The sequence below is a fragment of the Bradyrhizobium sp. SPXBL-04 genome, assembly GCF_051853035.1.
GTDB lineage: Bacteria > Pseudomonadota > Alphaproteobacteria > Rhizobiales > Xanthobacteraceae > Bradyrhizobium > Bradyrhizobium zhanjiangense.
In genome coordinates this window covers 337,420-450,114 of sequence record NZ_CP182472.1, presented here as the reverse complement: position 1 = coordinate 450,114, position 112,695 = coordinate 337,420, and the positions used below count along the sequence as shown (strand labels likewise).

Annotated in this window: 105 protein-coding genes, 1 tRNA gene and 1 pseudogene (1 of these 107 only partly in view); 62 read left to right on the top strand and 45 right to left on the bottom strand. The window is 64.6% G+C overall.

The window, feature by feature from the left end:
- Positions 1-400: 400 nt before the first annotated feature.
- A complete protein-coding gene (locus ACNJX8_RS02125) occupies positions 401-883 on the bottom strand; it encodes a response regulator (RefSeq protein ID WP_439359396.1) in 483 nt (160 codons plus the stop codon).
- A gap of 658 nt (positions 884-1,541) precedes the next feature.
- On the opposite strand from ACNJX8_RS02125, the gene ACNJX8_RS02120 reads away from it, so the two are divergent.
- The 3 genes from ACNJX8_RS02120 to ACNJX8_RS02110 all read left to right on the top strand — a co-directional run bounded on the left by ACNJX8_RS02120 (position 1,542) and on the right by ACNJX8_RS02110 (position 3,258).
- Positions 1,542-2,249, top strand: a complete 708-nt coding sequence (locus ACNJX8_RS02120) for a Crp/Fnr family transcriptional regulator (RefSeq protein ID WP_128930696.1) — start codon at positions 1,542-1,544, stop codon at positions 2,247-2,249.
- 152 nt (positions 2,250-2,401) lie between these two features.
- The gene (locus ACNJX8_RS02115) at positions 2,402-2,779 is read left to right on the top strand and encodes an Hpt domain-containing protein (protein WP_439359395.1); all 378 of its coding nucleotides are present in this window, start codon (positions 2,402-2,404) and stop codon (positions 2,777-2,779) included.
- 230 nt (positions 2,780-3,009) lie between these two features.
- The gene (locus tag ACNJX8_RS02110; RefSeq protein WP_439359394.1) at positions 3,010-3,258 is read left to right on the top strand and encodes a hypothetical protein; all 249 of its coding nucleotides are present in this window, start codon (positions 3,010-3,012) and stop codon (positions 3,256-3,258) included.
- A gap of 43 nt (positions 3,259-3,301) precedes the next feature.
- On the opposite strand, the gene ACNJX8_RS02105 is transcribed toward ACNJX8_RS02110, so the two are convergent.
- Positions 3,302-3,925: a LuxR C-terminal-related transcriptional regulator gene (locus ACNJX8_RS02105; protein ID WP_439359393.1), complete on the bottom strand. Its 624-nt coding sequence runs from the start codon at positions 3,923-3,925 to the stop codon at positions 3,302-3,304.
- Between the two features lie 311 nt (positions 3,926-4,236).
- Here ACNJX8_RS02105 and ACNJX8_RS02100 point away from each other — a divergent pair, with 311 nt between their 5' ends.
- The 3 genes from ACNJX8_RS02100 to ACNJX8_RS02090 all read left to right on the top strand — a co-directional run bounded on the left by ACNJX8_RS02100 (position 4,237) and on the right by ACNJX8_RS02090 (position 7,804).
- Positions 4,237-5,400, top strand: a complete 1,164-nt coding sequence (locus ACNJX8_RS02100) for a hypothetical protein (RefSeq protein WP_439359392.1) — start codon at positions 4,237-4,239, stop codon at positions 5,398-5,400.
- 478 nt (positions 5,401-5,878) lie between these two features.
- Positions 5,879-6,304, top strand: a complete 426-nt coding sequence (locus tag ACNJX8_RS02095; RefSeq protein WP_439359391.1) for a hypothetical protein — start codon at positions 5,879-5,881, stop codon at positions 6,302-6,304.
- A gap of 291 nt (positions 6,305-6,595) precedes the next feature.
- Positions 6,596-7,804: an EAL domain-containing response regulator gene (locus tag ACNJX8_RS02090; protein WP_128942469.1), complete on the top strand. Its 1,209-nt coding sequence runs from the start codon at positions 6,596-6,598 to the stop codon at positions 7,802-7,804.
- A 131-nt stretch (positions 7,805-7,935) separates the two neighbouring features.
- Here the strand turns inward: ACNJX8_RS02090 and ACNJX8_RS02085 are convergent, their stop codons facing one another.
- On the bottom strand, positions 7,936-8,796 hold the full coding sequence (locus ACNJX8_RS02085; protein WP_439359390.1) for a DMT family transporter: 861 nt from the start codon (positions 8,794-8,796) through the stop codon (positions 7,936-7,938).
- Positions 8,797-8,957: 161 nt separating this feature from the next.
- On the opposite strand from ACNJX8_RS02085, the gene ACNJX8_RS02080 reads away from it, so the two are divergent.
- Positions 8,958-10,325 carry a PLP-dependent aminotransferase family protein gene (locus ACNJX8_RS02080; protein WP_439362054.1) on the top strand — a complete coding sequence of 456 codons (1,368 nt, stop codon included), beginning with the start codon at positions 8,958-8,960 and terminating at the stop codon, positions 10,323-10,325.
- 4 nt (positions 10,326-10,329) lie between these two features.
- Here the strand turns inward: ACNJX8_RS02080 and ACNJX8_RS02075 are convergent, their stop codons facing one another.
- Entirely contained in the window at positions 10,330-10,944 is a 615-nt protein-coding gene (locus tag ACNJX8_RS02075) for a GDYXXLXY domain-containing protein (protein WP_439359389.1), read from the bottom strand.
- Entirely contained in the window at positions 10,941-12,212 is a 1,272-nt protein-coding gene (locus tag ACNJX8_RS02070; RefSeq protein WP_439359388.1) for a DUF2157 domain-containing protein, read from the bottom strand. The genes ACNJX8_RS02075 and ACNJX8_RS02070 overlap by 4 nt, the downstream gene beginning before the upstream one ends.
- A gap of 541 nt (positions 12,213-12,753) precedes the next feature.
- On the opposite strand from ACNJX8_RS02070, the gene ACNJX8_RS02065 reads away from it, so the two are divergent.
- A complete protein-coding gene (locus ACNJX8_RS02065; protein WP_439359387.1) occupies positions 12,754-13,740 on the top strand; it encodes a Bug family tripartite tricarboxylate transporter substrate binding protein in 987 nt (328 codons plus the stop codon).
- Positions 13,741-13,858: 118 nt separating this feature from the next.
- Here ACNJX8_RS02065 and ACNJX8_RS02060 read toward each other — a convergent pair whose 3' ends face one another.
- Positions 13,859-14,839 (bottom strand): Bug family tripartite tricarboxylate transporter substrate binding protein, encoded by a 981-nt coding sequence (locus tag ACNJX8_RS02060; RefSeq protein ID WP_439359386.1) that lies wholly within the window; start codon positions 14,837-14,839, stop codon positions 13,859-13,861.
- A 71-nt stretch (positions 14,840-14,910) separates the two neighbouring features.
- A complete protein-coding gene (locus ACNJX8_RS02055) occupies positions 14,911-16,551 on the bottom strand; it encodes an FAD-dependent oxidoreductase (RefSeq protein ID WP_439359385.1) in 1,641 nt (546 codons plus the stop codon).
- Positions 16,552-16,667: 116 nt separating this feature from the next.
- Here ACNJX8_RS02055 and ACNJX8_RS02050 point away from each other — a divergent pair, with 116 nt between their 5' ends.
- Complete coding sequence (locus ACNJX8_RS02050) at positions 16,668-17,567, top strand: LysR family transcriptional regulator (protein WP_439359384.1); 900 nt, start codon at positions 16,668-16,670, stop codon at positions 17,565-17,567.
- A gap of 3 nt (positions 17,568-17,570) precedes the next feature.
- On the opposite strand, the gene ACNJX8_RS02045 is transcribed toward ACNJX8_RS02050, so the two are convergent.
- Positions 17,571-17,660, bottom strand: a tRNA-Ser gene (locus ACNJX8_RS02045).
- A 137-nt stretch (positions 17,661-17,797) separates the two neighbouring features.
- Here ACNJX8_RS02045 and ACNJX8_RS02040 point away from each other — a divergent pair.
- Positions 17,798-18,661, top strand: a complete 864-nt coding sequence (locus tag ACNJX8_RS02040) for an alpha/beta fold hydrolase (protein WP_439359383.1) — start codon at positions 17,798-17,800, stop codon at positions 18,659-18,661.
- 382 nt (positions 18,662-19,043) lie between these two features.
- Here the strand turns inward: ACNJX8_RS02040 and ACNJX8_RS02035 are convergent, their stop codons facing one another.
- Positions 19,044-20,174, bottom strand: a complete 1,131-nt coding sequence (locus ACNJX8_RS02035) for an ROK family protein (RefSeq protein ID WP_439359382.1) — start codon at positions 20,172-20,174, stop codon at positions 19,044-19,046.
- Positions 20,175-20,507: 333 nt separating this feature from the next.
- Here ACNJX8_RS02035 and rplU point away from each other — a divergent pair, with 333 nt between their 5' ends.
- The 3 genes from rplU (at position 20,508) to ACNJX8_RS02020 (ending at position 22,012) form a co-directional block, all read left to right on the top strand.
- Positions 20,508-20,894, top strand: coding sequence for a 50S ribosomal protein L21 (rplU, locus tag ACNJX8_RS02030; protein WP_439359381.1), 387 nt, complete (start codon positions 20,508-20,510; stop codon positions 20,892-20,894).
- 102 nt (positions 20,895-20,996) lie between these two features.
- Positions 20,997-21,266 (top strand): 50S ribosomal protein L27, encoded by a 270-nt coding sequence (gene rpmA / locus ACNJX8_RS02025; protein ID WP_128942462.1) that lies wholly within the window; start codon positions 20,997-20,999, stop codon positions 21,264-21,266.
- A 152-nt stretch (positions 21,267-21,418) separates the two neighbouring features.
- Positions 21,419-22,012 carry a GNAT family N-acetyltransferase gene (locus ACNJX8_RS02020; protein WP_164935160.1) on the top strand — a complete coding sequence of 198 codons (594 nt, stop codon included), beginning with the start codon at positions 21,419-21,421 and terminating at the stop codon, positions 22,010-22,012.
- Positions 22,013-22,219: 207 nt separating this feature from the next.
- Here ACNJX8_RS02020 and ACNJX8_RS02015 read toward each other — a convergent pair whose 3' ends face one another.
- On the bottom strand, positions 22,220-23,134 hold the full coding sequence (locus tag ACNJX8_RS02015) for a DMT family transporter (RefSeq protein ID WP_128930678.1): 915 nt from the start codon (positions 23,132-23,134) through the stop codon (positions 22,220-22,222).
- Positions 23,135-23,397: 263 nt separating this feature from the next.
- On the opposite strand from ACNJX8_RS02015, the gene ACNJX8_RS02010 reads away from it, so the two are divergent.
- From ACNJX8_RS02010 to ACNJX8_RS02000, 3 genes are all read left to right on the top strand, one after another.
- The gene (locus tag ACNJX8_RS02010) at positions 23,398-23,880 is read left to right on the top strand and encodes a MaoC family dehydratase (RefSeq protein ID WP_439359380.1); all 483 of its coding nucleotides are present in this window, start codon (positions 23,398-23,400) and stop codon (positions 23,878-23,880) included.
- 84 nt (positions 23,881-23,964) lie between these two features.
- A complete protein-coding gene (obgE, locus tag ACNJX8_RS02005; RefSeq protein ID WP_128942479.1) occupies positions 23,965-25,005 on the top strand; it encodes a GTPase ObgE in 1,041 nt (346 codons plus the stop codon).
- 197 nt (positions 25,006-25,202) lie between these two features.
- A complete protein-coding gene (locus tag ACNJX8_RS02000) occupies positions 25,203-26,837 on the top strand; it encodes an alkaline phosphatase family protein (RefSeq protein WP_439359379.1) in 1,635 nt (544 codons plus the stop codon).
- 435 nt (positions 26,838-27,272) lie between these two features.
- Here ACNJX8_RS02000 and ACNJX8_RS01995 read toward each other — a convergent pair whose 3' ends face one another.
- Positions 27,273-28,238 (bottom strand): Bug family tripartite tricarboxylate transporter substrate binding protein, encoded by a 966-nt coding sequence (locus ACNJX8_RS01995; RefSeq protein WP_439359378.1) that lies wholly within the window; start codon positions 28,236-28,238, stop codon positions 27,273-27,275.
- 197 nt (positions 28,239-28,435) lie between these two features.
- Here ACNJX8_RS01995 and proB point away from each other — a divergent pair, with 197 nt between their 5' ends.
- The 10 genes from proB (at position 28,436) to ACNJX8_RS01945 (ending at position 38,237) form a co-directional block, all read left to right on the top strand.
- Positions 28,436-29,557, top strand: coding sequence for a glutamate 5-kinase (gene proB, locus ACNJX8_RS01990; RefSeq protein WP_091893138.1), 1,122 nt, complete (start codon positions 28,436-28,438; stop codon positions 29,555-29,557).
- A 143-nt stretch (positions 29,558-29,700) separates the two neighbouring features.
- The gene (locus ACNJX8_RS01985; RefSeq protein ID WP_439359377.1) at positions 29,701-30,996 is read left to right on the top strand and encodes a glutamate-5-semialdehyde dehydrogenase; all 1,296 of its coding nucleotides are present in this window, start codon (positions 29,701-29,703) and stop codon (positions 30,994-30,996) included.
- A 20-nt stretch (positions 30,997-31,016) separates the two neighbouring features.
- The gene (locus tag ACNJX8_RS01980) at positions 31,017-31,661 is read left to right on the top strand and encodes a nicotinate-nucleotide adenylyltransferase (RefSeq protein ID WP_439359376.1); all 645 of its coding nucleotides are present in this window, start codon (positions 31,017-31,019) and stop codon (positions 31,659-31,661) included.
- A 214-nt stretch (positions 31,662-31,875) separates the two neighbouring features.
- Complete coding sequence (rsfS, locus tag ACNJX8_RS01975; protein WP_091893134.1) at positions 31,876-32,232, top strand: ribosome silencing factor; 357 nt, start codon at positions 31,876-31,878, stop codon at positions 32,230-32,232.
- A 94-nt stretch (positions 32,233-32,326) separates the two neighbouring features.
- The gene (gene rlmH, locus ACNJX8_RS01970) at positions 32,327-32,809 is read left to right on the top strand and encodes a 23S rRNA (pseudouridine(1915)-N(3))-methyltransferase RlmH (protein WP_128930673.1); all 483 of its coding nucleotides are present in this window, start codon (positions 32,327-32,329) and stop codon (positions 32,807-32,809) included.
- Between the two features lie 32 nt (positions 32,810-32,841).
- A complete protein-coding gene (locus tag ACNJX8_RS01965; RefSeq protein ID WP_439362053.1) occupies positions 32,842-34,176 on the top strand; it encodes a murein hydrolase activator EnvC family protein in 1,335 nt (444 codons plus the stop codon).
- Complete coding sequence (locus ACNJX8_RS01960) at positions 34,173-35,528, top strand: S41 family peptidase (protein WP_128930672.1); 1,356 nt, start codon at positions 34,173-34,175, stop codon at positions 35,526-35,528. The genes ACNJX8_RS01965 and ACNJX8_RS01960 overlap by 4 nt, the downstream gene beginning before the upstream one ends.
- A 331-nt stretch (positions 35,529-35,859) precedes the next feature.
- On the top strand, positions 35,860-37,083 hold the full coding sequence (locus tag ACNJX8_RS01955) for a divergent polysaccharide deacetylase family protein (protein ID WP_439359375.1): 1,224 nt from the start codon (positions 35,860-35,862) through the stop codon (positions 37,081-37,083).
- Between the two features lie 82 nt (positions 37,084-37,165).
- Positions 37,166-37,672: an RNA pyrophosphohydrolase gene (locus ACNJX8_RS01950; RefSeq protein WP_128930670.1), complete on the top strand. Its 507-nt coding sequence runs from the start codon at positions 37,166-37,168 to the stop codon at positions 37,670-37,672.
- A 64-nt stretch (positions 37,673-37,736) separates the two neighbouring features.
- Positions 37,737-38,237: an RNA pyrophosphohydrolase gene (locus ACNJX8_RS01945; RefSeq protein WP_128930669.1), complete on the top strand. Its 501-nt coding sequence runs from the start codon at positions 37,737-37,739 to the stop codon at positions 38,235-38,237.
- Between the two features lie 268 nt (positions 38,238-38,505).
- Here the strand turns inward: ACNJX8_RS01945 and ACNJX8_RS01940 are convergent, their stop codons facing one another.
- The 6 genes from ACNJX8_RS01940 to ACNJX8_RS01915 all read right to left on the bottom strand — a co-directional run bounded on the left by ACNJX8_RS01940 (position 38,506) and on the right by ACNJX8_RS01915 (position 45,425).
- The gene (locus ACNJX8_RS01940; protein ID WP_439359374.1) at positions 38,506-40,164 is read right to left on the bottom strand and encodes an adenylate/guanylate cyclase domain-containing protein; all 1,659 of its coding nucleotides are present in this window, start codon (positions 40,162-40,164) and stop codon (positions 38,506-38,508) included.
- Positions 40,165-40,311: 147 nt separating this feature from the next.
- Entirely contained in the window at positions 40,312-40,719 is a 408-nt protein-coding gene (locus ACNJX8_RS01935) for a F0F1 ATP synthase subunit epsilon (protein WP_128930667.1), read from the bottom strand.
- An 88-nt stretch (positions 40,720-40,807) separates the two neighbouring features.
- On the bottom strand, positions 40,808-42,250 hold the full coding sequence (gene atpD, locus ACNJX8_RS01930) for a F0F1 ATP synthase subunit beta (RefSeq protein WP_128930666.1): 1,443 nt from the start codon (positions 42,248-42,250) through the stop codon (positions 40,808-40,810).
- 34 nt (positions 42,251-42,284) lie between these two features.
- On the bottom strand, positions 42,285-43,157 hold the full coding sequence (locus ACNJX8_RS01925) for a F0F1 ATP synthase subunit gamma (RefSeq protein WP_439359373.1): 873 nt from the start codon (positions 43,155-43,157) through the stop codon (positions 42,285-42,287).
- 178 nt (positions 43,158-43,335) lie between these two features.
- Positions 43,336-44,865, bottom strand: a complete 1,530-nt coding sequence (atpA, locus tag ACNJX8_RS01920; protein ID WP_128942452.1) for a F0F1 ATP synthase subunit alpha — start codon at positions 44,863-44,865, stop codon at positions 43,336-43,338.
- On the bottom strand, positions 44,865-45,425 hold the full coding sequence (locus ACNJX8_RS01915) for a F0F1 ATP synthase subunit delta (protein ID WP_128930663.1): 561 nt from the start codon (positions 45,423-45,425) through the stop codon (positions 44,865-44,867). The genes atpA and ACNJX8_RS01915 overlap by 1 nt, the downstream gene beginning before the upstream one ends.
- 635 nt (positions 45,426-46,060) lie before the next feature.
- Between ACNJX8_RS01915 and ACNJX8_RS01910 the strand changes: the two genes are divergently transcribed.
- Entirely contained in the window at positions 46,061-46,561 is a 501-nt protein-coding gene (locus tag ACNJX8_RS01910; protein ID WP_249759057.1) for a septal ring lytic transglycosylase RlpA family protein, read from the top strand.
- 434 nt (positions 46,562-46,995) lie between these two features.
- Here the strand turns inward: ACNJX8_RS01910 and ACNJX8_RS01905 are convergent, their stop codons facing one another.
- Entirely contained in the window at positions 46,996-49,203 is a 2,208-nt protein-coding gene (locus ACNJX8_RS01905; RefSeq protein WP_128942450.1) for a primosomal protein N', read from the bottom strand.
- A 111-nt stretch (positions 49,204-49,314) separates the two neighbouring features.
- On the opposite strand from ACNJX8_RS01905, the gene ACNJX8_RS01900 reads away from it, so the two are divergent.
- The 3 genes and pseudogenes from ACNJX8_RS01900 to ACNJX8_RS01890 all read left to right on the top strand — a co-directional run bounded on the left by ACNJX8_RS01900 (position 49,315) and on the right by ACNJX8_RS01890 (position 52,473).
- Positions 49,315-50,280, top strand: a complete 966-nt coding sequence (locus ACNJX8_RS01900) for a tyrosine recombinase XerC (RefSeq protein WP_439359372.1) — start codon at positions 49,315-49,317, stop codon at positions 50,278-50,280.
- Positions 50,281-50,361: 81 nt separating this feature from the next.
- Positions 50,362-50,952 (top strand): DUF4337 domain-containing protein, encoded by a 591-nt coding sequence (locus tag ACNJX8_RS01895; protein ID WP_128942448.1) that lies wholly within the window; start codon positions 50,362-50,364, stop codon positions 50,950-50,952.
- A gap of 158 nt (positions 50,953-51,110) precedes the next feature.
- Positions 51,111-52,473: pseudogene (locus tag ACNJX8_RS01890) on the top strand (IS30 family transposase).
- 57 nt (positions 52,474-52,530) lie between these two features.
- On the opposite strand, the gene ACNJX8_RS01885 reads toward ACNJX8_RS01890, so the two are convergent.
- The 12 genes from ACNJX8_RS01885 to ACNJX8_RS01830 form a co-directional block, all read right to left on the bottom strand.
- Entirely contained in the window at positions 52,531-53,061 is a 531-nt protein-coding gene (locus tag ACNJX8_RS01885; RefSeq protein ID WP_091893104.1) for a hypothetical protein, read from the bottom strand.
- Positions 53,062-53,094: 33 nt separating this feature from the next.
- A complete protein-coding gene (gene lpdA / locus ACNJX8_RS01880; protein ID WP_439359371.1) occupies positions 53,095-54,495 on the bottom strand; it encodes a dihydrolipoyl dehydrogenase in 1,401 nt (466 codons plus the stop codon).
- A gap of 54 nt (positions 54,496-54,549) precedes the next feature.
- Complete coding sequence (locus ACNJX8_RS01875; RefSeq protein ID WP_164939881.1) at positions 54,550-55,299, bottom strand: SDR family oxidoreductase; 750 nt, start codon at positions 55,297-55,299, stop codon at positions 54,550-54,552.
- Between the two features lie 67 nt (positions 55,300-55,366).
- On the bottom strand, positions 55,367-56,608 hold the full coding sequence (gene odhB, locus ACNJX8_RS01870) for a 2-oxoglutarate dehydrogenase complex dihydrolipoyllysine-residue succinyltransferase (RefSeq protein ID WP_439359370.1): 1,242 nt from the start codon (positions 56,606-56,608) through the stop codon (positions 55,367-55,369).
- A gap of 200 nt (positions 56,609-56,808) precedes the next feature.
- Entirely contained in the window at positions 56,809-59,766 is a 2,958-nt protein-coding gene (locus tag ACNJX8_RS01865) for a 2-oxoglutarate dehydrogenase E1 component (protein WP_128942444.1), read from the bottom strand.
- Between the two features lie 136 nt (positions 59,767-59,902).
- Positions 59,903-60,787 (bottom strand): succinate--CoA ligase subunit alpha, encoded by an 885-nt coding sequence (gene sucD / locus ACNJX8_RS01860; RefSeq protein WP_091893094.1) that lies wholly within the window; start codon positions 60,785-60,787, stop codon positions 59,903-59,905.
- Between the two features lie 33 nt (positions 60,788-60,820).
- Positions 60,821-61,300, bottom strand: a complete 480-nt coding sequence (locus ACNJX8_RS01855) for a DUF1579 family protein (protein WP_439359369.1) — start codon at positions 61,298-61,300, stop codon at positions 60,821-60,823.
- Positions 61,301-61,304: 4 nt separating this feature from the next.
- A complete protein-coding gene (gene sucC, locus ACNJX8_RS01850) occupies positions 61,305-62,501 on the bottom strand; it encodes an ADP-forming succinate--CoA ligase subunit beta (RefSeq protein WP_439359368.1) in 1,197 nt (398 codons plus the stop codon).
- Positions 62,502-62,720: 219 nt separating this feature from the next.
- On the bottom strand, positions 62,721-63,689 hold the full coding sequence (gene mdh, locus ACNJX8_RS01845; RefSeq protein ID WP_128930653.1) for a malate dehydrogenase: 969 nt from the start codon (positions 63,687-63,689) through the stop codon (positions 62,721-62,723).
- A 250-nt stretch (positions 63,690-63,939) separates the two neighbouring features.
- Positions 63,940-65,124 carry a cell division protein ZapE gene (gene zapE / locus ACNJX8_RS01840; protein ID WP_249759051.1) on the bottom strand — a complete coding sequence of 395 codons (1,185 nt, stop codon included), beginning with the start codon at positions 65,122-65,124 and terminating at the stop codon, positions 63,940-63,942.
- 172 nt (positions 65,125-65,296) lie between these two features.
- Complete coding sequence (thpR, locus tag ACNJX8_RS01835) at positions 65,297-65,833, bottom strand: RNA 2',3'-cyclic phosphodiesterase (RefSeq protein ID WP_091893084.1); 537 nt, start codon at positions 65,831-65,833, stop codon at positions 65,297-65,299.
- A gap of 175 nt (positions 65,834-66,008) precedes the next feature.
- Positions 66,009-66,644 (bottom strand): arylesterase, encoded by a 636-nt coding sequence (locus tag ACNJX8_RS01830; RefSeq protein WP_439359367.1) that lies wholly within the window; start codon positions 66,642-66,644, stop codon positions 66,009-66,011.
- Between the two features lie 55 nt (positions 66,645-66,699).
- Here ACNJX8_RS01830 and ACNJX8_RS01825 point away from each other — a divergent pair, with 55 nt between their 5' ends.
- From ACNJX8_RS01825 to ACNJX8_RS01810, 4 genes are all read left to right on the top strand, one after another.
- On the top strand, positions 66,700-67,422 hold the full coding sequence (locus tag ACNJX8_RS01825; RefSeq protein ID WP_128930650.1) for an ABC transporter ATP-binding protein: 723 nt from the start codon (positions 66,700-66,702) through the stop codon (positions 67,420-67,422).
- Positions 67,419-69,989: an ABC transporter permease gene (locus ACNJX8_RS01820; RefSeq protein WP_439359366.1), complete on the top strand. Its 2,571-nt coding sequence runs from the start codon at positions 67,419-67,421 to the stop codon at positions 69,987-69,989. The genes ACNJX8_RS01825 and ACNJX8_RS01820 overlap by 4 nt, the downstream gene beginning before the upstream one ends.
- Positions 69,990-70,258: 269 nt before the next feature.
- The gene (locus ACNJX8_RS01815) at positions 70,259-71,050 is read left to right on the top strand and encodes a Bax inhibitor-1/YccA family protein (protein ID WP_128930648.1); all 792 of its coding nucleotides are present in this window, start codon (positions 70,259-70,261) and stop codon (positions 71,048-71,050) included.
- A 221-nt stretch (positions 71,051-71,271) separates the two neighbouring features.
- Positions 71,272-71,802, top strand: coding sequence for a GNAT family N-acetyltransferase (locus ACNJX8_RS01810; protein WP_128930647.1), 531 nt, complete (start codon positions 71,272-71,274; stop codon positions 71,800-71,802).
- Between the two features lie 123 nt (positions 71,803-71,925).
- Here the strand turns inward: ACNJX8_RS01810 and ACNJX8_RS01805 are convergent, their stop codons facing one another.
- The 3 genes from ACNJX8_RS01805 to acnA form a co-directional block, all read right to left on the bottom strand.
- Positions 71,926-72,297: a DUF2794 domain-containing protein gene (locus tag ACNJX8_RS01805; RefSeq protein WP_128930646.1), complete on the bottom strand. Its 372-nt coding sequence runs from the start codon at positions 72,295-72,297 to the stop codon at positions 71,926-71,928.
- 573 nt (positions 72,298-72,870) lie between these two features.
- Positions 72,871-73,647 carry a DUF1223 domain-containing protein gene (locus tag ACNJX8_RS01800; protein WP_128930645.1) on the bottom strand — a complete coding sequence of 259 codons (777 nt, stop codon included), beginning with the start codon at positions 73,645-73,647 and terminating at the stop codon, positions 72,871-72,873.
- A gap of 221 nt (positions 73,648-73,868) precedes the next feature.
- Positions 73,869-76,589 (bottom strand): aconitate hydratase AcnA, encoded by a 2,721-nt coding sequence (gene acnA / locus ACNJX8_RS01795; protein WP_128942438.1) that lies wholly within the window; start codon positions 76,587-76,589, stop codon positions 73,869-73,871.
- A gap of 240 nt (positions 76,590-76,829) precedes the next feature.
- On the opposite strand from acnA, the gene ccmA reads away from it, so the two are divergent.
- The 7 genes from ccmA (at position 76,830) to ACNJX8_RS01760 (ending at position 82,832) form a co-directional block, all read left to right on the top strand.
- On the top strand, positions 76,830-77,432 hold the full coding sequence (ccmA, locus tag ACNJX8_RS01790; protein WP_439362052.1) for a heme ABC exporter ATP-binding protein CcmA: 603 nt from the start codon (positions 76,830-76,832) through the stop codon (positions 77,430-77,432).
- A 232-nt stretch (positions 77,433-77,664) separates the two neighbouring features.
- Positions 77,665-78,333, top strand: a complete 669-nt coding sequence (gene ccmB, locus ACNJX8_RS01785) for a heme exporter protein CcmB (RefSeq protein WP_439359365.1) — start codon at positions 77,665-77,667, stop codon at positions 78,331-78,333.
- 121 nt (positions 78,334-78,454) lie between these two features.
- Positions 78,455-79,246: a heme ABC transporter permease gene (locus ACNJX8_RS01780; RefSeq protein ID WP_128942436.1), complete on the top strand. Its 792-nt coding sequence runs from the start codon at positions 78,455-78,457 to the stop codon at positions 79,244-79,246.
- Entirely contained in the window at positions 79,243-79,428 is a 186-nt protein-coding gene (gene ccmD, locus ACNJX8_RS01775) for a heme exporter protein CcmD (RefSeq protein WP_128947762.1), read from the top strand. Before ACNJX8_RS01780 ends, ccmD begins: the two co-directional genes overlap by 4 nt.
- Positions 79,425-80,018, top strand: a complete 594-nt coding sequence (locus ACNJX8_RS01770; protein WP_439359364.1) for a DsbE family thiol:disulfide interchange protein — start codon at positions 79,425-79,427, stop codon at positions 80,016-80,018. Before ccmD ends, ACNJX8_RS01770 begins: the two co-directional genes overlap by 4 nt.
- Positions 80,019-80,140: 122 nt before the next feature.
- Complete coding sequence (locus tag ACNJX8_RS01765; RefSeq protein WP_439359333.1) at positions 80,141-81,502, top strand: IS30 family transposase; 1,362 nt, start codon at positions 80,141-80,143, stop codon at positions 81,500-81,502.
- A 160-nt stretch (positions 81,503-81,662) separates the two neighbouring features.
- Positions 81,663-82,832, top strand: coding sequence for an IS481 family transposase (locus ACNJX8_RS01760; protein WP_128936665.1), 1,170 nt, complete (start codon positions 81,663-81,665; stop codon positions 82,830-82,832).
- A gap of 40 nt (positions 82,833-82,872) precedes the next feature.
- Here ACNJX8_RS01760 and ACNJX8_RS01755 read toward each other — a convergent pair whose 3' ends face one another.
- Positions 82,873-83,475 (bottom strand): septation protein A, encoded by a 603-nt coding sequence (locus tag ACNJX8_RS01755; RefSeq protein ID WP_128930638.1) that lies wholly within the window; start codon positions 83,473-83,475, stop codon positions 82,873-82,875.
- A 2-nt stretch (positions 83,476-83,477) separates the two neighbouring features.
- The gene (ftsY, locus tag ACNJX8_RS01750; protein ID WP_091893059.1) at positions 83,478-84,422 is read right to left on the bottom strand and encodes a signal recognition particle-docking protein FtsY; all 945 of its coding nucleotides are present in this window, start codon (positions 84,420-84,422) and stop codon (positions 83,478-83,480) included.
- A gap of 47 nt (positions 84,423-84,469) precedes the next feature.
- On the opposite strand from ftsY, the gene ACNJX8_RS01745 reads away from it, so the two are divergent.
- Both ACNJX8_RS01745 and ACNJX8_RS01740 read left to right on the top strand, forming a co-directional pair.
- Positions 84,470-85,171, top strand: a complete 702-nt coding sequence (locus tag ACNJX8_RS01745) for an RluA family pseudouridine synthase (RefSeq protein WP_439362051.1) — start codon at positions 84,470-84,472, stop codon at positions 85,169-85,171.
- A 255-nt stretch (positions 85,172-85,426) separates the two neighbouring features.
- Positions 85,427-86,536 carry a DUF2336 domain-containing protein gene (locus ACNJX8_RS01740; RefSeq protein ID WP_439359363.1) on the top strand — a complete coding sequence of 370 codons (1,110 nt, stop codon included), beginning with the start codon at positions 85,427-85,429 and terminating at the stop codon, positions 86,534-86,536.
- Between the two features lie 164 nt (positions 86,537-86,700).
- Here ACNJX8_RS01740 and mtaB read toward each other — a convergent pair whose 3' ends face one another.
- Both mtaB and dapF read right to left on the bottom strand, forming a co-directional pair.
- Positions 86,701-87,954: a tRNA (N(6)-L-threonylcarbamoyladenosine(37)-C(2))-methylthiotransferase MtaB gene (gene mtaB / locus ACNJX8_RS01735; RefSeq protein WP_439359362.1), complete on the bottom strand. Its 1,254-nt coding sequence runs from the start codon at positions 87,952-87,954 to the stop codon at positions 86,701-86,703.
- Entirely contained in the window at positions 87,954-88,829 is an 876-nt protein-coding gene (gene dapF / locus ACNJX8_RS01730) for a diaminopimelate epimerase (protein ID WP_128930634.1), read from the bottom strand. Before dapF ends, mtaB begins: the two co-directional genes overlap by 1 nt.
- A gap of 215 nt (positions 88,830-89,044) precedes the next feature.
- Here dapF and ACNJX8_RS01725 point away from each other — a divergent pair, with 215 nt between their 5' ends.
- Positions 89,045-89,800, top strand: coding sequence for a GyrI-like domain-containing protein (locus ACNJX8_RS01725; protein WP_439359361.1), 756 nt, complete (start codon positions 89,045-89,047; stop codon positions 89,798-89,800).
- Positions 89,801-89,805: 5 nt separating this feature from the next.
- Complete coding sequence (locus ACNJX8_RS01720; RefSeq protein ID WP_128937071.1) at positions 89,806-90,516, top strand: SIMPL domain-containing protein; 711 nt, start codon at positions 89,806-89,808, stop codon at positions 90,514-90,516.
- Positions 90,517-90,714: 198 nt separating this feature from the next.
- On the opposite strand, the gene ACNJX8_RS01715 is transcribed toward ACNJX8_RS01720, so the two are convergent.
- Positions 90,715-91,779 (bottom strand): MBL fold metallo-hydrolase, encoded by a 1,065-nt coding sequence (locus ACNJX8_RS01715; protein ID WP_439359360.1) that lies wholly within the window; start codon positions 91,777-91,779, stop codon positions 90,715-90,717.
- A 435-nt stretch (positions 91,780-92,214) separates the two neighbouring features.
- Here ACNJX8_RS01715 and ffh point away from each other — a divergent pair, with 435 nt between their 5' ends.
- The 8 genes from ffh (at position 92,215) to ACNJX8_RS01675 (ending at position 98,305) form a co-directional block, all read left to right on the top strand.
- Positions 92,215-93,762, top strand: a complete 1,548-nt coding sequence (ffh, locus tag ACNJX8_RS01710) for a signal recognition particle protein (RefSeq protein ID WP_128942198.1) — start codon at positions 92,215-92,217, stop codon at positions 93,760-93,762.
- A gap of 85 nt (positions 93,763-93,847) precedes the next feature.
- Positions 93,848-94,180 (top strand): 30S ribosomal protein S16, encoded by a 333-nt coding sequence (gene rpsP, locus ACNJX8_RS01705; RefSeq protein ID WP_035702960.1) that lies wholly within the window; start codon positions 93,848-93,850, stop codon positions 94,178-94,180.
- Between the two features lie 9 nt (positions 94,181-94,189).
- On the top strand, positions 94,190-94,765 hold the full coding sequence (gene rimM / locus ACNJX8_RS01700; protein WP_439359359.1) for a ribosome maturation factor RimM: 576 nt from the start codon (positions 94,190-94,192) through the stop codon (positions 94,763-94,765).
- Between the two features lie 127 nt (positions 94,766-94,892).
- On the top strand, positions 94,893-95,648 hold the full coding sequence (gene trmD, locus ACNJX8_RS01695; RefSeq protein WP_439359358.1) for a tRNA (guanosine(37)-N1)-methyltransferase TrmD: 756 nt from the start codon (positions 94,893-94,895) through the stop codon (positions 95,646-95,648).
- A gap of 109 nt (positions 95,649-95,757) precedes the next feature.
- A complete protein-coding gene (rplS, locus tag ACNJX8_RS01690) occupies positions 95,758-96,138 on the top strand; it encodes a 50S ribosomal protein L19 (RefSeq protein ID WP_091893038.1) in 381 nt (126 codons plus the stop codon).
- Between the two features lie 253 nt (positions 96,139-96,391).
- Positions 96,392-96,532, top strand: a complete 141-nt coding sequence (locus ACNJX8_RS01685; protein ID WP_249759040.1) for a hypothetical protein — start codon at positions 96,392-96,394, stop codon at positions 96,530-96,532.
- Between the two features lie 64 nt (positions 96,533-96,596).
- Positions 96,597-98,003 carry a 3-isopropylmalate dehydratase large subunit gene (gene leuC, locus ACNJX8_RS01680; RefSeq protein ID WP_439359357.1) on the top strand — a complete coding sequence of 469 codons (1,407 nt, stop codon included), beginning with the start codon at positions 96,597-96,599 and terminating at the stop codon, positions 98,001-98,003.
- A 92-nt stretch (positions 98,004-98,095) separates the two neighbouring features.
- Entirely contained in the window at positions 98,096-98,305 is a 210-nt protein-coding gene (locus tag ACNJX8_RS01675) for a hypothetical protein (protein WP_128930627.1), read from the top strand.
- A 38-nt stretch (positions 98,306-98,343) separates the two neighbouring features.
- On the opposite strand, the gene ACNJX8_RS01670 is transcribed toward ACNJX8_RS01675, so the two are convergent.
- Positions 98,344-98,862, bottom strand: a complete 519-nt coding sequence (locus ACNJX8_RS01670; protein ID WP_439359356.1) for a hypothetical protein — start codon at positions 98,860-98,862, stop codon at positions 98,344-98,346.
- 179 nt (positions 98,863-99,041) lie between these two features.
- On the opposite strand from ACNJX8_RS01670, the gene ACNJX8_RS01665 reads away from it, so the two are divergent.
- Positions 99,042-99,341: a DUF1330 domain-containing protein gene (locus tag ACNJX8_RS01665; RefSeq protein ID WP_128942194.1), complete on the top strand. Its 300-nt coding sequence runs from the start codon at positions 99,042-99,044 to the stop codon at positions 99,339-99,341.
- Positions 99,342-99,351: 10 nt separating this feature from the next.
- On the opposite strand, the gene ACNJX8_RS01660 is transcribed toward ACNJX8_RS01665, so the two are convergent.
- On the bottom strand, positions 99,352-99,612 hold the full coding sequence (locus tag ACNJX8_RS01660) for a hypothetical protein (protein WP_128944399.1): 261 nt from the start codon (positions 99,610-99,612) through the stop codon (positions 99,352-99,354).
- Between the two features lie 41 nt (positions 99,613-99,653).
- Complete coding sequence (locus ACNJX8_RS01655) at positions 99,654-99,947, bottom strand: hypothetical protein (RefSeq protein ID WP_249761976.1); 294 nt, start codon at positions 99,945-99,947, stop codon at positions 99,654-99,656.
- A 197-nt stretch (positions 99,948-100,144) separates the two neighbouring features.
- Here ACNJX8_RS01655 and ACNJX8_RS01650 point away from each other — a divergent pair, with 197 nt between their 5' ends.
- From ACNJX8_RS01650 to ACNJX8_RS01635, 4 genes are all read left to right on the top strand, one after another.
- Entirely contained in the window at positions 100,145-100,543 is a 399-nt protein-coding gene (locus tag ACNJX8_RS01650) for a metallopeptidase family protein (RefSeq protein WP_439359355.1), read from the top strand.
- 301 nt (positions 100,544-100,844) lie between these two features.
- Positions 100,845-101,450, top strand: a complete 606-nt coding sequence (gene leuD, locus ACNJX8_RS01645; protein WP_008539074.1) for a 3-isopropylmalate dehydratase small subunit — start codon at positions 100,845-100,847, stop codon at positions 101,448-101,450.
- Positions 101,451-101,529: 79 nt separating this feature from the next.
- Entirely contained in the window at positions 101,530-102,315 is a 786-nt protein-coding gene (locus ACNJX8_RS01640) for a hypothetical protein (protein WP_439359354.1), read from the top strand.
- Positions 102,316-102,563: 248 nt separating this feature from the next.
- Positions 102,564-102,983 carry a DUF6455 family protein gene (locus tag ACNJX8_RS01635; protein ID WP_439359353.1) on the top strand — a complete coding sequence of 140 codons (420 nt, stop codon included), beginning with the start codon at positions 102,564-102,566 and terminating at the stop codon, positions 102,981-102,983.
- Between the two features lie 190 nt (positions 102,984-103,173).
- Here the strand turns inward: ACNJX8_RS01635 and ACNJX8_RS01630 are convergent, their stop codons facing one another.
- Together ACNJX8_RS01630 and ACNJX8_RS01625 are read right to left on the bottom strand one after the other, a co-directional pair.
- Positions 103,174-105,966: a UPF0182 family membrane protein gene (locus ACNJX8_RS01630; RefSeq protein ID WP_439359352.1), complete on the bottom strand. Its 2,793-nt coding sequence runs from the start codon at positions 105,964-105,966 to the stop codon at positions 103,174-103,176.
- Between the two features lie 396 nt (positions 105,967-106,362).
- The gene (locus ACNJX8_RS01625; protein WP_439359351.1) at positions 106,363-107,244 is read right to left on the bottom strand and encodes an HpcH/HpaI aldolase/citrate lyase family protein; all 882 of its coding nucleotides are present in this window, start codon (positions 107,242-107,244) and stop codon (positions 106,363-106,365) included.
- A 103-nt stretch (positions 107,245-107,347) separates the two neighbouring features.
- Here ACNJX8_RS01625 and ACNJX8_RS01620 point away from each other — a divergent pair, with 103 nt between their 5' ends.
- A complete protein-coding gene (locus ACNJX8_RS01620; protein WP_128942206.1) occupies positions 107,348-107,992 on the top strand; it encodes a carbonic anhydrase in 645 nt (214 codons plus the stop codon).
- 115 nt (positions 107,993-108,107) lie between these two features.
- Here the strand turns inward: ACNJX8_RS01620 and ACNJX8_RS01615 are convergent, their stop codons facing one another.
- Positions 108,108-109,142 carry an aspartate-semialdehyde dehydrogenase gene (locus ACNJX8_RS01615; protein WP_439359350.1) on the bottom strand — a complete coding sequence of 345 codons (1,035 nt, stop codon included), beginning with the start codon at positions 109,140-109,142 and terminating at the stop codon, positions 108,108-108,110.
- 116 nt (positions 109,143-109,258) lie between these two features.
- Here ACNJX8_RS01615 and ACNJX8_RS01610 point away from each other — a divergent pair, with 116 nt between their 5' ends.
- The gene (locus tag ACNJX8_RS01610; RefSeq protein WP_439359349.1) at positions 109,259-110,044 is read left to right on the top strand and encodes a hypothetical protein; all 786 of its coding nucleotides are present in this window, start codon (positions 109,259-109,261) and stop codon (positions 110,042-110,044) included.
- Positions 110,045-110,200: 156 nt separating this feature from the next.
- Complete coding sequence (locus tag ACNJX8_RS01605; RefSeq protein ID WP_128944390.1) at positions 110,201-110,584, top strand: hypothetical protein; 384 nt, start codon at positions 110,201-110,203, stop codon at positions 110,582-110,584.
- 147 nt (positions 110,585-110,731) lie between these two features.
- Here the strand turns inward: ACNJX8_RS01605 and leuB are convergent, their stop codons facing one another.
- Positions 110,732-111,844: a 3-isopropylmalate dehydrogenase gene (gene leuB, locus ACNJX8_RS01600; RefSeq protein WP_091882962.1), complete on the bottom strand. Its 1,113-nt coding sequence runs from the start codon at positions 111,842-111,844 to the stop codon at positions 110,732-110,734.
- Between the two features lie 131 nt (positions 111,845-111,975).
- Here leuB and ACNJX8_RS01595 point away from each other — a divergent pair, with 131 nt between their 5' ends.
- Positions 111,976-112,695 carry the 5' portion of a YbfB/YjiJ family MFS transporter gene (locus ACNJX8_RS01595; protein ID WP_439359348.1) on the top strand. Its footprint extends 480 nt past the window's final position, so the window shows 720 of its 1,200 coding nt (coding positions 1-720); the start codon lies at positions 111,976-111,978; the stop codon falls past the right edge of the window.

Here is a 112,695-nt window from a genome sequence, read left to right as displayed (position 1 = left end):
GGCTTCGACGCGTTGCGCCGCGCTTGGAATCGACGGAAGCCCTCTTTTCGATCGTTAGACATCCCTTTTCACGGTCCCGTTAATTTCGGCCTCCGTGCTAATACGGATATTAAAGACAAGTTTGCCGTTCGGCTGCATGCGAGGACACGCTTCGGCAAAACCGGCACCGCGCCGCGACGGAGCGAGGAGTGAGGTAGACGCGTCGATAACGGCGCATGGCACGCGCGAGAAAATCCCGTTCGTGAAGGACGATAAGCGCGGCCTTGAGTGGAATTGAACGGACTCGGCCCGCGGTCGCGGACACTCTCGCGATAGTCGTTTCCTGCTGTGCCGCGATCCGCAAAATTCGCGTTTTCGGTAAACGAACCGTTACCTTGTCGCCAGTCCGGCTCGTGCCGCGCTAACCCAGCCGCGCTGCCGAGGCAATCTCGGCGTCGGGCCGATGCTCCGCCAGGCAATCGTTGATGGCGGCGAGCAGTGCGTGCGGCGTGAACGGCTTGCGCAGACACCGTGCGGCACCGAGCTCCAGCGCCATCCGGAGGAAATCGGGTGCGGGCGAATTCAGATTTGCGAAAGCGTCGCCCGACATCGCGATCAACGGAATGGCGGGCGCCCGCTCGTGGAAGGTCCGGATCGATTCGAACCCACGCATATGCGGCATGAAGATATCGATGATCATCAGATCGAACTGTTCGTGTGCGAGGGCCCGCAGTCCAGCTTCACCTCCCTCGGCGATCGTCACCCGAAAATTGTTGCGCTGGAGATAGATCTCGATGGCCATGCACACCATCGGGTCGTCATCGACAACGAGAATATGGCGCAGATCTTCCCTCCCCGTTTGAGCTTCTCGTTTCGGCAATTCAACCATCGAGCCGTGGGACACGCCTTTCTCCTCTGGTTTCGATCGAGAAATGGATCGTCGCTAAGATGATTGGCGGCGCCGGGAGAACGGAGACGATGGCCGCGAAATCTGCGGCCGCACGGCACCATGGTTCGGAGCAATGCTGGATGGCTGAAAGCACTCGCGGGCGAGACTGCGCGGGTCGACCGGCGTCCGATGGCAGCACGGATGCAATGCTTCCGGCTCATGAAGGCCCCTTGCCGCTTTTTCCTGCGCAACCCTCGCAGACGGGCGCACAACTCAGGAGCGAATCAGCGCGCCGCTCTTTATTTCCGCCGCAAATGCCACAGGCTGTCTGCCCTGTAACGGGTATATGGACAGCGCCACAACCTATACAATATATTTTGTCGCCGCGCAACTGCGTGACGAACGGGGCGCGGCGCCGATCGGAACATCGAACGCGCCGGATTGACCCGCATGACCGCGAGAGGCCGCCCGCCCAACCAGTTGCTGCAAATGCTCGAGGCGGCAGATTTCAATCTGCCGTGCCCTCGTATTTGAAATGGTCAGGGAGACTGTCTTGGGCCGGACATCTTGTCCCAATTGCCAATATATCCCGACGTGAACATGTGGAACTTACTCGCGCAAGAAGCGATTTCGCCGGCGGCGACTTTGCTGATGCAGAAGGCGGGAGGCAGCTTTGGAAACGACGGGCCGCCCATCCAACGGTTTCCTGTCCGCGCTGTCGGCAGACGATTATGAGCTGATCCGCCCGTACCTGCGCGCGATCGATCTGCCCCATGAGGCGGTGCTGGTCGAGGCCGGCGAAACGCTCAAGCGCGCCTATTTTCCCCACCGCGGCGTGATCTCGCTGGTGGTGAAGCTCGCCAAGGGCGAGCATGTGCAGGTCGCGATGATCGGCCGCGACAGCCTGCTCGGGACACTCTCGACCATGGGCGATGCAAGCGCGTTGAACACGGCTGTCGTGCTGGTTCCCGGGGTCGCGTCAGTGATGGATCTCGACCGGCTGCGCGTCGCGGCCGACCAGAGCAGCAGCTTGCGGACCTTGCTCACGCGCCACGGTCTTGCGGTTTACGCGCAGGTCCAGCAGACCGCGGGCTGCAACGCCGCCCATCCAGTGGAGTCGCGGCTGTCGCGCTGCCTGCTGCACACCCATGACCTGTCGGGCGACTACCGGCTGCTGCTGACCCAGGAGGCGATGGCACAGATGATCGGGGCGCGGCGCAACAGCGTGTCGCTGGTCGCCAACACCTTGCAGCAGGCCAATTTCATCCACTACAGCCGCGGACACATCCAGATCCTGAATCTGGACGGCCTGCGCCAGACCGCGTGCGAATGCTACGCCACCGTGAAGGCGCAATACGACCGGCTGCTCGGCCAGCGCTGACCCCGCACGCGTGGTAAACCGACGGCTAATGCCGGCCCGCAAACACGAGCCGTCCTGCTTCCCGAACTGAAATCCAGATACCGTAGACACGGCTGGCCTCGCACCGATACCGGCCCGCGCGGCATCGAAGTGTGATCGAGGCAGGCACAGCCATGTTTGAAGTGACCGCCGCGCCGGCGCAGAAAGTGCTCGATTGCGCGCCCGCGCGCGACCCGAATGCTTATGCGGCGCTGGTGCGTGAGATCGGCGAGGACGGGGCCAGCGAGGTGCGCGCCGTGTTCTGGAGCGAAACCTGCGCACGCCTGCAACTGTTCCGCACGCTCTCGCGCGAGCAGCATCAGGCCAGGATCGCGCGCGAAGCACATTCGTTGAAGAGTGCGGCCGGGACGTTCGGCTATGCGAGGCTCGCGGCGCTGGCACTGCGGCTGGAGAAGTCCGTAGAGACGCTTCACGACTCCGAGCTCGGCGATCTCCTGGACCTGATGGACGCCGCCTACGCCGCGGCGCGCGCGCAGGAGCCGAAATGCTAGAGCATGATCCGGAAAAGTGCGCAGCGGTTTTCCGAAAAGATCATGCTCAAACAACAGCCTAAAGCGCGATGACGATTCATCCAAATCTCATCGCGCTTTAGAGCCATTTCGGTTGTCGAAAACGCTCTAACCCATCCGCGCGTGTATTCCCGCCGTACTTCTACGGCTTGGGATTTTCACAGATGGCTAATCATAGCTGGCGATAGTCGCGGGAAACCAGGAGGGTTTCCATGTTCACCTATGAGACTGCGGACCAGAAGGAAGTCCGTCGCTTCCGCATCGCTCAGTTCAACGGCCGGATGGCGACGGTAAAGTCTGGCGAGTCGACGGTGACTGGCTTCGTGCGCTCGGTGCTCGAGCAGGAATCGAGCATGCCTCCCCGCTGGACCATCACGATCATCCCGAACGCACCGAAGGACGAGCCCAAGCCGCTGCGGCCCGCATCACGCACGCGTCCCTTTGCCAAAGACTATTTCTGAGCGGGATCCGCGCCGCCAGCCGGGCGGAATGCAACAATCAATCTCAATCGATCGAGTGCAGCAGCGCCGCACGGACGAGGTCCGCAGTGTTGCGCGCACCGAGCTTGCGCATCGCCTCGGCGCGGTGGCTTTCGAACGTGCGCGGACTGATCTGCATCCGAAGCGCGCCCTGCTTGTTCGAATAGCCTTCGCTGATCAGCCTCAGCACCTCGCGCTCGCGCTTGGTCAGCCGCTTCTGGCCGGACAGGCCAATCAATTCGGCGCTGGGCACGCGCTGCGGCAGCGGCACGCGGGGGGTCCGCGCTTCGGCGTTCCCGGTTCCGGATGGGATCGGCAGGCCGCCCTTGTGAGGACCGGCAAGCTGCTTGACGAGGCCGCAAACGCGCTCGGTCTGCGCCAGCGCATTCTCCACCACGCGCTGCAAATAGGCGCGGTCGCCGGTGACGGGCGCGAGCTGATCGCTGTGATGCTTGATCTCGCCCATGTAGAGCAGGAGCGCAGTCAGGGGGCCGTTGAGCTCGCGGGCAATGGCGGCGGCCATTTCGTCGGCGGCCTTGGCACGGGCGGCGTTCAGGCGGACGAAATCGGGCTCTTCAGCTGGAGCAGCGCTGCTTTCGTACCATTCCGACGGCCGCGAATCAGCGGCCGTATCATTCTGTGACGCCATGTCACTCATTTAGCGGAACGGGGGCCGGTCTGTGGTTAACTTTTTGCTCCGTAAGACTACGGTGATTTCGGCAGTTTTGCGCTAAATCCGCGGCATCGGCACAATTTATGCTTGCGCGGGTCGGCTCCCGGGCGCGTAGAGGTTGAGATTCCGGCTCAGATCCTCAAAGCCTGCCTCCGCTCGTGCCCGCCCCCCGGATTTTACGGATTAATTAACGGCGACTTGCTTCTCTAGGGAGATTGAGAGCGCGCAAATGCCTCCACGCATTGGGCCCGCAAACCTGCGGGAAACGCTGCGAAAGATTGCGTGCCATGAACGAGATCGATCGGCTGTCGGAATTCTTGCAGAGGCTGACGCCGCTGTCGCGCAGCTGTCTGCTCAGCGAACTCGAGCGGCTCGAGCAGTGCGGCATCGACATGCCGGGCTCGGCCGACATCCAGTCGCGCTTGCGCGCCGAGTTTCGCAAGGACGGATCGACCCAGGCGCGCGCCACCAGCCCCTCGCGCTATTTCTTCGCGCCGCTCGAGCTGCTTCTGATCGACGGCGCGCCTGAGCACGCCAATGCGGGGCGGATCTCGCGCAACACCCTCACCCCGATCTGGGAATGGATCTGCCGCGACCTGCTGCCGACCATGGCACGCGACTACATCAAGGCGATCAACGACCAGGTCGCCGCCAACAATCCGAAGGAAGTGCAGAAGACCGCGTCGACCTTCCAGACCAAGGTCCTCAAGGTCCTCGAGAGCACTCTGGCGTCGGCGGACAGCACCGAGCTCGCACGCGCCAAGCTCGCGCAGTACACGGCATCGCGCACCGCCTTCGACGACGTCATGAAGATCCTCGACGTGCTGCGCACCGGTGCCGCGCTGCCGAAGTTCAACGAAAAACTGCCCGAGCAGATCACGAAGTTCGATGACAACCAGGTGGCCCAGATCACCTCGCAACTCGACGGCTTCAGGAAGTCCCATCCCCGCGCGCTGCCCTTCGCATTGGCACTGGTGGCAAGACGCCTGAAGACGCCCTGGCAATTGGTGCGCCTTGCCACCAAGGCCGCCGCAACCAAGAGCGCCGCCGACGTCGCCGCCGCGCCCTATGCCTGTGTCGTTCCCATGGTGCTCGACCGGCTCGACGACAAGCGCCTCGCTCTTCGGGTCGCACTCCGGCACAACCGCGTGCTGGTCGCGCGCGACCTGCTCGCCGAGATCTACGACATCGAATATGCGCTCAAGGTCCGCATCGATGATATCGAACATTGCGAGTGGGGCATCCGCCTCCAGCAATTGATGGACGCGATCGCGGCGCTGGTGTCCGCCGAGGTGAGCCGCTTCCCCGCCAATGTCGGCCACATTCTCGGATCGCGCCGCCTGCGCAGCCACGATACGCTCGGCGGCAAGTTGACCTATCTCGCCTGGAAGGGACGCGACGCGATGCAGGACGGCGCGGCGGCGTTTCGCAAATTGATCGGGCAGACCTGATATCGCGCAGTCATCAAAGCGCGAGGGGCTTTCGCGTTATCGGTGAGTGATCATGCCCTAAAGCGCGATGAGATCGAATTGAATCGTCATCGCGCTTTAGGTCTTTGTTTGAGCATGATCTTTTCGGGAAACCGCTTCACACTTTTCCGGATCATGCTCTAATGCGCGCGCGGCAGACACAGGAAGCGATCGAGAAATCGCCCCGACAGCACGAATCTGAACCACCAATACATCATTCGCCGCATCGTCATTGCTGTATCCTCGACAGCCCACCACCGGCTTTGCGGAGCAATAGCGCAGGCGCAGCAGTGCGCATGTGATATGTTTCACATTTGCGCCGACAGGCGCGGACGCATCGTCGCATAACTGTCACGAGCGCAGATGGAACATGCCCGCATCGCGCGAAAATGAGTTCCGCGGCCGTAGCTGTCGCTCCTATCCTCCGATGCTGCGAAGGAACAAGCCGCAGGAGGTCGCGATGAGATCGAACCGACGGACCCTGACGATGGTGACGTTGCTCGTGAGTGCGCTCGCGCTCACATCGACGACGATGGCGCAGACGACGCCGCCGCAAGGCAATGCTGCGCCGACCGCCGACAACGCGGTGCTGCTGACCGTCTTCTTCAAGCACGATCAATCCCGGCCGCTGCACGAGCTGAATGCGCAACTCGAGACGCAGGGCTTCTACAAGGCGTTTCCGCCGCCCGGTGTCGAGGTCGTGAGCTGGTATGTGATGATGGGCGTTGGCCAGGTGATCACGCTGCGCCTGCCGGCGTCGCGGCTGCGCGAGGTCAACCGCGTCATCGAGGACACGGCCTGGGGATCTTACCGCACCGAATTCTATCCGACCTATGACTACAAGGCAGTCGGCGTCGCACAACACGAAAAAGCCGCCGGAAATTAATTCTCCAATCGTCCTGTCATTGCAGCGAAGGGCCACGCAACCGCATCGCTCGATGCCTGGCGTCGGCAAGCCGCACGTTCATCGATCGCGCGGGAGAAATTCCGCATGCGCTGGCAGCCGTTGCGCGTGCGGTGCCGGAGTATGCGAATTCTTTTCGAAGAATCTGTCGACAAATTAGCTCTAATTGCAGGGCTTAACGTTACTCAAATAATTCAACAGCGACGTGACGCTCTCCTTATTTGAACCCACGCTCCGCGTTTAAGAAACCGTCACGGAACGGGAGTGGTGTTGATGAACGATGGGATTGTTGAACTCGTCGGACGAAGGCCTGTAACCTTCGGACGGCGAAAGGTGACGCCGCGCGCCTGCGTGGCCGACAGCAAGCGTCACTTGCGCGCCTTCCTCAGCGAAGTGCTCGAGGATCTTGGCTTCGTTACCTGCGAATGCGCCAGCGCGGACGAGCTGCAAACCGTGCTCGCCACCGAATTGCCGGATCTGATCCTGCTCGGTGTCGCCACCGACGGCATCGAGCCGGGGAGATTCCTCGAGGTCTTGGTGCGTGAGGGCTTCGCTGGGAAGGTTCTGGCGGTCGGCGCCCGCGAATCGATCGTCGTCAGGGCCGTGCGGCAGGTCGGCGAGGAATATGGCCTTGCGATGCTGCCGCCGCTGACCACGCCCTTTGCCGCGGAGACGCTGCGCGAGCGTGTCGCGATGCTGCTGCCGGAGGAGCCGGCGCCGAGCCCGGCCGTGCATGTCGGCGAGGCCTTGCATGCCGGCTGGCTGGAGCTCTGGTACCAGCCCAAGATCGACGCGCGCACGCTGATCCGCAGCGGCGCCGAGGCGCTGGTGCGAATGCGCCATCCGACCTGGGGCGTCGTGCCGCCGGCCTATTTCATTCCCGAGGAGCACGATCCGCATCTGCGTGATCTCTCGGAATTCGTGATCGAGCGCGCCATGCAGGACTGGCACTATCTGCTGGAGCAGCAGAGCCCGGTCGATCTCTCGATCAACCTGCCGGCGTCCTATCTGAAGGCGCCGCAGGCGGTGCGCGATCTCTGTCGCCGCGTGCCGACACATCCGGCCTTCGGCGGGCTGACCATCGAGATCGACAGCGAAGAAGCGACCCGCGATCTCGATCTCCTGACCGAGGTCGCACGCGAGGTGGGGCTGCACAATATTGGCCTCGCGATCGACAATCTCGGCGCCAACTGGCCGGCGCTGATGGGCCTGGACAAGATTCCCTTCGTCATGATGAAGGCCGACCGGCACTTCGTCACCGGCAGCGGCAGTGACCGGCTGAAGCGCACGGTGTGCCGTCACATCGTCGAACTGGCGCAGGGCTACGGCGCGCGCGTGGTCGCCGAGGGCGTCGAGAGCCGCGCCGACCTCGTCGGCGCGAACGAGCTCGGCTTCGATCTCGTGCAGGGCTTTCTGTTCGGCAAGCCGATGCCGCTGAAGAAGTTCGCCCGCTCGACGCTGACGAAAACCGTGATGGAGTGAGCTCGTTCGCAGCTCGTACGTCGCTGGGCGCGCGCGAGAATCATTGATCTCGCGCGCGTTCGCCGGGCCTGCTTGGGCAGTCCGTGCACTCGCGCTCTTGCCGTGCCGAAGGCAGGACTAGCCGGCCATCATCACGCAAACCGCCGCGCGAAAAAGACGCAGACGACCACGAGCGCGGTCGCGGCGATCATGCTCCAGGCAACCGACTCTTGCAGCAACAGGCCGGCGAGCGCGAGGCCAAAGAATGGCTGGAGCTGTTGCAACTGGCCGACACGCGCAATGCCGCCGAGCGCAAGCCCGCGATACCAGAAGATGAAGCCGACGAACATGCTGAAGATCGAGACGTAGGCGAGCCCGATCCAGGCGGGGGCGCTGACGCCGCTCCATGTCGGCGGCCACGTCCAAATCGCGACGGCCACCATCAGCGGCAGCGCGAGCAGCAGCGCCCAGGAGATCACCTGCCAGCCGCCGAGGCGGCGCGACAACGCGGCGCCTTCGGCATAGCCGAGACCGCATAAGACGATCGCGGCCACCATCAGGAGATCGCCAGTGAGCGAGGCTGAGCCGTCATTCGACAGAGCAAAGCCTGCGACGGTGGCACTGCCGAGGACGGCGAACAGCCAGAACAACGGCTGCGGCCGCTCACCGCCGCGCAAGACGCCGAAGATCGCGGTCGATAGCGGCAAGAGGCCGATGAAGACGATCGAATGCGCCGAAGTGATGTGCTGGAGCGCGAGCGCGGTCAGCAAGGGAAAGCCGACCACGACGCCGATGGCGACGATGGCGAGTGAGGCGAGATCGTGCCGCGCCGGCCGCGCCTGACGGAGCAAGCCGAGCACGGCCAGGCCTATCAACGCCGCAATGACCGCGCGCGTGGACGTCAGGTACAGCGCGGAGAAGCCGCCGACCGCCACGCGCGTCGCCGGCAGCGAGCCGCTGAAGATGATGACGCCGAGAAGCCCATTGCCCCAGCCGCTGCCCGCAGATTGCATTCCTGTCTCGCTTTTTGCGAGCGCGATGCTCGGCCATCGCCAGTGACAAGACCAGCGACAGTTCAGTACAATCTGGCAAAACTGTATGGATATGGAAGGCGATACACTTGGACAGCGAGGCATCAGCGAGAGGGCGCAACGGAACGCGGACCGCAGACGTGATGAGTGCCATCCGCACCAAGGTCGCGGGCCGCGCGCTCGGTGCCGGCGACCGCTTGCCATCGATCCGCAGCCTTGCGGCGACGATGGGGGTTTCGCCTTCCACCATCGTCGAGGCCTATGACCGCCTGGCCGCGGAAGGGCTGATCCGTGCCCGTCGCGGCTCGGGCTTCTACGTCTCGCCGACGGTCATGCCGCCGCTTGCGCTTGCCGAGGTCGAGCCGCGCCGCGACCGGGAGGTCGATCCATTCTGGGTCTCGCGGCAGTCGCTCGATGCAGACACGACCGCGCTGAAGCCCGGCTGCGGCTGGCTGCCGCCGGAGTGGATGCCGGAGGCGGCGCTGCGACGCGCTATCCGCGCGCTCGCGCGGACCCATGCGACTCTATTGGCGGACTACGGCGGCACGCGCGGTTCGCCGGCACTGCGCCGGCTGCTGCTAACGCGTCTTGCGGAAGATGCGATCGAGGTGTCGGTCGACCAGCTCATGCTCACGGGCTCGGGCACGCAAAGTGCCGATCTCGTCTGCCGCTTCCTGCTCCGTCCCGGCGACACCGTGCTGGTCGATGATCCCTGCTACTTTAATTTTCGCGCCTTGCTGCGGGCGCACCAGGCGAAGATCGTCGGCGTGCCCTACACGCCATCGGGTCCGGACGTCGCAAGCTTCGAGCAGGTCCTCGCCAGCGAACGGCCGCGGCTCTACATCACCAATTCAGCGCTGCACAATCCGACCGGCGCGACGCTGTCGCTTCCGACTGCGCATCGGCTGCTGAGCGCGGCCGCCGCGCACGACCTCACGATCGTCGAGGACGATATTTTCGGCGACTTCGAGCCGGAGCGCTCGCCGCGCCTTGCCGCGCTCGACGGTCTCGCCCGCGTGATCCGCATCGGCAGCTTCTCCAAGACGCTATCGGCCTCGGTGCGCTGCGGCTATATCGCCGCGCGCGCCGACTGGATCGAGCATCTCGTCGATCTCCAGGTCGCAACCAGCTTCGGCGGCTCAAGCCCGGTCGCGACCGAGATCATCGCAAAGGTGCTGGCCGGCGGCAGCTATCGCAAGCACGTGGACGAGCTCAGGCAACGGCTCATGCGCGCCCGGCGCGACGTCGCGCGCAAGCTTCAGGCGCTCGGCATCGAGCCGTGGCTGACGCCGCGCGGCGGCTTCTTCCTCTGGTGCCGTCTTCCGGGCGGCCAGGATGCCACGGCCGTCGCGCGCGCGGCTCTCGAAGAGGATGTGGTGCTGGCACCGGGCAATGTGTTCAGCGTGTCCCAGACGGCATCGAACTTCATGCGGTTCAACGTGGCGCAGATGGGCGATCCCAGGATGTGGGAAGTGCTGCGGCGGGCGTTGAAGGCGAGCACCGAACGATAGACGCCTAGTACCAAGGCTCCTCATACACCGGCTCGCCGTCGAGCAGCAGCCGCTTGATGGCGGCGCGGCCCGAGGGCAGCACCGCGGCAACGACCCGCAGCTTCTGCTGGTTGCGGGCCTGCTCGAGCTTCTTGCCCTCGCCTTCGGGCACGAAATAGCTTTCGAGACCGTATTTGATCGTCAGCTTGTCACAGAAGGTGCGGCCGTTTGTGCCGCAGGCGCCTCCCGAATAGCCGACGCGGCCGCGGATCAGCACTTCAGGCGCCGTGACCGGGACAGGCTCGGCATGCACCGAGACGGCCTCGTAAAGGCCGCTGGCATTGGGCGCGAGCTTGACGAACACGACGGCATTGCGTTCGGCGGCCGGCTTGCCGGCGAGCGCGCCGGCCGGCACTTGCGAGATTTCATAGCGGAGCACGACATAGTCGCCGCGCAGGAGATCGCGGGGATCGACCGGCTGCGTCTGCAAGGTCACCTCACGGCCCTCGCGCAGGATCTGGATGCGATCGGCGACCATCAGGACCAGCAGCACGCATTGAAGCAGGACGGCGCCCCCGAACAGCACGGCTTTCGGAATGCGCTGCCAGATTTTTGTGACTGATGCGGCCAGTTTGATCATCGCGCAGCCCTCGGCAGCATGCGATTGAGCGCGGTCGCAAATCCGACGGCGATGATTCCGGCCGCCGCAAGGAAGGCCGAGCGGCCCAGCAGCGAGCCCTTCACGGCCCAGGTGATACCCGCGATTACGCCGGCGATGCCGAGCCAGCCGGCAACGATTCGCGGACGCACCTCATCGAGCATGCCGGAGACGACGAGGCACAGCATGGCGCAGAGCAGCGCGGCATAGGCGAACCAGGGCTCGCCGGCCGCAGATGCCGGCCAGATCGGCGCGGCGAGCAGCACGAGCCCGATGGCGCATGCCGCCAGGACTTCACCGGCGCGCCTGGTGATCCCGGCGGATGCGAGAGCCAGGATCACACCCGCAATCCCACTCAGGATCGCCCAAAGCGGCTGAGTTGGCACCGTGCCGGTGCGGAAGCGGACGATGTCGTCGACTGTCGTCACCTCGAGGAAGGCAACGCCGGCCAGCGCAAACGCCCCGTAGATCGACAGAACGCTCCCGAGGCGGAGCGCCCTCGGCGACGGCGATGCGGCGATCGCGAGCCCCGCGCCGAACAACAGCGCCGCGCCGTTCGCAAGCAGGAATGATGGCTGCGCGCCATCGAATTCGAAGCGGAGCGACGTCGCGATCCACCACGGCAGCATCGCGATCGCGACGAGATGCGCCGCCACGCGAGAATTCCATGCGAAGGCCGTCGCGGCGGCGATGAGCCAGACTGCCACAAAGGGAAGATGCAGGGCGTCCGGCGTGTCGTAAGTCCGCAAGCAGGTCCAGATCGAGGCGGCCACGAGACCGACCGCGAGCGCACCGCGCGAACCGGTCAAGAGTGCCCCGGCAAATGCGCCGATCGACCACAGCAGCATGCCGCCGGCAAAGTCCTCGCCGAGATGATACATCTGGCCGACAAGCGCGATGCCCGCGCCAAAGATGATGGCGCCGATGCTGGCACAGAGATCGGCGAGAACCGTGCGTCCCGTCGTTGCGAACCACGCCCCGAGGCCGCCGGCGCCGACCATGCCGGCGAGCAGGATCGCGAACCGCAGCAGCCGCGCGATCTCGGTCCAGTGCGCGGCGACGAAGGCGAGGAAAGCCGCCGCGATCAACAGGCCGCCGACGATGGCGACGACCACGGCGATGTTGATGCCGGCCGGGAGCGGCGGCAGTGCATTGCGGATGGAGGCGGCAACCGCCGGCGCGATCACGCCATCGGCCTCCCATTGCGCAAGATCGGTTTCGAGGCGCTGCCGATAGGCTTTGTCGAACATCGTCTGGGATCACCTAACTGCCGGCGGGCGGCTGCCGCCAGTCAGCCGGCGGGATGTTGCTTGGTCGGATTCCGCCGATGGCGGGTTCAAGACCGCACTGTCTGCAGAGGGCATAGACGGTTGCTGCACGACACGTCAGCCGGCGAGCTTGCGGTCGTGGATCGGCTGAGCGCCCGCAAGTATGCCGCGCTGAAGCGCGCAGCCGGCGAGAGATCGCGACCGATGCGTCCGATCAGATGCTGCAGTTGAACAGCTGCACGCCGAACTGCGCTTCGAGCTCGCCGATGTAGCGACACCAAGGTCGGCGAGAGCCCGGCGCGGCGGGCCGCCGCCGAGAAGCTGCCCTCGCGGACCGTGCTGATGAACAGTTCCACGACCTGAAGGCAATTCATCCATCTTTTCATATTCTGCAAAAGAGATGCTCAGATTGCGCCAATGGTTGGAAGAGACTCACAGCTGTAACTTTCAGTCAACATGGCCATAAACGGCCACACGGCAGCGAGGGAGAACTGCAACCATGGAAGGCATCGCCGCCAAGGTGATGAGAGCGCTCTTGTGCCTCGTCGCCGCGACGACGCTGGCGCTCCAGGCGGGCGCCGCGGGGGCTGAGACGGCCGCAGAATCCTGGCCGAACCGCGCGATCACCTGGGTAGTGCCATTCGGGGCCGGCGGCGTCACCGACCTCGTCTCGCGCAAGATCGCGGAGCTGCTGCGGACGCGGCTTGGGCAGCCCGTGGTGGTGGAGAACCGCCCCGGCGCTGGCGGGACCATTGGGACGGAGTTCGTTGCCCGGGCCCAGCCCGACGGCTACACCGTGCTCTACGCCTCCGGCGGGCCTATGACGATCCAGCCGAACCTGGGGCTGGCGAAGCTCAACTACGACCCGCTCAAGAGCTACGTCCACGTCCGCGGCGTGAGCTCGTCGAACCAGATCCTCGTCGCGACCGCGGCAGCGCCCTACAACACGCTGGCTGAGTTCGTCGCGTACGCGAAGGCCAACCCGGGCAAGGTCAATTTCGGCTCCCCCGGCCCCGGCACCGCCCAGCACCTCGCCGGCGAGATGTTCCAGGCCGCCGCCGGCATCAAGCTCACCCACGTGCCTTACAAGTCGGGCTCGAGCCAGATGACCGACATGATGTCGGGCATCCTGGACGTCTCCTTCGACTACCTTACCGTGCTCAGGCCGCTGATCGACACCGGCAAGGTCAAGGTGCTCGGCACCACCGGCACGGCGCGGCTGGCCGCGCTGCCCGGCGCGCCCACGGTGCTCGAGGTCGGCTACCCGGACGCCGTCAGTGTCGGCTCGACCTGGGTCTCGGTCCCAGCCGGAACCGACCCGAGAATCGTGGGCAGGCTCTCTGAGGCGCTGGCCGCCGTGCTCGCCGACCCCGCCATCGTCGCGGATCTCGCCACCAACGGCCAGGTGTCGATCGCCGACAAGGGGCCGGCCGAGATGGAGCCGTTCATCGTCGAGGAGACCGCACGCTACAAGCGGGTGATCGAGAGCGCGGGCATCGCCGCGCGTTAAAGCATGATCCGGACCCGAAGGGCCGCGTGAGCGCGAAGTGCGCAGCGGTTTTCCGAAAAGATCATGCTCAAACAACAACCTAAAGCGGGATGACGATTCATCCTCATCGCATCGCGCTTTAGTTCGCCTTGATCCCGGCCTCGCCAATCAGCTTGCCCCATTTCGCGCTTTCGCCCTGAATGAAGCGGCCGAACTGCTCAGGCGATGTCGGCGCGGGCTCTGCGCCGAGGGTGCGGATCTTCTCGACCACCGACGGGTCTTTCAGGGCCTTCGTGAAGGCTTCGTTCAGTCGGCCGACGACATCCGCAGGCGTCCCGGCCGGAGCAACGAGACCGAACCAGCCGACCGATTCGAAACCCGCGATCCCGCTCTCGGCAAGAGTCGGCACGTCAGGGAGGGATGCAAGACGGCGCGCCGAGGAGACGCCGATCGCGTTGAGCTTGCCTTCGAGGATCAGCTGCCGCGATGCGGGGATATCCAGCACAGCGAACGGGACGTGCCCTGCGAGCACATCGACCGTCGCCGGCGCGGTCCCGCGATAGGGTACGAGCTCCATATTAATCCCCGTCTTCTGCGCGAACAGCGCTGCCGTCAGATGCATGGCGGTCGAGTTGCCGCCATGTCCGATCGACAACGCGCCTGGCTTTGCCTTGGCGAGCGCGATCGTCTCCGCCGCATTGTGCGCGGGCACGTTTGCAGACGCCACCAGCACAAAGGGAATCTCCGCAAGCAGGGTGATCGGCGCGAGATCCCTGGGATCGAACGGCATTGACGAATTGAGGTGCGGATTCACCGTCAGGCTGCCTGCCGGCGCGACACCGAGCGTATAGCCGTCCGGCTTGGCTTGCGCGACCGCGGCCATGCCGATGTTGCCCCCTGCCCCGGCGCGGTTCTCGATCACCAGGCTTTGCTTGAGCTGGGCGGTGACCAGCGGCTCGAGCGCGCGGATCACGGTATCGGCGCTGCCGCCGGGCGGGAACGTCACGATGATCTTGATCAATTGCTCCGGATAGGCCGCTTCAACGCCCCCCAGCGGCAGCACGGCGAAAGTCGCGGCCGTCAGCACGGCCAGAATGCGGCGCCTCGCAGCGTGAAACACATTTCCCTCCTCAGTCCGTTCTTGTTTGTGAGTCCCAACCAGACGGGTCGGCCGGGCAGCTTGATGTCGCCTTACGCCGCCGCGCCGGTGACGCGTGCCAGCAAGCCTTGCGGATTGTCGGGCGCGACTTGCCCGCGCCAGGCGATGTGCTGGTCTGGCCGCACCAGCACCAGCTTCTCGGCATAGGCACCGTTCGCCTCGTCCGGCGCGATGTCGACCAGCGTGAGCGGCATACCGCGTTCCTCCGCGGCAGACTTGAATCGTGCCACATCGATCGCCGGATCGAGCCGCAGCAATGTATAGCCGGGCCCGAATGCATCGTAGAGCGATCGGCCGTCGCGCAGGAAGAGATGCGGCGCGCGGGCGCCGGGTACGGTGGAAGGCGCAAAACTTCCCATCGCGTAAGCCGGCGGGGTCTCACCGTCATAAGCGATAATCGGCGAGGTGTCGTAGTAGTAGCCGAAGTTGAGGCCGGCGCAGCAATATTGCTGCACGTTCAGATCGTACGCCGCCCTGGCCAGCGCTGCGCGCGCCGCGTGACCGCGCGGCGTGGCGTCCTCGATCTCCGCTGAGACGCCGCTGCGCTGGGCCATCATCTTCATCGCGTGGTCCATCGCAAAGCGCGACACCTGTTCGGTGATGGGCTGGCGCTCCGCTTCATAGGCGTCGAGAATTGAAGCCGGCGCCCACCCGTTCAGATGCGCCGCCAATTGCCAGCAGAGGTCGACGGCGTCGGCAATGCCCGCATTCATGCCGTAGCCGGCATAGGGCATCCACAAATGCGCGGCGTCGCCGCAGATGAAGACCCTGCGATCGCGGAAGCGATCGGCCACCAGCCGGCGCCCGACCCAGTCCTCCTTGCTAAGGACCCGGTATTCGAAGCGCGCATCGACGCCGAGAATGGCGCGGATCGCCCAGTCGCGATCGACCGAATCGAACTCGGGCTCGTCGGGCTTCAGGTGATTGTGGATCAGCCAGCGGTCGTGACCATCGATCGCAACCGTGGTGCCGGAGCGCCGCGGGTTGAGCGAAAGCACCATCCAGGCAGGCTTGTGCGCTCCCATCAGTTCCTTGAGTTGCGGAGCTTCGATATAGGTCGATTGCACGCGCTGGATCACCGGCGTCCCGGACAGGCTCGCGCCAATCGATTTCCGCACGAGCGAACGGCTGCCATCGCACCCGATCACGAAGTTGGCTTCGATACGGAGCGGGTTTCCGCTGTCGAGGTTGCGACCTATCGCGATCACAGGGCCGTCGTTCTGTTCGATGTCCGTAATTTCCGTGCGCGCCAAAATGGTGATGCGCGGCTGCGCGGCGGCATGGCCAAACAAGATCGGCTCGAGATAGACCTGGTTGATCCGGTGCGGCGGCTCGGGCGTCGGCCACCAGGTGTCGGGACCGCCGGTTGCGGTGTAACGGCGCGCGCGGGAGGGGATGTCGATGCGGCAAAGTTCGATGCCGGTCGCGGTGGTCCGGTAGGAGCAATCGTTCGGGAAGTCGGCCGGCAGGCCTGCGTCGCGCAGCTTTGCGGCGACGCCGAGCCGGCGGAAGATCTCCATCGAGCGCGCCGAAACGTGATTGCATTTGACGCTGGGCGGATCGCCGGCATGGCGGATCTCCGCGACGACGACGTCGATCCCGCGCGAGGCCAGATCCATCGCCGCGGTCAATCCGACGGGCCCGGCGCCCACCACCAGCACCTGTGTCCTCATGCTCGTTTCCATCCCATGCTTCACCCGCGGATTCGCCGTCCACGCAGCATGCATTTTATTGCAGGGTCGCTTATGAGATAAGCCAGAAAGAACTCATCAATTCATGAGCATTGCCTATGAATGTCACCTTGAGGCAGCTGCAGGCCTTCACCGGCGTGTACCGAACGCGCAGCATCACGCGGGCCGCGCGCGAGCTCGGGATCACGCAATCGGCGGCGAGCCTCTTGGTCCAGCAGCTCGAGGTCCAACTTGGCGTCAGGCTGTTCGATCGCTCCACGCGGTCCGTGCAGCCAACGCTGGCCGCCGACGAAGCTTTTCATGCCGCCGAACGGATGCTCAGCGATGCGCAAGGACTGTCACGGCGCATGCATGACCTCGCGCAGGCGTGCGCAGGTCGCGTCGTGTTCCTCGCGTCAGCCGGCGCCGCATCGGCGCTGCTGCCTTTGGTGTTGGCGAAATTCCGCGCAGGCTATCCGGACATTGAGATCGACATGCGCGACGTTGCCGCGGACGATCTCGTTCCGCGCATGATCGCAACCGATGCAGAGTTCGCGATCGGCAGCGTGGAGGGCGAGATCGCGGAGATGTCGGTCGAGACCCTGACCCGCGGTCGCCTGAGCGCAATCGGCCGCCGCACCGCCGACTTCGCTGCGCGGCGCGCGCTGACATGGGATGAGCTGTCACAGCTCCCGACGATTGCAATGCGGCGCGAGACGCGGATCCGCATGCAGATCGATCAGGCATTGGGCGCGCAGGGCAAGCGCCTCTCGCCGACCTATGAAGTGACGCTGATCAACACCGCGCTCGCCATGACCGCGCAGGGCCTCGGCCTCGCCATCCTTCCCGCAACGATGCTACCGGCCGATCAATTCCCGACACTGATCGCGAAGCCGCTGGTGCGCCCGGCCATCACCCGCCCGGTATCGCTGCTCCAGCGCCAGGGACGAACTCTCTCGCCGGCGGCGCAGGCGTTTGTGGCGACGGCGAGGACGGTGCTAGCGGAGCGATCTACTTGATAATGGCGGAGAGGGAGGGATTCGAACCCCCGATAGGCTTGCACCTATGCCGCATTTCGAGTGCGGTGCATTCAACCACTCTGCCACCTCTCCTGAAGGTGCCGATTAAGAGGTAGGAACCCCTGTGGTCGGGGCGTGTAATAGGCGAGGATGGCCGGCCAGACAAGGCGCGAAAGGCGAAAATCCGCCGCCTGCTTCATCCCTTCCCTCTCATTCCGAAAGGAACCGCCGTGGAGCATCTGACGATCGCGGCCAATGGCGCCGATTTCCACCTGGTTCGCGCAGGACGGGGCAAACCGGTGCTTTTGCTGCATGGTTGGCCGGAATTCTGGCGGACCTGGGAGCCGGTGATATCTAGGCTTTCGGATCGCTTCATGCTGATCGCGCCCGATTTGCGCGGCTTTGGTGACAGCGACAAGCCCGATGGCCCTTACGGGCCGGATGGCCATGCGGCGGACATGCTGGCGCTGATGGACGGGCTCGGCATCGACCGATTCGGCGTCGTGGGTCATGACGTCGGCGGCGCCGTGATGCAGCCCCTGGCCCGGCAGGCACCGGGACGGCTCACCGGGCTGTTCTTCTTCGATTTCGTCTATCCCGGCATCGGGCCGCGCATGGCGGCCCCCGATAGGCTCAACCACATCTGGTACCAGTCCTTCCACCAGATGGAGATGGCCCCGGCGCTCGTCGGCGCCAGCCGCGAGAGCTGCCGGCTCTATATCAGCCATTTCCTGAAAGGCTGGGCGCATCGGAAAAATGCCTTCGACGACGTGCTCGACGCCTTCGCCGGCAACTTCCTCAAGGACGGCAATCTCGCCGGCGGCTTTGCGCATTATCGCGCCTCGCATGCCGGGCGCATCGCGATGATGAAGGGCGAGGCACCGCGCCTGCCGCCGATCAACGTGCCGACCTGCGTGCGCTGGGCCGAGCACGACCCGCTGTTTCCCTATGCCTGGACCGATCGGCTCGGCGAAACCTTCAGCGAGCTCGATCTGGCGATGTTTCCGGACGTCGGGCACTTCCCGCATCGGGAAGATCCGGATCGCGCGGCCGTGGAGATCGCGGCGTTCTTTCAGCGCATCGGCTGGAGCTGAATCAAGGGGAGCTCGTGCGATGATGGAGGTGCACTCCCTCTCCCGCTTGCGGGAGAGGGTCGGGGAGAGGGTGTTTCCACAATGGGATTGTTGGATTGCTGAGGACGTCCCGACGCGGCGAGAGCCCTCACCCGCCGCGCGCGGGACGATGCTGCGCATCGCCCGGGGCGCGTCCGCCTCTCCCGCAAGCGGGAGAGGCGGAGCAAGCGTCAGAAAAACGGGGTGGGACCGCCAGACGCGGTAAACACTGGCGGTCCCTTGCCGCTCATTGAAATACTGACCGGGAAGGGCGGCTTCGCCGGCCGAGTGAAGCGACGATTCGACCCTAGCGTGCAGCCTGCACCGCGCAACGCAATCCGCCCCTTAACCTAACCGGTCAAGGTTACTCCTTGTCATTCTTGCCCTTTTTCTTGCCGTTCTCCGTGGAATCCCGGTCTTTTCCGTTGCCGCCCTCCTTGCGGCGGTTGGTGAAGCGCGCATTGCCAAGGCCGGTGCCGATGGTGAGCACGCCCCAGCGGTCGACGTGCTGCATGAACGGCACTTCCGCAAGGCCCTGAACCACGCCGTCATTGTGCATCACGACCGCGGTGTCGTGCTCTCCGATCTCAGGGATGGCTTCGACGAGGCTCGCCGGCAGGTTGAACTTGCTGCTCTCCCAATTGCCGGGCAGATTCTGCGCACCTTTCTCGATGGAGCCGTCCGCGTCGATCACGCCGGGACAGGCGATGCCGATGAACGGCGCGAGCTTGAAGCCTTCGGCTTCGGCATCCTCGATGAGGCCTTCGAGCATCTTGACCAATCGCTTCACCGCGGCCTCGCGGCTCGGCTCATCATCGGCATGGCGCCACAGATCGGATTTGAAGACCGCAGCCTTGGACAGATCGGGCGCCTTCTTCCAGCGTGTCTCCACGATCCCGCAGCGGATGTTGGTTCCACCGATGTCGACCGCGAGGATGCTGTCATAGGCCTCGAAAATCCAGGACGGCGCGAGGTGCAGGGCTCCGATCAAGCCGGCATCGTCGGGATCGAATCGGATTGGCACCAGATCGACCTTGAAGCCTTCCGACTTGAGGATGATCTCGGCCCGGGCAATGGCAATTTCGCCGAGCCGGCTCGCGCGAAAGCCGCCGCCGACCACAATGCAGTCGGTCTTGGCCCAGGCCTTGGTCTTGAGGAACCGCCGCGTGACGTAAGCGAGCTCCTGCGCGAAATCCTCGATCGCGCTATGCACGACGGCCGTGGCCTCGGTATTGTCGCCGACCAGAACAGCATCGAGGGCCTTCTTGCTGATCTTGTCGGACGGCTCGTCGCCGAAGGGATCTTCGCCGCTATTGCGAAGCGGCTTGCGCCACTCTTCGAGGATCTCGCGGAACGCGCCCTTGCTGGCGCGGTCCCCCAGAAAGCCCTCGTCGTCCTTGAGCTCGATGTTGAAGCTGTCGACGTCGACCGATGGCAGCCGGCTCGCTCCGTGCTGGGCGATGCCCGTCGTGTTGACCAGCTGGTCTGTTGCCATGATAGCCCTTGCCCGCGTGTCCGATTTGCGAGGACACAACGGGGAGGGAACCCGTTGGTTTCAAGCCGGCCGCAGATTCGGCCGACACGCCGGAATGGACCGAAATCCTTCAAATCCTGACCGTTTTCGCTCGCTTTTCCTTGACTTGCGGCGTCCGGCGGCTATAAGTCCGACAGCCGGCGCGGGGCGTTTCTCGCGCCGCTTGCTTTTGCGTGGGTTTTCAAAGGGATACCTCCCGCCCGCACAAAGCTCGCATAAACCCGTAGCGACTGACAAAAAGCCGGCCCCGACAAACTGTCGCGAGGCCGGGATTGAACACGAAGGAAAAAAACGATGTTCGCAGTCATCAAAACCGGCGGCAAGCAATACCGCGTCGTGCCGGATGATGTTCTCGAAGTAGGCAAGATCGCCGGCGAAGTCGGCACGATCGTGCAGTTGAATGAAGTTCTGGTGGTCGGCGGCGACACGCCGGTCCTGGGCGTCCCGACGGTCGCAGGCGCGTCCGTTGCGGTCGAGGTGCTCGACCACAAGCGCGGACCGAAGGTCATCGCGTTCAAGAAGCGCCGCCGCAAGAACTCGCGCCGCAAGCGCGGCTACCGCGACGAGATCACGGTGCTGCGCGTCAGCGAGATCCTGACCGACGGCGCCAAGCCCACCAAGGGCCCGCGTCCGAAGAAGGAGAAGGTGGCCAAGGAGTCCGCGAAGGAAGCCGCCGAATAACGAGATTTGATCACGCCAATTCACGAATTGATGCGTGAGAAATCGTGAAATGATTCCGTCAAGGAATTGATCTAGACATACGTAGGATTTCGGAGACGAGCCATGGCTCACAAAAAAGCAGGCGGTTCATCGCGTAACGGACGCGATTCCAAGGGCAAGCGCCTCGGCATCAAGGCGTTCGGCGGGGAGATCGTCGCTCCCGGCAACATCATTGCGCGTCAGCGCGGCACCACCTGGCACCCCGGCCTTAATGTCGGCATGGGCACGGACCACACTTTGTTCGCCAAGGTCGAAGGTCGTGTTGCGTTCCAGGCCAAAGCCAAGGGCCGCACCTTCGTATCGGTGCTCCCGATCGCAGAGGCGGCTGAATAGACGGCGGATCAAATGGGAATCCGCCGGGTCCTGACCAAACCGGCGGAGTCCTAGAGATCATAGAGATCGAAGGCTCCAGGGGAGGCGGGAAACCGGCCTCCCCTTTTCTTTGACTTGCTCACTTTGACTTAGTGACTTTCCAGGAGCCGGACATGTTGCAGGATTTCTCGAGCGTGACCTTGCAGGAGGCGAGACCGAGTGTCGTCGCCACCGAGCGGCTGACCTTGCGGCGGCCGACACTCGCCGACGTCAGGACCATCGCCCGGCTCGCCAACGACCGCCGCATCGCAGAAAACACCCGCCGCCTGCCGCATCCCTATTCGCAGGACGACGCCGTTGAATTCATCCGCGCCACCGCCGCGCTCGGCAGCGAGACCGTGTTCCTGATCGAGCACGACAGCGGGCCGATCGGCATGGTCGGCATCGACTGCTCCACGCCCGACAATGCCGAGCTCGGCTACTGGCTCGGCGTCGAGCATTGGGGCCAGGGCTTTGCCACCGAGGCCGCACGCGGCGCGATCGACTTCTTCTTCGAGGAGTTCGAGGACGATCATCTCTATGCCGGCGCGCGCGTCACCAACCCGGCCTCGCGCAAGGTGCTGGAGAAGTGCGGCTTCCAGTGGAGCGGCGTCCAGCTGCACCGCTTCCTGGCGCTGGGATCGTCCACGCCCGTCGATTGCTTCCGCCTGTCACGCGGCGTGTGGGCGTCGCTGAAGAGCTGGAGCAGTGCGAGGCGGATGAGGTAGGTGCACCGATCACCCTCCCCTGAAGGGGGAGGGTCGATGCGCATGCAGCGAAGCGGAATGCGCAGCGGGGTGGGGTGAAGCCACAGCAATGGTCTCACCCACCACCGCCAATCCAAGCACCATCTTCGCGGAAAGACTGTCACCCCACCCCGCTCGCACGGCGCGCGAGCGACCTCCCCCTCCAGGGGACTCCAGGGAGGGTAAGAGCTAAGCGGGCGGATTCACCTCGGCGTTCTCACGCCCCAAATCGCGTTCCCGCAAGTAAATGTAGAACCCGGCGCCGATGATGATGGCGGCGCCGACGATGGTGGCGACTTCAGGCACGTCGCCGAACACGACGAAGCCGAAGATCACGGCCCAGACGATCATCGAATATTGGTAGGGCACCACGACACTGGCCGGCGCGAGCTTCAGCGAGCGGTTGACGCAGAACAGCGCGGTGACCGAGACGCATCCCGCCAGCGCGAAGATCACGAGGCTGCCCGATGTCGGCGGCACCCAGTGAAATGCAGAGAGCACGGCACCCAGCGAAAACGTGCCGATGAATTGCGAGGACGCCATCACGATGTCGGGCGTCTTGCGCAGGCTGCGCGTGATCAGCATCAGCGTTGCGAAGGAGAGACTGCCGCCGAGCGCGATCAGTGCCGGCAGGCTGACAGTCTGCGCGGAAGGCCGCAGCGCGATCAAGACGCCGCAGAAACCGATCAGGATGGCGGTCCAGCGCCGCCAGCCGACCTTCTCGCCCAAAAAGATCGCCGACATCGCGGTGACGAAGATCGGGCCGGCCAGATAATAGGTGATGACGTCGGCGAGCGGCAGATAGACGGTCGCGAGGAAGAAGGCAGCCACCTCCAGCGTCGACAGCACGACGCGAAACAGCTGCAGGCGCGGCCGCTCCAGCTGCAGGAAGTGGTGACGCTGCCGCCAGATCAGCGGCGACAGCAAGAGCAGCGCCGCGCAGGCGCGCAGGAACAAGAGCTGCCCCACCGAATAGGTGCCGACCAGGAACTTGCCCATGGCGTCGCCGAACGAGAACATGAAGATCGACAGCACCATCAAGGCGATGCCGGCCAGCCGTGCCGAGCGGTCGTCATAGGCGGAGAGATTCTTGAAGAAGGGCATTGCTGTCGTTCGTGGAAGACCCGTCATTGCGAGGAGCTCTTGCGACGAAGCAATCCAGACTGTTTCCACGGAAGCAGTCTGGATTGCTTCGCTTCGCTCGCAATGACGAGCGGAGGAAGCGTCGAAAAACGGCGAGTAGTGTCGCTTCGGTCGTTTTAATGACGCAGGCGCGCTGGACAAGCCCACTTGCGCCGAATTGAACGGATTGTCGCACTCTTCGCATCGCGGTAGCGATAGAACTCATACCGACGAAAGGACGCGGCATGACCGATTTCGATCCCTCCCAGCATCGCATGATCCCAACGCAACGCTGGTTTGAGGATTTCGTCCTCGGCGAGCGTTTCGTGCTGCCGAGCCGCACTCAGACTTCCGCCGTGTTCGCGGCATTCCAGACCGCAAGCGGCGACACCCATCCGGTGCACTACGACGTGGAATATTGTCGCGCCCGCGGCATGCCGCATCTGCTCGCCCACGGCTTCCAGACCTTGATTCACACCGCGCCCGGTGCCGGCCTGTTTCCGTTCATGGTCGAGGAGTCCCTGGTCGGCTTCCTCGAGCAATCAAGCCGGTTTCTCGAGCCGGTGTTCGCCGACGACACCCTTTATCCCGCGCTCGAAGTCACCGAGTTGGTGCCGGGTCGCACGACCGGCGTCGTCACGCTCAAAAGCACCGTGTTCAACCAGCGCAAGGAGCTGGTGCTGGAGGGCACGCAGAAATTCCTGATAAGGAAAAGGCCCGCAGGTTAAGCACGCCCCAAAATCGCGGAATTTCCGCCGATGCACGGGTCAATTCGGGTTGCCGGGCCGGGCGAGCTGGCCTACCTATGGCCCATGAAATTCCTCGACGAAGCAAAGGTCTATATCCGCTCCGGTGACGGCGGGAACGGCTGCGTGGCGTTCCGCCGCGAGAAGTTCATCGAATTCGGCGGCCCCTCCGGCGGCAATGGCGGCCGCGGCGGCAATGTGATCATCGAGGTCGCCGACGGCCTCAATACGCTGATCGACTACCGCTACCAGCAGCATTTCAAGGCCCAGAAGGGCGAGAATGGCATGGGCTCGGACCGCCACGGCGCCAACGGCAAGAACATCGTGCTGAAGGTCCCGGTCGGCACGCAGATCTTCGACGAAGACCGCGAGACGCTGATCCACGACTTCACCAAGGTCGGCGAAAAATTCGTGCTGGCCGAGGGCGGCAATGGCGGCTTCGGCAACGCGCATTTCAAATCGTCGACCAACCGCGCGCCGCGCAACGCCAATCCCGGCCAGGTGGGCGAAGAGCGCTGGATCTGGCTGCGGCTGAAATTGATCGCGGATGCGGGCGTCGTCGGCCTGCCCAATGCCGGCAAGTCGACCTTCCTCAGCAAGGTCAGCGCGGCAAAGCCGAAGATCGCCGACTATCCCTTCACCACGCTGCATCCGCAGCTCGGCGTCGTGAATGCCGACGGCCGCGAATTCGTGCTGGCGGATATTCCGGGTCTCATCGAAGGCGCGCATGAAGGCGCCGGCCTCGGCGACCGCTTCCTCGGCCATGTCGAACGCTGCCGCGTGCTGCTGCATCTCGTCGATGCGACGAGCGAGCACGCCGGTAAGGCCTACAAGACGGTGCGGACGGAGCTGGAGGCCTATGGCGGCCAGCTCACCGACAAGATCGAGATCGTCGCGCTCAACAAGATCGACGCGGTCGAGCCGGACGAATTGAAGAAGCAGAAGGACCGCCTGAAGCGCGCCGCCAAGAAGACGCCGCTGCTGCTGTCCGGCGCGACCGGCCAGGGCGTCAAGGAAGCGCTGCGCGCGCTGGCCGACGTGATCGGCGAGAGCCCGGTCTCCGCCAAGGCGAAAAGCGCCGCTGAAGCGGAGCCGTGGTCGGCGTAGTAAGACGACACTCTCTCGACACCTCTCCCCGACTGGGAGAGGTCGATTTGCGCAGCAAATCGGGTGAGGGGGCTCAGGTCCCACGAGAGACCGTAACCCCTCACCCGACGCTACGCGCCGACCTCTCCCTTCGGGAGAGGTTTTCTTCGCGCCATCGATAGCGCAATATCCGGCAAACGAAGTACGGAGCGAGACGCATGGCGCGCGCGAAGAACGTTCTCTGGATCATGTGCGACCAGCTTCGCTATGACTATCTCGGCTGCACCGGCCATCCCACGCTGAAGACGCCGAACATCGACGCCATGGCCAAGCGTGGCGTGCTTTTCAGCAAGGCTTACGTGCAGTCGCCGATCTGCGGCCCGTCGCGGATGTCGTTCTATACCGGGCGCTACATGCGCTCGCACGGCTCGCACTGGAACGGCTGGCCGCTGCGTGTCGGCGAGCCGACGCTCGGCGATCATCTGGGCAAAATCGGCGTGCGCAACGTGCTGGTTGGCAAGACCCACATGGCGCCCGATCTCGAGGGCATGAAGGCGCTCGGTATCCCCCCGGAATCGATCATCGGCGTGCATGTCGCCGAATGCGGCTTCGAGCCCTATGAGCGTGACGACGGCCTGCATCCGACCGGCCGGCCGCGGCCGAAATACGACGAGTATCTGCGCCAGCAGGGTTTTGAGGCCACCAATCCCTGGGAGCATTGGGCCAATTCCGGCGCGGCGGACGACGGTAGCTTGCAGAATGGGTGGCTGCTGGTGCATGCCGACAAGGCCGCGCGCGTGCCAGACGAGCACTCCGAGACGCCCTACATGACGCGGCGCGCGATGGACTTCATCAGTGAGGCCGAGACCGATGGCCGGCCGTGGTGCCTGCATCTGTCCTACATCAAGCCGCACTGGCCCTATATCGCGCCCGAGCCCTATGCGAGCATGTATTCGACTGATGACATGATCCCGGTGATCCGCTCCGAGCGTGAGCGGCAGAATCCGCATCCGGTGTTCGGCGCCTATATGGACATGCGCTACTCCCGCAACATGGCGCGCGATGATGCCCGCGAGAAGGTGATCCCGACCTATATGGGCCTGATCACCCAGATCGACGACCAGATGGGCGTGCTGATCAAGTTTCTGGAGGAACGCGGCCTCTTGGAAACAACCATGATCGTGTTCACCTCCGATCACGGCGACTATCTCGGCGATCACTGGATGGGCGAGAAGGACCTGTTCCACGAGCAGTCAGCCAAGATACCACTGATCATCATCGATCCGTCCAGGGAAGCCGACACCACGCGCGGCACGCGCAGCGATGCGCTGGTCGAGGCGATCGATCTTGCACCGACCTTCGTCGACTATTTCGGCGGCAAGGTGCCGGGCCACATCCTCGAAGGGCGCTCGCTGCTGCCGCTGCTGCGTGGCCCGACGCCGTCAGATTGGCGCAAGGTGGCGTTCTCCGAATACGACTATGCCATGCAGGATGTGCGACTGAAGCTGAACCAGCCAATCGAGCGCTGCCGCCTGTTCATGGTGTTCGACGGCCGCTGGAAATACATCCACGCCTCCGGCTTCCGCCCGATGCTGTATGACCTCGAAACTGATCCGGAAGAGTTTTTGGATCGCGGCGACGATCCTGATTGCGCCGGCATCATCGCGCGATTGCAGACTGAATTGTTCGACTGGGCGCTGCATCCGAACGACCACATCACCACCCCGCGCGAGAAGATCGCGGCCTATGCGGATAACCAGCTGCAGGTGAAGGGCGGCATTTTGATCGGCATCTGGGACGAAGCCGAGCTTGCGGCGATCAAGGATGGCATCGCACAGCGCGCGAAGATGTAGAGGCGCTCTTTGCCTCTCCCCGCTTGCGGTAGGGCTATCGCATATGCATTTCGCGGGGACCACCCGCGAGTTTGCTCCGCCTCTCCCGCTTGCGGGAGAGGCCGACGCGTCCCGGGCGATGCGAAGCATCGTCCCGAGCGCGGCGGGTGAGGGCTCTCACCGCATTGGGATCGCCTCCGCAATTCTCGACAATCCCGACGCGGAGGCACCCCCACCCCAGCCCTCCCCCGCAAGCGGGAGAGGGAGCCCACTGCCGATGCCGAAGCATTATTCACGCCATATGCGATAGCCCTACCGCTTGCGGGGAGAGGCCGGATCGCATCGCGAGATGCGATCCGGGTGAGGAGGACTCTCCGCGAGTCCAACTCTCACCGGCCCCGCGGAGACCCCCCCTCACCCCAACCCTCTCCCCGCAAGCGGGGAGAGGGAGAAGACTCAATTCTCGATCTTGTATCCCGTCGCCTTCACGATCGGTTGCCACAACGCGATGTTCGCTGCGAGCTCCTTCGTCAATCCTTCCGGCGTGGACCCGACCGGAATGAGCCCGATCGCGGTGAGCTTCTCCTTCACCTCGGGCTTGGCGAGCGCGGCGCTTGCGGCGGCGCCGAGCTTGCTGGCGAACTCCGGCGGACTGCCGGCCGGAAGCCACATGCCGTACCAGGCATCCGCAACGAGATCGATGCCGCTCTCCCTCAGCGTCGGAACGTCTGGCGCAAACGGCGATCGTTCCGCGCTCGCGACCGCGATGATCTTCACACCCTTGGCGCGATGTTGCGGCAGAGCGTCGGCCAAGGTCGTGATGCCGAACGAGACGTGGCCGCCGACGATGTCGTTGAGGATGGGCGCGCTGCCGCGATAGGGCACGCGGGTCAGGGGAATGCCGAGGTCCTTCTCGAGCTTGGAGCCCATGAAATGCGGAATGGTGCCATTGCTCGGCACCCCAAACGAGGTCTTGTCCGGATGCGCCTTGAGCCAGGCCACGAAGCTCTTGAAATCAGCGGCCTCGACAGTCGGGTTGATCACCAGCGCAAATTCGAACCGCGCCAGCAGCGACACCGGCATGAAGTCCTTGGCCGTGTCGAAGCTCGGTGTCGTCTCCACCATTGGCAGCAGATACATGGTCGGCCCCGTCGTCACAAGCACCATGCTGCCGTCGGGACTGCCACCCTTCACCGCCTTGATGCCGATCAGGCCGTCGCCGCCGGTGCGGTTCTCGACGACGACGGTCCGTTGCAACGCTGGCGCCATCTCCTGCGCGATCAGCCGACACAGCGTGTCGCCGCCAGCTCCCGCTGCGAACGGGAAGATGACCTTTGTGAGCCCGGCCTGCGCTTGCGCCCCACCCGCCTGCGCCAGCAGCGGCAGCCCCAAGCATCCGGCCATGAATTTGCGGCGATCCATTCGTTTCCTCTTTCAGCCCATTTTGGTTGGCAGCAATTAGAGCCAGGCGGACGCCCGAGACAAGGCCGACATGCGCCGTTTACCATGCCGGCTGCCTTGCGCCGGTCACCGTCCTGCTGCAAAAGCAGGACTCATCGGCGCCGCCGTCGCTCCGCCGTTTCCCGAGCAATTCGCATCCAGCGCCAGCACAAATACACATGGCCAGCCCCGAACTCAGTCAATTCCGCCGTATCGTCGTCAAGGTCGGCTCCGCGCTGCTGGTCGATTCCGACAGGGGCGAGGTGCGGGCGTCCTGGCTGGCTGCGCTGGCGGACGACATGGCAAAACTGCACCGCGAAGGCCGCGACGTGCTGGTGGTCTCCTCGGGCTCGATCGCGCTCGGCCGCAGCCGACTCAAATTGCCGCGCGGTCCGCTGAAGCTGGAGGAGAGCCAGGCCGCCGCCGCCGTCGGCCAGATCGCGCTGGCGCGGATTTGGTCGGAGGTGCTCGGGGCGCACGACATCGGCGCCGGCCAGATCCTGGTGACGCTCCAGGACACCGAAGAGCGCCGCCGCTACCTCAATGCGCGTTCCACCATCGGCAAGCTGCTGGAGTGGCGCGCGATTCCCGTGATCAACGAGAACGACACGGTCGCCACTAACGAGATCCGCTACGGCGACAATGACCGCCTCGCCGCGCGCGTCGCCACCATGGCGAGCGCCGACCTCCTGGTGCTGCTCTCCGACATTGACGGCCTCTACGACGCCCCACCCAAGAACAACCCGAACGCAAAGCTGATTCCGGTGGTCGAGAGCATCTCCTCGGAGATCGAGGGTGTGGCCGGAGATGCCGAGTCCGAGCTGTCGCGCGGCGGCATGCGCACGAAGGTCGAGGCAGCCAAGATCGCCACGACAGGCGGCACGCATATGCTGATCGCCTCCGGCAAGATCGAACATCCGCTGCAGGCGATCGCCGATGGCGGCCGCTGCACCTGGTTCCTGACGCCGGCCAATCCCATCACCTCGCGAAAACGCTGGATCGCCGGCACGCTGGAGCCGAAGGGCACGCTGACCATCGATGCCGGCGCGGTGACGGCGCTGCGCGCCGGCGCCAGCCTGCTGCCGGCCGGCGTGATCAAGGTCGAGGGTCAGTTTGCCCGCGGCGATGCCGTGATCGTGCGCGGTCCCGACGCCAGCGAGGTCGGGCGCGGCCTGATCGCCTATGACGCCGAGGTCGCCGAGCGGATCAAGGGCCGCTCCTCCCCGGACGTGATGGCCATCCTCGGCATCAGCGGCAGGTCCGAGATGATCCACCGCGACGACCTGGTGGTCGGCGGGTAAGGGCCGCAGCGGCCCTTTTGCAAGAGACCGGGTAGGCCAGCGACCCAGCCCGTCGCGACCGGGGAAACCAGCCATACCCTCCCCGCCCTTCGCAGACGCGGGATTTCCGTGCTAGGACACCGCCTTAGCAGAAGGTTGACCCCATGGCCGCCCCCCTCAAAGCCGTCGACGGCAATGCCGATCTCCAGGCGCTGATGTCCGATCTCGCCGCCAAGGCCCGCGCCGCCGCGCGAGTGCTGGCGCTGGCGCCGCCGGAGCAAAAGAACCGGGCGCTGGAAGCCATGGAGCGGGCGATCCGCGGCAACGCGGCGGCGATCCTCGCCGCCAACGCCGAGGACGTCGCCGAGGCCCGCGCCTCCGGCAATGCGACCTCCGCCTTCATCGACCGCCTGACGCTGACACCGGCGCGCGTCGAAGGGATGGCCGAGGGCATCGGCATCGTGCGCGGCATTGCCGATCCGGTCGGTGTCGTCACCGAAAGCTGGCAGCGGCCCAACGGCATGACCATCGAGCGCGTGCGCGTGCCGCTCGGCGTCGTCGGCGTGATTTTCGAGAGCCGGCCGAACGTTGCGGCGGACGCCGGCGTGTTGTGCCTGAAGTCCGGCAATGCCGTGATCCTGCGTGGCGGCTCCGACAGTTTTCGTTCCTGCCGCGCCATCCATGAGTGCCTGGTGCAGGGCCTGCGCGAAGCGGACCTGCCTGAAGCCTCGATCACGCTGGTGCCGACGCGCGACCGCGCGGCGGTCGGCATGATGCTATCAGGGTTGAACGGCGCCATCGACGTGATCGTGCCGCGCGGCGGCAAGAGCCTCGTCGCGCGCGTCGAGCAGGAAGCGCGCGTGCCGGTGTTCGCACATCTCGAAGGCGTCAACCACGTCTATGTCGACGGCAGCGCCGACCTCGCCATGGCGAAGTCGATCGTGCTCAACGCCAAGATGCGCCGCACCGGTGTCTGCGGCGCCGCCGAGACGCTGCTGGTAGATCGCGCGGGAGTCGCAAAGAGCCTGAAGCCGCTGGTGGAGATGCTGATCGAGGCCGGCTGCGAAGTGCGCGGCGACGATGCCGTGCAGAAGACCGATGCGCGCGTAAAGCCTGCCAGCGAAGACGATTGGGACACCGAATATCTCGATGCGATCATCGCAGCGAAAGTGGTCGACGGCGTCGACGGCGCCATCGCGCACATCCAGAACCACGGCTCGCATCACACCGATGCCATCGTGAGCGCGGATGAGACCGCCGCAAACAAATTCCTGAGCGAGGTCGATTCCGCAATCGTGCTGCACAACGCCTCGACGCAGTTCGCCGATGGCGGCGAGTTCGGCTTCGGCGCCGAGATCGGCATCGCCACCGGCCGCTTCCATGCCCGCGGCCCTGTCGGCGCCGAACAGTTGACGAGCTTCAAATATCGCGTTCGCGGCACCGGGCAGACGCGGCCGTAAGCAACGTCGCGGGGCGGGTATTGAGCAACACATTCGTCGTGCCGCATTTCGTGGCGCAAGCGGTCCCGCCCCATACGGAGGGCATGCGCATCGGCCTGCTCGGTGGTTCGTTCAACCCGCCGCATCAGGCCCATCGCGCCATCAGCCAATTCGCGCTGAAGCGATTGCAACTCGATCGCGTCTGGTGGCTGGTGACGCCGGGAAATCCGCTCAAGGAGAACGGCGCATTGCAAGAGCTCGGCGCGCGCATGCAGGCGGCGCGCGAGGTCGCCAACGATCCCAGGATCGAGGTGAGCTGTCTCGAATCCGTCATTCGTACCCACTATACCATCGACACGATCAACATCTTGCGCCGCCGCTTCTCTGGCTTGCGCTTTGTCTGGATCATGGGCGCCGACAACCTCGCTCAATTCCACCGTTGGCAGGACTGGCGGCGCATCGCCGCCCAGGTGCCGATGGCAGTCATCGATCGCCCCCCGCAGAGTTTTCGCGCCCTCGCCTCGCCCGCAGGCCAAGCGCTATCGCGCTACCGCCTGCCCGAGGACAAGGCAGCACTGCTTGCGGACCAGCCGGCGCCGGCCTGGGTGTTTTTGACCGGATTGAAGCTGAATCTCTCCTCGACGGGCCTGCGGAACCCGGACGGGAGCTGGAAAGGTACGAAGTGAGAAAAGGTACGAAGTGAGACGGAGTGTGTGGATTTGGGGCTCTCTGGCATATTGAAAGCCTTAACCCCACATGATGTAGTGTCACCAGTGAGCGTCGGATTCGGCGTTCGCGATACAGTGAAAGGAATGGTCCCTGGCCACATCTGTATTGTCCAAGTCTGTTTTACCCAAGGTTGCTAAGCCTACGCGTAAAACATCGACCAAAGCTGCGGCCTTGAAGGCGCAACCCGACGCCGACAAGACGCTGAGCCTGATCCTCTCCCGCCTCGAGGACATGAAGGCGGAAGAGACGGTCACCATCGACCTTCGCGGCAAATCGACGTACTCCGACTACATGATCGTCACCACCGGCCGGGTGAACCGGCACGTCGGCGCGATCGCGGACAACGTCACGAAGGGCCTCAAGGAAAACGGCATCAGGAACATCCATGTCGAGGGCTTGCCCAATTGCGACTGGGTTCTGATCGATTCCGGCGATGTGATCGTGCACGTGTTCAGACCCGAGGTCCGCGAGTTCTACAATCTCGAGCGATTGTACACGCAGGGCCCAGGGGCGGCGAAGGCGATCTAGGCTCACTGAGCCGATTTCGAATCGGCTGACGCGCATGGTAGCGTCGTGCGCGCGCTTGATGCGCGCGACCCTGAAACACGACGCTGAAGCCATCATGCGTGTTGCCATCATTGCCGTGGGCCGGCTGAAGCAGGGCCCCGAACGGGAGCTTGCCGACCGCTATTTCGAGCGGTTCGACGAGGCCGGCCGCAAGCTCGGATTCCGCGAGCTCACCGTCCACGAAATCCCGGAAAGCCGTGCGCGCGACTCCGCGACGCGGATGGCTGAAGAAGCCGCGGCGATAAGCGCGCATATTCCGGAAAAGTCGATCCTGGTGGCGCTGGACGAGCGCGGCCAGAATCTGGATTCCACCGTATTCGCACGGCATCTCGGGCGCTGGCGCGACGAGGGTGCCGGACATACTATCTTCGTGATCGGAGGGGCGGACGGACTTTCGCCCGAATTGCGCCGTAAGGCCAAGCTCGCGATCGCGTTCGGCTCTGCGACCTGGCCGCACCAAATGGTCCGCGTCATGCTTCTGGAACAGCTTTATCGGGCCGCCACCATTCTGGCCGGCCACCCCTATCACCGCGCGTGATGCGCGTCATAACGAGCACCTTTGCCGACAAGATGCGAGCGCCGCTCCTCAACCTGTTGCTGATCACTGGCCTCGCCGGCGTAAGCTTCGCGCAAGCTCAGACGGCGACGCCGCCGCAGACCGCGGCCGTCTCGCCCGATGCGATCAAGCAGCGTGAGCAGGAGCTCGAGGCCGCCCGCGCCAGGCAGAAAAGCGCCGAGGAAGCGCAGGCCAAGCTCAAGGCCGAGATCACCGCGCTCGGCCAGGACCGCACTCAGCTCAATCAGCAGCTGATCGACACCGCCGCCAATGTGCGCTCCGTCGAGACCAAGATCGACGAAGCCGAAGCCCGGCTGCGAAACCTCAACGGCCGCGAGCAACAGATGCGCGCCTCGCTCGATTCGCGCCGCGCCGACATTGTCGAAGTGCTGGCCGCCTTGCAGCGCGCCGGCAGGCGCACGCCGCCGGCGCTGCTGGTGCGTCCCGAAGACGCGCTGCAATCCCTGCGCACGGCGATGCTGCTCGGCGCGGTTGTGCCGGAATTGCGCGGCCGTGCCGAGGTGATCGCCGGCGAGCTCGGCGAGCTCGTGGCGCTGCGCAAGAACATCGCCAGCGAACGCGACCAGCTCGCCCTGGACCGCGACAGGGTCCGCAACGACCAGAGCCGGCTCACTGCTTTGGTCGACGAGCGGCAGCGCCAGCAGGCTGCGCGGGAAAAGGACCTCGACGCCGAGAATTCGCGCGCGATCATGCTGTCAAAGCAGGTCGGTGATCTCCAGGGCCTGATCACCAAGATGGAGCAGGATCTGCAAAGCGCCGCCAAGGCTGCTGAGAAGGCGGCCGAGGCGGCCAAGCAGGCCGAGGCGAAGGCGGCCGCCAGCGCGAATACCGGTGCCAAGTCTGGTCCGGCCGCTTTCAAGGATCGGTCCCGGACCACACCCGCGATTGCCTTCGCGTCGGCCAAGGGGCTCCTGCCTCTTCCGGTTAACGGTAACAAGATCAGGGACTTTGGCGGTTCCGATGGCGTCGGCGGGGTCCAGAAGGGCATTTCGCTGGCCACCAAGCCCGGCTCCCAGGTCACAACGCCGTGTGACGGCTGGGTGGTCTATGCCGGCCCCTTCCGCAGCTATGGACAACTCTTGATCCTTAACGCTGGTGGCGGGTATCATGTCTTGATCGCCGGGATGGAGCGCATTTCGGTCAACATCGGACAGTTTGTGCTCACGGGGGAGCCGGTCGCGACCATGGGGTCGACCTCTCAAGTCGCCTCCATTCTCGCCACGAACGCGAGTCAACCTGTGCTCTATGTCGAGTTCCGTAAGGACGGCACTCCAATCGATCCAGGCCCATGGTGGGCCGCAAATGAAGGCGAGAAGGTTCGCGGATGATGCGCAAGACTTCAGTAATCCTCCTCAGCGCAGCCACCGGCGCCGCGCTGACGCTGTTCGTGACCCAGCCGCGCGCAGTGTTCATGGGCTCCAGCGCGCGAGCCGCCACCGCGGACACCTATCGCCAGCTCAATCTGTTCGGCGACGTCTTCGAGCGCGTGCGCTCCGACTATGTCGAGAAGCCCGATGACACCAAGCTGATCGAATCCGCCATCAGCGGCATGCTCACCGGCCTCGATCCGCATTCGAGCTACATGGACGCCAAGAGCTTCCGCGACATGCAGGTGCAGACCCGCGGCGAGTTCGGCGGCCTCGGCATCGAGGTCACGATGGAAGACGGCCTGATCAAGGTGGTCTCGCCGATCGACGACACGCCAGCCTCGCGCGCCGGCATCATGGCCAACGACATCATCACCAATCTCGACGACGAGGCGGTGCAGGGCCTGACCCTGAACCAGGCGGTCGAGAAGATGCGCGGTCCGGTCAACACCAAGATCAAGCTCAAGATCATCCGCAAGGGCCAGGACAATCCGCTCGACGTCACGCTGGTGCGCGACAACATCCGCGTCCGCTCGGTGCGCGCGCGCGTCGAAGCCGACGACATCGCTTACATCCGCATCACCACCTTCAACGAGCAAACCACCGAAGGCCTGAAGCGTGAGGTCACCAATCTCTCGAACCAGATCGGCGACAAGCTGAAGGGCTACATCATCGACCTCCGCAACAATCCGGGCGGCCTGCTGGAGGAAGCGGTCACCGTCTCCGACTCCTTCCTGGAGAAGGGCGAGATCGTCTCGACCCGCGGCCGCAATGCCGAGGAGACCCAGCGCCGCACCGCGCATGCAGGCGACCTCACCAAGGGCAAGCCGGTCATCGTGCTGGTCAATGGCGGCTCGGCCTCGGCGTCGGAAATCGTCGCCGGCGCGCTGCAGGACCACAAGCGCGCGACCATCGTCGGCACGCGCTCGTTCGGCAAGGGCTCGGTGCAGACCATCATTCCGCTCGGAAGCGGCAATGGCGCGCTGCGGCTGACCACGGCGCGCTACTACACGCCGTCGGGCAAGTCGATCCAGGCCAAGGGCATCGTGCCCGACATCGAAGTGCTTCAGGACGTGCCGGACGAGCTGAAGTCCCGCACCGACACCAAGGGCGAAGCGTCGCTGCGCGGCCACCTCAAGAACGACGGCGACGAGAAGACCGGCTCGCAGTCCTACGTCCCGCCGGATGCCAAGGACGACAAGGCGCTCAAGCTCGCCGACGATTTGCTCCACGGCATCAAGAACAGCGCCTCGGCCGCGCCCACGCCGGGTGGCGACAAGGCCGCCGCCGACAAGCCCAAAGCGGCGAACTAGAATCGGCTTAGACGAATCTCTCGCAAAGGGCGGCTCCAGGAGGCCGCCCTTTTTGCTTGGTACTTAGGCCCGTGGCCCCGGAGGAGCGACGCTTCCTAACCTCTCCCGCTTGCGGGAGAGGTCGCGCCGAAGGTGCGGGTGAGGGCTTTCTCCTCTGGGGGAGTCTCTCTCTGCGGAGACACCCTCTCCCCAACCCTCTCCCGCGAGCGGGAGAGGGAGCGCACCTGCGTCAAGGGTGCAGCCGATTCGATCACGCATCCCCGGCCTATCCCGGCCTGCCGCCGCTTGACCTCGGCGTGGTATCGTCATTGCGAGTGATTCGGGATCGCGCATGACTGAAACGGCCGATGATCTGAGCGCCCCGCTCGGACAGGATAAGCCGCGCCGGAAACGCCGGCTGCGGCTGCCGTTCACGGCCATGCAGCTGCTTGCCGTCGTGCTTCTCCTGTTTCTGGTCACCTTTGCCGGCTTCGCCATCTTCAACAAGGACCCGCTCGGCGGCGAGCCGATGACGCGGATCGCGATCCGCGAGCCCAAAGCCACGGATGAAAAGCCGGTGGCCTCGGGCCATGCCGGCGAAACCAGGCAGGAGGGCAAGCACGAGACCAAAGAGGCGCCGAAGCAAGCTGCTCCTGGTGAGCAGAAGACCGTCACCATGATCGACGGCTCCACCGGCGCCCGCCATGACGTGGTGATCGGCGCGGGCGAGGCCACCGACAAGGGCGGAGCGGCTTCGGCACCGCCGCCTGTCATGGCCGGGATCGATCCAAAACTGCTGGAGAAGTCGCGCTACGGCATGATCCCGGTGGTCGCAGGCGACATGAAGCCGTTCAACGTCTACGCGGCCGATGCCGACCGCGCCAAAGCCGCCAAGATGCCGGTAGTCGCCATCGTGATCGGTGGCCTCGGCGTCGGTGCCGCCAAGACTACCGATGCGATCATGAAGCTGCCGCCGGCGGTGACGCTGGCCTTCACACCTTACGGATCCGACCCCGGCAAGCTCGCCGAGCGGGCGCGCGCCCAGCGTCACGAGATCTTCCTCCAGATCCCGATGGAGCCCTACGACTTCCCCGACAACGATCCCGGGCCGCAGACGCTGCTGACCTCGCTCAGCACCGACCAGAACATGGACCGCCTGTACTGGCACCTGAGCCGGATGCAGGGTTATGCCGGCCTCACCAATTTCATGGGCGCCCGCTTCATCGCGACCGAGCCGGCCATGCAGCCGATCATCCGCGAGGCGGCCAAGCGCGGGCTCGGCTTCTTCGACGACGGCTCCTCGCCGCGCAGCGTTGCGCCGCTGGCCGCGGCCAACCAGGCGATGCCGTTCGGCAAGGGCGACATCGCGATCGACGTGGTGCCGACCCCGACCGAGATCGACCGCGCCCTGAACAAGCTCGAAGCGACGGCGCGCGAGCGCGGCATCGCCGTCGGCACGGCCTCGGCCCTGCCGGTCTCGATCGAGCGCATCGGCGCCTGGACCAAGACTTTGGGCGACCGGGGTATCCTTTTGGTGCCATTGACAACTGCGATGCTGAAATCAAAATCCAGCTAAATCAACGAATTGGTACGGCACGGGTCCCCCGCGGGGCCACTTCAGGCCCTACCGACAACAGTATGTGAGGGGGTCTGGCGGAATGGCGCGTTACGAGGATCTGCCCTACCGGACCTGCGTCGGGGTGATGCTGATCAACACGAAGGGACTGGTGTTCATCGGTCGCCGCGCCGGCGGCATCGAGCATGTCGACGACGCCCATATCTGGCAGATGCCGCAGGGCGGCGTCGATCCCGGCGAGGACACTTGGGAGGCCGCCAAGCGCGAGCTCTACGAAGAGACCAGCGTGCGCTCGGTCGAGCGGCTCGGCGAGGTTCCGGACTGGCTCATTTACGACATTCCGCGCACGGTCGCCGGACGCGCCTGGAAGGGCCGCTACCGCGGCCAGCGCCAGAAATGGTTCGCGGTGCGCTTCACCGGCAAGGACAGCGAGATCAATGTCGAAAAGCCTGGCGGCGGCGGCCACAAGGCCGAGTTCGTGAGCTGGCGCTGGGAGCCGATGAAGAACCTCCCCGGATTGATCATCCCGTTCAAGCGCCCGGTCTATGAGCGCGTGGTGAAGGAATTTTCCGCGCTGGCGGATCAGTAAATCAAATTGTCTCGCCGGGTTCGATGCTAAAGGCACCGTCGGAGTGACAACGAAAGATCCACGCGTGACCAATGAAAAACCCTACCGCCCCAACGTGGGAATCGCCCTGTTCAATGCCGACGGCCGTGTGCTGATCGGCCACCGCTTCAAGGGCGACGGGCCCGAGATCATCCTGCCGGGCCTTGACTGGCAGATGCCGCAGGGCGGCGTCGACGAGGGCGAGAATCTGCGCGATGCCGCGATGCGCGAGCTCTGGGAGGAGACCAACGTGGTCAGCGCCGACTATCTCGGCGAGACCGACTGGTTCACCTATGAATTCCCGCCTTACGACGGACCGCAGACGCATCGGCTGGCGAAATTCCGCGGCCAGCGTCAAAAATGGTTCGCGCTGCGCTTCACCGGCCGCGACGAGGAGATCGATCCGCTGACGCCGCGCAACGGCCAGCCGGCGGAGTTCGACGCCTGGCGCTGGGAGCGCCTCGACCGTGTCGCCGATCTCGTGGTGCCGTTCCGACGCGACGTTTATCGCGCCGTGGCAGCGCAGTTCGCGACGTTCGGAAACTAAAACTACGAAATCAACCCCATGCACAGTAGCGATGTGCTTGATATGTGGAGAGAATAATCTGCGGCGGGGTGCGATCGGCGGAGCCCACGAACGCCAACCTCTCCCGCTTGCGGGAGAGGTCGGATCGCGAAGGCGATCCGGGTGAGGCCTTTCTCCTCTTAGGGATTGTCTCTTTGCGGATGCACCCTCTCCCCAGCCCTCCCCCCGCAAGCGGGGGAGGGGGCGCATCTCCCTCGCGGGTAGCAATCGGACCTAAGCACAAGAGGCTCTAATTGATCGGTCCCACCGTGAACGGGCCGATCGCGATGACGTGGCAATCGCTGTCGCGCTTGGCGCAATCGGCGAGCGCGGAATTGACGGCGGTCTGCTCGTCGGCGGCCTTGAGGCCGAGACCCGGGCGGCCGGCGGTGCCGACCGCGACTGCATTCCAGCCCATGGCGTCCGTGAGCTTGTGCAAGACCTCGCCGCGCGCATCCGCCATGATCGAGGCATTGGAGGTGGCGTTGAAGAGGCCGGTGATCCTGAACAAGGTCGGGATCGGCACCACGAAATTGTCGTCGACCGCGACGACGAGGCAGGCAACGCCGGCGATGGCGCCACACGATTCCAGCGAACGTCGTGCCGCGTCGTCGGCCGATGCGGCGCCCAGCACCATGAAATATTGGCCACCCGGCCCGAGCGCGACCGAGCGGGATTTCGCTGCCGGTACGAACATGTTCTCGAGCCGGACTTTCTGGGGATCGCGCACCATCGGAAAGTCCTTCGACGCGAACGGCCGCTCGGTCATGGCATCGTGCCGCACGAAGGGCTGCGGCGGCATCGGCGGCCTACCGTGTGTATACACAACGGTGTTGCCGACCGCGTAGAGCTCGCAGCGCCGCGGCGATTGCGCGGCGTCGGCGCGCTTCTGGCACTGCTCGACCGCCATGTTGCGCGCGGCCTCCTCGTTCGGCTGGTTCAGCGCCGAGCCGGTGAAGCCGCCGACATTGAGCGCGAAGGCCTTGTAGTCGGCGGCAGCGGAATAGTCGCCAGCAAGGTAGTTGCGAACACGCTCGTTGATGAAGGGCACGCTCTCGGCGGGAAATTTGCCCGATATCGGCGAAGCCGACGGTGACGGGGCCGGCATCGGCGCCATCGCGGCGCCGGCATTCGGCGGCGCCATCGGTGTCTTCGCCATTTGAGTCGGCATCGGGCTCGTCGCCGCCGCATTTGCAGTCGGAGCTGCACCGGACATCGCGGCCGGCGGCGCTGCGATGCTCGCCGTCTGCTTGAGCTTGGTGTTGTAGAGAAAGCCGCTGACGCCGATGGCGACGATCGAGACGACGGCGACCACCAGCGGCCACATCCACGCCGGCGCGGCGGCCAGCTTGGAGGCCGGCATCTTCAGCTGCGGTTTCGCGTAGGTCCCGTCCTCGCGTCGCATCGCTACCATGTAGGCGTGCACCGGCGTCGGGATGTTCTTGACCTCCTGGGCACCGATATCGGCGAACTGGACCGACAGCTTGTTGGCGACCTGCTCGTGCACGGCGCGGGAGACGCAGATGCCGCCGACCTCGGCGAGGCCTTCCAGCCGCGCCGCGATGTTGACGCCGTCACCCAAGAGATCGCCGTCGCGCTCGACCACGTCGCCGATGGTGATGCCGATGCGGAACGACATCTGCCGGCTCGGCGGATAGGCCATGTTGCGGGTCCGCAACGATTCCTGGATGTCGATGGCGCAGCGGACCGCGTCGACCGCGCTGGGAAATTCCGCGAGCACGGCATCGCCCGCCGTGTTGAAGATGCGCCCGCCCGACTTGGCGATGAAATCGTCGACGACCTCGCGATAGGAGGCGAGACGCCGCAGCGTCTCCTCCTCGTCTTCCGCGACCAGTCTCGAGTAACCGGCAATATCGGCTGCGAAAATCGCTGCGATCTTGCGTTTCATCTGCCCAGCCCCGGAACAAATTCGCGACTGCAGAATGCCGTTATCGGCGACGCGGTGCAACAAAGTTTCAGCGCCCGCCACGGGTGTGACGAGCGCTGAACTTGTTCAGGAAATTTGAGATTGAGCCCCGGAGCGGTGCCCCGGGGCTTAGTGCATAGCCGTGGTGCCGATCACGTTCTGGATGCTCTTGTAATGGTCGAGCCGCTCGATGGCGTGATCAAGCTCAGAGCCTTCCTTCTCGGCAAGCTTTGCTTCCATTTCGGCAATCGTCTCGGCGAACTGCGCGCGATCGATCTCCTGGATCGAGGTGGCAACGTCAGCTAGCACCGTGAGACGGTTCTCCGAAACTTCGGCGAGGCCGCCGAGCACGATCATCTTCTGATGCGTGCCGCCGGTGGTGATGGTGAGGATGCCGGGACGAACCGCAGCCACCACCGGCGCGTGTCCGGCGAGCACGCCGAAATCACCCTCGGCGCCGGGAATATCGACCTGATCGACCTCGCCGGAGAAGGCGAGCTTTTCGGGAGAGACGAGATCGAAGTGGAAGGTGGCCATGAAGAACCTGCGAATGGTGAGTAGCGAATAGCGGGTGGCGAACTGGGAGCAGCGGACTATTCGCTACTCCCCATTCGCCATTCGCTTCTTAAGCTGCTTCAGCGGCCAGCTTCTTGCCCTTCTCGACGGCTTCTTCGATGGTGCCGACCATGTAGAAGGCAGCTTCCGGCAGGTGGTCATACTTGCCTTCGCAGAGGCCGCGGAAGCCCTTGATGGTGTCCGCGAGCTCGACGAACTTGCCCGGCGATCCCGTGAAGACTTCGGCGACGTGGAACGGCTGCGACAGGAAGCGCTCGATCTTGCGGGCACGCGCCACCGTCAGCTTGTCCTCTTCCGACAGCTCGTCCATGCCGAGAATGGCGATGATGTCCTGCAGCGACTTGTAGCGCTGGAGCACCTGCTGGACCATGCGGGCGGTCTGGTAGTGCTCTTCGCCGACGACGAGCGGCGAGAGCATGCGCGAGGTCGAGTCAAGCGGGTCCACCGCGGGGTAGATGCCCTTTTCCGAGATCGCGCGCGACAGCACGGTCGTGGCGTCCAAGTGCGCGAACGAGGTCGCGGGCGCCGGGTCGGTCAAGTCGTCGGCCGGCACGTAGATGGCCTGCACCGAGGTGATCGAGCCCTTCTGGGTGGTGGTGATCCGCTCCTGCAGCGCGCCCATGTCGGTGGCGAGCGTCGGCTGATAACCCACCGCCGAAGGAATACGACCGAGCAGCGCCGACACTTCCGAACCGGCCTGGGTGAAGCGGAAGATGTTGTCGACGAAGAACAGCACGTCCTGGCCCTGGTCGCGGAAGTGTTCGGCGACGGTCAGACCGGTGAGACCGACGCGGGCGCGGGCGCCCGGCGGCTCGTTCATCTGGCCGAACACCAGCGCGCATTTCGACTTGACGCTCGGATCCGGATTGTGCGGATCGGCGTTGACCTTGGACTCGATGAACTCGTGATAGAGGTCGTTGCCCTCGCGGGTACGCTCGCCGACGCCGGCGAACACCGAGTAACCGCCGTGCGCCTTGGCGACGTTGTTGATCAGTTCCTGAATCAGCACGGTCTTGCCGACGCCGGCGCCGCCGAACAGGCCGATCTTGCCGCCCTTGGCGTAGGGCGCGAGCAGGTCGACGACCTTGATGCCGGTGACGAGAATTTCAGCTTCGGTCGACTGGTCGGTATAGGTCGGCGCTTCCTGGTGGATGGCGCGAGTGCCCTCCGACTTGATCGGGCCGGCCTCGTCGATCGGCTCGCCGATGACGTTCATGATGCGGCCCAGCGTACCGTCACCCACGGGCACCGAAATCGGCTGACCGGTATCGGTCACTTCCTGGCCGCGCACCAGACCTTCGGTGGCGTCCATCGCGATCGTGCGGACGGTCGATTCGCCGAGGTGCTGGGCGACTTCGAGCACCAGGCGGTTGTTGCCGTTCTTGGTCTCCAGCGAGTTGAGAATGGCCGGCAGGTGGCCTTCGAACTGCACGTCGACGACGGCGCCCATGACCTGGGTGACGCGACCGATCTGGGTGGCTGCTGTAGCCATTTACTGTCTCCTTCGATCCGAATTTCGTGTCCGGTCAGACTGCTTCTGCGCCGGAGATGATTTCGATGAGTTCCTTGGTGATCTGGGCCTGACGCGTGCGGTTGTAGACCAGCGTCTGCTTGCGGATCATTTCGCCAGCGTTGCGGGTGGCGTTGTCCATCGCCGACATCTGCGCACCGTAGAACGAAGCGTTGTTCTCGAGCAGGGCACGGAAGATCTGCACCGCGAGATTGCGCGGCAACAGGCGGGCGAGGATCTCGTCCTCCTCCGGCTCGTATTCGTAAGCCGTCGTATTGGCGGCAGCGCCTTCCTCGACCACCAGCGGGATGATCTGCTGGGCGGTCGGGACCTGCGCGATCACCGACTTGAAACGCGAATAGAACAGCGTGCAGACGTCGAACTCACCGGCATCGAAACGGGCCAGCACCTTCTTGGCGATGTCCTCGGCATTGACGAAGCCGAGCTGACGAACGCTGCGCAGGTCGAGATGCTCGACGATCTGCTTCTCGAACAGGCGGCGGAGCTGCTCGTAGCCCTTGCGGCCGACGCAGAAGATTTTGACTTCCTTGCCCTGCGCGATCAGCGACTGCGCGTGCTCGCGGGCGAGACGCACGATCGAGGAGTTGAAGGCGCCCGACAGGCCCCGTTCGCCGGTGCAGACCAGCAGAAGATGAACCTGGTCCCTGCCGGTGCCGGCAAGCAGCTTGGGCGCGCCGGGCGAACCGGCGGCGGCGCTGGCGATGTTACCGATCACCGCGCTCATCTTGTCGGCGTAGGGACGCGCCGCTTCCGCGGCGGTCTGTGCGCGGCGCAGCTTGGAGGCCGCAACCATCTGCATGGCCTTGGTGATCTTTTGCGTCGCCTTGGTGGAGGCGATGCGCACCCGCATGTCTTTAAGTGACGCCATTCTTCGTTCACCCCGGCGGTTCGATCCTTACGATCAAGCCGCTAGCCTATCCCAGTCGTCATGCCCGGGCTTGTCCCGGGCATCCACGTCTTCTCGCTCCACGCGGTGACGCGTGGATGGCCGGGACATCAGATGCGAAGACGCGCTTCGCGTTTTAGCCCGGCCCTAGTGGGCACTCTTAAGCGAAGGTCTTCGCGAAGCCCTCGACCACCGACTTCAGCTTGCCAGCAGTGTCGTCGCTGAGGTCGCGGGTGTCGCGGATCGAGTTGAGGATCTCGACGTTCTTGCCGCGCAGCAGCGACAACAGACCGTCCTCGAACCCCTTGATCTTGTTCAGCGGGAGCGGATCGAGGTAGCCATTGGTGCCGGCCCAGATCACGCAAACCTGCTCTTCCATCTTCAGCGGCGCGAACTGAGGCTGCTTGAGCAGCTCAGTGAGACGCGAACCGCGGTTGAGCAGGCGCTGGGTCGAGGCGTCCAAGTCGGAGCCGAACTGCGCGAACGCCGCCATTTCGCGGTACTGCGCCAGCTCGCCCTTGATCTTGCCGGCGACCTTCTTGGTGGCCTTGGTCTGCGCCGAGGAGCCGACGCGCGACACCGACAGACCGACGTTGACCGCGGGACGGATGCCCTGGAAGAACAGGTCGGTTTCCAGGAAGATCTGGCCGTCGGTGATCGAGATGACGTTGGTCGGGATGTAGGCCGACACGTCGTTGGCCTGGGTTTCGATGACCGGCAGCGCGGTCAGCGAGCCCGAGCCCTGGTCCTTGTTCAACTTCGCCGCGCGCTCGAGCAGGCGGGAGTGCAGGTAGAACACGTCGCCCGGATAGGCTTCGCGGCCCGGCGGGCGGCGCAGCAGCAGCGACATCTGGCGGTAGGCGACGGCCTGCTTGGACAGATCGTCATAGATGATGACCGCGTGCATGCCGTTGTCGCGGAAGTACTCGCCCATGGTGCAGCCGGTGAACGGCGCGATGTACTGCATCGGCGCCGGATCCGAGGCGGTGGCGGCGACGACGATCGAGTATTCGAGCGCGCCCTGCTCTTCCAGCACCTTCACGAACTGCGCGACGGTCGAACGCTTCTGGCCGACCGCGACGTAGACGCAATACAGCTTGATGTTCTCGTCGGGCTGCGCGTTGAGCGGCTTCTGGTTCAGGATGGTGTCGAGCGCGATCGCGGTCTTGCCGGTCTGACGGTCGCCGATGATCAGCTCGCGCTGGCCGCGGCCGATCGGGATCAGGGCGTCGATCGCCTTGAGGCCGGTCGCCATCGGCTCGTTCACCGACTTGCGCGGAATGATGCCGGGCGCCTTGACGTCGACGCGCATGCGCTTGTCGGCCTGGATCGGACCCTTGCCGTCGATGGGATTGCCGAGCGCGTCGACGACGCGGCCGAGCAGACCCTTGCCGACCGGCGCGTCCACGATGGCGCGGGTGCGCTTGACGGTCTGGCCTTCCTTGATCTCGCGGTCGGCACCGAAAATAACGACACCGACGTTGTCGGTTTCGAGGTTCAGCGCCATGCCGCGGGTGCCGTTCTCGAACTCGACCATTTCACCGGCCTGGACGTTGTCCAGACCATAGACGCGAGCGATACCGTCGCCGACGGACAGCACCTGTCCGACTTCGGAGACTTCAGCTTCCTGGCCGAAATTCTTGATCTGGTCCTTGAGGATCGCGGAAATTTCCGCGGCGCGGATGTCCATCAGCCTGCCTCTTTCATCGCGTGCTTGATCGAATTGAGTTTGGTGCGAAGCGAACCATCCACCATGCGGCTGCCCAGCTTGACGACGAGGCCACCGATGATCGAGGGATCGACTTTCACGTTCAGCGCGACGTCCTTACCGGTCACCGACTTCAGGGCAACCTTGAGGGCGTCGAGATTCTTGTCCGAGAGCGCTTCCGCGACGGTGACGTCGGCCGTCGTCTCGCCCTTGAACTTGGCGACGAGGGCGCTGTAGGCGCGGATGACGTCCGACACCGCGAACAGGCGGCGGTTGGCGGTCAGCACTTTCAGGAAATTGGCGGAGATACCGGCGATGCCGGCCTTGGCCAGCACGGCCGACAGGGCCTTGGACTGGGCGTCGGCCGCGAACACCGGGCTGCGGACGAGGCGCTTCAGATCGGCGCTTTCGTTGAGCAAGGCATCGAATTTGTCGAGATCGGCTTTGACCTCGTCGACCACTTTCTGGTCGCGGGCCAGTTCGAACAAGGCCGTTGCATAACGGCCGGACACACCTGAAACGGACGTATCTTCTGCAGCCACAGACGCGCTCTTTTTGCTGTCAAACTCGCAAGGGAAAAACCGTCGCCACGAAGCGGCGCCTAGCGATCCAAGCCCTTGGAATTCAAGCGGGACTTCGATTTTCGGCCGACACGTGAGGTGCCGGGTCCGTTAAAATCGCGGCTTTGCTAACATAGCAGGCGCGCAGGTGCAACATGACGCCAAATTAAAGGCATGGGGTTCTGTTGCCAGTTCGTCGCACGCCGCAAATGACGTTGAGGACCTGCCGCGCCACGGAATTGCCGCGAGCCTTGCAGCCGGCCGGGGCGATTGGTTCCTGCTCTCAGCGCATAGCCGCCATGAACACAGATCGCAGAGACGTGAATCCCATCACGCCGGTTCCACTCGAGGAATACTTACCCAATTCTAAACACCGGCGGCGATGACTTCACTCTACAGTATTCGCAAGTATTGGACTGGTTAATGAATTGTTAAAGCAAAAGATTACGGAACATCGCCTGAATATCGTGGGTAGGTAACAAGATATTTCATGACGAAACAGAACAGATTTACTGCCCAATTCACGCCGCATTGCGAAAGGAAACGCGATCCCGCTCACAAACTGATGGGGGCTCCACTAGCCACATATGTGGCAATACTAGCTTAGGGACCACTATATGCTGTCTTTGAAGACGCTGGGCTTTGTGACCCGGCCGCGCACGGCGATTGCTTTCGTTGCCGCAACTCTCGTCATCGGTGGAACTGCCACCGAAGCTTCCGCCAAATCCAGGCATCACCGGCATCACCATCACCGCCACCACGTCCAGAACGATACCAACGCGAGCTCCGATTGGCGCAACGCCAACGCCGCGATGACGCCATCGTCGGGCACGGGCCGCAGCTTCTCCGGCATGGCTTCCTATTACGGCAACGAGTCCGGCAGCCGGACCGCCTCGGGCCAGCGCTTCAACCAGAACGCCTTGACCGCCGCGCACCGCTCGCTGCCGTTCGGCACCAAGCTGCGCGTCACCCATGGCGGCCAGAGCGTCATCGTCACCATCAATGACCGCGGCCCGTTCATTCGCGGCCGCGTGCTCGACCTCTCCACCGGCGCTGCCCGCGCCATCGGCCTCACCGGCGCCGGCGTCGGCCGCGTCACCGCGGAAGTCGTCTCCTAAGGCGCGCTCCAAGCGCCTCGCACGCGCAGTTTTCATCAGTTTGATGCGCGCATGAAACAAGCCCGTGGTCTTGGGGGACCGCGGGCTTTTTTGTTGGCCGTCATTGCGAGCCACCGGGTCCGCGCAACGCGCGGCCCGATGACAGGCTCCGCGAAGCAATCCAGAATCTTTCCGCTGAGGGATTCTGGATTGCTTCGTCGCAAGAGCTCCTCGCAATGACGTGGAGAGAGTGTGCGCAGCCGTAGGGTGGGCGAAGCATCCGCCGGCGCTCGCAGAGCGGCGGCGGATGCGTGCCCACCAATTCCGTTGCCGCAATCGAGACACTGCCGTCATTGCGAGGAGCCCTTGCGACGAAGCAATCCAGAGGGCCTCTGCGGAGACAGTCTGGATTGCTTCGCTTGGCTCGCAATGACGTGGAAAGAGCGAGCGCGCCCCTACAAAAAGCTCTGCGGATCGACGTCGACCTCGAGCTTCAGATTGCCCTTCGGCTTCGGGCAGACGGCGAGCCAGTTGCGCAAATAGTCCGACAGATCGAAGCCGCGGGCCGATTTCACCAGGATGCGAAAGCGGTAGCGGCCCTTGATGACGGCGAGCGGCGCTTCCGCAGGCCCCAGCACCACCACGCGCTCGTCGCGCGGCGCCAGCGCCACCAGACGGCGGCCGAAACCTTCCGCGCTCGGGCGGTCGCCCGCGGAGATGATCAGGCTCGCGAGCCGGCCGAACGGCGGATAGAGCGTGCGTTCGCGCAGGTCGATCTCGCTGTCGTAAAAGGCCTCGCGGTCGCAGGCGATCAACGCTTTCATCACGGGATGATCGGGCTGGTGGGTCTGGAGATAGCCGACGCCGCGGCCCTGCTCGCGCCCGGCGCGGCCGATCACCTGGTTGAGCAATTGCCAAGTGCGTTCCGCTGCGCGCGGATCACCATTGCTAAGGCCGAGATCTGCATCGACCACGCCGACCAGATTGAGCCGCGGGAAGTTGTGGCCTTTTGCCACCAGCTGCGTGCCGATGATGATGTCGACACGACCCTCCGCGATCTCGGCGAGTTCGCTGCGCATCGTCTCGATCGAGGTGATGAGGTCGCTCGACAGCACCATGGTGCGCGCGTCCGGGAACAGCGCGGCCGCCTCCTCCTGCAAGCGCTCGACGCCGGGCCCGACCGCCACCAGCGATTCTTCCGCCGAGCAGTTCGGACAGATGTGCGGACGCGGCATCGAGAAGCCGCAGTGATGGCAGACCAGGCGCTGACGAAAGCGATGATCGACCAGCCACGCATCGCAGATGGTGCAGGCGAAGCGATGGCCGCAGGCGCGACACAGCGTCAGCGGCGCATAGCCGCGGCGATTGAGGAACAACAGCGCCTGCTCACGCCGCTCGATCGCGGTCTTGATCTCGCCCGCAAGCCGCGGCGAGATGAAGCGGCCGCGCGCGGGCGGCTCGCGGCGCAGATCGATCGCCTCGATATGCGGCATGTGCTGGCCGCCGAAGCGCGAGGGCAGCGCGATGCGCTGGTAGCGGTTCTTGCGCGCATTGACCTCGGACTCGACCGACGGCGTCGCGGAGGCCAGCACGACCGGAATTTTGGCGATATGCGCGCGCACCACGGCCATGTCGCGGGCGTGGTAATGCACGCCGTCATCCTGCTTGTAGGCCTGATCGTGCTCCTCATCGACCACGATGAGACCGAGATTGGCGTAAGGCAGAAACAGCGCCGAGCGCGCGCCGACCACGACCGGCGCGCTGCCTGCGGAGATCGCCGCCCAATTGCGCGCGCGGGTGCGCGGCGTCAGCTCCGAATGCCATTCGATCGGCCGCACGCCAAAGCGCTGCGCGAAGCGGTCGAGGAACTGGCCGGTGAGCGCGATCTCCGGCATCAGGATCAGCGACTGTTTGCCACGACGAATGGCTTCCGCGACCGCCTCGAAATAGACCTCGGTCTTGCCCGAGCCGGTGACGCCGTCGAGCAGCGCGACGTGGAAGGTGCCGTTGGCGGCGAGCGCGCGCATCGTGTCGACTGCAGTGCGCTGGAGCGGTGTGAAATCCGGCCGGCCAAAATCCGGATCGGGTGCGGGCGGCGGCGGAGGCGGCGGCATCGGTTCGACCGTGAGCGTGCCTTCGTCGACGAGGCCGTCGATCACGCCGGCCGAGACGCCGGCCTCCTTGGCTGCCTCGGACTTGCCGTGCAGCAGCCGGTCCGACAGTACCGCGATCAGCCGCTGCCGCGCCGGTGTCAGCCGCTTCGGGGGATCACCGACCAGGCGCACGCCGGGGCGCGCCCGTTCGGGGCCGAGATTCTCGCCCATCCGCAGGCACATGCGCAGCACCATGCCGCGCGGGCTCAGCGTGTAATTGGCGACCCAATCGACGACCGAGCGCAGCTCGGGCTTGAGCGGCGGGATGTCGAGCTTCTCGCTGACGTCCTTGAGACGGTTGTGCAGGCGCGGATCGGGATTGGCGTTTTCAGCCCAGACCACGGCCAGTACCTCGCGCGGGCCGAGCGGCACGCCGACAAGATCACCCGCCTTCAGCTCCATCCCGCGCGGCACCTTGTAGGAATAGGTCTGGTCGAGCGCGACCGGCACCAGCACGTCGACCATGCGGGTCGCGTTGGCGGAGGCGGGGCTGCGCGGTGTGTGATCCATGGATTGAGAATCGGAACCTGGGGTCTCGAGGCTAGCGCCGTGGGGCGGCCTTAGCGAACGATAAACGAGTGTGATGCGATATACTGTGCGGAATCACCACGTCCAGAGCGCATGAGCAAAGCGGCCGCCCCACCCATCGAGCTTGCCAGCGCCGATCCCTCGATCGCGCAGGAGATGACGCGCTGGCTGTTGCATCTCGGCGCCGAGCGGCGGCTGTCGCCGAAGACGCTGGAGGCCTATGGCCGCGACTTGCGGCAATGCCTGGATTTTCTCTGCGCCCATTGGGGCGAGCGCGTCACGCTCGCACGGTTCGCCGCGTTGGAAGCCACTGATGTGCGCGCCTTCATGGCGATGCGCCGCGCCGACGACATTGCCGGCCGCTCGCTGATGCGCGCGCTGGCGGGCCTGCGCTCGTTCGGCCGCTTCCTCGAGCGCGAAGGCAAGGGCAAGGTCGGCGCGTTGTCCGCGATCCGCGCGCCGAAAGTCGCAAAAAGCCTGCCCAAGCCGCTGCCGATGGCGTCGGCCAAACGGCTTGCTGACGCCGACGAGCGCGCCGGCGAGGAACGCGAGACGTGGATTTTGGCACGCGATGCCGCGGTGATGGCGCTCTTGTACGGCTCGGGCCTGCGCATCTCCGAAGCGCTCGGCCTGAAGCGCCGCGAGGTGCCGCGGCCGGGCGAGGGCGACGTGCTCGTCGTGACAGGCAAAGGCAACAAGACCCGCATGGTGCCGGTGCTGCAAAACGTGCTCGAGCTGGTGCAGGAATACGTTGCGATGTGCCCCTATCCGTTGCCGGCGGAGGGGCCGATCTTCGTCGGCGCGCGCGGCGGGCCCTTGAGCCCGCGCATCATCCAGCTTGCGATGGAGCGGCTGCGCGGCGCGCTCGGCCTGCCCGACAGCGCCACCCCACACGCGCTCCGCCATTCCTTCGCCACGCATCTACTCTCGCGCGGCGGCGACTTACGCGCCATCCAGGAACTGCTCGGCCATTCCTCGCTCTCGACCACGCAGGTCTATACCGGCATCGATTCCGAGCGGCTGCTCGAGGTCTATGCGAGCGCACATCCGCGGCGGTGACACATTGATGTCATAACGCGCGTGCCTCTTGCGCGGCGCACGCGGTTCGGTCAATCGTTGCGGAACCGAGCAGGAGGACATATGAGCGCACATGAAAGCATGGAGCATGCCGAGCACGCCGAACACGCGTCCGGCTCGAACAAGAAGATCGCGCTCCTGATCGCGGTTCTGGCGCTGTTCCTGGCGATCTCGGAGACGCTCGGCAAGGGCGCCCAGACCGAATCGATCAGCAAGAACGTCGAGGCCGCCAATCTCTGGGCGTTCTTTCAGGCCAAGAGCATCCGCCGCACCGTGGTGGCGACCGCGGCAGAGCAGGGCAAGCTGACGCTGGGTGGCACGACCGACGACGCCATGAAGGCGACGGTGCAGAAACAGGTCGACGACTGGACCAAGACCGCGCAGCGCTATCGCTCCGAGCCCGAGACCGGCGAAGGCACCGAGCAGCTCGCCGAGAAGGCCAAGCATGCCGAGCACGAACGCGACGAGGCGACCGCGAAATATCATCACTTCGAGCTGGCCTCGGCCGCGTTCCAGATCGGCATCGTGCTGGCGTCAGCCACCATCATCACCGGCATGTTCGCGCTCGCTTATGTCAGCGGCGTGCTGACGCTCGCGGGCCTGATCATGACTGCGCTCGGCCTGTGGTGGCCGCATCTCTTGCATTTGCATTAGTTGGCGCGCGCACGCTTAAAGTCACACGAACGGTGTCATGCCCCGCGAAGGCGGGGCATCCAGTACGCCGCGGCTTCTCGGTTCTAGACTAGCCGCGCTGTCTCGGAGTACTGGGCGGATTCAACCGCTCGTCGCAACACTCCAGCAAGGAGGTTGCGATGGAGAGCTGTGTGCGGGTGGGTCGTGCTCAGAAGGCCCTGCGAGAGCATTACAGACCGTTCTGGGTCGCGATTGCCTCGGGGCGATCGAGCGAGGATGCTTCGATTGAGGCCGGGGTGTCGCCGGCGGTCGGAGTGCGCTGGTTCCGGAGGGCGGGCGGTATGCCGCCAACACATTTGTCGCGGTCGTCAAAACCCTCATCAGGGCGCTACCTCTCGTTCGCCGAGCGTGAGGAGATCGCCATCTTGCGCGCGCAGGGGCATGGGGTGCGAGCCATAGCTCGCCAGCTCGATCGGCCGCCATGCACGATCTCTCGTGAGCTCCGACGCAATGTGGCGCGTCGCCACGGCGCTGCAGAGTACCGCGCGACCACGGCACAATGGCGCGCTGATCGATCCGCCCGACGACCCAAATTGGCGAAGTTGGCAATCAATCCGGCCCTGCGGGATTATGTGCAAGACCGGCTTGCCGGTATGATCGCCAAGCCGGACGGGAAGCCCCTCCCTGGCCCGAAGGTGGTGTGGAAGGGGCGCCGGGCTGTACATCGGCAAAACCGGCGCTGGGCGACGGCATGGAGCCCGGAACAGATTTCGCGGCGACTTCGGCTCGACTTCCCCGAGGATGAGACGATGCGCATCAGTCACGAGGCGATCTATCAGGCGCTTTATGTGCAGGGACGAGGGGCTTTGCGTCGCGAACTGACGGCCTGCTTGCGCACCGGGCGGGCGTTGCGGATGCCAAGGGCGCGCGCGCGTAAAGGCCGAAGCTTTATTCCTTCCGAGATCATGATCAGTCAGCGTCCGGCGGAGGCCGCCGATCGAGCTGTGCCGGGCCACTGGGAAGGTGACCTCATTATGGGCCTTGGAAGCTCCGCGATCGGCACTCTGGTGGAGCGCACGACCCGTTTTACCATTCTGCTGCATCTACCGCGCATGACGGGCCAGGAACAGGAAGCTGGGGTGAAGAAAGCACTCGCCGGACATGGCGGCTGAGGCCGTGCGCGATGCCATCACCCGCGCAATCGTCACCATGCCAGAGCAACTGCGTCGGTCACTGACTTGGGATCAAGGAGCCGAGCTGGCACAGCATGCACGTCTGAGGATCGATGCAGGCGTACAGGTCTACTTCTGCGACCCTCATAGCCCATGGCAGCGCGGCACCAACGAGAACACGAATGGGTTGCTGCGTCAGTACTTTCCAAAAGGGACCGATCTCAGCATGCACAATGCCGAGGACCTCGAGGCCGTGGCTCTCGCACTCAATACCAGGCCCAGAAAGACGCTCGGCTGGAAAACACCCGCCGAAACTCTCGACCAATTGTTACGGGTGAGCGATACACGGAGTGTTGCGACGAGCGGTTGAATCCGCCCTGAGACGCCCGGTCAAGCCGGGCGACGACACCGCGTAGGCGGCAAACAACTACCGCGCTTCGTGCACGCTTTTGCGAAAACGCTGGATCAGGCGCAGCGTCCGTGACGACCACCCCTCGCCGTTGCCGGTGATCAGCTCGCGAATGCGGCGCTTGATCGGATCGACCAGCTCGGCGGCCTTGGCGCGCACTTTCAGGACGAGCTCATAGATCCGCTCGAACCAGTGCATCTCCAGGAGCTTGTCGCGCGTGACGTCGAACACGAAGGCGGTGACGCCGACGCCGAGCATCTTCGCGAACACGATGGTGAATACCGCGCTGGTCCAGTATTCGTGCGCGAGCAGCCACAGGCCGACCAGCTTGAGCGGAAACAGCGGGATGATGGGGACCGCGAACACGATCAGCGTCATGGCCGGCGACAGCGCATCAACGCGCTCCGTCAGCCATTGCTTGAAGCGCGCAAGCGGGATGGCTGCGACGACTTTTGCAACGATCGGCTCGAGATGGTCCCACAGCCAGGCTTCGATCAGGAAGACGATCGCAAGCAGGACCCAGACCGGTTGAAGAAGGCGGCGCAGCATGTGTTGTCCCGCCCGATTCGGCTCGGGCCGTGGCTACATATGGATGGCCCGCTTGCCGACTGCAAGCGCGGCTTCCTTGACCGCTTCCGAGCGGGTCGGGTGCGCGTGGCAGGTGCGGGCGAGATCCTCCGCACTGCCGCCAAATTCCATGAGAACGCAGGCTTCATGGATCATTTCGCCGGCTTCGCGGCCGACAATGTGCACGCCGAGCACGCGATCGGTCTTCGCATCTGCGAGAATCTTCACAAAACCGTCGGTGGTCTGATTGACCTTGGAGCGCCCATTGGCGGTAAAGGGAAACTTCCCGACGGTATAGGCGACGCCGGCCTGCTTGAGTTCCTCCTCTGTCTTGCCGACAGAGGACACTTCCGGCGTGGTATACACGACGCCCGGGATGACATCGTAGTTCACGTGGCCGGCTTGGCCGGCGATGATCTCGGCGACCGCGACGCCCTCGTCCTCGGCCTTGTGCGCGAGCATGGGTCCTGCGACGACGTCGCCGATGGCGTAGACGCCCTTCAGGCTGGTAGCGAAATGCGGATCTATCTGGACGCGGCCGCGCGCGTCGAGCGCGACGCCGGCTTCCTTCAGGCCGAGCCCATGGGTGTAGGGCGTGCGGCCGATGCAGACGAGCACGACGTCGGCTTCAATAGTCTCCGCAGCACCGCCGGTAGCCGGTTCGATTTTCGCGAGCAATGCCTTGCTGTTGGCTTCGACGCCCGTGACCTTCGAACCCAGCTTGAATGCAAATCCCTGCTTTTCGAGCATCCGCTGGAATTGCCGTGCGACCTCGCCGTCCATGCCGGGCAGAATGCGATCGAGGAATTCGACCACCATGACCTCGGAACCGAGCCGGCGCCACACAGAGCCAAGTTCGAGCCCGATCACGCCCGCGCCAATGACCAGCAATCGGCCGGGCACCTTGTCCAGCGACAGCGCGCCGGTCGAGGAGACGATGCGCTTCTCGTCGATCTCGATGCCCTTGAGACGTGCGATATCCGAGCCGGTCGCGATCACGATGTTCTTGGTCTCGATCACCTGCGCCTTGCCGTCGGCGGAGACTTCGACCTTGCCGGTGCCCAAGATCTTGCCGGTGCCCTTGAGCACGTCGATCTTGTTCTTCTTCATCAGGAACTCGACGCCCTTGACGTTGCCGTCGATGCCCTGCTGCTTGAAGTTCATCATCGCGGGCAAATCGAGCTTCGGCGCGGAAACGCTCACGCCCATTTTCGCGAAGGAATGGCCGGCTTCCTCGAACATTTCGGAGGCGTGCAGCAGCGCCTTCGACGGCATGCAGCCGACATTGAGGCAGGTGCCGCCGAGCGTGGCGTTCTTTTCGACCACGGCGACTTTCATGCCAAGCTGGGCTGCGCGCACCGCGCAGACATATCCGCCCGGTCCGGTGCCGATGACGACGAGATCGTAGGTAGCCATGAGAGAAAGTCCCGTAGGTTTAGCGTGAGGATGTGTCAGCGTCCGCGCGGCGCGTCAGCGTCCGCCGGACACATCGAGAATGGCTGAGGTGACGTAGGAGGCCTCGTCCGAGATCAGCCAGACGATGGCGTTGGCGATTTCGTCGGCGGTGCCGACGCGCTTCATCGGCACCAGATGGGCCAGACGATGGGCGCGGTCGGGCTCGCCGCCGGCGGCGTGGATGTCGGTGTCGATCAGGCCGGGGCGGATCGCCGCGACGCGAATGCCTTCGCTCGCGACCTCATAGCCGAGCCCGACGGTGAAGGAATCGATCGCGCCCTTGGACGCCGCATAATCGACATAGGTATTCGGTGAGCCGAGCTTGGCCGCCACCGACGACAGGTTGACGATGACGCCGCCTTTGCCGCCGTGCTTGGTCGACATCCGCTTCACCGCCTCGCGCGCGCAGAGGATGGAGCCGGTGACGTTGACGGCCATCACCCGCTGGATGCGCTCGGCCGACATCTCGTCGACGCGCACGCCGCTCTTGCCGACGATGCCGCCATTGTTGACGAGCGCGCCAAGCGTGCCGAACTTGTCGGCTTGCTTGAACAGCTCGAGGATGTCGCTTTCCTCGGCGACATCGCATTTCACCGCAATGGCCTTGCCGTTCTTGGCTTCGATCGCGGCCACGACTTCGTCCGCAGCCTGCTTGTTGCTGGCGTAGCCGACCACGACGCGGAAGCCGCGCGCGGCCGCCGCAAGCGCGGTCGCCCGTCCGATGCCGCGGCTGCCGCCGGTGATGACAACGACTTTATCCGTCATGCGCGCCTCCATGGTTCGACATGCGCCGTCGCGTTTAGTTGCGACGGCGCTCGCAAAGCATCAGGGATCAGAGATCGAGCACCAGACGTGCCGGATCTTCCAGGCTCTCCTTGACGCGGACCAGGAAGGTGACGGCTTCCTTGCCGTCGATCACGCGGTGGTCATAGGACAGCGCCAGGTACATCATCGGGCGGACCTCGATCTTGCCGCCGACGACCATCGGCCGCTCCTGGATCTTGTGCATGCCCAAAATGCCGGACTGCGGCGCGTTCAGGATCGGGGTCGACATCAGCGAGCCGTAGATGCCGCCATTGGTGATGGTGAAGGTGCCGCCCTGCATCTCGTCGATCTTGAGCTGGCCGTCGCGGGCGCGGCGACCGAAATCAGCGATGCTCTTCTCGATGTCGGAGATCGACTTGTGGTCGCAGTCGCGCACCACGGGGACGACGAGGCCCTTGTCGGTGCCGACAGCAACGCCGACGTGGTAATAGTTCTTGTAGATCAGGTCGCTGCCGTCGATCTCGGCGTTGACGGCCGGGATGTCCTTCAGCGCCTGCACGACAGCCTTGGTGAAGAAGCCCATGAAGCCGAGCTTGGCGCCATGCTTCTTCTCGAACGCATCCTTGTAGTGGGCACGCAGCGCCATGACGTTGGTCATATCGACCTCGTTGAAGGTCGTGAGCATGGCCGCGGTGTTCTGCACGTCCTTGAGCCGGCGCGCGATGGTCTGGCGCAGGCGGGTCATCTTGACGCGCTCTTCGCGGGCGGCGTCATCGGCCGGCGACGGCGCGCGGACCTGAACGGCGGCGGCGGGCTGGTTGACCGGGGTCGGCGCGGAGGCCGCACGCTCGATCGCGGCGAGCATGTCGCCCTTGGTGACGCGGCCGTCCTTGCCGGAACCAGGAACGGTTGAGGCGTCGATGCCGGTCTCGGCCGACAGCTTGCGCACCGACGGGGCCAGCGGCGCATCGGCCGGCGGCGCCTTCGCGGCCGGGGCCGGTGCAGCAGCGGCTGCAGCGGGAGCCGGAGCAGCGGCAGCCTTGGCGGGAGCAGCGGCCGGCTTTGCAGCACCTGCGCCTTCGGTGATCTGGCCGAGCAGCGCACCGACCGCGACCGTCGCGCCATCAGCAGCGATGATCTCGCTCAGCGTGCCAGCGGAGGGCGCCGGGACTTCGATGGTGACCTTGTCGGTCTCGAGCTCCACCAAGGGCTCGTCGACGGCGACGGGATCACCGGCCTTCTTGAACCAACGGCCGATGGTGGCCTCGGTGACGGATTCGCCGAGCGTCGGCACTCGAATTTCAGTCATGGTCTTTTCCTTAAGGGGATCGCCAATGCGGTCATGAATTCTCAGGTGTCATCGCCCGCCTTGTGCGCAATTGCGCACGGGGGCGAACGATCCAGTACGCCGAGACGTTGGTGATCAGAACGAACGCCGCAGAGTACTGGATGCCCCGCCCTAGTTGCGCAACTGCGCACAAGGCGGGGCATGACTCAGTTTAAAATTGTCTAGCTCAGTGCTTCGTCCAGGAACGCCTTCAGCTGCGCCTGATGCTTGGACATCAGGCCCGTGGCGGTCGCGGCGGAAGCGGCGCGTCCGACATAACGCGGACGCCGGCTCGCACCGTGCACCTGGTTCAGCACCCATTCCAGATAGGGCTCGATGAAGTGCCAGGCACCCATGTTGCGGGGCTCTTCCTGGCACCACACCACTTCCGCCTTCTTGAAGCGTGACAGCTCGACCACCAGCGCCTTCAGCGGCACCGGATAGAGCTGCTCGACGCGCATCAGATAGATGTCGTCGATGCCGCGCCTCTCGCGCTCCTCGTAGAGGTCGTAATAGACCTTGCCGGAGCAGAGCACGATACGGCGGATCTTCTCGTCCGGGACGAGCTTGCTCGCCTCGTTCGGCTGCATCTGGGCGTCATCATAGAGGATGCGGTGGAAGGTCGTGCCCTTCGCGAGCTCTTCGAGACGCGACACCGCCCGCTTGTGACGCAGCAGCGACTTCGGCGTCATCATGATCAGCGGCTTGCGGATCTCGCGGTGGAGTTGGCGCCGCAGCACATGGAAGTAGTTCGCCGGCGTGGTCGGATAGACCACCTGCATGTTGTCTTCCGCGCACATCTGCAAGTAACGCTCGAGACGCGCCGAGGAGTGCTCCGGTCCCTGGCCCTCATAGCCGTGCGGCAGCAGGCAGACGAGGCCGGACATGCGCAGCCATTTGCGCTCGCCCGAGGAGATGAACTGGTCGAACACGACCTGCGCGCCGTTGGCGAAGTCGCCAAACTGGGCTTCCCACAGCGTCAGCGTGTTCGGCTCGGCGAGCGAGTAGCCGTATTCGAAGCCGAGCACGGCCTCTTCCGACAGCAGCGAGTTGATGACCTCATAATGGCCCTGCTCGTGGCCAAGATGGTTGAACGGCGTGTAGCGGCTCTCGTCCTCCTGGTCGATCAGGACCGAGTGGCGCTGCGAGAAGGTGCCGCGCTCCGAATCCTGTCCGGACAGGCGGACGTGATGGTTTTCGTTGAGCAACGAGCAGAACGCCAGCGCCTCGCCGGTCGCCCAGTCGATGCCGTTGCCGCTGTCGATCGCCTTCGAGCGGTTGTCAAGGAAACGCTGGATGGTGCGGTGAACGCGGAAGCCGTCCGGCACCTTGGTGATCTTGCGGCCGATGTCTTTCAGCGTGGCGATGTCGACGCCGGTGACCCCGCGCCGCGCATCCTCTTCCTGGTCGGCGATCTTGAAGCCGGACCACTTGCCGTCGAGCCAGTCGGCCTTGTTCGGCTTATAGGAGGTGCCGGCCTCGAACTCGGCATCGAGCCGCGCGCGCCAGTCGGCCTTCAGCTTGTCGACCTCGCCCTCGGTGACCACGCCTTCGGCAATCAGGCGCTTGGAGTAGAGAGTGAGGGTCGAGGGATGGGCCGCGATCCGCTTGTACATCACGGGTTGGGTGAACCCCGGCTCATCGCCCTCATTGTGGCCGTAGCGCCGATAGCACCACATGTCGATCACGACCGGCTTGTGGAACTTCTGCCGGAATTCGGTCGCGACCTTGGCCGCGAACACCACGGCTTCCGGATCGTCGCCGTTCACGTGGAAGATCGGCGCGTCGATCATCTTCGCCACATCCGACGGATAAGGCGAGGAGCGCGAGTAACGCGGATAGGTGGTGAAGCCGATCTGGTTGTTGACGATGAAGTGCACGGAGCCGCCGGTGCGGTAGCCCTTCAGGTCCGACAGGCCGAAGCACTCCGCGACCACGCCCTGGCCGGCGAACGCGGCGTCGCCGTGCATCAAAAGCGGCATCACCGAGATGCGCATGTCCGGGGGATCGCCGTGCTGGTCCTGCTTGGCGCGGACCTTGCCGAGCACCACGGGATCGACGATCTCGAGATGCGAGGGGTTGGCGGTGAGCGACAGATGGATGCGGTTGCCGTCGAACTCGCGGTCCGAGGACGCGCCGAGGTGGTACTTGACGTCGCCCGAGCCTTCGACCGCGTCGGGGTTGGCCGAGCCGCCCTTGAACTCGTGGAACAGTGCGCGATGGGCCTTGCCCAACACCTGGGTCAGCACGTTGAGGCGGCCGCGATGCGGCATGCCGAGCACGATCTCCTTCACGCCGAGATTGCCGCCGCGCTTGATGATCTGCTCGAGCGCGGGGATCAGCGCTTCACCGCCATCGAGGCCGAAGCGCTTGGTGCCGGTGAACTTGGTGTCGCAGAACTTTTCGAAACCCTCGGCTTCGACCAGCTTCGTCAGGATGGCGCGGCGGCCTTCGCGGGTGAACGAGATCTCCTTGTCCGGTCCCTCGATCCGCTCCTGGATCCAGGCCTTCTGCGCGGCATTGCTGATATGCATGAACTCGACGCCGAGCGTCTGGCAGTAGGTGCGCTCGCAGATCGCGGTGATCTCGCGCAGCGTGCCGTATTCGAGGCCGAGCACGTGATCGAGGAATATCTTGCGGTCGAAATCGGCTTCGCTGAAGCCGTAGGTGCGCGGGTCGAGCTCTTCGCGGTTGCGCTGGGCTTCGATGCCGAGCGGATCGAGCTTGGCGTGGAAATGGCCGCGCATGCGGTAGGAGCGGATCAGCATCAGCGCGCGGACCGAGTCGCGCGTGGCCTGAAGCACGTCGGCAGAGGAGATGTCGGCACCCTTGGCCTGCGCCTTGGCGGCGATCTTGGCACCGACCGCCTTCTCGACCTCGGCCCAGTTGCCGTCGAGGGCCGACGTGAGGTCGTCCTGCGGTGTCAGCGGCCAGTTGTCGCGCTCCCAGGACGGCCCTTCCGCGTTCTTCCGGACGTCGGCGGGCTGGTCGTTGAGGCTCTTGAAGAACTCCCGCCACTCGGCGTCGACCGAGGACGGATCCTTCTCGTAGCGGGCGTAGATTTCGTCGATGTAGGTGGCGTTGGTGCCCTGCAAAAAGGATGAGAGGGCAAAGGCTGCGTTCGCGTCCTGGCGAGACATACTGGAGTTCCTGGCGATTTCGGTTCGCGCATAACAAACGGCGCTGGCGCCGAGCTCCCGGCAGAGGCTCGGCGCGACAGGCACCCTTTACCCTATTTGCTGCGAAACTTCGCCCGGAAAAGCACGAAGAAGTGAATTAACCTTTCAACTTTTCGGCAAGCGTATGTCCGAGGCGCGCGGGCGACGGAGAGACGGTGATTCCGGCCGATTTCATCGCTTCCGTCTTGGATCCGGCGTCGCCCTTGCCACCCGAGATGATCGCGCCGGCATGACCCATACGGCGGCCGGGGGGTGCCGTGACACCGGCGATGAAGCCGACCATCGGCTTCTTACGGCCGCGCTTGGCCTCGTCCTTGAGGAACTGGGCGGCGTCTTCCTCGGCGGAACCGCCGATCTCGCCGATCATGATGATCGATTCGGTCTTGGGGTCGGCGAGCAGCATCTCCAGCACGTCGATGAACTCAGTGCCCTTGACCGGGTCGCCGCCGATGCCGACCGCAGTGGTCTGGCCGAGGCCTTCCTGGGAGGTCTGGAACACGGCCTCATAGGTCAGCGTGCCGGAGCGGGAGACGATGCCGACGCTGCCGGTCTTGAAGATGTTGGCCGGCATGATGCCGATCTTGCACTCGCCGGCGGTCATGACGCCCGGGCAGTTCGGCCCGATCAGGCGCGACTTGGAGCCGATCAGCGAGCGCTTCACACGCACCATGTCGACGACCGGAATGCCCTCGGTGATGCAGACGATCAGCGGGATCTCGGCATCGATGGCTTCGCAGATCGCGTCCGCCGCACCCGGCGGGGGCACGTAGATCACCGACGCATCGGCGCCGGTCTTCTCACGCGCCTCGCGCACGGTGTCGAACACCGGCAGGCCCAGATGGGTCGCGCCGCCTTTGCCGGGCGAGGTGCCGCCGACCATCTTGGTGCCATAGGCAAGCGCGGCCTCCGAGTGGAAGGTGCCGTTCTTGCCGGTAAAGCCCTGGCAGATGACCTTGGTGTTCTTGTCGATCAGGATGGACATGAGATCTGCTTTCGCGAACTAACGAGTGAGAGGTCAGTGGATGCGGCGGTAGACGCCGGTGAGCACGTCGGCCCAGCCTTCCGCGTCCGGCGAGAACTGGATCCTCAACGAATAGGAATTGTCGTCGATGATCTCGTAGACGTGGCGCGCATTGCCGCGGAGCGAGCCGCGCACCAGCGTCAGGGTCTTGCCGACCCAGCCGCCGGAAGCGGGCGAGGGCGGCGTGTAGCCGAGCGAGTCGTACCAGAACAATTTGTAGGTCCGATCGTCGCGGTCGTAGGTGAAGATGCCGTGGGTGGCGAAGATCTGCTTGCCGTCGCGCATCTGGACCGAGTCCTGGATCAGATAGAACCCGTTGAGGTCCATGCGCGCGACGACGTGCGAGGTGGCCGGTCCGCCCTCCGTCCAACGCGACGGAAAGACCATCTCTTCGCCATTCCATTCGCCGGCGAACGCGGCGAGGCGCGTGTGCTCGGGGAGCGGAGATGATGCGGCGAGATGGTCCTGGGCCATGGCCTTAGCCTCCCTTGACGGCCTTCACGATCTTCTGCGCGGCGTCGTCGAGATTGTCGGCCGGCACCACGTTCAGGCCGGATTCACGGATGATCTTCTTGCCGAGCTCGACATTGGTGCCTTCGAGGCGGACCACCAGCGGGACGCTGAGGCCGACCTCGCGCACAGCGGCGGTGACGCCCTCGGCGATCACGTCGCACTTCATGATGCCACCGAAGATGTTGACCAGGATGCCCTTCACGTTGGGATCCGCGGTGATGATCTTGAAGGCGGCAGCGACCTTTTCCTTGCTGGCGCTGCCGCCGACGTCGAGGAAGTTGGCCGGCGACATGCCGTAGAGCTTGATGATGTCCATCGTCGCCATGGCAAGACCGGCGCCGTTGACCATGCAGCCAATATTGCCGTCGAGCGTGACGTAGTTGAGATCGTATTTCGACGCCTCGATTTCCTTGGCGTCTTCCTCGGTCTCGTCGCGCAGCGCGAGCACCTCGGGGTGCCGGAACAGCGCGTTGTCGTCGAACGAGACCTTGGCGTCGAGCACGCGGAGCTGGCCCTGCTTGGTCACGACCAGCGGGTTGATCTCCAGCATCGACATGTCCTTGGCGACGAAGGCGGCGTAGAGCTGCGCGGTCAGCTTCTCGGCCTGCTTGGCGAGATCGCCTGACAGGTTCAGCGCCTTCGCAACGGTGCGGCCGTGATGGCCCATGACGCCGGTCGCGGGATCGACCGAGAAGGTCACGATCTTCTCAGGCATGTTGTGCGCGACCTCCTCGATGTTGACGCCGCCCTCGGTCGAGACGACGAAGGAGACGCGCGAGGTCTCGCGGTCGACCAGGATCGAGAGGTAGAATTCCTTGTCGATGTCGGAGCCGTCCTCGATGTAGACGCGGTTGACCTGCTTGCCAGCGGGACCGGTCTGCACGGTCACGAGCGTGGCGCCCAGCATCTGCTTGGCGAATTCGGAGACCTCGGCGGCCGACTTGGCGATGCGGACGCCGCCCTTGTCGCCGGCCGAGGCTTCCTTGAACTTGCCCTTGCCGCGGCCGCCGGCGTGGATCTGGCTCTTCACCACCCAGACCGGGCCCGGCAGCGCCTTGGCGGCGGCTTCCGCGTCAGCGGGCTTAAGGACAGGCACGCCCTTGGAAATCGGCACGCCGAACTCGCTCAGCAGCGCTTTGGCCTGGTACTCATGGATATTCATATGGTCGCTCCCTGAACCCGCGGGCGGTGACCTCAAGGGCCCACCTCAGTCTTGTGGCTGGCATACCATATACCACAGGAACTGCAACCCGGATTCTTTGACTTCGAGATCTCTGAACTGGGAGATCACTGGCTGGCCCGGAGCCCGCCCGGACACCCGGGCTCCGGAAATGAAACCGCCGAAGACCGGTTTTCGGGCTTCGGCGGGAATTGCTGGCGCTTAGCGACCGAGAAGATCGGGGGCGATCTTCTTGCAGGCATCGACCAGGCCCTGGACGGCGCCGACCGACTTGTCGAAGGCCTCGCGGTCCTTGCCGGCGAGCTCGATCTCGACCACGCGCTCGACGCCCTTGGCGCCGATCACGACGGGCACGCCGACATACATGTCCTTCACGCTGTACTCGCCGTTGAGGTAGGCGGCGCAGGGCAGCACGCGCTTCTTGTCCCGCAGATAGCTCTCGGCCATCGCGATCGCGGACGCCGCCGGCGCGTAGAACGCCGAGCCGGTCTTGAGCAGGTTGACGATCTCGGCGCCGCCGTTGCGGGTGCGGTCGACGATCTCATCGAGACGCGCCTGCGAGGTCCAGCCCATCTTGACGAGGTCGGGCAGCGGGATGCCGGCGACGGTGGAGTATTTCACCAGCGGCACCATGGTGTCGCCATGGCCGCCGAGCACGAAGGCGGTGACGTCCTCGACCGAGACGTTGAACTCATCGGCCAGGAAGTAGCGGAAGCGCGCCGAATCCAGCACGCCGGCCATGCCGACGACTTTCTTGTGCGGCAGGCCCGAGGCCTTCTGCAGCGCCCAGACCATCGCGTCGAGCGGGTTGGTGATGCAGATGACGAAAGCGTCGGGAGCGTACTTCTTGATGCCGGCACCGACCTGCTCCATGACCTTGAGGTTGATGGAGAGGAGGTCGTCGCGGCTCATGCCGGGCTTGCGCGGCACGCCGGCGGTGACGATGCAAACTTTTGCGTTGTCGAGCGCTTCGTAGGAGTTCGCGCCGCTGTAGTGCGCGTCAAAGCCGTCGACCGGCGAGGACTGCGCGATGTCGAGCGCCTTGCCCTGCGGCACGCCCTCGGCGATGTCGAACATCACGACGTCGCCCAATTCTTTCAGGCCGATGAGGTGAGCCAGCGTTCCGCCGATCTGGCCGGAGCCAATCAAAGCAATCTTGTCGCGCGCCATGTGAACCTGTCCTTTAGACACGTAAGGAGGGGAAAACTGAGACGGGTGGTTATCCCTTTCGCCTCCCCCGTTCAAGTCGGTGGATGCCCAATTGTCGGGCTTGGCGCGATAGCAGCCATACCCGGTCCGTCATTCCGGGATGCGCCGACAGGCGCAGGCCTGGAATCCATTGAGCTGCAGAGTTGGTGATGCGATGGATTCCGGGCTCGCGCGTGGCGCACCCTGGAATGACAGCGCTGGCAAATAGGACTTAAGTCTCTACCAGGCCCTTGGTCGAGCCGCTGGCGGTGGAATCCTTGCGGCCGTGAGGCAGCGCTAGATAGGATTCCGAGCTCATCTCGATCAGGCGTGAGGCGGTCCGCTTGAACTCGTTGGCCTCGTTGCCTTCGGTGGCGAGGTACAGCGAGATCGGATTGGCATCGGCCGAGGCCATCAGCTTCACCGCATTGTCATAGAGCGTGTCGATCAGCGTGATGAAACGCTTGGCGGCGTTGCGCTGGGAGAAGTCCATCACTGGAATATGGTCGACCAGGATGGTGTGATAGTCGTGCGCGAGCCTGAGGTAGTCCGATGCCCCAAGCGGCTTCTCGCAGAGATCGGCGAACGAGAACCGCGCCACGCCATGGGCCGAGCATGGCACGTGCAGGATGCGTCCCTTGATCGAAATGTCGTGCGGCTTGCATCGGGCGCCGCCGCTCATCTTCGACCAGGCGCGGTCGAGCGCTGCGTCCGCATCAACGTCCGCCGGCGTCAGCCACATCGGCACGCCCTGAAGCTTCTCCAGGCGGAAGTCGGTGCGCGCATCGAGCCGCGCGACATCCATGTGGTCGGTGATCTGCTTGATGAAAGGCAGGAACAGCGACCGGTTCAGGCCGCCCTTGTAGAGATCGTCGGGTGCGACGTTGGAGGTCGCGACCACGACGGTGCCGAGCTCGAACAGCTTTGCGAACAGACGGCCGAGGATCATCGCGTCCGCGATGTCGGTGACATGGAATTCGTCGAAGCAGAGCAGCCAGCTCTCCTCGAAGATCGCGTTCGCGGTCAGCGCGATGACGTCGCCGTCGGCGATCTCGCCGCGCGCGATGCCCTGGCGATAGTCGTAGATGCGCTCATGCGCTTCCGCCATGAACTCGTGGAAATGCGCGCGGCGCTTGTGCTCGACGGTACTGTACTGGAAGAACAGGTCCATCAGCATGGTCTTGCCGCGACCGACCTCGCCATGGATGTAGAGCCCGCGCGGCGCCTCGTCCTTGTCACTGCTGAACAGGCGGCTGAGCAGGCCCTGCTTGCGCTGCGGCTTGTAAGTCGCGAGCCGCAGGTCGAGCGCCGCATAGGCCTCGGCCACTTCGGCCTGCGCGGCATCCGGCTCGATCGCGCCGGACGCGATCTCGGCCTGATAGGCTTCGCTGAACGGGGAACTTGGGGTCGTGAGCATGGCCCCTTACCGCCAGAGACCGGCGGAAATTGCAAGCCGTGAATTGGTGGACGGGGTATGCGGATTCGTGTCCCGGACGCGCTGATCCGGGACCCACCGTTTCGTTCATCGCCAAATTTCGTTCATCGCTGAGCGCTGGGCCCCGGCTCTACGGCCGGGGCAGGAGAGCGAGCTACGCACACAGCTCGTAAGCGTCCTCGACGACATACGGGCCGCCGCCGGTGGAGGCGCGGGACGAGAACAGAACAAAGCGCTCCGCCATGAACGCCTTGCTCGGGAAGTAGCCGCGCAGCGAGAGATAGTCGGCGACGTCGCGATCGGATGCGTCGTGCAGCCGGGCCAGCGTGACATGCGGGATGAATTTGCGGCCTTCAGGGTCGAGACCGATCCGCTGCATCATGCGTTCGAGCTCGGCCTGCAATTCCATCAGCGGCTTGCTCGGCGCGATCGTCGCAACGACTGCCCGCGGTTTGCGGCCGCCAAAACTCGTGAGGCCCTGCACCTTCACCTCGAACGGCTTGCGGTCGACGCGAAACAGCATCGAGGCGATCTCGTTGGCGGAGACACCATCGATATCGCCGATGAAGCGCAGGGTGACGTGATAATTTTCGGGATCGATCCAGCGGGCGCCGGGAAGGCCACCCCTCAAGTTGGAAAGCGACTGGCCGATCTCGGCCGGAATTTCCAGACCAGTGAACAAACGCGGCATCGTTTCGCACTCCCGATGCTTGGGTACAGCCCCTGGGAAGCAGGACCATAACCAAATTAGAGCCGGCGACGAATCACCGGTACCCTGATTCCTATCGCAGTTGTGTGACTCTGCGAAGCTTAGCCCGCCTCACCCCGGTAAAACCCTGGGAATTACGTTTAGCGCTGCCTGCTTTTCAACGCCGTTGCTCAGCGATCGTGCCAAGGAATGCCTCCACGGTGGGCATCATCCTTTCGACGATGATGTCGACGCCGGCCGCGGTCGGATGAATGCCGTCGGCCTGGTTGAGCTTGGCGTCGGCTGCGACGGCGTCGAGGAAGAACGGATAGAGCGGCACGTCGAATTTTTTCGCCAGCTCCGGATAAATCGAATTGAAGCGCGCGGCGTAATCGGCGCCGTAATTCGGCGGCGCCAGCATGCCGCACAGCAGCACCGCGATCTTGCGTGCCTTGAGCCGCTGGATGATGTCGCTCAGCGCGGCGCGCGTCAAATCGGGATCGATGCCGCGCAGCGCGTCGTTGGCGCCGAGCTCGACGATGACGGCCTCGGTTCCTTCAGGCACCGACCAGTCGAGCCGGTCGCGACCGCCGGAGGACGTGTCGCCGGACACTCCGGCATTGACCATGTCGACCGCTATGCCTTTGGCCTGCAAGGCTTTTTGAAGTTTTTGGGGGAATGCTTCCTGGGCCGGCAGGCCGAGACCGGCGCTCAGGGAATCGCCGAGAACGACAAGCTTGATCGGCTTCTGCCCCTGTGCCGAGGCCGGCGTGATGGCCGTCATCAAAGCGAACATCAACACGGCTAAGTGCATGAACAATCCGTAACGCCTCTCGACCGCGCCAGCGGAGTTGCCATATGACCGGACCATGGACAGTCGCATCGAAACCTCTTCGCTCGCCGCCACCGCGGCGGACACCATCGCCATCTCCAACGTCAATCTCTCATTGGGCACGGGCGCGGCGCGCGTTCACATCCTCAAGGATATCAGCCTGCGCGTGGGCCGGAGCGAGACGATCGGCCTGATCGGCCCGTCAGGCTCGGGCAAATCCACGCTGCTGATGGTGATGGCGGGGCTGGAGCGTCCTGATAGCGGAGAGGTGGTGGTGTCCGGCACCCCTTTCAATGCCCTCGACGAGGACGCGCTGGCCCGCTTCCGCGGCCGCCAGGTCGGCATCGTCTTCCAGTCCTTCCATCTGATCCCGACCATGACGGCGCTTGAGAACGTCGCCGTGCCGCTCGAGCTAGCCGGCAATCCGGATGCCGCCAGGCGCGCGGCGCAGGAGCTGCAATCGGTCGGCCTCGGCGATCGCCTGCATCACTATCCGACGCAACTCTCCGGTGGCGAGCAGCAGCGCGTTGCGCTGGCGCGCGCGCTGGCGCCCGATCCGGCGATCCTCGTCGCCGACGAGCCGACCGGCAATCTCGATGAGGCCACCGGAAAGCAGATCATCGATCTCCTGTTCAGCAAGCATGCCGAGCGCGGCATGACCTTGGTGCTGGTGACGCACGATTCCTCGCTCGCGCATCGCTGCGATCGCGTCATCCGCCTGCGCTCCGGGCGCATCGACACGCAGTCCGCGCCCGCATGAGCACCGCTGCCGAATCGTTCGCGAGGCCTAGTGGCGTCGCGCTGTCACTGCGCTACGCGCTGCGCGAATTGCGTGGAGGCCTGCGCGGCTTCTACGTCTTCATCGCCTGCATCGCGCTCGGCGTGATGGCGATCGCCGGCGTCGGCTCGGTCTCGGCGAGCCTCTCCGACGGTCTTGCGCGCGAAGGCCGTACGCTACTCGGCGGCGACGTCTCGTTCGTGCTGTTCCAGCGCGAGGCCAAGCCGGAAGAGGTCGCGTTCCTGCGCTCGCGCGGCACCGTGTCGACCGCCGCGACCCTGCGCGGCATGGCGCGCTCGACTGATGGCAAGCTCGCGCTGGTCGAGATGAAGGCGGTCGACGACAGCTATCCGATGCTGGGCCAGCTGACACTGGCACCGCCGCTACCGATGACTGAGCTGCTCGCCGAACGTGACGGCGCGTTCGGCGCGGCCGCCGATCCGACGCTGCTGACGCGGCTCTCGCTCAAGCCCGGTGATCGCGTCACCATCGGCTCGGCGACCTTCCAGATCCGCAGCACCGTCGAGGCCGAACCCGACAAGCTCGCCGGCGGCATCGGCTTCGGCCCGCGCTTCCTGATCAGCCAGGCGGGCCTGCGCGCCACCGGCCTGATCCAGCCCGGCAGCCTGGTGCGCTGGGTCTACCGGGTGAAGCTGCCTGACGCTGCCAACAGCGAACGCGCCACCGAGACTTTCATCGCTGACGCGCGCAACGCGGCGCCGCAGGCCGGCTGGGAGATCCGCAGCCGCTCCAACGCCTCGCCGCAGCTCGAGCGCAACATCCACCGTTTCACCCAGTTCCTGACGCTGGTCGGCCTCGCCGCGCTGCTGGTCGGCGGCGTCGGCGTCGCCAATGCCGTGAAGAGCCATATCGATCGCCGGCTCGAGGTGATCGCGGCCTTCAAGGCCGTCGGTGCCACCGGCCGCGACGTGTTCGGCATCTATCTCGCGCAGGTCATCCTGCTCGCGGCGATCGGTTCGGTGATCGGCCTTGCGCTTGGCGCCGCCATGCCCTTCGCCATCGTCGGCCTGTTCGGCAAGCTGTTGCCGCTGCCGGTGGTGCCGGCCGTGCATGCCGATGAGCTCGCGCTGTCCTTCGTCTATGGCCTCCTCACCGCATTGGCCTTCGGCCTGTGGCCGCTCGGCCGCGTCCACGACGTGCCGGTGGCCGCGCTGTTCCGCGACACCATCAGCTCCGAATGGCACCGGCCGCGCCTGGGCTACCTGGTGTTCATGGGCGTCGTGATCGTCCTGCTCGTCGCCGTCGTGATCGGGCTCTCATTCGACAAGCGCATCGCCGCGGTGTTCGTGGCCTCCTCCGTCGTGGTGTTCGGCCTGCTGCGCGGCATCGCCGCCCTCTTGATGGCCATCGCACGGCACCTGCCGCGGACGCGGCTGCCGATGCTGCGGCTGGCGATCGCCAACATCCACCGGCCGGGCGCGCTGACGCCGTCCGTCGTGCTGTCACTGGGGCTCGGGCTTGCCGTGCTCGTCACCATCACCCAGATCGACGGCAATCTGCGCCGGCAGTTCCTGGCGGCGCTTCCTGAGCAGGCGCCATCGTTTTTCTTCATCGACATCCCGAGCGCGCAGGCCGAGCAGTTCGACCTCTATCTGCGGCAGATTGCCCCCGGTGCCAAGGTCGAGGATGTGCCGATGCTACGCGGCCGCATCGTCGGCGCGCGCGGGTTGCGCGCCGAGGAGCTCAAGCCCTCGACCGATTCCGAATGGGTGCTGCAAAGCGACCGGGGCCTGACCTATACCGGCGAGCTGCCGAAGGGGTCCAAGGTGGTCGAGGGCGAATGGTGGAGCGCCGACTATTCCGGCCCGCCGCTGGTCTCGATCGAAAAGAAGATCGCCGACGGACTCGGTCTCAAGCTCGGCGACGAGATCGTGGTCAACGTGCTTGGCCGTGACATCGCGGCTAGAATCGGCAATCTGCGCACCATCGACTGGCAGGGGCTCGGCATCAATTTCGTCCTCGTGTTCTCGCCGAACGCCTTCAAGGGCGCACCGCATACCCATATCGCAACGCTGACCGAAGCCGGCAGCAACGCTGCGGGCGACGGCAAGATCATCAAGCAGGTGGCCGACGCCTATCCGATGGTGACGAGCGTGCGCGTGCGCGAGGTGATGGAGACGGTCGGCTCGGTGGTGACCAACCTGGCGCTGGCGATCCGCGGCGCCAGTGTCGTGACCCTGATCTCGGCGATCCTGGTGCTCGGCGGGGCGCTCGCCGCCGGCCATCGCCACCGGGTCTATGATGCGGTGATCCTGAAGACGCTGGGCGCGACGCGGCTGCGGCTGCTCGGCGCCTATGCGCTCGAATACCTCCTGATCGGGCTCGCCACCGCAGTGTTCGGCGTGATCGCCGGCAGCATCGCGGCCTGGATGATCGTGACGCGGCTGATGACGCTGAGTTTCGTCTGGCAGGCCGGCAGCGCCGCCAGCGTGGTCGCGGCCGCGCTCGTCGTCACTGTGGGGCTCGGGCTCGCCGGCACGCTGCTCGCGTTGAACAAAAAGCCCGCGACGGTGTTGCGGAATTTGTGACAAAAGGTAGCGGATGGGCGCGCGGGAGCGGAATCGCACGATTCCTGCGATTAACCACGTCCGCCCGTCAGGATTGTGGCCGAGGGCGACATTCGGCCGCGCGTGGACGGTTGCAGCGAATGTGTTAGTTTCCCACATATCGAGTGGGTTCGGAGCCCCGATTGTGAGCCAAAATTTAGTCGGCTGGGATCGGTATCCGAGATAGAACTGACGAACCGGCGGCGTGGCGACCCTCATGCCGGACCGGACCAACCAACGGGAATTCGACCATGTCGGACCTAGACCGTAACTACGCTTCTCCTTTCGGCAGGGCCGCCGGGCGTGTTGACGCCGCGACGGTCGATGCCGGCCTGCGCGCCTATATGCTGCGCATCTACAATTACATGAGCATCGGCCTGGCCATCACGGGCCTTGCCGCGCTCGGCGTCTACATGGCCGCCGTGACGGACGTCCCGACGCCGGAAGCCGTCCGCGTCGGCAAGCTGTTCCTGACGCCATTCGGCTACGCGATGTTCGTGAGCCCCCTGAAGTGGCTGTTCATGCTGGCGCCGCTCGCGATGGTGTTCGTGATCTCGGCGGGCATCAACCGTCTGGCACCCTCGACGGCCCAGATCCTGTTCTGGGTGTTCTCGGCGCTGATGGGCATCTCGCTGTCGTCGATCTTCCTGGTGTTCACGCACACCTCGATCGTGCGGGTATTCTTCATCACCGCGGCGACCTTCGGTGCGCTCAGCCTCTACGGCTACACCACCAAGCGTGACATGACCGGAATGGGCTCGTTCCTGTTCATGGGCCTGATCGGCATCATCATCGCCAGCCTGGTGAACCTGTTCCTGGCCAGCTCGATGCTGCAGTTCATCGTGTCGGTGGTCGGCGTGCTGGTGTTCGCGGGCCTCACCGCCTGGGATACCCAGCGGCTGAAGAACGACTACATCTACGGCTACGCCTCGGCCGGCGGTGACATCGCAGAGCGTGCGGCCATCACCGGCGCGCTGTCGCTGTACCTGAACTTCATCAACCTGTTCACGCTGCTGTTGCAGCTCCTCGGCCAGCGCGACTAATGCCAGGACGAGGGAACGACATGAACCCCGGCCGAAAGGCCGGGGTTTTTGTTTGGGCCGGGCTGTACCCACAGGCACCGTCATTGCGAGGAGCTCTTGACGAAGCAAACCAGAGTGCCTCCACGGATGCATTTCTGGATTGCTTCGCTACGCTCGCAATGACGCCGGAGAAGCAGCGCAGGCCCTTCCAGCCGGCGCACGAAGCCTCTATCCTTCCCGCCATGTCCGCACCTGAAATCAGGCCCACCACCGAGGCCGACCTTCCCGCCATCACCGCCATCTATCAGCAGGCCGTCCGCGAGGGCACCGCGACGTTCGAGCTGGAGCCGCCCGACCTTGCCGAGATGACGCGCCGCTATCGCGCACTGATCGACGGCGGCTATCCCTATTTCGTCGCCATCCTCGATCGTCGCGTGGCCGGCTATGCCTATGCCGGGGCCTACCGGCCGCGGCCGGCCTATCGCTTCACGGTCGAGAATTCGATCTATCTCGACCCCTCCTTCCACCGCCGCGGTGTCGGCTCCCTGCTGCTGGAGCGGCTGATCACCGAATGCGAGGCGCGTGGCTTCCGCCAGATGATCGCCGTGATCGGCGATTCCGCCAATGCCGGCTCGATCGGCGTTCACACCAAGAGCGGCTTCAAGATGATCGGCACGCATCCCAATGTCGGGCTGAAATTCGGCCGCTGGCTGGATACGGTGATGATGCAGCGGGATCTCGGCGAGGGCGCGAGCACGGTGCCGGGGAAGTAGGGGCTCCCGTCATTCCGGGGCGCGCGCAGCGCGAACCCGGAATCCATTGAACGACACGGACGGTGGATGAATGGATTCCGGGTTCGCGACTTCGTCGCGCCCCGGAATGACGACCGAAGGTCTTCACACCACCGCCAGCTTCCGATCGATCACCAGCAGCACGCGCTCGAGCTCGTGACCGCGGCGCAGGATCAGGCCGGTCGCCGAGATCACGCTGTACATGCCCTGCTTGCGCGCAAGCCGCGGGTCCTTCTCGATCCGATAGATCGGCACTTCCGAGGCGCGGCGATAGACCGAGAACACGGCGCGGTCCTTCAGGAAGTCGATAGCGTAGTCGCGCCACTCGCCGTCGGCGACCATGCGGCCGTAGAGATTGAGAATCCGGTGCAGCTCGAGGCGGTTGAAGGTCACCCGATTCGGCTGCGTCGTCGCAGCGGCGGGGCGCGCCGCCGCGCGCTGCTCGCTCGGCTCGGCATCCTCCGACATCAGATTCATGGGAAGCGCCTCCTCATCGCACGGCATGACCCGCGTCCGCGACAACCGGAACCTCTGGCATCATGACAGTTGCATGATTGCGCCAACCGGTCCCTACCGCAAGGGGCCTTCCCGTTCGACTCATCGAATCGGGACACACGCAATGGTGGAACTTTGTCGCGGCAAACCGTCACGGGATCGTTAGCAGGAATCATAGTGTCGCCGCTTTTCCGCCTAGCGACTGCCGCCCTGCACTGCGAAAAGGCTCACGTGCGTTGGCCCGGTCCTTCGGTTCCGGATTCCTCAGCCCCCAGCCCCCCGGGGTCGACAGGATCGGGTCTGTACGCGCGACAAGGAGGGCCAACGCAAGTTGGTCCTTTTTTGTTTGTGTCGGGATGTTTCCGGCTCGCCGAGCCTTCGCTCTCCTCATGCACCGGCTCCCTCCCCTCATCCTGAGGGCCGCGCTCGCGCGGCGTCTCGAAGGATGAAAGGCCGAGCTGCATCCGCCGGGCCTGCTTGGTTCGTGACGCGCGCAAGGGCGCGCTCCTCACCATGAGGAGTTAGAGCGAGCGCGACGCTGGTGAGTCAGTGAAATCAGTGCAGCGACGTGTACGCCGCGCCCAGCATCGCACCCGGCTTCTCTCGGTTGCCATCCTGAACATAGACCACCGCGCCGTCGACGCCGTCGCGCGTGAGATTCTCGATCGGCACCGTCCAGCTTTCCGGGCGGCCGGTCCAGTCGCCGACCTTGAGCAGGTTGCGCACCACGTTGTGGTAGGTGATCTGCTGTCCGCGATTTTCGCCGCGGGTGATCGTGATCGGCACCGACTTGGCGATCGAGCAGATCCAGACCTCCCCATGCGAGACCGTGGGCTCGTTGCTCGCAGCGACGGAGACGCTGATCTGCTTGCCCGCAAGCGACATCGTCACCGGCACGCTCATCACGCCCATGCCCTTGTCGGTCTTGCCGATCGCATTCTCGATGCCGGTGCGATCGCTGCCGATGACATGGGTCGAGCCATTGACGACGACCTGCGGCGTGTAGACCTCGCGGTCGCCGCGCATGCGCGAGTAAGCACGCTGCCGCGCAGAGAAGCGCGAATCGGCCAGCGTGTCCTTCCAGCCGAGATAGTCCCAATAGTCGATCGGCATGCTCAGCGCGATGACCGAGGGATCCTTGGAGAGATCGCCGATGATCTTGTCGGCGGGCGGGCAAGACGAGCAGCCCTGCGAGGTAAACAATTCGACAACGGCGCGGGGATCAGCCTCGGCAGGGCGGATGACGGCGACGATCGCACAGATGCCGAGAGCACCCGACCAGAGGGCACTGGACCAACGTGAAATCGGATGAGAAGCCGTCATTGTTGTCATGTCGAACGCCGCACACCATTGCTCGTGAGAGGGAATTTTATCGCCTGATGGTCACCGTAATCTTACGGGGCGCAGCACATTCATCCGTCCAGGAGGAGGTTTTCCACCGGCCGGGCCCATCCGAAACGTGCCGCAAAACGCGCGAAGGCGGCCTTTTGATAGGCCGCCTTCGTTCTGGCTTCTACTCACTTCGCAGTGAGCCATCGTTCACAAATCCGCGCTTACGCCGCGAGCTTGCGCAGGACGTAATGGAGGATGCCGCCATTGCGGTAGTAATCGAGCTCGTCCAGCGTATCGATGCGGCAAAGCAGCGAAACGCGCTGCAACGAACCGTCGCCGGAGACGATCTCCGCGGTCAGCTTCTGGCGCGGCTTGAGGTCGCCGACGAGGCCGCGCAACGTGACCTTCTCGTCACCCTTCAGACCCAGCGACTGCCAGGAAGTGCCGTCCTCGAAGGTCAGCGGCAGCACGCCCATGCCGACCAGGTTCGAACGGTGGATGCGCTCGAAGCTCTGGCAGATCACGGCGCGAACGCCGAGCAGGCGCGTGCCCTTCGCGGCCCAGTCGCGCGAGGAGCCGTTGCCGTATTCAGCGCCGGCGAACACCACCAGCGGCACCTTCTCTTCCTGGTACTTCATCGCGGCGTCGTAGATCGACATCTGCTCGCCGTCCGGCCAGTGCTTGGTCAGACCGCCTTCCGGAATGTTGCCGTCGGCGCCCTTCAGCATGAAGTTCTTGATGCGGATGTTGGCGAAGGTGCCACGCATCATCACTTCGTGGTTGCCGCGGCGCGTGCCGTACTGATTGAAGTCCGCGGGGCGCACCTGGTGCTCGCTGAGATATTTGCCAGCGGGCGAGGTGAGCTTGATCGAGCCGGCCGGCGAGATGTGGTCGGTGGTGATCTTGTCGCCGAACATGGCGAGGATGCGCGCCTCGACGATGTCGGTGACCGGCTCCGGCTCCTTCTTCATGCCGTCGAAATAGGGCGGGTTCTGCACATAGGTCGAAGACATGTTCCAGCGATAGGTCTCGCTCTCGACCGTCTTGATCTTGCGCCAGTTGGTGTCGCCCTTGAACACGTCGGCATACTTCTTCTTGAAGATCGACGCGGTCACGAACTTCTTCATGAAGGCGTTGATCTCCTTCGTCGTCGGCCAGATGTCCTTCAGGTACACCGGCTTGCCGTCCTTGCCCTCGCCGAGCGGCTCCGTGGCGAGATTCTTGGTCACGCTGCCCGCGAGCGCGTGCGCGACGACCAGCGGCGGCGAGGCCAGATAGTTCGCCTGCACGTCCGGCGAGACGCGGCCTTCGAAATTGCGGTTACCTGAGAGCACGGCAGCGGCAACGATGCCGTTGTCGTTGATCGACTTCGAGATCTCTTCCGGCAGCGGACCGGAATTGCCGATGCAGGTGGTGCAGCCGAAACCGACCAGGTTGAAGCCGACCTTGTCGAGATCTTTCTGCAGACCGGAATCGGCGAGATAGCCCGCGACCACCTGGCTACCCGGGGCAAGCGAGGTCTTCACCCACGGTTTGGCCTTGAGGCCCTTCGCAGCCGCGTTGCGCGCAAGCAGGCCGGCGCCGATCAGCACGCTCGGATTCGAGGTGTTGGTGCAGGAGGTGATCGCCGCGATCACGACGTCGCCGTGACCGATCTCAAAGTCCTTGCCTTCGACGGCAAAGCGCTTCTCCGGCTCCTCGGCCTTCTTGTACTCGCTGCTGAGCGCGAGCGAGAAGCCCTCGGCCACCGACGGGAGCGCGATACGGCCTTCGGGACGCTTCGGACCGGCCATCGAGGGAACGACGTCGGCGAGGTCGAGCGTCAGGGTTTCCGTGAACACCGGATCGGCCGACTTGGCGGTGCGGAACAGGCCCTGCGCCTTGGCATAGGCCTGAACCAGCGCAACGCGCGCCGAGGCGCGGCCGGAGGTCTTGAGATAGTCGAGCGCGGCGGCGTCGACCGGGAAGAAGCCGCAGGTCGCGCCATATTCGGGCGCCATGTTGGCGATGGTCGCCTTGTCGGCGACGGAGAGATGGTCGAGGCCGGGGCCGAAGAACTCGACGAACTTGCCGACGACGCCAAGCTTGCGCAGCATCTGCGTCACGGTCAGCACGAGGTCGGTCGCGGTGACGCCTTCCTTCATCGCGCCCTTCAGCTTGAAGCCGACCACGTTCGGCAACAGCATCGACAGCGGCTGGCCGAGCATGCAGGCTTCCGCCTCGATGCCGCCGACGCCCCAGCCGAGCACGGCGAGACCATTGACCATGGTGGTGTGGGAATCGGTGCCGACCAGCGAGTCGGGATAAGCGACCTCGAAGGTGCCGGTCTTCTTGCCAACCGTCATCTTCTCCTTCTTGGTCCAGACCGTCTGGGCCAGATATTCGAGATTGACCTGGTGGCAGATGCCAGTGCCGGGCGGCACGACGGAGAAGTTCGAGAACGCCTTCTGGCCCCACTTCAGGAACTCGTAGCGCTCCTGGTTCTGCTTGTATTCCTCGGTGACGTTCTTGCCGAAGGCCTTGTTGTCGCCGAAGAAGTTCACGATCACGGAGTGGTCGATGACGAGGTCGACCGGGACCAGCGGATTGATCTTCTCAGCATCGCCGCCGAGCTTCTGCATCGCGTTGCGCATCGCGGCGAGGTCGACCACCGCGGGCACGCCGGTGAAGTCCTGCATCAGGACGCGCGCCGGGCGGAACGCGATCTCATGCTCCAGCGACTTCTTGCGCAGCCATTTCGAAACCGCGACGATGTCTTCCTTCTTGACCGAGCGGCCGTCCTCGTTGCGCAGCAGGTTCTCGAGCAGGACCTTCATCGAATAGGGAAGTTTCGAAATTCCCTTCAGACCATTCTTCTCGGCCGTGGGCAGGCTGTAATAGACATAGGTCTTGGCGCCGACCTTGAGGGTCTTTTTGCATTTGAAGCTGTCGAGCGAGGTCATGTAGGAATCCCAATTGTTAGTTATACCCGGCAGGGTATTTTAACACCGTCAGCGTATCAGGCTTGGCCGCTTGCAGGGGCAGGTTGAGTTGCTGCATCAAGTAGTTCCGGGCTTATAGAAGCTTTCTAACCGCGCCGCCACAGCCACAATCGTGCCGCGCCAATCCGCGAGCCAAAAATTCCCATGCGCTACCCCAAGTTTTCCTGAGGCCTGGCTTTGAGCGGGTTGAAACGAGGCGAGATGCGGCTTTCAGGTCACGGACTCAGATGCGTGCGCGGTGGCCGCGAGGTGTTCGCCGGCCTCGATTTCGCGGCCGCCTCCGGCGAAGCCCTGGCGGTGATGGGTCGCAACGGATCGGGCAAGACCTCGCTGCTGCGGCTGATCGCCGGCCTGCTCATTCCGGCCGGCGGGACGATCGCGCTGGATGGGGGCGACGGCGAGCTGACGCTGCCGGAGCAATGCCACTATCTCGGCCATCGCGATGCCCTGAAGCCGGCGCTGAGCGTGGCAGAAAACCTGGCGTTTTGGGCTGATTTCCTCGGCGGCGAGCGCTGCGATGCCGCCGAGAGCCTCACCAAAGTCGGCCTCGACCACGCCACCCACCTGCCCGCCGCCTTCCTCTCCGCCGGCCAGCGCCGCCGGTTGTCACTGGCCCGGCTGCTGACCCTGCGCCGCCCGGTCTGGCTGCTGGACGAGCCGACCACGGCGCTGGACATGGCCGGCCAGGACATGTTCGGCGGCCTAATGCGCGAGCACCTTTCGCGCGGCGGCATGATCATCGCAGCGACCCACGCGCCATTGGGGATCGATTCGCGGGAGCTCAGGATCGGGGGAATGGCGTGAGGCGGCTTCACCCTCAGTTTTTCGAGCGGCAAAGCTTCGCTCTCTCACCCGGAACGCAGCCGTCGCCGCGGGCTCCCTTGCCTCTCCCGCTTGCGGGAGAGGCCGGCGCGGAGCGCCGGGTGAGGGTTCTCTCCTCTGGGGGAATCTTCGTTGTCGAGACACCCTCTCCCCAGCCCTCCCCCGCAAGCGGGGGAGGGAGCGCACCGCCTTTGGGGCCCGAGGGGAGCCCTCCATGACCGCCTTGTCGGCCCTCATCCGCCGGGACATCCGGATCGCGCTCCGCGTCGGCGGCGGGGCGCTGATCGGCGTGCTGTTCTTCCTGACCGTGGTGGTGCTGATGCCGTTCGCGGTGGGGCCGGATCTGGCGCTGCTGTCGCGGCTCGGCCCGGCCATTCTCTGGCTCGGTGCGCTGCTGGCAAGCCTGCTCACGCTGGACCGGCTGTTCATGGCCGACCACGAGGACGGCTCGCTCGACCTGATCACGATGAGCCGGACGCCGCTGGAACTCGCCTGTGCCGCCAAGGCGCTGGCGCATTGGCTGGCGGCCGGCCTGCCGCTGATTGTCGCAACCCCCGTGCTCGGCCTCTTGCTCAACCTCGACATGGTCGCAACCGGCGCGGTGGCGCTGACGTTGCTGGCAGGAACCCCGGCGCTCACCTTCACCGGCATGATCGGCGCGGCACTGGCGGTGACCCTGCATCGGGGCGGACTGCTGATGGCCGTGCTGGTGCTGCCGCTGTCGATTCCGGTGCTGATTTTCGGGGTTGCGGCCTCGCAGGCCGTGATCGTCGGTCCGATGACGTTCGGTACACCGTTCTCGATCCTCTGCGCGCTGTCGCTGGTCAGCCTCGTGATCGGCCCGTTCGCGGCGGCCGCGAGCCTGCGACATGGACTCGACTGAGATGGACTCGACTGAGATGGGCTCGATTGAGATGGGCCCGCCTGACCTTGACCCGCATCAACTTTCGCGACGTGCTTTCGTGCTGATTGCCTGAGCGCTCCCGGATGATTATCAGAATACCATGACGCTGATCGACCTCGCCAATCCCACGCGGTTCCTCGCGCTGACAGCGCGCCTGCTGCCGTGGCTCGCGGCTGCGACCGTCATCCTGCTCACCATCGGCCTGTACCAGTCAGCGCTTGCGCCCGACGACTATCAGCAGGGCGCGACGGTGAAGATCATGTTCATCCACGTGCCCAATGCCTGGCTCTCGATGTTCGTGTGGGGCGTGATGAGCATCGCCTCATTGGGCACGCTGGTGTGGCGGCATCCGCTCGCCGACGTCGCCGCGAAAGCGGCTGCTCCCATCGGCGCTGCCTTCACTTTCCTCGCGTTGCTCACGGGCTCGCTGTGGGGCCGGCCGATGTGGGGCACCTATTGGGAGTGGGACGCGCGGCTGACTTCGGTGCTGATCCTGTTCCTGATGTATCTCGGCCTGATGGCGCTGTGGCGCGCGGTCGACGATCCCTCGCGCGCGGCACGCGCCGCGGCGGTGCTGACGCTGGTTGGCGCCATCAACCTGCCCATCATCAAGTTCTCCGTCGACTGGTGGAACACGCTGCACCAGCCGGCTTCGGTGATGCGCATGGGCGGCTCGACGCTCGACAAGTCGTTCCTGATCCCGCTGCTGGTGATGGCGATCGCCTTCACCCTGCTGTTCGTCACGCTGCACTTGGCTGCGATGCGCAACGAGATCCTGCGCCGCCGTGTCCGCTCCCTGCAAATGATGCAGGCGAGCCGCGTCGCGTTCTCGAGCGAACTGGGCGCCGGTTCGCGTGAAGAAAACGCGTCAAAAGAAGCTGGAGCTGCGTGATGATGGCGCTCGGCCCTTACGCGTCGTTCATCGTGACGTCCTATGTCGCAGCGGCCCTCGTGGTCGTGATCCTGATCGGCTGGGTCGTGCTCGACTATCGCAACCAGACGCAGCGCCTGCGCGAGCTCGATCGCAGCGGCGTGACCCGCCGCTCGGGCCGCAGCGCGACGGATCGATCATGAGCAATCAATCGAGCCCGGCGACGCCGCAGCGCCGCACCTTCCTGATGGCCCTGCCGCTGATCGCCTTCCTCGGCCTTGCGCTGTTGTTCTGGTTTCGACTCGGCAGCGGCGATCCCTCGCGGATTCCGTCCGCACTGATCGGGCGATCTGCGCCGCAAACGCTGCTGCCGCCGCTCGAGGGATTGCAGGCTGACAATGCGCCGGTGCCGGGGCTCGATCCTGCCGCGTTCAAGGGCAAGGTCAGCCTCGTCAACGTCTGGGCGTCCTGGTGCGTGCCGTGCCATGACGAGGCGCCGCTCCTGACCGAGCTCGCCAAGGACAAGCGCTTCCAGCTCGTCGGCATCAACTACAAGGACGCGGCCGATAACGCCCGGCGCTTCCTCGGACGCTACGGCAATCCATTCGGCCGCGTCGGCGTCGACGCCAACGGCCGCGCCTCGATCGAATGGGGCGTCTATGGCGTGCCCGAGACCTTCGTCGTCGGGCGCGAGGGTACCATCATCTACAAGCTGGTCGGACCGGTCACGCCGCAAAACCTCAAGTCGGTGCTGATGCCGGAGCTGGAGAAGGCGCTGAAAGCGGGATCTTAGCCAAGCCCGTCATTGCGAATCAAAGACCCGGCGCCCCACATACAGCTGTCATGCCCCGGCTTGACCGGGGCATCCAGGGCGGATTCAACCGCTCGTCGCAACACTCCAGCAAGGAGGTTGCGATGGAGAGCTGTGTGCGGGTGGGTCGTGCTCAGAAGGCCCTGCGAGAGCATTACAGACCGTTCTGGGTCGCGATTGCCTCGGGGCGATCGAGCGAGGATGCTTCGATTGAGGCCGGGGTGTCGCCGGCGGTCGGAGTGCGCTGGTTCCGGAGGGCGGGCGGTATGCCGCCAACACATTTGTCGCGGTCGTCAAAACCCTCATCAGGGCGCTACCTCTCGTTCGCCGAGCGTGAGGAGATCGCCATCTTGCGCGCGCAGGGGCATGGGGTGCGAGCCATAGCTCGCCAGCTCGATCGGCCGCCATGCACGATCTCTCGTGAGCTCCGACGCAATGTGGCGCGTCGCCACGGCGCTGCAGAGTACCGCGCGACCACGGCACAATGGCGCGCTGATCGATCCGCCCGACGACCCAAATTGGCGAAGTTGGCAATCAATCCGGCCCTGCGGGATTATGTGCAAGACCGGCTTGCCGGTATGATCGCCAAGCCGGACGGGAAGCCCCTCCCTGGCCCGAAGGTGGTGTGGAAGGGGCGCCGGGCTGTACATCGGCAAAACCGGCGCTGGGCGACGGCATGGAGCCCGGAACAGATTTCGCGGCGACTTCGGCTCGACTTCCCCGAGGATGAGACGATGCGCATCAGTCACGAGGCGATCTATCAGGCGCTTTATGTGCAGGGACGAGGGGCTTTGCGTCGCGAACTGACGGCCTGCTTGCGCACCGGGCGGGCGTTGCGGATGCCAAGGGCGCGCGCGCGTAAAGGCCGAAGCTTTATTCCTTCCGAGATCATGATCAGTCAGCGTCCGGCGGAGGCCGCCGATCGAGCTGTGCCGGGCCACTGGGAAGGTGACCTCATTATGGGCCTTGGAAGCTCCGCGATCGGCACTCTGGTGGAGCGCACGACCCGTTTTACCATTCTGCTGCATCTACCGCGCATGACGGGCCAGGAACAGGAAGCTGGGGTGAAGAAAGCACTCGCCGGACATGGCGCTGAGGCCGTGCGCGATGCCATCACCCGCGCAATCGTCACCATGCCAGAGCAACTGCGTCGGTCACTGACTTGGGATCAAGGAGCCGAGCTGGCACAGCATGCACGTCTGAGGATCGATGCAGGCGTACAGGTCTACTTCTGCGACCCTCATAGCCCATGGCAGCGCGGCACCAACGAGAACACGAATGGGTTGCTGCGTCAGTACTTTCCAAAAGGGACCGATCTCAGCATGCACAATGCCGAGGACCTCGAGGCCGTGGCTCTCGCACTCAATACCAGGCCCAGAAAGACGCTCGGCTGGAAAACACCCGCCGAAACTCTCGACCAATTGTTACGGGTGAGCGATACACGGAGTGTTGCGACGAGCGGTTGAATCCGCCCAGTACGCCGCGGCTTATCGATTCAGCCACAGACGGCTCGGAGTACTGGATCGCCCGGTCAAGTGTTCAGCCCGGGGACATGACCGACGGGTGTTCGGGGACATAGCCGACACATCATAGTGCAGGGATTTGGCGGTAAAGGAGGCCAAGTCCATGCCCTGGCGAGAGGTGTCGGTGATGGATCAGCGGCGGGAGTTCGTGCGGCTTGCGATGCAGGAGGGAGCGAACCGGCGGGAGCTCTGCCGGCGGTTCAATATCCATCCCGACACGGGCTACAAGTGGCTTGCCCGATGGCAAGCGGATCAGAATGTCAACGACCGCTCGCGCCGACCGCATGCGAGCCCGGGACAGACCGATTGCGAGCTCGAGGCACGTATTCTCGCGGTGCGCGATGCCCATCCGGCATGGGGAGCTCGCAAGATAGCTCACTGCCTGGAGCGCAATGGTTTGCGTTCGCCAGCAGTCTCAACAGTTCATCAGATCTTGCGTCGGTCTGGCCGCATCAAGCCTCCGATCGGCGGCCCGATGGCAAGCCAGCGTTTCGAGATGCCGGCCCCCAATCTGTTGTGGCAGATGGACTTCAAAGGCTGGGTTCGGCTCGGCAATGATACCCAGTGCCATCCTCTGACGGTGGTGGATGACCACTCCCGCTATGATCTGTGTCTGCAGGCCTGTGCCGATCAACGCACAGATACCGTGCGCAGCCGCCTGGAGAAGACCTTTCGCCACTACGGGCTCCCGGAGGCCTTCTTCGTCGACAATGGTTCGCCCTGGGGTGATCCTTCCGGCGAGCGATGGACACGGTTCTCGGTGTGGCTGCTCAAGCTTGGCGTCGCCGTCATCCGCAGCCGCCCATATCACCCGCAAAGCCGCGGCAAGAATGAACGATTCCACCGCACCCTCGCGGCTGAGGTGTTCGCACTGCGACAGTTCCGCGATCTCGCAGAGACGCAGCGTGCCTTCGACGCCTGGCGGGAAGTCTACAACTTCGAACGGCCACACGAGGCGCTCGGACAACAGGTCCCGGCCAGTCGATATCGGCCCAGCCAGCGACCAATGCCCGATCGATTGCCACAGGTCGAATACGACAGCCATGAGATCGTGCGCCGCGTCTCCACGACCAAGGCCTATGTCAGCTTCAAGGGACGTCTGTGGAAAGTGCCACAGGCCTTCCGTGGCGAGCGCCTCGCCATCCGCCCCTCGGCAAACGATGCGCAATACGGGATCTTCTTTGCCGCCCACCAAATCGCTATCATCGACTTGGCGAGCGGAGAAAGTGTCGGCTATGTCCCCGAACACCCGTCGGTCATGTCCCCGGGCTGAACATCAAGCCGGGCGATGACACCGAATGTGTGGCGAGCGCTCACCCCTTGCTCACATCTCCCGCCTCGGCCTCGCTCGCCTCCAGCGACACCGGCTCGAGGTGATAGCGCTTGATCAGCGGCATCTGGATCATGCCGAAGATGGCGGTCAGCGGAAGGACGCCGAAGACCTTGAAGTTCACCCAGAAGTCCGTGCTCTGGGTGCGCCAGATGATCTCGTTCAGCACCGCGATGCCGGCAAAGTACAGCGCCCAGCGCAGCGTGAGGATGCGCCAGCCGTGCGGCGTCAGATTGAACACCTGGTCAAACATCACGGCGATGAAGGAGCGGCCGAACAGCAGGCCGCCGCCGAGGATCGCGGCGAACAGGCCGTAGATGATGGTCGGCTTGACCTTGATGAAGGTCTCATCGTGCAGCACCAACGTCAGCGTGCCGAACACCAGCACGATCACGCCGGTCACGATCGCCATGATCGGGATGTGCCGTGTCACCACATAGGAGGCGGCCATCGCGGCCACGATCGCCACCATGAAGGCGCCGGTCGCGGCGAACAAATTGAACTTCGCATTGACGAAGAAGAACACGAGCAGCGGACCGAGCTCGGTCGCGAGCTTGAACAACGGATGCGGCTGGGTCTTGTCCATTCTCAACTTTCGATTCCGGCGATCGCGCGGGCGAAATCGCGCGCGGTGAAGGGCGCGAGATCGTCGACGCCTTCGCCGACGCCGATGAAATGCACCGGCAGTTTGAATTTCTCCGCCAGCGCCACCAGGATGCCGCCGCGCGCGGTGCCGTCGAGCTTGGTCATCACGAGGCCGGTGACCCCGGCGGTGCGATGAAAGGCCTCGACCTGCGACAGCGCGTTCTGGCCGACGGTGGCATCGAGCACCAGCAGCACCGCATGCGGCGCGGTGGCGTCCACCTTGCGAATGACGCGCACGACCTTCTCGAGCTCGTTCATCAGCTCGGCCTTGTTCTGAAGCCGGCCGGCGGTGTCGATCAGGAGCACGTCGATGCTCTGCTCCTTCGCTGCCGTCAGTGCGTTGAAGGCGAGGCTTGCCGAATCCGATCCTTGCGCGCCGGCAATGACGGGCGTCTTGGTGCGCTCGCCCCAGACCTTGAGCTGCTCGATCGCCGCTGCGCGAAACGTGTCGCCGGCGGCCAGCATCACCTTGCGGCCTTCGGACGCGAACTTTTGCGAGAGTTTGCCGATGGTGGTGGTCTTGCCGGAGCCGTTGACGCCGACCACGAGGACGACGAACGGCGTCTTGCCGGCGTCGATCTCGAGGGGCTTCGCCACCGGCGCCAAGACTTTCTCGACTTCGGTCGCGACCACGTCCTTGACCTCATCCGCCGAGATCGCTTTGTCGTAGCGCCCCGCGCCGACGGCGTCCGCGATCCGTACCGCGACTTGCGTGCCGAGATCGGCGCGCAGCAGCACGTCCTCGATGTCGTCGAGCATGGCGCGGTCGAGCTTGCGCTTGGTGACGAGGTCGGCGACCGCAGTCCCGAGCGAGGACGACGTGCGCTTCAGCCCGTTGGAGAGGCGGCGCCACCAGCTCAGCTTGGGGGTCTCGGAGGTATCGTTCATGGCGGGGGTGTGTTAGCCGTTCCGACGATTAAACGAAAGTCTTGCAATTGCTCGATGTTCCCGAATTGACCGCCGATGAAATCTTAGGCCGCGTGCTCCATCGCGACGGCTTGATGCTGGTTATCGACAAGCCGGCCGGCCTGCCGGTGCATCGCGGCCCCAAGGGCGGGGCGAACCTCGAAGCCTCCTTCGACGCGCTCCGCTTCGGCCTGCCGCGACCGCCGGTGTTGGCTCACCGGCTCGATAAGGATACCTCCGGTTGCCTCGTGCTTGGCCGCCACCGCAAGGCGACAGCCTCGCTTGGCCTGCTGTTCAAGCACGGCAAGATCGGCAAAACCTACTGGACCGTGGTCGAGGGCGGTCCTGCCGAGGACGAAGGCAGCATCGACATGCCACTCGGCCGCCTCAATGCCGAGCGCGGCTGGTGGCAGAAGCCGGATCCGGAAGGGCAGAAGGCGATCACGAATTGGAAGGTCATGGGCCGCGGCGCGGGCCTCGCCTGGCTCGCCATGGAACCGGTGACCGGACGGACCCATCAATTGCGAGTGCATTCGGCCGCGACCGGCTGGCCTATCGTCGGCGATAACATTTACGGCACCGGCCCGCGCTTCGGCGAGCCGCGCCTGCACCTGCATTCCCGCGAGATCGTGGTGCCGATCTCCCGGAACAAAGAGCCGATCCGCGTCGTGGCGCCGGCTCCGCCCCACATGCATGAGCGCCTCCGCGCCTGCGGATGGAACGGGGACTGAACCTCTCCCGCTTGCGGGAGGTCGGCGCGTGGCGCCGAGTGAGGGTTCTCTCCTCTTGGGGAGTCCCTCTGTGGAGATATCCTCTCCCCAGCCCTCCCCCGCAAGCGGGGGAGGGAGCGCACTGACGCTGCGGCGGCATCTCGCTAAAGCTAGTCGCCCTCAGGCCATGGTTTACGAAACGTTCAGCGCTCGGCTCTAATGATAGCGGTTGCTTAGAACAGGCTTTTCGTAACCGCTCAGGACGAGCAGCGCGTGATGTCCAAGGCCGAGCTATCGATCGTCGACGAGGTCGAATCCGCGATACGGATGGGCTCGCCGGAAAAAGGGCTGGAGACGGCCCGGCGCGTCACCGACCTGTTCCTGGCTTCTGCCGGCAGTTTTGACGACGAGCAGATCGCGCTGTTCGGCGACGTGCTCGAGCGCCTGATCGGCACCATCGAGCTGCGCGCCATCGCCGATATCGGCGCCCGCGTTGCGCTCGCCGAGATCAGCGCGCAGCTCGCGCCGATCGCCCAGGCGCCGCCGTCCGTGATCCGCCGCCTCGCCAACAATGACGAGATCCGTATCGCCGGACCCGTGCTCCAGGAATCCGCCCGCCTCGATGATGGCGAGCTGATGAAGATCGCCTCCAGCAAGGGCGAGCCGCATCTGCTCGCTGTCGCCGGCCGCTGGTGGCTGAAGGAGATCGTCACCGACGCGCTGCTGGCGCGGCGCTATCCCAGCGTCAGCCGGCGGCTCGCGGCCAATCCCGGCGCGCGTGTCTCCGGCAGCGGATTTGCCATCATCGTCGGACAGGCCGAAAGCGATCCGGAACTCGCAATCAGCGTCGGCGTCCGCGTCGATTTGCCGTCGGAGCTGCGCCGCCAATTGCTGCGCTCGGCGAGCGATGCAGTTCGGACCCGATTGTTGTCACGCGCGCCACCGCATCTGTTCGAGGAAATCCAGAGCGCGATTGCCGCCGTCACCGTCGGCGTCGAGCGCGAGATGTCTGGCGTTCGCGATTTCGAAGGCGCCAAGCGGGCCATCGCAAATCTCAAAGCGCACGGCCGGCTCAACGAAGCGACGCTGCTCGGCTTCGCCACACAGCGGCGCTACGAGGAGACCGTGGCGGCGCTTGCAGCGCTGTCTGAATCAACCGTCGAGGTGATTCGCCCGCTGATGCAGAGCCTGCGCGACGACGGCCTCCTGGTGCCGTGCAAGGCCGCGCAGCTCAGCTGGGACACCACCGCCGCCGTGCTCGAAAGCCGTTACGCGACGGGCGCGATGAAGCCAGCAGATCTCGCGCGGGCGCAGGGCCATTTTGCGAGACTGACGCCGGAGAACGCGCGGCGGACCCTGCGGTTCTGGCAGGTGCGGGCGTTGTAGACTCTTCCCCTCTCCCCTTGCGGGAGAGGGTGCCTCGCGAAGCGAGGCGGGTGAGGGGTCTCTCTCCGCGCATGACTCTCTCAATGCGAGTGCGCTGAAGCAACCCCTCATCCGGCGCTTCGCGCCACCTTCTCCCGCAAGGGGAGAAGGAAGAAAGCAGCGGACTATATGGTCAGCCGCTCGCCATCACTGCCAACAATCCTGAGCGACACCACACTTCCCACCCGTTCGCCCGCAATCGCCACCGGCAGATAGTGTTCCGTGCGTCCCTGCCCTTCGCTCTCGATCAGCACCTCGCGCGTCGCGCCGATCTCGGCTTGCAGCCGCTGCCGCAACGCCGCCTCGCCAACTGCACGCAGCCGCCGCGCGCGCTCCTTGATCGCGCTGCCCGCAACCTGCGGCATCCGCGCGGCCGGCGTGCCGGGGCGTGGCGAGTAGGGGAAGACGTGCAAGAAGGTGAGGTCGCATTCCTCGACGAGATCGAGCGAGCGCGAGAACATCTCCTCGGTCTCGGTCGGGAAGCCCGCGATGATGTCGGCGCCGAAAATGACGTCCGGGCGCAGGCGACGCACCTGGTCGCAGAACGCGATCGCATCCTGTCGCGAATGCCGCCGCTTCATCCGCTTCAAAATCATGTCGTCACCGGATTGCAGCGACAGGTGCAGATGCGGCATCAGACGAGCATCGTCGGCGATGGCATCCAGCAGATCGTCATCTGCCTCGATCGAATCGATCGAGGAGATGCGCAGGCGCTTCAATTCCGGCACGTGCCGCAGGATCTGCTTGGTCAGCATGCCGAGCTTGGGCGTGCCCGGCAGGTCAGCGCCGTAGCTGGTGAGGTCGACGCCGGTCAGCACGATCTCGGCATGGCCGCGCCGGGCCAGCGCCCGCACCTGTTCGACCACCGCGCCCATCGGCACCGAGCGCGAGTTGCCGCGGCCGAACGGGATGATGCAGAAGGTGCAGCGATGGTCGCAGCCGTTCTGCACCTGCACGAAGACGCGCGGCAGGCCGGTTGCAAAGCCGTCAACGAGATGCGGCGCCATCGCCTTCACCGCCATGATGTCGCTGACGGCGACCTTCCCGCCGGCGCCGATGTCGAATGCATCGCGCGCATCGCGCCATGCGGACGAGCGCAGCTTGTCGTCATTGCCGACGACGCGATCGACCTCGGCCATAGCGGCGAACATCGCGGCTTGCGTCTGTGCCGCGCAACCGGTGACGACGATGCGGGCCCCGGGCCGCTCGCGTTTCAATTTGCGGATCGATTGGCGCGCCTGCGCCACCGCCTCATTGGTGACGGCGCAGCTGTTGATGACGATGGTGTCGGAGAGGCCTGCGCTCTCCGCCTCGCGGCGGATCACCTCGGCCTCGAAGGCGTTGAGGCGACAGCCGAAGGTGACGATGTCGACGGCCATCAGCCGACCGGCGCGAACAGCGCCGGATCGAAATTGCCTTCATATTCGAAGGTCGCGGTGCCCGTCATCAACACATGGTCGTCGCGCTCGCGCCATTCGATGCCGAGCTTGCCGCCGGGCAGCGTGATCTCGACATTGCGATTGGCTCGCTTCAATCGCGCCGCAGCGACGGCCGTGGCGCAGGCCGCCGAACCGCACGCCTTGGTAAGACCGGCGCCACGCTCCCAGGTGCGGATCGTGATGTGCTCGCGATCGACGATATGGGCGAGCGTGATATTGGCGCGCTCGGGGAAGATCGGATGGTTTTCCAGCAGCGGACCAAAACGCTCGAGATCATAGGCGTTGACGTCCTCGACCCAGAAGATCGCGTGCGGATTGCCCATGCTCACCACGGAGGGCGAATGCAGGATCGGATTGTCGATCGGCCCGATCTGCAACTCGATGTAGCGGGTGTCGCGGAACTCTTCCGCCAGCGGGATGTCCTGCCAGCCGAACTTCGGCGCGCCCATGTCGACGGTGTAGAGGTCGGGCGCGGGGCCCTGCCAGCAATTGAGCAAGCCCGCTGCCGTCTCGAATGTCGCGGTGGTCTGTCCGCTCTTCTCGAAGATGCGGCGCACCACGCAGCGCATGCCGTTGCCACAGGCGCCGGCCTCGGAGCCGTCATTGTTGTAGATGCGGATGAAGGCTTCGGTGCCGGCCAGCCGCGGCTTCTGCAGCACCATGAGCTGGTCGTAAGCCACGCCACCGTTGGCGGAGGCCACCGCCCGCGCGTCGTCCGGCGTCACGCGGCTTGCGGAATCGCGCATGTCGACAACGACGATCTCGTTGCCGATGCCGTTCATCTTGGCAAATGCGTGGTTGGCCAGCGCGCTCATGAAAATTCCCGAATTTCGCCCGTCTTATATGGCGATCCTTGCCGGCTTGGCCAGCGGTTTACTGCGAAGCGCCGAGCAGGCCGGCCATGACGCATCTGTCATGGGACGAATTCGGCGCTCGCGTGTTAGAAACTGCGCCGTTCGCGCGACCGGGAGGCGCGGCCGGGTGCAGGACGGATTTAGGCCTTGGGACACAAGGTCTTGGGGAGAATAAAATGATCAGGTTTCGTCGTCTCGCTTTGGCCGCGCTGATCCCGGCAGCGGCCTTGTCGTTTGGCCTGTCCGGAGTTCTGGCGCAAACACCGAGCCCGGCGCCCGCCGCATCGGCAAGCCCCTCGCCGGCGCCATCGGCTTCACCATCCCCTGCCGCGAGTGCTTCGCCTGCGCCGGTGGCAACGCCCGCGCCGGCGGCCAGCGCCTCACCCGCTGCGACGCCCTCGCCCGCAGCCAGCGCCTCACCCAGCCCGGCGGCGCCCGCGGCAGCCGCCACGCCCGCCCCGGTGCAGACCGCCGATCCCTTTGGCCTCGAGACCATGCTCGAGCCCAAGAAGGTCGTGATGGTCAAGGGCACTGCCAATTGGGATTCGGCCTTCGACACGCTGATCGACGCCTTCAAGGCGCTGAACGCGCTGCTGGACAAGCAGGGCATCAAGCCATCAGGCAATTCGATGATCGTCTATACCTCCACCGACGACACCGGCTTCACCTTCCTCGCCGAGATCCCGGTCGAGCAGGATCCGAAGAACCTGCCCAAGGATATGAGCATCGGCAAATCGCCGGAGGGCAAGGCGTTGAAATTCGTCCATCGCGGCTCCTACGACAACATGGACAACACCTATGAGGCGATCACCAATCACCTCGACGACAAGAGGCTGGAAGCCAAGGACACCTTCATCGAGGAGTACCTCACCGATCCGCTGAAGACGGCCGAGGACAAGCTCGTGATCAACGTTTTCGTGCCGCTGAAGTGAGAATGATGAAAAAGCCTGCCCTCCTTTTGACGTCCCTTGCCGCCGTCTTCGCCACCACGCTGGCGGACCCCGCGCGCGCCGACGATTTTCCGTCCGTCATTTCGGTGAGCGGCGAAGCTAGGATTTCCGTGGCCCCCGATCTCGCGCAGATCGATGCCGGCGTCGCCAACGACGCCAAGTCGGCGAAGGAAGCTTCCGACGCCAACAACGCGGCGATGGGCAAGGTGCTGCTGGCGCTGAAGGGCGCCGGCATCGCCGAGAAGGATTATCAGACCTCGCGCCTGTCGCTGCAGCCGCAATACGGCCAGAACAAATCCACCGGCGCCTCGCCCGTGGTCGGCTTCCGCGCCTCCAATCGCGTCACCGTAAAAATTCGCGACGTGACCAAGGTCGCCGGCATCATCGACACGCTGGTTAGCGCCGGTGCCAACGACATCGGAAATATCTCGTTCGAGGTGACGCAGGCCTCAAAACTACTCGATGATGCGCGCGAGCAGGCGGTCGCCGATGCCCGCCGCAAGGCGGAGATCTACGCCAAGGCTGCTGGCGTGACGCTGGGCGCGCCGCTCAGCGTCACCGAGGGCGGCGGCCCGGTGCCACTGTTCAAGGGCCGCATGGCAGCGGCTCCGATGGCCGCACCCGCCGCCGTTGCACCGGGCGAGGAGACGCTGTCGGTGACGGTGAATGTGAGCTGGGCGATCAAGCCGGGGCAGTAAGCGCCGCAAGAGGCAGGCTGCCAACACAATCTCAGCCGTCGTCCTGGCGAAAGCCAGGACCCATTACCCCAGGGCGTAGTTGCAGCGCGAGCTGGCAACAACGCGTCTTCGTCAAACCACTCTCTGTGGTAATGGGTCCTGGATCAGCGCTCGCTCCGCTCGCTTGTCCAGGACGACGATTTTTATGCTTGGAGAGAGTTAAATCTCCACCACCTGCCCGGGCATCATCGCCACGAACCGCTGTTGCGGGATCTTCGCGGCATCCAGCGCTTCGACCAGCGCCTTCGCCGGCGCATCGATCGCCTCATCCGTCAGCTGGAACGTGCCGTGATGATGCCCGAGCGCGTCCTGCGCGCCACAATCCGCGAGCGCTTTCACGGCATCTTCCGGATTCATGTGCTGGTCGCGCATGAACCAGCGCGGCTCATAGGCACCGATGGGGAGGATCGCGAGCCGCAGCGGCCCATGCTTCTCCGCGACGCGTCGAAAATGCCAGCCATCGCCATAGCCGGAATCGCAGACGACGTAGATCTTGCCGGCCGGCGTCTCCAGCACGAAGCTCGCCCATAGGGCCTTGTTGCGATCGAACACGCCGCGCGCGGTCCAGTGCCGGGTCGGGACCAGATGCACGGCGATGCCGCCACCGAGCTCGACGCGGTCGTGCCAGTCGAACCCTTCCACCTTGATCGCGGGATCGGAGCTGCGCATCGTGACGTCGTTGCCGAGCGGGGTGACGACGCGCGGGGCAAAATTCTTGGCGAGCCGCGACAGCGTCGCAATGTCCAGATGATCGTAGTGCCCGTGCGAGACCAGCACGACGTCGATCTTCGGCAAATGATCGAAAGAAATGCCGGGATCGTTGTGCCGCTTCGGCCCGGCCCAGGCGACCGGCGAGGCCCGCATCGACCAGACGGGATCGACCAGGATGTTGAGACCGCCGGCCTGGATCAGCCAGCTGGCGTGGCCGACGAAAGAGAGCCGCACCTTGTCGCCGTCGACACGCGCCGGCGGGGTGTCGGCGTGTGGACTGGGGACCCAATCCGGCCATTTCGCGCGTTGCCGCTTGCCGCCGAATTGCCAGCGCAGCACCTCTCGAAGCGATTTCGGCGGTGCACCGTCGGGATCGAAGAAGTGCAGGCCGTTGAAATGGTCGGAGGCGGGACCGTCATAGGTTTTCATGCGGGACATCCAAAGGGACGGAACACCGACCAGCGCGCCGGCACCGGCAAGCAGTCCGAACAGGCGACGGCGGGTGATCGGCACGGCCGGCTTTTAGAGATGGTAGCGGAGAAAGGTCATCGCCTTCTATATGGGCGAAGCCCTGGGAAAAGGAACCGGCAGCCGAAAGGGCTCTATTTTCAGGATCTTGCCCTGGCAGGACCGTCCCGACACCCTAACTTTCCTTGACTTTTGGGCGTGAGCGGCGTTTAACCCCGCCACTTTCTCGGAAAGGCTTTCTTTTCGACCCGCCGACTGGCCCTGGAGGCCGGAGGTCAACGCCCGACAGCGCTGTGCGCCCTCGGGCGCAAAGGTGTTTGGACTTTCTTCTCCCTCGCCCCGCTCTTGCGGGGAGAGGGTCGGGGTGAGGGGCTCTCTCCGCGTGTAATGCGCGTAGATGGTCCCGTACCCCCTCACCGGCCGCGCAAGTGCGCGGCGACCTCTCCCCGCAGGCGGGGGAGGTAAAAAAGGACAACGGCATTGTTCGACAATCTGTCGGAACGGCTTGGCGGAATTCTCGATCGTCTGACGGGGCGCGGTGCGCTGACCGAAAAGGACGTCGATGCCGCGATGCGCGAGGTGCGTCGCGCGCTGCTGGAGGCCGACGTCGCCTTGGAGGTTGTGCGCAGCTTCACCGAGCGCGTGCGCGAGCAGGCGATCGGCGCCACCGTCGTCAAGTCGGTCACGCCCGGCCAGATGGTGGTCAAGATCGTCCATGACGAGCTGATCAACACGCTCGGTGCCGAAGGCCAGACCATCGACGTCAATTCCGTGCCGCCGGTGCCGATCATGATGGTCGGCCTGCAAGGCTCGGGTAAGACCACCACCACCGCAAAGCTCGCCCGCCGCCTGGTCCAGCGCGACAAGCGCAAGGTGCTGATGGCCTCGCTCGACGTCTACCGCCCGGCGGCGATGGAGCAGCTGGCCGTGCTCGGCCGCGATCTCGACATTCCGACCCTGCCGATCGTGACGGGCCAGCAGCCGCCGCAAATCGCCAAGCGCGCGCTGGAGGCCGGCAAGCTGGGCGGCTACGACATCGTGCTGCTCGACACCGCCGGCCGCACCACGCTCGACGAAGAGATGATGGCGGAGGCAGCCGCGATCAAAGCCGCGGCCAACCCGCATGAAGTGCTGCTGGTCGCAGACAGCCTCACCGGCCAGGACGCCGTGAATCTCGCGCGCTCGTTCGATCAGCGCGTCGGCCTCACCGGCATCGTGCTGACCCGCGTCGATGGCGACGGCCGCGGCGGCGCCGCGCTGTCGATGCGCGCTGTCACCGGCAAGCCGATCAAGCTGATCGGCACCGGTGAAAAGACCGACGCGTTGGAAGATTTCCATCCTGATCGTATCGCCGGCCGCATCCTCGGCATGGGCGACGTGGTCTCGCTGGTCGAACGCGCCGCCGCCAACATCGACGCCGAGAAGGCCGCGCGCACCGCCGAGCGCATGCGCAAGGGTCAGTTCGACCTCAACGACATGCGCGAGCAGCTGCTGCAGATGTCGAACATGGGCGGCATCAGCGGGCTGATGGGCATGATGCCCGGCATCTCCAAGATGAAGAACCAGATCGCGGCCGCTGGGATCGACGACAAGATCCTGAAGCGCCAGGTCGCGATCATCGATTCCATGACGCGCGACGAGCGCCGTCATCCCGACTTGCTGAAAGCAAGCCGCAAGAAGCGCATCGCCGCGGGCTCGGGCCAGAGCGTCGAGCACGTCAACAAGCTCCTGAAGATGCACCGGAACATGGCCGACGTGATGAAGGCCATGGGCTCGGGCAAGCGCGGCCCGCTCGCCGGCATCGCACAGGCGATGGGCTTTGGCGGCGGCATGAAGATGCCGTCTCCCGAAGAGATGAAGGCTCTTCAGGAAAAGATGCAGAGCGGCGGCGGACAGGGCCTGCCCAATCTGCCGAAGGATCTCCCTGCGGGCTTGCGCCAGGGCCTACCGAACCTTCCTGGTCTGACCGGACTGAGCGGCAAGCCGACGCTGCCGGGCCTCGGCGGTTTCCCGGGCAAGAAGAAATGAGGAATTCGTCGCGGGGGATCGCAAGCATCCCGCGCAACGCGGAATATCAATCAACCGAACAAACCGTACTTTGAAGGAGAACTGAATGTCCGTCGTCATCCGCCTCGCCCGCGCAGGCACCAAGAAGCGTCCCGTCTATCACGTCGTCGTTGCCGACTCGCGCTTTCCGCGCGATGGCCGCTTCATCGAGCGCCTCGGCTATTTCAACCCGCTGCTGCCGAAGGACAACGAGGCGCGCCTCAAGCTCGACATGGAGAAGGTGAAGGCCTGGGTCGCCAAGGGCGCGCAGCCGTCGGACCGCGTGGCGCGTTTCCTCGACGCTGCCGGCGTCAAGAAGCGCGAAGCGCGCAACAACCCGCAGAAGGCCGTGCCGCGCAAGGAGCGCAAGGCGCAGGCCGAAGCCGCCGCGAAGGCGTAAGGCCGGATCATGTCGGCGCTGGTCTGCGTCGCGCGGATCGGCGCCGCGCATGGGGTGCGCGGTGCGGTCAAATTGTGGACCTTCACCGAAGATCCCTTTGCCATCAGACGCTACGGTCCGCTGCTGTCCAAGGACGGCAAGCGCCAGTTCGAAGTAGCATCGGCGCGCGAGGCCAAAGATCATCTGGTCGCGACCTTCAAGGGCGTCACGACCCGCGATGAGGCCGAGCGCCTCAACGGCATCGAGCTCTACGTTCCGCGCGAAAAGCTGCCGGCGACCGACGAGGGCGAATATTACCACACCGACCTGATCGGGCTCGCCGCCGTCACCACTGACGGCGAGCCGCTCGGCCGCGTCGTCGCGATCCAGAACTTCGGCGCCGGCGACATCATCGAGATCGCCCCGCCCAAAGGCCCGACGCTGCTGCTGCCGTTCTCCAACGCGGTGGTGCCGGAGGTCGATATCGCCGGCGGCCGTGTCGTGATCGCGCTGCCGCAGGAGATCGAGGGCGAGGACGAAGGCGAAGTCCCTCCTCCGGGTCGTCCCGGCCTAGTGCGCAAAGCGCACGGGAGCCGGGACCCATAACCACGAGACGTGGTTTTTGGCTAAGCTGGTAGCTCCGATCATCGCAAAACGAAGCGCGGTGGCTATGGGTCCCGGATCTGCGCTCCGCTTCGCTGCGCTTGCCCGGGACGACAAGAACTGAGAAGCAATGACCAACCCCTCACCCTGGCGCGCGACGGTGCTGACGCTGTTTCCGGAGATGTTTCCGGGGCCGCTCGGCGTGAGCCTGGCCGGCCGGGCGCTGGCCGCCGGGCTGTGGCAACTCGAGGCGCGGGACATCCGGGCCTCCGCCACCGACCGGCATCGGAGCGTGGACGACACCCCGGCCGGCGGCGGGCCGGGCATGGTGCTGCGGGCGGACATCCTGGCAGCGGCCATCGATGCTGCTCAAATCAGCCCGGAGCGGCCGCGCTTGCTGATGAGCCCGCGTGGTCGGCCATTGACCCAGGCCCGAGTTGTGGAGCTGGCCAGGGGCCCCGGCCCCCTGATCGTTTGCGGGCGGTTCGAGGGCGTGGACCAGCGGGTGATCGACGGGCGCGGCCTGGAGGAGGTCTCGATCGGCGATTACGTGCTGTCCGGGGGCGAAATCGCAGCCATGGCCCTGATCGACGCCTGCGTCCGGCTGCTGCCGGGGGTGATGGGCAAGGAGGCCTCGGGAACCGAGGAAAGCTTTTCGGACGGCCTGCTCGAATACCCCCAATACACCCGCCCGCAGCTGTTCGAGGGGGCTCCGATCCCGGAGATCCTGACCTCCGGCGACCACGCCAAGGTCGCGAGCTGGCGGCGCGCTGAATCCGAGGCCCTGACGGCGGCCCGGCGGCCCGATTTGTGGGCCCAAATCCCGAGCAAGGCCCCGAATCGGGCCGGCCGCCAAAAAACGCCAAAAAACAAGACAAACGGGTGACAAACGCTTCGGCTTGCCTTATAGGAGCGGCCACATCCGCAATGGCTGGATAGACGAATTTCGCGCAGCCCCCGTTTCGAAGGCTGGGCGCGCCGATGGAGATTTACCCATGAACCTGATCAAGCAGCTCGAGCAGGAGCAATTCGACAAGCTGTCCGCCAGCAAGGACATCCCGGAATTCGCCCCCGGCGACACCGTGATCGTCAACGTGAAGGTCGTCGAAGGCGACCGCACCCGCGTGCAGGCCTATGAGGGCGTCTGCATCGGCCGTTCCGGCGGTGGCCTCAACGAGAGCTTCACCGTGCGCAAGATCTCCTATGGCGAGGGCGTCGAGCGCGTGTTCCCGCTGCTCTCCCCGATGATCGACTCGATCAAGGTGGTGCGCCGCGGCAAGGTGCGTCGCGCCAAGCTCTATTACCTCCGCAACCTTCGCGGCAAGTCGGCCCGCATCGTCGAGAAGCAGGACCGCCAGGCTGCCGTCGGCGAGTAAGCTCCGCCACCAGGCAAGTTCTAGAAAGCGCGGGGCTCGGCTCCGCGTTTTTTTGTTTTGCCCGGCTGTCTGTACTCGTTCTCGTCATTGTGGGCCACCGGGTCCGCGCAAAGCGCGGCCCGATGACAGGCTCCGCGAAGCAATCCAGAATCTTTCCGCGGAGGACTCCGGATTGCTTCGTCGCAAGAGCTCCTCGCAATGACGAATTCGAAGCTCTCGCGCTTTTACCTCTGCATGCTATATAGCTTCTAGAATGTTTCCAGATCTGACCAGCCTCGCCCCCGTCAAGCGCATCGTCATCGACGATCGCTCGCGGCTGCCCGGCCGGTTCTTCGGACGCTTCGCGACCTCGGCAACGTCAGAGCTTACGCGCGCAGCTCAAAAGCTGCGCTGACGATTTGTTGCCCGCGCGCCAGGCGCGCACATCCGCTTACACACATTCTTCGGAGCTTAAGCTCATGTCCAAGCCGACCACATTGTATGACAAGATCTGGAACGACCATCTGGTGCACGAAGCCGAGGACGGCACCTGCCTGCTCTATATCGATCGCCACCTGGTGCACGAGGTGACCTCGCCGCAGGCGTTCGAAGGCCTGCGCGCCACAGGCCGCAAGGTGCACGCGCCCGAGAAGACGCTCGCCGTCGTCGACCACAACGTGCCGACCACCGACCGCACCAAGCCGAATCCTGATCCTGAGAGCATCGAGCAGATCAAGGCGCTGGCCGAGAACGCCAAGGAATTCGGCATCGAATATTACAACGAGTTCGACAAGCGCCAGGGCATCGTCCACGTCATCGGCCCCGAGCAGGGCTTTACGCTGCCCGGCACCACCATCGTCTGCGGTGACAGCCACACCTCGACGCATGGCGCGTTCGGCGCGCTCGCTCACGGCATCGGCACCAGCGAGGTCGAGCACGTGCTGGCGACGCAGACGCTGATCCAGAAGAAGGCGAAGAACATGCGCGTCACCGTCGATGGCAAATTGCCTGAGGGCGTGACGGGCAAGGACATCATCCTGGCTATCATCGGCGAGATCGGCACCGCCGGCGGCACCGGCTACGTTCTGGAATATGCGGGCGATGCGATCCGCGCGCTCAGCATGGAAGGCCGCATGACGGTCTGCAACATGTCGATCGAAGGCGGCGCCCGCGCCGGTCTCGTCGCGCCCGACCAGAAAGCCTACGACTTCCTGCGCGATCGCCCGAAAGCGCCGAAGGGCGCGGCCTGGGACGCGGCAATGCGCTACTGGGAGAAACTGCGTTCCGACGAGGGTGCGCATTTCGACCATGAACTGCGCCTCGACGCCGCAAAGCTGCCGCCGATCGTGACCTGGGGCACCAGCCCCGAGGACGTCATCTCCGTGACCGGCATCGTCCCCGACCCCGACAAGATCGAGGACGAGGCCAAGCGCATCTCCAAGCATCGCGCCCTGAAGTACATGGGCCTGACCGCGGGCACGAAGATCACCGACATCAAGCTCGACCGCGTCTTCATCGGCTCCTGCACCAACGGCCGCATCGAGGATTTGCGCGCGGCAGCGAAGATTGCTGAAGGCAAGACCGTTTCGGCGAACGTCAACGCCATGGTGGTGCCGGGCTCCGGCATCGTGAAGGAGCAGGCGGAAGCTGAGGGTCTCGACAAGATCTTCATCAAGGCCGGCTTCGAATGGCGCGAGCCGGGCTGCTCGATGTGCCTTGCCATGAACCCGGACAAGCTGAAGCCGGAAGAGCGCTGCGCCTCGACCTCGAACCGCAATTTCGAGGGCCGCCAGGGTTTCAAGGGCCGCACGCATCTGGTGTCGCCGGCAATGGCGGCGGCGGCCGCGATCGCCGGTCACTTCGTCGACGTCAGGGACTGGCGGTAAGCCGCTCCCTGCAATTGTAGCGATTACGGCAAACCGCCGTTAATCCGCGTCGCCCACATTCTCGTCCTCGCGACGGTTCGCGAGGACGCCCCATGGCCAACAAGCCTGAATATGTCGATCTGATCAGCGAGGCCACGCGCCAGCATCGGCGGCGCGCAACGCCGCTGCGCGTCGTCGCCAAGCCCGAGGTCGAGGAAACCTCAAAGCTCAGCCGCTGGCCGCCGGCGATGTTCAGGCAATGGAAGCTCGAGAACCTGATGCGGTGGAAATCCGCGTCGTGGAAGCTCAAGGATTGGCTTTAAAGGGCGCCGCTGAGGCGCCCTTTGCATTTCGATCGCGCTCACCAATAGCGATACGGATAGTGCCAGCGAGGCCAGCGGCAGACGCGGCGCGGACCGTAATAGGTCCAGATGATCCGGCAGCGGCGCGGATAGTGGTAGTAGGGATAATAGCCGCCGTAATAATAGCGCCGGTGGAAGTGACGATAACCGTAATGGGGGCGATAGATCCCGTAGCGATGATAGCCGCCATAGTGACGAAATCCGCCGTAACGATAGCCACCGCCGTGAAAGGCCGGCGCGGCGCGGAAGCCGCCGCCATGGAAGCCGCGGCCATGGAAGCCACCAAAATGTCCGCCACCGCGGAAACCTCCGCCGTGAAAACCGCCACCATGTCCGCCGTGACGAACCTGCGTGACGAGATCGCCGGCCGCAGCCTTTGTCGCGGGCGACGTCGCCGGATTGATCAAGGTGAGTGCTTCGGCGCGACGCGCGCTGCCGGCCGACAGCATCAATGTCGTGGCGGCCGCGATCCCGAGCAAGCGCATCGGGCTTGCCTTAAGATCCAATATCCTCAGCATGGAATCCTCCCTGAATCTGGACAGCGCAGTTGCGACGCGAAGTCTCGGCCGCGCCAAACGCTGTTCAATTGCGGTCGCTCCCTAGATTAGACTGAGGAGAGCGATGTGAACGCCCCCTGAACGAACGACGCTGGGCTTCGCGATGCGACGCAGTGCCGCGAGGTAAGGAGTTTTTGGAAATGACAGTCTATGCGATTGCGCAATTGAAGATGACGGACCGCGCGGCCTATGACCGCTATCAGGCGCGGTTCTTCGACGTGTTCAAGAAGTATGGCGGCAAGCTGCTCGCCGCCGACGAACATCCGCGCGTGCTCGAAGGCGCATGGCCGCATGACAAGCTTGTCATGATGTCGTTCCCCGATGAGGCTGCGTTCTTCGCCTTCTCGAACGCGCCCGACTACGAGGACATCTCGCGCGATCGCAAAGCGGGCGCGCAGGCGACGGTGCTGCTGGTCAGGGGATTTGCGCCCGCCGGCTAATGCGCCGGCGTCACCAGAAGGGTCCGTAGCCAAACACGAACGGGGCCGGCACGCCGTAGGGGTAGGGACGGTAATAGACCGGCCGCGCATAATAGCGTGGATCATGGCGTGCAGCAGGCCGCGCAATGTCATGGGCGCGCGCGTGTCGTCGCACATCGAAAACCGCGATCCCCGCGGAGGCCTCCGGCACCGTCACCCTTGGCGCCGCGGAAGCGCGAGGCAGGCCGGCGGCGAGCGCAACGGCAACAACGAATACGATCCACCTCGCCATGACGATCCTACAAGGCACCGCGGTGTTCGCCGGCGCAGGCCTCAGCCACGGCGCCAGTAGCAGCTCACACGCGGCACGATCACCGTGCCGCTCGGGCGATACTCCTGCACATAGGTGGCGTTGCACACGCGGACTGCGTCGGGGCCGGGATTGTAGCGCGGATAGACGCCGTCCGGGCTGTAATAGGGCGTGACGCGCAAGCGCGCCGGGGGCCGCCTGCGTGGCGGGGGAACGTCGTCCGGTGAGGCCGCCTGGGCGAGGCGAATCTCGGGGCCGGCGGTCTGGACTTGAGTTTGGGCTTGGGCGCCAACGCAAAACTGCAAAAACAACCCCATGCACAGTAGCGTCAGCGCTGTTTTCGCTCGCATTTTTCCGCCCACCCGAAACATTCCATTCGAGGCCCCACGCTCCCCGTTTTGACGTCGCTCGTCAACCTCGCCGCGCTTATAAAGCGGGATGCATCGCTGCGGAACCCGCGCTAGTTTACGCGAACCGGTACCCACGTCGCTCGAAAACGCTTTAGAAGAGGCCCATGTGGACGGACTTGAAAGCGCCCTCGCTGGCCGAGATGGAAGCGACGGCGCATGACATCTTCGAGCGCCTGCCGGCGGAGTTTCGCAGGCTCTGCGAGGGCGTCATCATCCGCGTCGACGACTTCCCGACCGAAGAGGTCCTGGACGAGATGCAATGCGAGAGCGAGTTCGACCTGCTCGGCCTGTTCCAGGGCATCGGCCTGCCGCAGCAGAGCCTTGGCGACGTGGCGCGGCTGCCCAACATGGTCTGGCTCTACCGCCGGCCGATCCTGGACTATTGGGCCGAGCACGACGAGACCCTCGGCCACATCGTCCGCCATGTCCTGATCCACGAGATCGGCCACCATTTCGGTCTGTCGGACGACGATATGGCCGCGATTGAGGCGCGGGCGGACTAGAGCGGGCCGGATTGATCGCGTCACCGCAGCGGAGGTGCGCTCCCTCCCCCGCTTGCGGGGGAGGGCTGGGGAGAGGGTGTCTCCTCAACGAGACACTCCCCCAGAGGAGAGAACCCTCTCCCGCGCCCCCGGCGCGACCTCTCCCGCAAGCGGGAGAGGTGAAGTCCCGACGCCGCACCAAATCCAGCCTCAACCCCCGCAAGCCGGAGAGGTAAGGCAGCCCTGCCGATTTCGGCCTAGGATTCGGGGCCCGATCGCGATAAACACCTGTTCCCCTAGACCCATCCGGGAAAGCGCAACCATGGACAAGTTCACCACGCTGGAAGGCGTCGCGGCGCCGCTGAAGATCATCAATGTCGACACCGACATGATCATTCCGAAGCAGTACCTGAAGACCATCAAGCGCACCGGCCTTGGCAAGGGGCTCTTCTCCGAGCAGCGCTACAAGGACGACGGCAGCGAGAATCCGGATTTCGTCCTCAACCAGCCCGCTTATCGCAATGCCAAGGTGCTGGTCGCCGGCGACAATTTCGGCTGCGGCTCGAGCCGCGAGCACGCGCCCTGGGCGCTGCTCGACTTCGGCATCCGCTGCGTGATCTCGACCTCGTTCGGCGACATCTTCTACAACAACTGCTTCAAGAACGGCATTCTGCCGATCCGCGTCAGCCAGGAAGACCTCGACAAGCTGTTCGACGACGCCGAGCGCGGCGCCAACGCGACGCTGACGATCGACCTGCCCAACCAGGAGATCCGCGGCCCCGACGGCGGCAAGGTCAAGTTCGAGATCGACCCGTTCCGCAAGCACTGCCTGATCAACGGCCTCGACGACATCGGCCTCACCATGGAGAAGAAGGCCTCGATCGACACCTATGAGGACAAGCTCAAGCGCGAACGCGCCTGGGCCTGAGATCGCGTTTCTGGTTCGAGCCCCGGTGCTGACGGCGCCGGGGCTTTTTCTTTGCTCTGACTCTCCTTATAGCTCGCGCATGCTGCCCGACATCGTCACCTTCTGGCATGGCCCGATGGACGCCCTGCGCCAGACCTGTCTGCGCTCACAGTTGGCTGCCGGCCACAAGGTCACGGTCTACAGCTTCGACCCCATTCCCGGTCTGCCCGCGGGCATCGCGAATGCGGATGCCGAGGCGATCCTGCCGCACGCGTTCTCCGAAAGGCTGCGGCCGCCGCAGCCGGACGGCAGCTGGCGCGACTGGACCACGCTGCAGTTCAGCGACTTCTTCCGCATGAAGCTGATGGCGAACGGCCTCGGCCTCTGGCTCGACGCCGACGTGCTGCTGTTGAGGCCCGTCGAGATCGATCCGGCAAAGCCCTATTTCGCCTGGGAGCGGCCGCGCCAGCTTGGCAATTCCGTGATCTATCTGCCGGCCGGGCATGGCATCGTCGCCGCCTTCGAGGAGCTGATGGAGCAGGAGGAGCTGACGCCGAACTGGCTGTCCGTGCGCCACCGCATCACCTTCATGATGCGCCGTCTGCGCGGCGGCTCGAACCGCCTCTCCGACATCCGCGTTGCGATCTACGGGCCGGCGGCGCTCACCGCGCTCGCGCGCCGCACCGGCGAACTCGCTTGCGCGCTGCCGAAGCAGTCGTTCTACGCCGTGCATGCCGAGCCAAAACTGTTCTTCGATCCCTCGAGCTATCTCGGCCTCGTTACCAACCCCGAGATCATCGGCCTGCACATCTCGCCCAAGGGCCGCGGCGGCGAAAAGCCGATTCCGGGCAGCCTGTATGCGTGGGCGGCGGAGCGGTTTGGGTAGTTGCCGCGGAGGCAGTGCTCTCCCTCTCCCGCTTGCGGGAGAGGGTGTCTCCACAATAAGAATCACCAAGGGGATAAAGCCCTCACCCGGCGCGCGGGACGATGCTTCGCATCGCCCGGGACGCGCCGACCTCTCCCGCAAGCGGGAGAGGTTAAGCACCCCGAGCATCCAGTTTGATCCAGCGCAACGCGCCCCTGCACCATTGTGCCTAGTCTCGCTCCAATTCCACGACCCCAACGGAGCTTTCCATGAGCACCGCAAGCAGGCCCTACCCCATCGTCCAGGACCTCATCGAATCCTTTGCCGGCTGGCTGAAGCATCGCCGCGAGATGAACGAGATGCGGCAGCTCGATCGCGCCGATTTCAACCGGATCGCCAGCGATCTCAGGATCGCGCCTGACGATCTGGAGGAGCTCGTTCGCCACGGCAAGCACGCCGCCGACGAATTGCCGAAGATGCTGGAGCAGCTCGGCATCAACGTCGAAGGGCTCGGCCGCGCGCAGCCGCTGCTGCTGCGCGACATGGAGCGGGTCTGCTCGCTCTGCAACCAGAAGGGCCAGTGCGACCGCGATCTCGCCGACGGCACCGCCGCGGAGAATTATCACGGCTACTGCGCCAACGCCGCGACGCTGGAGTCGCTCGACCGCGCCGACGTCGCGCCACACTGACGCCAGCGCGGGAGATCTCACTGGGTGTGTACTTACTCGATCGAGGACGTGGAGGTCTGCTGCAGCCTATAGCAGACCTCGTTCAGAGGTCCGAGCTGGGGCTCAAGGCCGACATCACTATCCTATTCGATGGCCTCGTCGGGGCGGGCAGTTGCACCGGCAAGTCAGAAAATAGCGTTTCTCGCGAACCTCAGCGGCTACCCGGTTGCCGGCGAATATCTTCCAAAATACCGCGCATCGCATCGATCTCTTTGCCGAAGCCTGCCCAATCACCGGATTTCAACCGCTCCATGGCCTGGTCATAGTGCGTGAGCGCCTCCTGCGCGCGCGCTGCCGCGGAGGCTTCGGCGGGTGTTTCCGCGGTCACAGCCGACGCTGCCGGGGAAGGGCCGCTGTCCACGAAGAGTGCCGACAGGGCCTCGGCAAGCGTTTCCTTCATGACGACATGCTCACCATAGGCGGCAATCACTCGCTTGAGCTCCGGCAAATGTCCTTGCTCGGCCCGCAAATACAGCGGCGACACGTAGAGAATCGAATTCTCGATCGGGATCACGAGCAGATTTCCCCGGATCACCCGCGACCCCATCTGGTTCCACAGCGATATCTGCTGGGAGATCTCCGTGTTCTGATGAATTCGCGCCTCGATCTGGAACGGCCCGTAGACCAGCTTCTCTTTGGGAAATTCGTACACGATCAGCTTGCCATAGCCGGGCTCGTCGCAGCGCGCGGCAAGCCAAGCGATCATGTTGTCGCGACGGCTCGGCACCATCGGGATCATGATGAAGAACTCGGCTTGCGCCTCTCCGGGCAGCCGCATGATGATGTAATAGGGGGCCATGGTGGTGATGCCGTCCATTGAAGAGACGCCATCACCGGCCGGTTGACGCGGAAATTGCCAGAGGTCCTCCCGGTTATAGAAAACATCGGCAGCTTCCATGTGGTAGGTCTGGAAAAGTCGCGCCTGGATCAGGAAGAGGTCTTCGGGATAACGAATGTGCTTCTGAAGATCGGACGGCATGGCCGCGAACGGCTTGAACAGGTCCGGGAAGATTCGCTGATAGGTCGCGGCGATCGGGTCGGCTGGGTCCATCAGGTAAAAATCGACGGTGCCGTTATAGGCGTCGATCACGACCTTCACTGAATTGCGGATATAATTGAGGTTGTAGCCGGGCGCAGGCTGTGCGTAGGGAAAATAATCGCTGGTCGTGTAGGCGTCCTGCATCCAGAACATCCTGCCCTCGCTGACGACCAGATAGGGATCGCGATCGAGAGAGAGGAACGGGGCGATCGTGCCCACCCGCTTCTGGATGTTGCGCCGGATCATGATCCGGCTGTCATCGCCGATGTAGTCTGACAGCAGCAGGTTCACATCGTTGAAATGGTGGGCGAAGATCAGTCTCCGCACCATGCCCGACAGCGGCACGCCGCCGGACCCGTCATAGGACGCGTAGGCGTTGTCCTTTCCCCTGGGATAATCGAATTCCGGCACGGTTCCCTTGACGATGACGTAGTCCTCAGTCTGCAGTCCGTAATAGATGCGCGGCTCGCGAATCGCGGGACCTCCATGTGCGACCGGAGGAATGTCGTCCAGATAGAGCAGCGGAAGTCCTTCGCCGCTCTTCTGGGTGACCGGACTCATCACCGCACCATTGCCGTGGGTGAACAGGATGTGGCGGTTGACCCAGGTCTGCGCGTTGGGTGGCAGCAGCGCGGAATTCAACTCGCGGCCTGAGATCATCACGCTTTGGTAGGTATCGCCGAACCAGTAACGATCGACATCGAGGTCGCGCAGTTTGTAATAGGTGCGAATCTCCTGCAATTGAGCGTAAGTGTCGGCCAATGGTTGCCAATCCCACAGCCTTATATTTTCAATGGTAGCCTTGTTGGCCTCGAGCGCCCTCAAGGTCAGGTTCTGTTCCGCAGGGAACGGCTTCGGCACGATCCGATTGAGATTGTAGGCCTCCCGCGTCAGGGCAATGTTGCGTTCCATGTAAGGCCGCTCCCACGCCAGCTCGTTCGGCCCGACGTAGAAGCGCTGAAACACTGCGGGGATGATGCCCGATAGCAGGAAAGCGCCGCCGAACAGCAGCACAATCGCGGCGGTGGGGAGGCGGTAGGTACGCACCCACAGGTTCGCGCATGCCGCCACAGCGGCGACGATCGAAAGTGCGATCAGCAGCCACAGGACCGGCAGTTCCACATTGACGTCGGTGAAGCCTGCGCCGACCACCACGCCATTGTCGCCGTACAGCAGGAGATAGCGGTCGAGACTGTAGGACCACGCCTTCACGCCAAAGAAGAGGCCGAGAAGCGCCGAACCGTGCGAGATCGCCGCTGGTGATACTCGCTGCGCCCGGTCCTCGATGTCGCCGTGCACCCAGTAGATAAGCCCGGCGAGCAGCGCGCTCATGACGAGTGTCAGCAACGCCCAATTCTTAATGGCCACAAAGACGGGCAGGGAAAACAGGTAGAATCCGATATCCTTGTCGTACAAGGGATCATTGCTGCCGTAGGGCACTTGGTAGATGAAGCGCAGAAAAGTGCTCCAGTTGCCGGCTTCTCCCCAGCCGACAAGCAGAGCGACGACGCCGCTACTAGCGGCGATCATGCTGCGCCACCGCAGCCGCTCGCGCAGGAATTCAAGCGGATCGGGCAGCGCCGCAGCGGCCACAAGCCTCGGGTCGAAGGCCGCGGGCAACCGGGTTCGGCGCCCGGCAAGGCCAAGTGCAAGGCGCGCGTTCACCCACAAGATGGCGGCGGTCGCCGCGAAAACGACGAGGAAGACGGCGGCTTTCGCGGCGATTGTGGTCCAGAAGACCTGTTCGTAGCCGATCGACGAGAACCACATCCAGTCGACCAGGAAGTCGCCGACGAGAGCGAGCAGGATCAGGCCGATTGCGGCGATGATGGCCGCGATGATGAATCCCACCACGGCGCTTCGCCCTGGTGCCTTCCGTTCGGGTCCGGAAATCCCGATCGTCATAGTAGCATTATAGCAGAACGAGCGACGTGGCGCGCCTGTCACGGGGGCGCCGCACCTGCTTTTTCCTCCGCAGTCCTAAAGCGGAATGGCTTTAGGTTGAATCGATTGCCGCGGGTGGTTCACCTCTCCCGCTTGCGGGAGGTCGGCGCAAAGCGCCGGGTGAGGGCTTTCTCCTCTTGGCGATTGTCCCATCGCGGAGACACCCTCTCCCCAACCCTCTCCCGCAAGCGAGAGAGGGAGTGCACCTCGCTCGTTGCAGCGATCAAGCCTCATCCCATCAAGCTTTTACACGCGGATACCCGCAACAGGCTGCGCGCCGAACTCGGGAGGACGCGCGAGGTCTTGCAGAGCTGCGTGTTGTCCCCTGAAGCAACACCGCTTTTTTGAGCGTGCGCCCTAGCCTTTCCCTATCGCAGCGATCGCGTCTGCGATCTCGATCGTGCGCCGGGCCATGTCGGCGTGCAGGCGTTCGACCATGGCGCCGTCGAGCCGGATCGCGCCACGTGAGACGTTTTCCGGCAATTCGAACGCTGCGATGATTTTTCGCGCGCGCGCGACTTCCTCTTCGGGTGGGGTGAAGATCGCGTTGCAGGCATCGATCTGCGAAGGATGGATCAGCGTCTTGCCGTCGAAGCCGAGATCGCGCCCTTGCGCGCATTCGGTGGCAAAGCCGTCGGAATTGGCGATGTCGCTATAGGGCCCGTCGAGGATTTCGAGGCCGTGGGCGCGCGTCGCCAGGATGCAATGGGTGATCATCGGGATCATCGCGGCGCGGCCCGGCAGCATCTTGATGCGGGTCTCGCGCGAGATGTCGTTCGGACCGAACACGAAGCCCGACAGGCGGCTCGATGGATCGCGGCCGGCGGCGGCCAGCTCCTCGGCATGGAGCACGGCGCGCGCGGTCTCGATCATGGCCCAGACTTTCACGGTCGGCGCGGCGCCAAGCTCGGCCAGCTTCCGGTCGATCGCGCCGAGATCTTCGATGCTTGAAACTTTTGGAACCAGAATGCCGTCCGGCGACGCCTTGGCGGCCATCGCGACGTCGTCGGCCCACCAGGACGTGTCGAGACCGTTGGTCCGGATCAGGATCTCGCGTTTGCCAAAACCCTTGGCCGCGATCGCGGCGGCAATGCCGTCGCGCGCCACCGCTTTGGCATCAGGAGCGACGGAGTCCTCGAGATCGAGGATCAGGCCGTCGGCGGCGAGATTGCGCGCCTTTTCCAGCGCGCGGGGATTGGAGCCGGGCATGAACAGGTGGCTGCGGCGCGGGCGGGTCATGCAAGCGTTCCTTCCTCGTCAGTCTTCTGACCGAAGCCGATAGCATTTGGCCTGCCTGTTCGAAAGGCTTGTTCGCCCCTGCGGTCTATGATTAGGCATAGGCATGGTGACATTCCCGAAGCATTTGCTGGAAGGCTACAAGGCCTTCGCCACCCAGCGGCTGCCGGCCGAGCAGACCCGCTATCGCGAGCTGTCGGAGAAGGGACAGTCGCCGGAAGTGATGGTGATCGGCTGCTGCGACAGCCGCGTCTCGCCCGAGGTGATCTTCGACGTCGGCCCCGGCGAATTGTTCGTCGTCCGCAACATCGCCAATCTGGTGCCGACCTATCAGCCCGACGAGAACGCGCACGGCGTCTCGGCGGCGCTGGAATATGCGGTGACGGTGCTGAAGGTGAAGCACATCGTGGTGCTCGGCCACGCGCAATGCGGCGGCATCCGCGCCTTCGTCGACAAGATCGAGCCGCTGACGCCGGGCGACTTCATCGGCAAATGGATGCAGATGTTCATCAAGCCGGGCGAGGTGGTCGAGCAGCGCAACCACGAGACCATGGCGCAGTTCGTCGAGCGCATCGAGAAGGCCGCGGTGTTCCGCAGCCTCGAAAACCTGATGACCTTCCCGTTCGTGCGCAAGGCGGTGGAGAACGGCCAGATGCAGACCCACGGCGCCTATTTCGGCGTCGCGGAGGGATCGCTGTTCGTGCTGGATAAGGTCGCGAAGGAATTCAAGAACGCGCGAAGCGTGGCGTAAGCCATCGCTCTCGTAGGGTGGGCAAAGCGAAGCGTGCCCACCACCTGTCGGAATCGGAAAGAATGGTGGGCACGGCGCGCGAAGAGCGCGCCTTTGCCCACCCTACGGCAGCGCATTACGCCGCCTTCTTCTTCGCGCTGATCAGCTTGCGGTTGATCAGCACTTCCGCGATCTGGATCGCGTTGAGCGCGGCGCCCTTGCGCAAATTGTCGGACACGCACCACAGCACGAGGCCGTTCTCGACCGTCGCGTCCTCGCGGATGCGGCTGATATAGGTGGCGTCCTCGCCGGCCGCTTCGTAAGGCGTGGCGTAGCCGCCGGGCTCCTGCTTGTCGATGACGAGGCAGCCCGGCGCCTTGCGCAAGATATCGCGGGCTTCATCCGCACTGATCGGGTTCTCGAACTCGATGTTGACGGCCTCGGAGTGGCCGACGAACACCGGCACGCGCACGCAGGTGGCGGAGAGCTTGATCTTGGGATCAAGGATCTTCTTGGTCTCCGCCATCATCTTCCACTCTTCCTTGGTGTAGCCGTCCTCCATGAAGACGTCGATGTGGGGGATGACGTTGAAGGCGATGCGCTTGGGGAATTTCTTCGCGACCAGCTCGTCATTGGTATAGACGGCCTTGGTCTGCGAGAACAATTCGTCCATCGCGTCCTTGCCGGCACCCGACACCGATTGATAGGTCGAGACCACGACGCGCTTGATGGTCGCCTTGTCGTGCAGCGGCTTGAGCGCAACCACGAGCTGCGCGGTCGAGCAGTTCGGGTTGGCGATGATGTTCTTCTTCTTGAAGCCTTCCGTCGCGCCCGCGTTCACCTCCGGCACGATCAGCGGCACGTCCGGATCCATGCGCCACGCCGAGGAATTGTCGATCACGACCGCGCCGGCGGCACCGATCTGCGGCGACCATTCCTTCGACACCGCGCCGCCCGCCGACATCAGGCAGATGTCGACGTCGGAGAAGTCGTAATGCTCGAGCGCTTTGACCTTCAGGGTGCGGTCGCCATAGGAGACCTCGACGCCGACGCTGCGGCGTGACGCCAGGGCCACGACCTCGTCGGCGGGGAATTTGCGCTCATCCAGGATGTTGAGCATTTCCCGTCCGACATTGCCGGTCGCGCCGACGACTGCGACTTTGTAACCCATCGTTCACTCTCCGATGAAAAAGCCCGTTCCCGAAGCTGACGCTTAAACAGGAAGAGCAGCGCTTCTATGCGAGAACCGGCCTCAAGACAACGTTGGACCATGCCTGAAGGCCGTGGATGCAGTCGCCTGAGGCCAGCACGGCCGTTAGCCCTACCCAGATCCATCTGGCGCTTGCAGCCTTTGCCGACGAGATCATCGGCACGCTGGCGCACCTGATCGCCTATGTGGGGGCGCTCGCCCTGTTTGCCATCCTCGCGCTCGCGGCGCTCGGCCAGCTGCCTGACTTGCGCGACGATGAACCGGCGGACAAGCCGGGCTGGAGCGCGGCCGACCGCTCGCATCCGGCCTTCGCCGTCAGCCGGCTTGATTCATCCGAGAAAACAGCCTCTTACACTATTCTTCGGCATCCCGGAGGAGGCCGCAGGGACGTGCTGCGCTGGGCGAGCGAGGCCGGCCAGCCGGTGGCCGAGCTCGAAATCTACCGGGAAGGCGGCGAGTTCGACGTGGCCCGTCCGGCGACTGCGGATCTGGCCGTCCAGATGGGCTTGAGCGCGGCGACCACGCTCGAGCAGGCCGGCCTGATCGACACGAAATTCGGCCCGGTCGCCCTGTTCCGGCCGGTCGCCGCGGAGGGGACGCGGGCTTGCCTCGGCTATCTCAAGCGCAGCGAGGAGCCGGCGCTGCAGATCTCCGGCTTCACCTGCCAGGGCGACACCCTGCCCACCCGGCGCGCGGCGATCGCCTGCACGCTGAACCGGCTGACGCTGCTGACCTCGGGCAACGAGCCCAGGCTGGCGGAATTGTTCGCCCGTGCCGAGCTGAAGCGCCGCGCCTGCGATTCCCAGGGATCGTCGGACTGGCTGCTGGGCGCCGCGAACGCGCAATTGCGCGGGGCGCTCTAGGCCGCATCAAGCTCAAGTGGCTGGTATTGATGCAACTTTTGCCGGCGCGCACGATTATTCCGAGCTGGTGTGACCCAATTGACCTAGTTGCATCCGCCCCGGCCGGGCTAGTATGGGGTGAAATCGACTGGCGGCCTGCCGCCTGAAGGGGACGTGATGAGCTTGAAATTCTCTGCGGCGAACACATTGGCGACCTGGCTTGCGGCGGGCGCCGTCATTGCCATGTCGCTCGCGTCGCCAGCTTCGGCCGACACCAGGACCAAGCGCTATGACGAGCGCGGCCGGCCCTATTACGGACCGAGCGGCCCCAACGCGGTCTATCAGCAGGGCCGCACCCGCATCTATGTGAGCAAGCGCTCCTGGCTCGACGGCGGCACCGAGGTCAATCCGGGCGACCGCAAGTTCAGCGACTACGCCTTCCCGCCGGCGGTGGGCTATCCGTCCTTCGCCCGCGAGAACCTGAACCGCCCGATCGATCGCCAGCCGCTCTCGCCGCCGGCCGATGTCGGCGGCTACCCGCAGAATTTCCCGCTGTACTGAAGCGGACGCAGGCATCGAATCAAAATGGCCGGGCTCACGCCCGGCCATTTTTTGTCGCGTAGCCCGGATGGAGCGAAGCGCAATCCGGGAAATCTGTCCACGAGGCGAGAGCCCCGGATTTCGCTGCGCTCCATCCGGGCTACGACTCTACCCGTGCAGCTTCTGCAATTCCTTCAGAATCGCTTCGCCCATCTGCGTGGTCGAAGCGGCGGTGGTGCCTTCCGACTTGATGTCGGCGGTGCGCAGGCCGCTGGCGAGCACGGCGGCGATGGCGGCATCGACCTTGTCGGCGAGATCGCCCATGTCGAAGGAGTAGCGCAGCGCCATGCCGAACGACGAGATCATCGCGATCGGATTGGCGAGGCCCTTGCCCGCGATATCAGGGGCGGAGCCGTGCACCGGCTCGTACAGCGCCTTGCGCTTCTTGCTCTTGACGTCGACCTCGCCAAGCGAAGCCGAGGGCAGCATGCCGAGCGACCCCGTCAGCATCGCCGCGATGTCGGAGAGCATGTCGCCGAACAGATTGTCGGTGACGATGACGTCGAACTGCTTCGGCCATTTCACCAGCATCATGCCGCCGGAATCGGCGAGCTGATGCTCGAGCGTGACGTCGGGGTATTCGCGCTTGTGAACTTGCGTAACGACCTCGTTCCAAAGCACGCCCGACTTCATGACGTTGCGCTTCTCCATCGACGTCACCTTGTTCTTGCGCTTCTTGGCAAGCTCGAAGGCGACGCGAGCGATGCGCTCGATCTCATAGGTGTCGTAGACCTGGGTATCGATGGCGCGCTTCTGGCCATTGCCGAGATCGGTGATGGTCTTGGGCTCGCCGAAATAGACGCCGCCGGTGAGCTCGCGCACGATGACGATGTCGAGGCCCTCGACCGCCTCGCGCTTCAGGCTCGAGGCGTCTGCCAGCGCCGGGTAGCACACGGCCGGGCGGAGGTTGGCGAACAGGGCGAGATCCTTGCGCAGGCGAAGCAAGCCGGCTTCGGGGCGCACCTCGTAGGGCACGGCATCCCATTTCGGGCCGCCGACCGCGCCAAAGATCACGGCGTCGGCGTCCTTGGCTTTGGCCATGTCGCCTTCCGAGATCGACACCTTGTGCGCGTCATAGGCCGCGCCGCCGACGAGACCGGTGTCGGTCTCGAACTTGGCGATCCCGGCCGAATTGAGCCAGTCGATCAGCCGCTTCACCTCGCCCATCACCTCGGGGCCGATACCGTCGCCGGGGAGCAGCAGCAGTTTGTGGGTCGCCATGGTCGTTCCTCTCAGGTCGAATTCGGCCGGAGTGCTAGAGCGGCGTTGCGCGATTGGCAAGACACCATTGCCGGGGAGCCGGCTGTGCAAAGCGGATGGAGCCTGCCACACTCCCACAGCCGGAGTACCCCTTGCACGCCCCTGACCGTCCCCTCATCCCGCATCCCGCGCGGCTGATCCTGACCTTGTCGCTGGCGGCGACGGTCGGGCTCGGCATCGGCCGCTTTGCCTATGCGCTGGTGCTGCCGGATATGCGGGAGACCCTCGGCTGGTCCTACTCGGCGGCCGGTTTCATGAACACCATCAACGCCGTCGGCTATCTCGTGGGCGCGCTGATGGCGTCCCGGCTGATCCAGCGTATCGGCTGGGCGGCGGCGATCCGCCTGGGAACCCTGGCCTGCGTCGCCGCGCTCGCCACCTGCGCGCTGACAGGCAATTTCGTCGCGCTGAGCCTGGCCCGCCTGGTGCTGGGCTTGGGGGCTGCAGCCGGCTTCGTCGCCGGCGGCGCGCTGGCTGCGACCATCGCGCAGTTGCGCCCGGAGCGGGCCAATTTCCTGCTGAGCCTGTTCTATGCCGGGCCCGGCATCGGCATTCTCGCCTCGGGGCTGATCGCCCCGTTCACGCTGCAATATTTCGGACCGGGCTCGTGGTGGATCGTCTGGTGGGCGCTGACGCTGCTGTCCGTCGCGATGACGATCCCGCTGTTCCTGATCCGCATCGAGAGCAGCGTCCGCTTCTCGGAAGGCGGCCACGCGTCGTTCGCGATTCTGCCGGTGCTGATCTATCTCGCCGGCTACTTCCTGTTCGGCGCCGGCTACATCGCCTACATGACCTTCATGATCGCCTATGTG

Bases quoted from the DNA above. Each gene is read 5' to 3' on its own strand.
- ACNJX8_RS02115 (WP_439359395.1), top strand. From the start codon at position 2,402: ATGTTTGAAGTGACCGCCGCGCCGGCGCAGAAAGTGCTCGATTGCGCG.
- ACNJX8_RS02110 (WP_439359394.1), top strand. From the start codon at position 3,010: ATGTTCACCTATGAGACTGCGGACCAGAAGGAAGTCCGTCGCTTCCGC.
- ACNJX8_RS02105 (WP_439359393.1), bottom strand. From the start codon at position 3,925: ATGGCGTCACAGAATGATACGGCCGCTGATTCGCGGCCGTCGGAATGG.
- ACNJX8_RS02100 (WP_439359392.1), top strand. From the start codon at position 4,237: ATGAACGAGATCGATCGGCTGTCGGAATTCTTGCAGAGGCTGACGCCG.
- ACNJX8_RS02095 (WP_439359391.1), top strand. From the start codon at position 5,879: ATGAGATCGAACCGACGGACCCTGACGATGGTGACGTTGCTCGTGAGT.
- ACNJX8_RS02090 (WP_128942469.1), top strand. From the start codon at position 6,596: ATGAACGATGGGATTGTTGAACTCGTCGGACGAAGGCCTGTAACCTTC.
- ACNJX8_RS02085 (WP_439359390.1), bottom strand. From the start codon at position 8,796: ATGCAATCTGCGGGCAGCGGCTGGGGCAATGGGCTTCTCGGCGTCATC.
- ACNJX8_RS02080 (WP_439362054.1), top strand. From the start codon at position 8,958: ATGAGTGCCATCCGCACCAAGGTCGCGGGCCGCGCGCTCGGTGCCGGC.
- ACNJX8_RS02075 (WP_439359389.1), bottom strand. From the start codon at position 10,944: ATGATCAAACTGGCCGCATCAGTCACAAAAATCTGGCAGCGCATTCCG.
- ACNJX8_RS02070 (WP_439359388.1), bottom strand. From the start codon at position 12,212: ATGTTCGACAAAGCCTATCGGCAGCGCCTCGAAACCGATCTTGCGCAA.
- ACNJX8_RS02065 (WP_439359387.1), top strand. From the start codon at position 12,754: ATGAGAGCGCTCTTGTGCCTCGTCGCCGCGACGACGCTGGCGCTCCAG.
- ACNJX8_RS02055 (WP_439359385.1), bottom strand. From the start codon at position 16,551: ATGAGGACACAGGTGCTGGTGGTGGGCGCCGGGCCCGTCGGATTGACC.
- ACNJX8_RS02050 (WP_439359384.1), top strand. From the start codon at position 16,668: ATGAATGTCACCTTGAGGCAGCTGCAGGCCTTCACCGGCGTGTACCGA.
- ACNJX8_RS02035 (WP_439359382.1), bottom strand. From the start codon at position 20,174: ATGGCAACAGACCAGCTGGTCAACACGACGGGCATCGCCCAGCACGGA.
- rplU (WP_439359381.1), top strand. From the start codon at position 20,508: ATGTTCGCAGTCATCAAAACCGGCGGCAAGCAATACCGCGTCGTGCCG.
- rpmA (WP_128942462.1), top strand. From the start codon at position 20,997: ATGGCTCACAAAAAAGCAGGCGGTTCATCGCGTAACGGACGCGATTCC.
- ACNJX8_RS02020 (WP_164935160.1), top strand. From the start codon at position 21,419: ATGTTGCAGGATTTCTCGAGCGTGACCTTGCAGGAGGCGAGACCGAGT.
- ACNJX8_RS02015 (WP_128930678.1), bottom strand. From the start codon at position 23,134: ATGCCCTTCTTCAAGAATCTCTCCGCCTATGACGACCGCTCGGCACGG.
- ACNJX8_RS02010 (WP_439359380.1), top strand. From the start codon at position 23,398: ATGACCGATTTCGATCCCTCCCAGCATCGCATGATCCCAACGCAACGC.
- obgE (WP_128942479.1), top strand. From the start codon at position 23,965: ATGAAATTCCTCGACGAAGCAAAGGTCTATATCCGCTCCGGTGACGGC.
- ACNJX8_RS02000 (WP_439359379.1), top strand. From the start codon at position 25,203: ATGGCGCGCGCGAAGAACGTTCTCTGGATCATGTGCGACCAGCTTCGC.
- ACNJX8_RS01995 (WP_439359378.1), bottom strand. From the start codon at position 28,238: ATGGATCGCCGCAAATTCATGGCCGGATGCTTGGGGCTGCCGCTGCTG.
- proB (WP_091893138.1), top strand. From the start codon at position 28,436: ATGGCCAGCCCCGAACTCAGTCAATTCCGCCGTATCGTCGTCAAGGTC.
- ACNJX8_RS01985 (WP_439359377.1), top strand. From the start codon at position 29,701: ATGGCCGCCCCCCTCAAAGCCGTCGACGGCAATGCCGATCTCCAGGCG.
- rlmH (WP_128930673.1), top strand. From the start codon at position 32,327: ATGCGTGTTGCCATCATTGCCGTGGGCCGGCTGAAGCAGGGCCCCGAA.
- ACNJX8_RS01965 (WP_439362053.1), top strand. From the start codon at position 32,842: ATGCGAGCGCCGCTCCTCAACCTGTTGCTGATCACTGGCCTCGCCGGC.
- ACNJX8_RS01960 (WP_128930672.1), top strand. From the start codon at position 34,173: ATGATGCGCAAGACTTCAGTAATCCTCCTCAGCGCAGCCACCGGCGCC.
- ACNJX8_RS01955 (WP_439359375.1), top strand. From the start codon at position 35,860: ATGACTGAAACGGCCGATGATCTGAGCGCCCCGCTCGGACAGGATAAG.
- ACNJX8_RS01950 (WP_128930670.1), top strand. From the start codon at position 37,166: ATGGCGCGTTACGAGGATCTGCCCTACCGGACCTGCGTCGGGGTGATG.
- ACNJX8_RS01940 (WP_439359374.1), bottom strand. From the start codon at position 40,164: ATGAAACGCAAGATCGCAGCGATTTTCGCAGCCGATATTGCCGGTTAC.
- ACNJX8_RS01935 (WP_128930667.1), bottom strand. From the start codon at position 40,719: ATGGCCACCTTCCACTTCGATCTCGTCTCTCCCGAAAAGCTCGCCTTC.
- atpD (WP_128930666.1), bottom strand. From the start codon at position 42,250: ATGGCTACAGCAGCCACCCAGATCGGTCGCGTCACCCAGGTCATGGGC.
- ACNJX8_RS01925 (WP_439359373.1), bottom strand. From the start codon at position 43,157: ATGGCGTCACTTAAAGACATGCGGGTGCGCATCGCCTCCACCAAGGCG.
- atpA (WP_128942452.1), bottom strand. From the start codon at position 44,865: ATGGACATCCGCGCCGCGGAAATTTCCGCGATCCTCAAGGACCAGATC.
- ACNJX8_RS01910 (WP_249759057.1), top strand. From the start codon at position 46,061: ATGCTGTCTTTGAAGACGCTGGGCTTTGTGACCCGGCCGCGCACGGCG.
- ACNJX8_RS01905 (WP_128942450.1), bottom strand. From the start codon at position 49,203: ATGGATCACACACCGCGCAGCCCCGCCTCCGCCAACGCGACCCGCATG.
- ACNJX8_RS01900 (WP_439359372.1), top strand. From the start codon at position 49,315: ATGAGCAAAGCGGCCGCCCCACCCATCGAGCTTGCCAGCGCCGATCCC.
- ACNJX8_RS01895 (WP_128942448.1), top strand. From the start codon at position 50,362: ATGAGCGCACATGAAAGCATGGAGCATGCCGAGCACGCCGAACACGCG.
- ACNJX8_RS01885 (WP_091893104.1), bottom strand. From the start codon at position 53,061: ATGCTGCGCCGCCTTCTTCAACCGGTCTGGGTCCTGCTTGCGATCGTC.
- lpdA (WP_439359371.1), bottom strand. From the start codon at position 54,495: ATGGCTACCTACGATCTCGTCGTCATCGGCACCGGACCGGGCGGATAT.
- ACNJX8_RS01875 (WP_164939881.1), bottom strand. From the start codon at position 55,299: ATGACGGATAAAGTCGTTGTCATCACCGGCGGCAGCCGCGGCATCGGA.
- odhB (WP_439359370.1), bottom strand. From the start codon at position 56,608: ATGACTGAAATTCGAGTGCCGACGCTCGGCGAATCCGTCACCGAGGCC.
- ACNJX8_RS01865 (WP_128942444.1), bottom strand. From the start codon at position 59,766: ATGTCTCGCCAGGACGCGAACGCAGCCTTTGCCCTCTCATCCTTTTTG.
- sucD (WP_091893094.1), bottom strand. From the start codon at position 60,787: ATGTCCATCCTGATCGACAAGAACACCAAGGTCATCTGCCAGGGCTTT.
- ACNJX8_RS01855 (WP_439359369.1), bottom strand. From the start codon at position 61,300: ATGGCCCAGGACCATCTCGCCGCATCATCTCCGCTCCCCGAGCACACG.
- sucC (WP_439359368.1), bottom strand. From the start codon at position 62,501: ATGAATATCCATGAGTACCAGGCCAAAGCGCTGCTGAGCGAGTTCGGC.
- mdh (WP_128930653.1), bottom strand. From the start codon at position 63,689: ATGGCGCGCGACAAGATTGCTTTGATTGGCTCCGGCCAGATCGGCGGA.
- zapE (WP_249759051.1), bottom strand. From the start codon at position 65,124: ATGCTCACGACCCCAAGTTCCCCGTTCAGCGAAGCCTATCAGGCCGAG.
- thpR (WP_091893084.1), bottom strand. From the start codon at position 65,833: ATGCCGCGTTTGTTCACTGGTCTGGAAATTCCGGCCGAGATCGGCCAG.
- ACNJX8_RS01830 (WP_439359367.1), bottom strand. From the start codon at position 66,644: ATGCACTTAGCCGTGTTGATGTTCGCTTTGATGACGGCCATCACGCCG.
- ACNJX8_RS01825 (WP_128930650.1), top strand. From the start codon at position 66,700: ATGGACAGTCGCATCGAAACCTCTTCGCTCGCCGCCACCGCGGCGGAC.
- ACNJX8_RS01820 (WP_439359366.1), top strand. From the start codon at position 67,419: ATGAGCACCGCTGCCGAATCGTTCGCGAGGCCTAGTGGCGTCGCGCTG.
- ACNJX8_RS01815 (WP_128930648.1), top strand. From the start codon at position 70,259: ATGTCGGACCTAGACCGTAACTACGCTTCTCCTTTCGGCAGGGCCGCC.
- ACNJX8_RS01810 (WP_128930647.1), top strand. From the start codon at position 71,272: ATGTCCGCACCTGAAATCAGGCCCACCACCGAGGCCGACCTTCCCGCC.
- ACNJX8_RS01805 (WP_128930646.1), bottom strand. From the start codon at position 72,297: ATGAATCTGATGTCGGAGGATGCCGAGCCGAGCGAGCAGCGCGCGGCG.
- ACNJX8_RS01800 (WP_128930645.1), bottom strand. From the start codon at position 73,647: ATGACAACAATGACGGCTTCTCATCCGATTTCACGTTGGTCCAGTGCC.
- acnA (WP_128942438.1), bottom strand. From the start codon at position 76,589: ATGACCTCGCTCGACAGCTTCAAATGCAAAAAGACCCTCAAGGTCGGC.
- ccmA (WP_439362052.1), top strand. From the start codon at position 76,830: ATGCGGCTTTCAGGTCACGGACTCAGATGCGTGCGCGGTGGCCGCGAG.
- ccmB (WP_439359365.1), top strand. From the start codon at position 77,665: ATGACCGCCTTGTCGGCCCTCATCCGCCGGGACATCCGGATCGCGCTC.
- ACNJX8_RS01780 (WP_128942436.1), top strand. From the start codon at position 78,455: ATGACGCTGATCGACCTCGCCAATCCCACGCGGTTCCTCGCGCTGACA.
- ACNJX8_RS01770 (WP_439359364.1), top strand. From the start codon at position 79,425: ATGAGCAATCAATCGAGCCCGGCGACGCCGCAGCGCCGCACCTTCCTG.
- ACNJX8_RS01765 (WP_439359333.1), top strand. From the start codon at position 80,141: ATGGAGAGCTGTGTGCGGGTGGGTCGTGCTCAGAAGGCCCTGCGAGAG.
- ACNJX8_RS01760 (WP_128936665.1), top strand. From the start codon at position 81,663: ATGCCCTGGCGAGAGGTGTCGGTGATGGATCAGCGGCGGGAGTTCGTG.
- ACNJX8_RS01755 (WP_128930638.1), bottom strand. From the start codon at position 83,475: ATGGACAAGACCCAGCCGCATCCGTTGTTCAAGCTCGCGACCGAGCTC.
- ftsY (WP_091893059.1), bottom strand. From the start codon at position 84,422: ATGAACGATACCTCCGAGACCCCCAAGCTGAGCTGGTGGCGCCGCCTC.
- ACNJX8_RS01740 (WP_439359363.1), top strand. From the start codon at position 85,427: ATGTCCAAGGCCGAGCTATCGATCGTCGACGAGGTCGAATCCGCGATA.
- mtaB (WP_439359362.1), bottom strand. From the start codon at position 87,954: ATGGCCGTCGACATCGTCACCTTCGGCTGTCGCCTCAACGCCTTCGAG.
- dapF (WP_128930634.1), bottom strand. From the start codon at position 88,829: ATGAGCGCGCTGGCCAACCACGCATTTGCCAAGATGAACGGCATCGGC.
- ACNJX8_RS01725 (WP_439359361.1), top strand. From the start codon at position 89,045: ATGATCAGGTTTCGTCGTCTCGCTTTGGCCGCGCTGATCCCGGCAGCG.
- ACNJX8_RS01720 (WP_128937071.1), top strand. From the start codon at position 89,806: ATGAAAAAGCCTGCCCTCCTTTTGACGTCCCTTGCCGCCGTCTTCGCC.
- rpsP (WP_035702960.1), top strand. From the start codon at position 93,848: ATGTCCGTCGTCATCCGCCTCGCCCGCGCAGGCACCAAGAAGCGTCCC.
- rimM (WP_439359359.1), top strand. From the start codon at position 94,190: ATGTCGGCGCTGGTCTGCGTCGCGCGGATCGGCGCCGCGCATGGGGTG.
- trmD (WP_439359358.1), top strand. From the start codon at position 94,893: ATGACCAACCCCTCACCCTGGCGCGCGACGGTGCTGACGCTGTTTCCG.
- rplS (WP_091893038.1), top strand. From the start codon at position 95,758: ATGAACCTGATCAAGCAGCTCGAGCAGGAGCAATTCGACAAGCTGTCC.
- ACNJX8_RS01685 (WP_249759040.1), top strand. From the start codon at position 96,392: ATGTTTCCAGATCTGACCAGCCTCGCCCCCGTCAAGCGCATCGTCATC.
- leuC (WP_439359357.1), top strand. From the start codon at position 96,597: ATGTCCAAGCCGACCACATTGTATGACAAGATCTGGAACGACCATCTG.
- ACNJX8_RS01675 (WP_128930627.1), top strand. From the start codon at position 98,096: ATGGCCAACAAGCCTGAATATGTCGATCTGATCAGCGAGGCCACGCGC.
- ACNJX8_RS01670 (WP_439359356.1), bottom strand. From the start codon at position 98,862: ATGCTGAGGATATTGGATCTTAAGGCAAGCCCGATGCGCTTGCTCGGG.
- ACNJX8_RS01665 (WP_128942194.1), top strand. From the start codon at position 99,042: ATGACAGTCTATGCGATTGCGCAATTGAAGATGACGGACCGCGCGGCC.
- ACNJX8_RS01660 (WP_128944399.1), bottom strand. From the start codon at position 99,612: ATGGCGAGGTGGATCGTATTCGTTGTTGCCGTTGCGCTCGCCGCCGGC.
- ACNJX8_RS01655 (WP_249761976.1), bottom strand. From the start codon at position 99,947: ATGGGGTTGTTTTTGCAGTTTTGCGTTGGCGCCCAAGCCCAAACTCAA.
- ACNJX8_RS01650 (WP_439359355.1), top strand. From the start codon at position 100,145: ATGTGGACGGACTTGAAAGCGCCCTCGCTGGCCGAGATGGAAGCGACG.
- leuD (WP_008539074.1), top strand. From the start codon at position 100,845: ATGGACAAGTTCACCACGCTGGAAGGCGTCGCGGCGCCGCTGAAGATC.
- ACNJX8_RS01640 (WP_439359354.1), top strand. From the start codon at position 101,530: ATGCTGCCCGACATCGTCACCTTCTGGCATGGCCCGATGGACGCCCTG.
- ACNJX8_RS01635 (WP_439359353.1), top strand. From the start codon at position 102,564: ATGAGCACCGCAAGCAGGCCCTACCCCATCGTCCAGGACCTCATCGAA.
- ACNJX8_RS01630 (WP_439359352.1), bottom strand. From the start codon at position 105,966: ATGACGATCGGGATTTCCGGACCCGAACGGAAGGCACCAGGGCGAAGC.
- ACNJX8_RS01625 (WP_439359351.1), bottom strand. From the start codon at position 107,244: ATGACCCGCCCGCGCCGCAGCCACCTGTTCATGCCCGGCTCCAATCCC.
- ACNJX8_RS01620 (WP_128942206.1), top strand. From the start codon at position 107,348: ATGGTGACATTCCCGAAGCATTTGCTGGAAGGCTACAAGGCCTTCGCC.
- ACNJX8_RS01615 (WP_439359350.1), bottom strand. From the start codon at position 109,142: ATGGGTTACAAAGTCGCAGTCGTCGGCGCGACCGGCAATGTCGGACGG.
- ACNJX8_RS01610 (WP_439359349.1), top strand. From the start codon at position 109,259: ATGCAGTCGCCTGAGGCCAGCACGGCCGTTAGCCCTACCCAGATCCAT.
- ACNJX8_RS01605 (WP_128944390.1), top strand. From the start codon at position 110,201: ATGAGCTTGAAATTCTCTGCGGCGAACACATTGGCGACCTGGCTTGCG.
- leuB (WP_091882962.1), bottom strand. From the start codon at position 111,844: ATGGCGACCCACAAACTGCTGCTGCTCCCCGGCGACGGTATCGGCCCC.